The organism is Pseudoalteromonas sp. SR41-8 (assembly GCF_014163915.1).
Lineage (GTDB): Bacteria > Pseudomonadota > Gammaproteobacteria > Enterobacterales > Alteromonadaceae > Pseudoalteromonas > Pseudoalteromonas rhizosphaerae.
In genome coordinates this window covers 1-115343 of the sequence record NZ_JACJEE010000009.1, presented here as the reverse complement: position 1 = coordinate 115343, position 115343 = coordinate 1, and the positions used below count along the sequence as shown (strand labels likewise).

The window sequence follows — 115343 nt, the reverse complement described above, 5'->3', positions numbered from 1 at the left end:
GCTCGAGTTAGCGGGTGAAATTGTTAGTTTGTGTAGTTGGTTTATAAAGACATATCTATAGATGATTACATACAGCTGATACAGTTTTACCATTGAAATTAACAGGACAAATGTCCGTATGAAATAAATATATTTGCATAATTTTTCTAAAATTCTTCTATCATGTCGCCATATGTTGTAAAAAGTTTATATTTTTGTACATATTAATGCAGTAAAAGTGTCACACAGTGCTATAATCTTCAGCGTTCGTTCAGCCTCTTTACTTCGTTTTGCACTCTCGACAAAGAGGTCCGCGCAGCTTAACTTAAGGCGCGAAAAATTGGCCGAACCCGCCGAGTGAATTTGGCGCAACACATCAACCGTTGAATAAGAGTGCACTAAAAAGGTTAAACCCCGACATGAAAGCAATGAAAAGATCTACGTTAGCAACCCTAATCAATGCAACGTTGTTCTCTGCCGTAGCAGGTACTTCATTTACAACTCTTGCTGCTGATGAACAAGCTCCAACTGCGCAAAGCAAGCAATTAGAAGTTATTCAAATCACTGCGCGCAAGCGTGTAGAAAATGCACAGGAAGTACCTGTCGCAGTATCTGCATTGCAAGGCGATAATTTAGATGCTTACAGCTCTGCTGGCATGGATATTCGCTTTATGAATGCGAAAATCCCAAGCTTATCGATTGAGTCTTCATTTGGCCGTTCTTTCCCACGCTTTTATGTTCGTGGCTTAGGTAATACTGATTTTGATTTAAATGCCTCGCAACCAGTATCATTGGTAGTTGATGAAGTAGTACAAGAAAATGCTATTTTAAAGGGCTTCCCTGTATTTGATGTGGCACGTGTTGAAGTATTACGTGGCCCACAAGGCACTTTGTTTGGTCGTAATACGCCGGCAGGTTTAGTTAAATTTGATACAGTTAAACCAAGCCAAGATTTTGATGGCTATGGCTCTGTATCTTACGGCAGCCGAGGTGCAGTAGACTTTGAAGGTGCAGTTGGTGGTGCATTAACAGACCGTTTATCAACACGTGTATCAGTACTTTGGCAGGATAAAGACGATTATATTGATAATCGTGCGCCAGGCTTTGAACAAAAAGATGCTCTGGGTGGCTACACTGACCAAGCCGCACGTATCCAATTCTTGTATGAAGGCAATGATTTTACCGGTTTATTTAACTACCATGTGCGTGATATGGACGGTTCACCAATTGCTTTTCGTGCCAATGTTATTAAAAAAGGCAGTAATGATTTAGTTGATGGCTATGATCATGATGTAGTTTTTCATGATGCAGCTTCTCGTGCGACACAGCAGGTTGAATCTCAAGGTGCCAATCTAAAACTTGAGTGGGATTTGGCTAACCATACTATTACCTCTATCTCAGCATGGGAAAGCGCAGAAATTTATTCTCGCGCAGACATCGATGGTGGTTACGGTGGTTATTCAATTAATGACGTAGCTGTTGCAATGGGACCTGGGTTTATTCCATTTTCTTCAGAAAGTGCTGATGGTATTCCTGAGCACGACCAGTATACGCAAGAACTTCGTTTATCAAGTAACTTCACTGGTGACTTAAATTATCAAGTAGGTGTATTTTACTTTGATGAAGCGTTAACCATTGAGAACTACAGCTATGATACTGCTGCTAATGGAGCACTAAATGGTTATGTTATTCAACAGCAAGACACTAAAGCGTGGGCAGTCTTTGGTTCGGTTGACTACACACTAACAGATGACTTTAAAGTGACTGCTGGCCTTCGTTATTCTGATGATGATAAAGAATTCTCTGCAAATCGTACATTAAGTCCTGCTGGCGGTGGTGCACTGTTTTTAACTGAAAACCCTAGTGATGATCACATCAGCTGGGATATTTCATCAAGCTATAAAATTAACGACGATGTTAACTGGTATGCACGTATTGCGAATAGCTTCCGAGCGCCAAGCATTCAGGGCCGTATTTTATTTGGCGATGAAGTAACGATTGCTAAGTCAGAGACTGTTACATCATACGAAACAGGTATCAAATCAGATGTGTTAGATGGCCGCGGCCGTGTAAATGCGACTGTTTTTTACTATCAAATGGATGACCAGCAGTTAACGGCTGTAGGTGGTGGCGCTAATTTTAACCGTTTAGTAAATGCTGATAAAACGACCGGTTATGGTTTTGAGCTAGACACTGAGTGGGTATTAACTGATGAGTTGAATGCTACATTTAACTTAAGCTACAACAAAACTAAGCTTAAAGATAATGACCTTGCTGTTGCTGTATGTGCGCAGTGCACCGTGAAAGATCCTACATTCCAAGTTCCTGGCGCATTTGGCCCTGAAGATCGCGCTATTTTGGATGGCAATAGCCTTCCGCATGCGCCGGAATGGATCTCTAATTTAACGCTTCGTTATACTAAAGAAGTAGCTGGTGGTGACTTCTTCGCCTATACCGATATTTCATACCGCAGCGAAATTGACTTCTTCTTGTATGAGTCAGTTGAATTCGAAGGTAAATCACTATTAGAAACTGGCCTACGTGCTGGTTATAACTGGGCTGAAGGTGATTATGAGTATGAAGTATCTGCGTTTGTACGTAACTTATTTGACGAGCAACAAGTAATCGGTGCAATCGACTTCAATAATAACACTGGTATGGTAAATGAAGAACGCTATATCGGTGCAGAATTTAAAGTGAAGTTTTACTAAACTCCATTTTAGTTAAGTAGATTTAAGCCCGCATTATTTGCGGGCTTTTTTTTTTACGCTAGTGAAAAGCCTTATTAGAGCTGCTAAAGTAGCGACAATTAAATTTAACAAGAGAAGAACAATGGCTGGATTTTGGAACTACCGAGTGATTTTTTGTGAAGCAACTAAAGATGAAGCGGCGCAATATCAAATACATGAGGTTGAATATAACCTAAATGGTAAAGTAACGAATTGGTCAGAAACGGGCGCAGCGCCTTTTGGCAACACCTTAGATGCGTTACGAGATGACGCAGAGCGTTTAAAAACAGCATTTGAAAAACCTGTACTAAAAGTTGTTAGAAAAGAACGTGGCTACGAGTTGGTAGATGTTGAAACGGGTGAAGAAGCATTTGCAGAGCCGCCAGCAGGTTTAACAGCATAAGTATTAAACCAAAAAGGTGCTATGAGCGCCTTTTTTGTTGCTGAAAAATAAAGGAATGAGGATGACATTAAAAGCAGTATTATTTGATATGGATGGCACTTTAGTTGATTCAGAAAGTGTCCATTTTAACTGTTGGAATGATGTTTTAGCACCGTTTGGCGTGCGCTATGAAGAAGATGATTTTTGCCAACGTTTTTCAGGTCGACCGACCTTAGATGCGGCAATTGAAGTGGTTGAGCAATATAACTTATCGGTTTCACCGCAGTGGTTAGCGCAGGCTAAATATGATGCATTCGAGCAATTTGTTACCACTAATTTACCTCCTTTAATGCCTTTTGCCGAAGAGGTATTAGAGGCAGTGAAGCAAAGCGATCTTAAAATGGCATTAGTGACGGGTAGTTCACGCCATGAGGCCTTACCTATCTTAAAAGGCTATGGCTTTTATGAATGGTTTGACTGCGTAGTGACTAAAGACGACGTGCAAAATCCAAAACCTGCGGGAGACCCTTATTTACTTGCACTGACAATATTAGGGATTTCAGCAGAGCAAGCAATTGCTGTTGAAGATACACACACCGGCGTTACAGCAGCAACTAATGCAAACGTATCTGTGGTTGCAATACCGAATAAACACACCCTAGGCCACGATTTAAGTTTAGCTGTTTCTCGCATGGATAATTTACAGCAGCTATGGCAATGGGTACAAACTAAGCTATAGTTTAGTCTGCTTGGTGATAAACAAGGAGACCGATATGCTTAAAGGACTAACAGTATTATGGTTGCTGATCAGTACTTTTACTTGCTTAGCAACTGATACACAGATCACCGCTGATGCCCAACTTGCCAAGGTTTACCCACAAGATCAAGCGCTTGCCATTGAAAACTATCTCGTTAGTGAGAAGTTTGATGGGGTCCGTGCGATTTGGACGGGAACACAGTTGATAACCCGTAATGGCAATGCCATTAATGCGCCAGGCTGGTTTATTGCTGATTTACCTAATTTGAGGGTAGACGGTGAGTTGTGGACCAAGCGCGGTGATTTTGCAGACCTCAGTGGTATTGTGCGCACTTTACAGCCGTTGGATAGTGACTGGCAAAAAGTCACCTATCAGATATTTGACATGCCAGATCAACATAATCCCTTTGCAGTACGCTATGAAAATTATCTACGTTTAGTAAAAACATTAAATAAGCCTCACATCCAAGCAGTACAGCAGTATCAATTTACTACAGAGCAGGCATTATCTGCGTACTTTGATAAAGTAACTCAGCAAGGTGGTGAAGGTGTAATGCTGCATTTAGCCTCGGCAATGCATAAAAGTGGCCGTTCTGATGCGCTGTTAAAGTTAAAACCTTATTTTGATAGTGAAGCGGTCGTCATTGCTCATCTTCCAGGAAAAGGCAAATTTACTGGCATGCTAGGGGCGTTAAAAGTAGTTACACCACAAGGAAAAGAGTTTTCAATTGGTACTGGCTTTAGTAACGCACAGCGCCAAAATCCACCCGCAATAGGAGCGACGGTGACATACCGATACCATGGTTTTACTAAAAACGGTTTACCACGGTTTGCCAGTTTTTTACGTCAACGCGATCCTGATTAACATTTAAAAAAAGCCGTAAGTATGCTAAATTGCGCGGCCTTTTGATGTTAGTTGTGGTGAAGTAATGGTAGTTGGTTTTGATTATGGTAGTTCTAATTGCGCAATGGGTGTAATGAATGCTCAAAATACTGTTGAGCTGGTGCCCCTAGAGCAAGGTAAGTTTTACCTCCCTTCAACCTTATACACACATCACAGTGCTTTAGTTGTCGATTTTGTTGCTCAGCATCTAACAGGTACAAGTTATGAAACTGATTTTAAAACCCAGCGCCAAGCCCTGCTCAATAGTATGGTGCGGATCAAGTCTGACTTAGATCTAGCCCCCGGTGATGAAAGTCTTTTTATTGGCCGTGAAGCAATTAACGAATATGTGCAATTTCCTGAAGAAGGCTATTTTGTTAAATCCCCTAAATCGTTTTTTGGGGCAATAGGCTTAAAGCAAGGGCAAATCAACTTCTTTGAAGATATTGCCACCGCAATGATTTTAAAAATCAAACAGCGTGCTGAAACATCACTACAAAAAGAGTTAACACAAACGGTTATTGGCCGCCCGGTAAATTTCCAAGCCGTGGGTGGAGAGCAATCAAACCAACAAGCAATTGGTATTTTAGAGCGTGCAGCAAAACGAGCTGGCTTTAAAGATGTGGCTTTTTTATATGAACCACTCGCAGCAGGAATTGATTATGAAAGTGACTTAAATCACGATCAAAAAGTATTGGTTATTGATATTGGTGGTGGTACCAGTGACTGCTCATTTGTGCAAATGGGACCTAGCTTTCGTGATAGTAGTGACCGTGATCATGACTTTTTAGCGCATACAGGTAAACGTGTTGGCGGTAATGATTTAGACATTGCTTTAAGCTATCACGCATTAATGCCATTGCTTGGTTTAGGCAGTCAGTTTAAATCAGGTTTACCATTGCCTAATCAAGCATTTTGGCAAGCATGTAAAATTAACGATGTGAACTTACAAAGCCAGTTTTATAGTCAAAGCCATCACCGAGAATTACTTACGCAGTTACGTGAAGTACAAGCACCTGAGTTATTTCAACGACTGATCGATTTGCAGCAAAATAAGCAAGGTCATCAGCTGGTACAGCAAGGGGAGGCGGCAAAAATTGCGCTTTCGTCAGTGACTGGGTATGACTGTGAATTAGGGTTTTTAGCACCGCAATTACATAAAGTGCTATCACGAGCTGATTTAGCTGTGGCGGTTGATGATTCGATTATGCAAATAGTAAGTTTAGCAAAACAAGCGATTAAAGATGCAGGGACCGTTCCTGATGTGATTTACCTTACCGGTGGTAGCGCGCAATCGCCACTAATAAAAGCTGCATTAGTTGAGCACTTAGGTGATATTAAAATGGTAAACGGCGATCACTTTGGTAGTGTAACCGCCGGACTCACTAAATGGGCAAGTATGCTTTATCGTTAAAGGGTGCTTATAGAATGACTTGTCGGGTTGCGAGGTATTTCTCGTAATCTGGCAATGACCGTTCAAGCTCGTTATGCATCAAAGGCGAGCTTAAAATCATATCTGCGCTGACTTCATTACACGCCACTGGAATATTCCATACCGCAGCTAAGCGTAATAATGCTTTAACATCCGGATCATGAGGTTGAGATGCAAGGGGGTCCCAAAAGAAAATCAACACATGAATTTCATGCTCCGCAATTTTAGCGCCTAACTGCTGATCGCCCCCCATAGGGCCACTAAGTAGTTTGATAACTTCAAGTCCAGTATTTCGCTCAATTAAATGACCTGTGGTGCCTGTGCCATATAAAGTGTGCTTACTGAGGTTATCGCGATGTTTATTACACCAGGCTAGCAAGGCTGCTTTTTTACCATCGTGTGCAACTAAAGCAATATTTTTTTGCGCTGGAAGGGTTTGCTGTTTTTGTTCCATGTTGACTCTTTTTCTTTTTAGATGAGTAGATTAACCGCAAGAACTACAAATACTACACCTGTTATACGATCAATCCAAATTTGGCTTTGCGGGTGCTCTCGAAAGTAGCCTGCAATTTTATCGCCAAAGTAAATATACGTGCAGTCAATCGGAAACGCAAAAAGTGGATACAGTAAGCCAAAGAAAGCTAATTGAAATGTAGTTGATGATGACAGGGTTGGATCAACAAACTGCGGAATAAACGCAATAAAAAATAACGCTACTTTAGGGTTGAGCACTTCAGTCATCATAGCCTGAAACATAACATTAGTTTTTTTCTTGGTGCTTACATGGGGTTTATCTTCGCTACTGCACTCTGACTGGATAAATGTGCTTTTAAACATCATAAAACCTAAATAACATAAGTAGGCAGCACCAGCGTATTGTACGCTGGTATAAGCCACTTCTGAGGCTTTTAGGATAGCCGTAAGACCGACAACGGCAAATAAAGTATGCGCCACTCCGCCTAAAGCAAAACCAAATGCGCTTTGTAAGCCTGCTGCGCGGCCATTGGCAAAAGTTTGCGCCATTAAAAAAGCATTGGAAGGACCTGGTGCAACAGCGATTAAAAAACTCGCTGCTAAAAATGACAGTAAAAATTCAAAATTGATCATTGTTTTTATGTGTTTTTAGGGTGATAAGCGTGTGCTTTATTACTGAGCAGTATAACCCACAGTGGCAGCAATAATAATAAGTGAAAAGCAATAAACTCGGGCGCATTGAAAGGGAGCACTTGGGTGAGCATAACCAATGCTCCAGCGCCGCTCATTTGCATTAAACCGATTAACGCAGATGCAGTACCTGCTTGTTTAGCAAAATGTGACAATGCCATTCCAGCCGCTGAGCCTAAGCTAAGTGCAAAGCCTAGCGCAGCAATCAACACTGGCAGCATAAAAGCAAAGGCACTTTTAAACTGGCCGAGAATTAAAATCAGTACACCAGAGAAAATTAATAAACTCATACCTATGCGTAACGCTTTTTGACTATGGCGTTTGATATACAATGGTGCAATAAAGCTAGCTACAATGCTAACAATGGCATTGAGAGTAAACCAAAAAGTAAAATCGCTGACCGATCCACCTAACTCGGTCATGATCCATCCCGGTGCTAATGTTACAAAAGCTAAAATAGCCGACATTGCCACCATACAAATTAGGCTATTAAAAAGAAAAATAGGCGTGCTAATGATTGGTATAAAACGACGTAAATCGAGTATGTGGCCCTCATAGTGGCTATCCGCAGGGCGTGTTTCTTTAAAATATATGGCAGTGATCATTAGTCCAACACAAGCAAACCCCGCCAAAAATAAAAAGTTCATCCGCCAGCCAAATTGCACAGTCAGCCAAGCGCCTAAAATAGGCGCTAACGCGGGAATAAAACACACAATACCATTTAGGTAAGTGATCATTTGGCCGCTTTTAGCACTGCCGTAGGTATCACGAACAATCGCAAATGCAACCACAAAAGTGGCACAAGCCCCAAAACCTTGCAGTGCACGTGCAAGCATCAGAATGCTAAAGCTAGGTGCTAAAAAAGCCAACATCCCAGCAAATCCATACAGTGTGATGCCAAATAGTGCGACTGGACGGCGGCCAAACTTGTCGGCTAAAGGACCTGCTATAAGCTGACCTAAGCCAACCGTCAGCATAAAAATAGCGACGGTAAGTTGCACTTGCTGCTCATCAATAGCCAATGCTTGCGCAATATCAGGAAATGCGGGTAAGTAAATATCAATCGCTAATGGGCAGAATATAACCAGAAGAGCGAGAATTAAAATAACACTAAGATGATTGCGGCGATCGGTTGTTGGCATGAGTGCTCCTTTTGCCGCGTATTTTAGGTCTGCAAAGATAAAAAAGAAAGGGCATATGACCCATCTATCAATAAGATTATAAGTATAAATGCACTTTTGCTAACTGGTCTGATGTGCTAATTTTGCAATAGCGACATTCAATGGAAAATAATAATGAGTAATAAATCTGCAGTTTTAACAGCATGGCATAGTTTTAAGCGTCTACCATTTGGCAATTGGTTATTTACTAAAGTAGTGTGTTTTAAAGCCCCTTATTTTGGCTCCATGAAACCCACTGTTTTAGATTTACGTGACGGACATTGCAGCGCAATGGTTAAAAACCGACGGAGTGTGCACAATCATATTGGGACTATCCATGCTATTGCGCAGTGTAATTTAGCTGAGTTATGTGCCGGTGTGATGGTTGATGCTACCGTGCCATATAAAACTCATCGCTGGATCCCTAAAGGAATGACGGTGCAGTACTTAGCGAAGGTTGATACTGATGTCACAGCTGTGGCAGAAATTGCAATGCCAAGACAATGGCTAGATAAAGAGGATTTAGTGGTGCCAGTGAAGCTTTACAATACTCGCAGTGAATTGGTCTTCACTGCTGATATTACAATGTACGTTACTAAGAAAAAGTAAAAGAATAATAAAGCGATTACTTTTTCTCAGCGGCTTGTTTGTTGAAAAACGACAAGTCATTATCACCTTCACTGAGCGCAGATGTAAGCTCTGGCTTTGATTCTGCGTTATTGGCAATTAATTCAACCGTTTCAGCTTCATGGCGTTGTTTTAAGTTACCTTCAATAATTGCACCAGCATCAATACTTAAAGTATCTTGATAAACATCCCCGTGCACTTGCGCTGAACGTTCAATAACTACTTTGCTGGCGTTGAGTGAGCCGATTACTTTACCTTTTACAATCACGCTTTCAGCGACCACTGAGCCTTCAACACAACCGGTATTACCAATAACTAAATGGTTAACACGAACATCACCATCTATGCGACCATCAAGCTGTACTTCACCTTGACTCACTAGGCTGCCCGTTAAGCGAACATCTTCAGAAATTATCGAAGGAGTGTGGCTAGTTCTTTTTAGTTGAGAATTTGCAGAACTACTTACTGTTGATTTTTTTTTACCGAACACGAGAAAGCGCCTTTGTTATTTTGACTGGATTGACATGTTTGTCGTTAAGTAATACTTCATAGTGTAGGTGAGTGCCAGTACTTCTGCCAGTGCTGCCCATTAATCCGATAACATCATTTTTGGTTACCGTTTGGCCTTTTTTAACGTTGATTTTATTTAAGTGACCAAACCGAGTTACAAAGCCGTTTTTATGTTGCAGTTCGATAAAATTACCATAACCACCGTTGCGTCCTGCGCGTAATACAGTGCCATCAGCGGGGGCGAATATTTCGGTTTTATGCCAACCTGCTAAATCAACACCTTTATGATAAGCATGACGGTTATTCACTGGATCTTTACGCAGGCCAAAACTACTCGAAATATAGTAATTTGCTGCAGGCAGAGTTTGCGGTAACTCACTGAGTAAATTTTCAAGCTTATTCAACGCCAATAGTTTATCTGCGATGACTAAAAATTCAGCTGGGATCTTTGATTCATCAAATAAATCCAGCGGACCACCTTGCGCGGTTTCTGTCATATTACCATCTAGACGACGCGCCAAGGCGGTATCAAGTCCTGCACCTTTGAGCATCGCTAAAATATCGTGCTGGCGGCGTTCTATTTGTTGCTCTATTTGTAAAAAGCTGTGTTGGTATTGGCTATTGAGTAGTGCAAAACGTTGCTCGATATTAACAGAGTCAGAGAGTGAAAGAGTGTGTGCGCTGTTAGGGTTTTCATCAACTAATGGTTCGTGGAACTCTTCTTGTTGTTCGCCGAGTTCACCTTCTGGCGGCGCTGCTGGCAGTGTGGGATTACTCATCGACTCAGGTAAAGAATCGATCATGCTCTGCAATAAAGCATGCTTTTGCTCTAGCACCGCAAGCTGGGCTAACTGTTTATCGTATTGTGCTTGTTGTTCTTTACTTTGTTGCTGCCACTGTTGTTGTTTTGATAATTGGCTTTGTTCGATATCGGAAATCTTGTTGGTTTGAGAGTATATTCGCAGGGTCGAAACAGCCAACCAAATTAAAGCAATTAAAATAATAGCTACGGCTGATATTTGTAACCAAGGTGCTAATATCACATGTTTAACCTCACCATTTTGGCGGATCAACAGCTGTCTAGCTGGGAATAATTTGTGATAAAAAGACTTAATAAATGCTGACATGGCTTATAAACACTGGCTATTAACCGAATTAAGATAGCAATCTGAGCTGAAAAAGCCAGTAAAAAATTGTAATTAATCTTAAAAAAGGAGGCGTTGGTCGCCTCCTTATAATAAATACATTTAATAAATGTTTACAACTTAGTTACTTAGCAGGAAGAACCGTTCCTTCTACGCAGCCAAAACCGATACGAGCAAAACCGGCTTTTTCACACCAACCACGCATAATAACGTTGTCGCCATCTTCTAAAAAGCTGCGTTGTTCACCGTTATTAAGGGTGATTTTTTCTTTACCACCACGAGACAGTTCAAGTAATGAACCAGCTTCTTCATGAGTCGGACCTGATTGCGTACCTGAGCCCAGCATATCACCTGGCATAAAGTTACAACCATTTACTGTGTGATGAGTCACCATTTGTGCCACTGTCCAGTATGAATGTTTGAAACTTGATTTAGAGACTAATGAAGGTGCAGCACCTTGTTCACGCATTTTAGCGGTCTCAATTTGCACGTCCATTTTTATATCAAAGGCGCCAAGCTCACGGTTTTGGCTTGATTCTAAATAATCTAATGGTTGTGGGTCATTTTCATCACGAGTCCATGATGTTTTATAAGGTGCTAATGCTTCGGTGGTTACAATCCACGGTGATACAGTTGAAGCAAAGTTTTTCGCAAGGAATGGACCTAATGGTTGGTATTCCCATGCCTGTAAGTCACGTGCTGACCAGTCATTGAATACACAAAAACCAAATACATGGTTTTCAGCGTTTTCGATAGCAATGGCATCACCTAATTCATTACCTTTACCTAAATAAATGCCTAGCTCTAACTCATAATCTAAACGTTTACACGGACCAAGCGATGGTACTTCAGCGTCTGGCGCCTTAGTTTGACCATTTGGGCGATGAAAGGTTTGACCTGACACATCAATTGATGAAGAACGGCCATGGTAACCAATGGGTACCCATTTATAGTTAGGCAGTAACGGGTTGTCAGGACGGAATAAGCTACCGACTGCTGTTGCATGATAGATAGATGTGTAAAAGTCAGTGTAATCGCCAATACGACATGGCAATGCAAACTCAATGTCTGCTTGGGCAATTAATGCGTCGCTTAACTTAGCTTGTTCAGCGGCGCCTTCGCGTAATGCTTTAGATAATGCTAAACGTAGCGCTGACCAATATTGCTGACCAAGACCCATAAATTCATTTAATGTTGCTTGGCTTGCTGCTGCTATGGCTGTTTGTGCATCGCCTGAGAAAATAGCTAACTCGTTTACTTTGGCAAGGTCGATAACTTGGTCGCCAATGGCAACAGCACCACGAAAAGCTTCGTCAGAGTTCTTACGACGTACTTCTGCAAATGGTAGGTTTTGAATTGGGAAGTCACAATTTGCAACGTTTGCTGAGGCAACCCAGCTAGTTAAATTTATATCATGGGTTTCGTTAATTAAACTCATTACATTTCCTTTGGTTTAGTCAGTCGCGCTTTACAGTGGATATGGTGATGAATAGCGCGATTTAAACAGTGAAATTCAGATTGTCATTTATAATATTGATGAAACGACAAAAAGCAGCGAAGTACGCTGCTTTTTAAATTTACAATACGGTGCTTATAAAACGCCGCGGCGCTCTTGGTCGCGCTCGATTGATTCAAACAGTGCTTGGAAGTTACCTTCACCAAAACCGCCGTCATCAACACGTTGGATCATCTCGATAAAGATTGGGCCAAATAAGTTTTTCGAGAAAATTTGCAATAAGTAGCAATTTTCACTTTGGCTATCGACTAAGATCTGATGTTCACGGATCTTTTCTTTATCTTCTGCAACCCAAGGTACACGATCGAAAATTGTATCGTAGTATTCAGGGATAATATCAAGCGTGGCAATGGTTGATTTATCAAGCTTATCTAGTGAGCTTACTAGGTCATCTGTTAAGAATGCTAAATGCTGCACGCCTGGGCCATTGTATTCACCAAGGTATTCATCGATTTGGTTGTTATCGTTGCCTTTACCTTCATTGATTGGAATCGAGAAGGTGCCGCACGGTGATTTAAGAGCATAAGAGATCAAGGCTGTTTTTTGGCCTTTGATATCAAAGTAACGAACCTCAGTAAAACCAAAGACGTCTTTATAAAAGTTAGCCCATGTTTCCATAGTGCCTTTATAAACGTTATTAGTTAAATGGTCGATGCGAATAAAGCCTTTATCATCAACAATGTTTTGTTCGCTTAAGTCTTCAAAGTCTTGCTCATAGATTGAACCTTTGTCACCAAATTGCTCAATAAAATAAATTAAGCTGTCACCAATACCGTAAATTGCCGGGTATGGTAGGTCTTTATGAGTTGAATCAGTCGCGGGTTTTGCACCACGCGCTACTGCGGTGTCAAATGCCTGTTGAGCATTCTCTACACGCCAACCCATAGAACAAATTGCAGGACCATGACTTTTTGCAAACTCTGCAGAGAAACCATCACGTTCATTATTTAGTAAAAAGTGAATATCGTTTTGGTTGTAATAAACAATGTCTTTACCTTTAAATGTTTTGAGCTTTGAAAAACCAAAATCGGTAAATACTTTATCCATATAATCTGCATCAGGTGTAGCGTATTCAGTAAACTCGATACCTACCAAACCTAAAGGGTTAGTTACTTCACTCATTATAATTCTCCCGCAATAAACACTGCGTCTTGTTGTGTCTGATGCGCAGATAATTAACCATAATTGGCAGCAGGGGAAGAGCCGATAGCTATTTAGGCAAACGGCTCTTTGTAAATTAAATGGGACGATCATTTTAAAATGCATAAGCATTAATGCTTGGTTTTGAGATTTGTATTGAAAGGTCTTGTATTAAGTAACTTAAACTTTTGTTAACTTATTGATAAATAGAATTAATTTATTCTTATTTAAGGGGGTAAATAATCAAATAAAGGAACTATTCACCCCTTATTAAATATACGTGGTGTAATAAATTGTTTACGCTAGAGCCGTATTTGTTAAAAAACTAACTCTTCTGCGCTAAGCTAAGGTCACTAGTAATGGCTGGGGCATTTTGCTAGCAGTGCTACAGCGTTTCGTTGAACGTGCGTGGTGGCCTATCAGATGTGTTTAATGAAGCTGTTGAAAAGTAATTTATAATCTTTTGTTACGCGCTTTGAAGTCAGCCTTATTAATATCGTAACTTAAATAGACGTTTGGTTGGCAGGAATTAATCATGGCGATATAAATAGAGCAACTAAAATCCCCACAAGCGGCATAGCTTGTGGGGAGATAATAAACACAACGTTACGGTTTTTCAGCAACTACTTCAAGCTCTTCAGCTAAAATGTGCTCTTGTGTTTGTGGCTCGTGTTGACCTTCAGCACCGTGCATCCATTTAACAAGCTTGTCGCTTAGTAAGTACATGATCACAGCAGAGAGAACAGCAGTAGCGCCTAAACCAATAAAAATGCCCAATGCGTTATCAAGCGCTTCTTCGCCTTCACCTAAGAATGAACCTACGAAACCAGCAATCTTATTCGCAACAGCAGTACATAGGAACCAAATTCCCATTAGCATTGATGCTAAACGCAGTGGTGCTAGTTTACTCACCATTGATAAGCCGATCGGCGATAAACATAATTCACCCAAGGTATGGAATAAGTAAAATAATACTAACCACATCATGCTGATCTGTAGTGGCTCACCTTGACCTTGGGTCATAAGTGCTAAAATCATAGTGATAAAGCCAAGCGCTAAGAATATCAACGCAATGGCAAATTTAACTGGAGAATTAGGCTCTCGTTTATCAAGTTTCAACCATACTATGGCAACCATAGGCGCAAAAATAATGATGAAGATTGAGTTTAATGATTGGAACCAAGACGCTGGAATTTCAAAGTTGAACAACATACGATCAGTGTAATCATTAGCGAATAAATTCATCAAGCCACCGGCTTGCTCAAAACCCATCCAAAATATGATACTAAATACACTCATAGTGAAAATAACTTTTATACGGTCAGTTTCCACTTTTGTGAGCGGCTCTTTGGTATTTGAAGTTGATTGTGATTGCGCTAATTTAGCGGCAGGAACAACACCAATATCACCTAAGTACTTATTACTAAGTACTACTTGCATCGCTACCGAAATTAGCATACCAATACCAGCAACAACGAAGCCATATTGCCAACCCATAGATGCAGCTGCGAAACCCGCAACAAGTGGACCAAGCGCACCACCTAAGTTGATACCCATATAGAAGATTGTGAAGGCGCCATCACGACGTTGATCACCCTCTTTATACAAGTCGCCAACCATAGTTGAGATGTTAGGTTTAAATAAACCGTTACCCATACATAATAAAGCAAGACCGATATAAAATACGTTTTCCTGTTGGCCGGCTAACATATCGTGGGGGATACCCATAGTAAAATGGCCAGCAGCCATTAGTAGACCGCCGATGATAATAGCTTTTCGTTGACCAAGTACGTTATCAGCTAACCAACCACCAAATAATGGAGTGATATAAACCGCCATAGTGAACGTACCATAAAGGCTTAGTGCGTCTGCATTACTCCAACCAAAACCACCGTCTTGGACAATAGCAACAAGATAAAGTACTAAAATGGCACGCATGCCGTAATAACCAAATCGTTCCCACATTTCTGTGCCGAACAACAGAAATAATCCTTTAGGATGCCCTAAAAAATCACCTGCTTTAGGTAATGAACTCATATTTACTTCCTAACTCAACGTTAATTATTGCGGCCTTATATTTTTTGCTTTGGTCGTTCATGTGCTTTCAACACAAACAGAACGGGTGGCCATGAATATTATTTTTAATGCAGCTAAGGTAATGGTTTGCTCACTAAGATTGCTTAGTGGGTAAGAGTCACACCCTTATCCTAGCTACAATTGCGCCTAAGTATACATACACGGGCAGTGCAGGGGAAGTGCTTGCGATAGTTAGATTACTGATGGCTTTAAAGCGTCAGCGTAAGGCACGAAGGGGCTTTGCGGTAATAAGCGTAATGAAATGACACTTGCTCATTTTTTGTATAGCGGGTAAATAAGGTGGCATTGAGGAGCTGTTACACAATGCGTAACAAATACTAAAGGCCGAGTAATAAATTACTCGGCCTTTAAATAAAGACTTATTAACAGTGTAAATTAGTTACAGTAGTTACTATCAACAAACGTTAAATCATTAACATGTGAAGGGCCATCCATAATGAATGTTGCCGCCGCAGTATTTTGATCTAATCGGTAAATTTTAGCGTTCTCGCCTTTTACACGTCCTGACACATAAATTGTGCCATCTGCAGCAATTGCGATACCAGATGCTTGATCAACACCATGCTCACCAATTAAAGACAACTCCATTGAACCTTGGTCAATAGTATAAAGTGCTTTACCGGTAAGAACGTAAAGAACATTATTATCAGCTGAATAAGCAATATCACCATCAGCGAACGAATCACCAGGGAAAGTTAATTTACCAAGTACTGTTTTATCACCTGTTGCTAGGTCAAAATCGTACATGTATGTTTTGCTTGTGGTACGTAATGTTGTGCCATCAGCGTTCATTGCAGAGCGGTAAATCGGGTACGAAGTTGCAGATGTAACCAATGCCTGCTCATTCGTAGCAAGGTCAAGTGATAAAATTTGCGAGACTTTAGTCGAGCTATCTAATTGCTCCATGAAATATAAAACACCATTATGTGATGCAATATTTGATGCCGTGTTACTTAAACCCGTTACTTTAGAGTATGTGTTTGTGTCAGTGTTGAAAAAGTAAACAAATCCTTCTTCATTCGTACCGAAGTTATTAATACCGTATAAGCCTGATGCACATTGGCTAGTTACTTTAACATCATCAATAAACGCACCGAATGAATCAGATTTACCAGCGCCGATAAATTTAAGTTCGGTTGCTGCTGAACTTGCTTTTACAGTGTACGTAAACTTTTGCCAGCCTTTGGTGGTTGAATTTAACGTATCGAGTAACTCACCATCCCAATATACTTCTGCTTTATTAGTATTTGCATCGCCGCTTACACGTGCTGAATAATAAAAGCTTACTTCATAGTTATGATCAACATCAGTATTCAATGTTTGCGAAACGCTATAATTAGCTGTCGAATCTAACTCTAAATACTGGCTGCCATCTTGAGCTTTGATAAGGCCAAGCTTATTGGTTTGGATTTCAAACTTAGCATTGTTTGAACGTTGCCAACTTGAGACTTGATTTAATAATCCCCATGTTCCAGAAATTGTTGCAGTGTTTTCAAAAGAACCATTTGCTACTAGGTTCGTTGATGCTGCTGCAAAGCCTGAAGCGATCAATAAAGGTAATGTTGCAAGCTTAAACAATGAGTTTTTCATAGTACTTTTCCTACCAAGTAATTCATTTTGTTTTTGTTAACATTTTTATTAACAATTTATGGTACTATTTTGCTATAAATATTGGGTTCGGTCAAATGTTGAACATGAGCGTTTTCGCAATAATTCACTGCTTTATTTGTCTTTTTTAAATAATTCATTTGCAAACAGTGACTTGCTGAATGTAATTACTTTGAAAATATTTTACTTATTTTATAACTAAAATTTTAGCTGAAAATTAAGTTAATACATTTGTTTAGGTCGGTATGCCTTAATTAGTAATTAAGGCTTTGTAGGTTTTTACGGTATGATTAACTTAGCTATTATCTTTATTTGAAAATGTTAACCAGCCGGGCTTTTGATTGCGATTTAGCTTTCCTAAGACCGTAATAGCTTTTTCAAGAGTAATACGCTGGGTTGCGATATCTTTATAAACTTGGTTGGCAATTTTTTTGCGTTTAACAGCAGCCCCAGCATCTAAAAATGATTCAGCCACTTGTATGGCAAATCTTTTTAATGGGCCTTGTTGCTGGCTGTCGGTTTTATTGTCTAGCTGTTGCTGATGTTTATTCAAACGTTCATTAATATGCACAAGCTCTGCTTGGCTGTATTCATTTTGCGCATGATGCATTTTTTTTATCTCTAATAACGCACTGCTTAAATAAGCATGCTCAAGCTGACTAAATGTACTGATCAGTGATAAGCGCGTTAAGGTTTTTTTAAACTGTTCAGCTGAGCAATTGTTATCTAAAAGCATACTTATGCTATCGTAAATCTTTTGCCATTGTTGCCAGCCATAAACATAGCCTAAGCCAGCTCCTTTAATGTTTTGCATACCAATGATGACTTGGTGACAGTGAGGCCTCGCAAGTGCAGTTAGCATGATCGTTAATTGATCGGGGGTGACCTTGGAGTTAGTAATTAATATGCATTTACTTTTGACTAATTCCAATAATATTGTTTGTAAATTATGTTGATTCTTTTTTAAATCACTCAACAAAGGCCGCATCTGTTGATAGCTTAAATAGTGATTAAAAACATCTTGCAAACTTATTCGCTGCTGTTCACTTAATGTTTGTGCCTGTCCATTGAGCCAATCAGTAAATTGCTCTGCATTATTCAAGGCGGTAAATTCTTTTGCCTGGTAGCTACCTTCAAGTGCTTTATTCATTATTTCGGCAACTGTATCTGCTTCTTTAATGCAGTGTAGCTGAGAGCACAACAATTCTAATTCCTGTAAATCATTATTACTAATTATTCGTTCAAAGCGCTCAGCAAAAGCGTGCAAGTAATAGCTATAAAAGCCATCAACATTGGTACCAATGACAACCATTTTATCAAACGGTAAATCTTCGACGAGCATCTGGGCAAACACTTTTGAACGTGCTACACGGTCATTTCGGTTGTTAATCAAGGCGATGGTTTGTTTACTTGGATCCTTGCTTAGGCCAAATAAATCTAAGCGTCGCCAGTTCTCTATGGTCGCTAAGCGTTCATTGGCTGACATACTATTAACGAATGACATGCTAAAATGTGTAAAAGGTACAGGGCTAAAGTGTTGTAAAACACCAATGTCAGGTACTATACGCTGTGCTGTTTCTTTAAATACAAAGTCTTTTTCCAGGCCAATGTAGGCTGCCATCTTACATACTAAAGCAATATTATCCGGGTGCTCTTCATATGGGTAAAGTGCTCTAATGTCGGGTGTGATTTGATAACCATCGCCCCAATGTGCCTGAATTAAGGTACTGCTTTTTTGTGTAGCGTCTTTATCTAAAATAGGGAACATGGTTTGTTCGCTAGTAAAAACCTGACTTTTGGGGGCGATAAAGTTTGCCATTTCTTTAGCCACATCAATACCTGTTGGTCCTAATATATCTTCATGATCAGGATAGGCATTGGTAATAGTTGAAAAGTTATCTTGCATCCACTGCCTGAGTATTTTGACGTAGCGAGGTGTTAAGCCCATGCACTCCCATAAAAAGACATCTGCTTTGACATTTTTAGCAAAATGTAAAACATCACTTTGCTCCCAAATACTGGCTTTATCAAATGGGCGGAATAAAGGCACTTCAAATTGTTCACCATTGGAGCGAGCATAAATAAGGGTTGCTTCGCAGCCCGTTGTTTTCGTTATTACTTTTAACGCAAGACTGCTGAACAGCGCGGCTTTTAAGCGTTCAGTGCCAGATTTACCTCGGGTGCCCCAACCACCAATACTGACTGGAATTGCTTGACGGTCGGTTTTTATACGTCGGCTTATGCGAATATGACGTCCCCAAAAATAAACCATAAAACCAACTACAAAAAAGATAAGCTGACCAATACTGTTTTGATAGATTGAGTAAAGATACTCTTTAAAATTCAGCCAAATATTTACCAGTAGTGGAGAAAAACTTAGCTTGTTATAAAGCTTACTAATATTTGGCTCTACATCAAACGTACAACCGAGTTGTTCACCATAGGCTTTAAATTCAAAACTAAAACCGTGCTTATTGAGTGCTGTCAGGTAATTGTTTTGCTCTATTTCGTTACCTTTACGTTGCGTATCTAAACTATCAATATTAATACTTAGCCAAATATAACTGCTAATTCGCTGAAATAATGACTTTGGCGGGGTAACTAATAAAATACCATCTGGCGTATAGGTTTTTGCTGGCTGTTTTAAATTGTCTTGGCTCAGTACCGAGAGTAAGAAATCAGGTAACGGTAAATGTGGCCGCGCTGAGTATTCATCAGTATCAAATAACGGTTCGCCAGGAACATTGGTAGTGCTTATCTCCGCTACAGAGCAACTAGGAACATGCATAAAGGCAGATGGTTTTCGGGCTTTGCTATGATTAAAGCTTTGGCGTTTGTCTGTGCTTGGGTTGCGCCATTCATGTATAAAACGCCACAACCTAAACGCATAACGATAACCACTGCGGATCTGCCATGTTAATTTATTTTTACTAACATTGTAGCCTTCGCTTTGCTGAGCTTTACGACTGAGTAAGCGACCAAGTAACTCTTCATCTAATTCTTTATCGAGCTGAGATAGGGTTGCAGAGTTTGGTAATACTTGCTCTAACTCAGCCATTAAATTTTGATGCTCAAATGCAACTAATTGCTCTCTGGTACGGCTGATAAAACGGCGAATAGCCAGCACCGGCTCGCTCTGCAATCGTTCATTTAAACAATTGATATAAGTTATGAAAACGCTATTTGGTTGGTTTGTCTCTAATTGTTGATTGAGCATCATACGAGCTGTGAGCTCTAACGTTAAACGTTTAATGGCAAAGCTTTCATTACCACTTAATAGTTGCCACCAGAGTTTGAATGTAAAGTTGTCAGTATCTATACGCGGGCTACTTAGTTGTTTAACTAACGTAAAGCGCACGGCATCAACGGTTTCTATTTTTAATCGTTCGGTTAATAAATTTTGTAAAAAACTGATAGAAAAATTACCAGCTTGCTCTATAACACTTTGCCTTACTCGTGGATAACTGTGTTCGGCTAACTGCATTAACAGGTTTTCACATAAGTGGCTCAATGTGTTCTGGCTGGTTAAAATTTTTGGTAACGCAGCTAAAATAAATAACCGTTCTTCAGCATTAAGTTGGCACTGATCAGTTTGTTGGATCAGCTGCTGCATAAATGCACGAATGTAGGTTGGCCGTTGATGGATCAAAATTTCTAATATATCCAAACGGGCTAAATGCGGTGTATTCACCTCTTCTAATGCTAATACTAAGGTTTCAATTAAATTTGCACTTAGCTCTGGATCGCCATCATGGTTATGCATCAGTTGTACTTGATTCGCCAAGGCACGGTATAGCGCATTTCTTACATGTTCATTATCGGTCTTGGTTAATAATTGTAAAAAGAAGCTCTCTAAGTCCAGAGTTTGCCACGCTTTTGCTATATCGTTTGAAGATTTTTTTAAATAGCGATTACTTAAGTCGCCAAGCTTTCCAATTAAAAATTTAAGAGTTTGTTCAATATCAGCGACTATATCTTGGTAACGGTTGATCACAGCACCTTCGTCAAACCAACGATTAAAGGCAAGTTTATCTTGGCGTAATTGTTCAGACGTGGCGCCTAGTTGCTGAGCGTAATCTAAAATATGGAATTCACGTTCGGCGCTGATTTCTGCATGACTGAGTCTTTCAATAAAAAGCAGATAACCGGCATCCAACTTTTGTAAACTTTGCTGTTTATGTTCTACGCGATGACGTAAAAAAGCAATTGCTTGGCGCAATAGCCAAATATCTTGATCTTCGCCATCGGGCATATTTTGCAGCAATTCCCACTGCGCTAGTTCATCAACAAGTTGACGGTATTTTTGGCGATAAAGGTCCAGCCAAAAATTAGCAATATCAGCAAACAATAGATGTTCTAAGCGATCTTTTAATTCGCTAGAGGGAGTAACTTTCTTGGTGTTTGCCATATTAATTCTGCTCTAAAAAGTGATTGAGTTGCAGTGACTCAAAAATAATTTCGTCGTGAGAGAAAACACCAAAACCGGTGTCAGCTATATTGCCAGTCGAAAACTCGAGACTGATGTTATGGTCATTTCTAAACCAATCTTGGTCCCAACGTACTTTGATCCACCCTTGTGAAAAGTTACCTAATGGCAGCTGTTTTCGCCAACCTACACTGGTGATGTATTGCCATGTGCTATTAGGGCGATGTTTATCAGCAAACTTATAGTAACTGGTTAATCCGGCTTGGAAGATTTGCCCTTGATAATATTGATGCCAAGATGCGCCAAAACGCAAAATATCTAGGCTTGTCCAATCGGCATTGGACGTGCTGCCGGCGAGAAAATTAAAGTAACTATCAACCCACGGTTGATAGCGATATTGATATTCGCCTCGCCAACCATGCGGGTGATCTTCGCGATAAAAATTATAAATGTCTGAATTGAGTTTAGGATCAAATAAAAAGTCTTCAATATTAGCACTGCTGTAGCTGTAGAATGGACTTATTTGCCATTGATGACGATGACTTTCATCAATGCGCCAGATCTGACCAATCTGCACATAGGTATTAAATGCATATTGGCTGTCAGTGTCTGCTTGACTTGGTTGCCATGTGGTTTGCAAGGCGCTGTCGACGTACCAAGGACTGTCATGATCTTGCCAAGAATGATAGCCATCAATCGAAAATAGTTCGCTATCTTGTTCGCTCAAAGAGTAAGTAAGATCAAGACGATACCAATTCTCATCGTCACTTAATCGAAACCTAGCGCCAACATCCATACTATGACGAATAGGGACGTTTTCGCTAGATTCAAAAATACCTCGGCGGTCATAATTAATAAATGCTTGCCAGCTTAAGTCGTCTGGATGAAACTGTGCGACCTCAGTTTGCAGGGCACGCTGAGCAACGGGCAGTTGGTAAATTACGGTGTTTGCGAAGCTGTTTTGCTCGGCTTCAAAATTAGATATTTTATGATTGCTTTCACTCAATTGCCAAGTATATAAGCGAACGTGCTTGATGCTGTCGGTGCTGACTTCTATTTTACCTGCTGGGTGGAAAAAGCTGCGTTCAAGGCGTTGTTCAAATTCACCAACAATACTGCTTGGGAGCATTTGCTCGAGCTTAACTAAGCGATCGGCTGGTAATTGTGCGATTAAATGCCGCTCTGGCAGAACAGTGTAAAATAACAAGTTATTGCTAAGCGGTAAGTCATACCAGCGACCATTACGGTACTCTTGTGCGCTGATTGTCATCATTTGTGATAAATAAGGATTAAGCCATTGCAACGAGAGCACATTATCGGTTAGCTCAGTTTTATTAAAACCAAATGCAGTTGGTTTATCAGGTTGTATTGACCAAACTTTTTCCGATGTGGCTAATTTTATTGCAACGTTCGCGACATTCCCTTGGGATAAGTCAGCCGCTGCAGATAACTCTGCGACCGAAAAATGAAAGTTTAAACGAATTTGTTCTGAGCGGGTTTGGCTCAAATCAATATGTAAATCATGATGTGGGCGTAAGACTAATCCTTGCGTAAAACCGCCTTGGCTACTGGTACGCAGTAATTGGTCGCTATAGCTACTCTCATCTTGAGAATCCACAGCAATGAGTTGCGTGCCAGCAAAGTCAGTATAGTCTTGTAGAGGAACCCACTGGCCATAACTTTGTATACGTGAAAATAACTGCGCGAGTTGTGGAGGTAAGCTCAGGGCATTTACTTTCGCTAAAACTTGCGTGTACTCATTGGTGGTTAGCGTTTTATCCGCTAACTTAAATAAGGTATTATTCAATAACGTCTGCATGTTGATATCGGTGTCATATAGCAACGCCATAAATGGTGTTTGCCAAAAATAGCGGGTTGCCATATTTTGATAATTATACGTCGTCGTCAATGGCTGCGAGAGTATTTTATAGGAAATAAATGTTTGTTGATCACTATATAAGCGAACTGACTCACCAGTTTGTAATGTGATCAACGCGTCACTGGAGATCGACAGCGGTTGAGCATCATTGCGTAATAGGGTTTGCGAGTTAATATCAGAAAAAATTGGCAGTACAGTGTGTTGCGCTGATTTTGATGATTGTGATGTCTGTTGTGCAAACAACCAGCTCATTTTATATTGACCATTTTGAACACTGGTACTGCGCGCTCTTAGGGCAATTGTGAGTGGTTGGCTTTGCGCTTTGAATGTTACCGCTTGGCTTTTATTAACCACCAGTGCTTGTATTAACCCCGTTGGGCTGGCAAGCGTTTGCGTGCCTGGGTAATCAAGTTCGTAGCTGGGCTGTTGAATATCTGCTTCGCTGTAATCGCGCCAATTTAATTTTGCAAAGCTTGTTTGCAATGCCGCTTGATTAGGTAAGTCATGACTTAACCACAATGCGAGTAAGTTTTTTTGTTGTTTGATTGCAAGCGCAATCAAAATGTTCCTACATGGCGCTAATAAATCTAAAGCATTGGCACATAAACCTTGCAGTTTATAGTCTTGCTCTAATGCTTGATATTGTTGTATCAACTGATTGCCAGCATAGGATTTGATAGCCACTTCTTGGCTGCTTTTGTAGAGCCCTTCAAGGTAGCTTTTGGCTAAAGCGTCGCGCCCTTGCGCCATCAAAATAGTGAGACGCAATTGCCACGCTTTAATTGCAATATCTGTATTGGGCACGTTGACTAATTTTTTAATTAATTGCAGTGCCTGAAGTGGATGCTCTGCCATTAAATACTCAGCTTCACCGAGTTGATGTTGCCAATGCATAGTATCAGTGGAAGTTATTGCCGCAGTTTTTGTTTTCAGTGGTTTATAAGGGAGCAGTGCGGCAGTAAACTCATCACCGATTTGGCTAATTTGCTGGGCCAATAAGTTATGAATAAGATTACTTTTTTCTTTTAGCGTACCTGCTTGTGCATAGAGCAATTCATTATTTGGTAAATCTAGTAATTGATCACTTTGCATTACGTATTCAATTGGTTGGCGCTGTTGCTGAAGATTCTGAATGCTTAATTGAGTTGTTGTTAAAGGCACGTTTAACTCAAAAGCGGCAAAATTTTCGCTTTTTAGCAAGGTTAAATGCCATTTTAAGTTACCACTGCGAACTAACAATTGGCTATCGACACTGCTGCGCGCATGCAGTGTTATCGTCGTTCTCACGCGCTGTTTATTGTTTAGAGAAAATTGATGCTGTTGCTGGCCTAATTGATGTATTTGCGCATAGTGCTCTGATAGTACAGGGTAGCCAGTATCATCAACCATCCGCAGTCCGCTAAAGCTATCAAACTGCTTAAATTGACTATTAAAGTACGCTTTATCCTGCGACTTCGGAACAAGAAAATCGCGAGATGAAATTGTGCTAAGTAAATCTTGATAACGACGTTGCGAAAGTAATTCACCACTTTGATAAGGTGAATTGTTTAGCTGTGATAAGTCGTGTTGAGAGTAGATAGCACGCAGCGTGTTGTCTAAATTATTAACCCAATATGGTTGAAACAAACGTTCTTGTTGCTTATCCATTGCTTGATCATCAAAAATTGCTCTGTGATTTTGCTCAAGTTTAATATAAGCGTCTGTTTCACTACGTATAGTTAGGTATTCACCTTTATCTATTGCTAAGTAATCGGTATTGGCCAAACCAATGTGTTGGTCACTATACTCGCTGGCGCGACTGGCAATAACACCGAGCACACTGATCGGTTGCTCATTTACATAGGTATAGACTTTGCCGTTAATATCTTTATTTAGTAAATCTTTGCGCACAGTTAGTTTTAATTTTTTAGCGTGTTGAAAGTACAGTTTTACTTTTTCGCCCGCTTTAAAGTGATAATAATGCTCAATATTTTGACCATATTGTAAACGAGTTACCGCTCGTGGTAGCTTTACGGCGCGACGGAAGCTATCACGGTGACGGTTTGTTTCACCGACCATTGCCGTTAAGGTTACACCTTCATCAAGGTGATTGGTGATTTTTAAAATGCGGTTATATGATGCAATCGGTAACTGACACTTGGCTTGTTCACAGATAAAATCGCGACTCACATTGAGTCTCTGCTGGGCAAGGTGACTGGTCCCCGAGCTGTAAATAAACGAATTAAATGTTGTACTATCCAGCTCCAGCCATTGACCTTTTGCCAGCCAAAGATAACGACTTTGTTTAGCTTCAAAATACATCGCTTGCTGAGATTTATCTAAATGCACGTTAGGTGTCACATTTAGCCACATAGGCGAACTCAAAATATTGTCATTACTGGCTAAGCCGTGTGGGCTCAAAGTAAGCAATAGGCTGAAAATAATAGCAGTTATAGCGTAATGCATATTTTAAATTGACTCATCAAAGTAGGCTGTTGAACAAGTTGCGCGCGTAATATATCACTTAATTCAATATGGAAAAATTCGCCATTGCTTGGCAGAATTTTATTTAAAATATTTTTTGTGCCGCCAAGCTCTGTAACTTCTAACGGATATACATAACTGGCAAGTTGTAATTTGTCAGTTAAACACTGGCTTATTTGCTGTAATTTAGCTGTAGCTGGCTTGGCACCATGACTGATTATTACATCACTATTGCGTGCTTTTTTAGTGTGTCGTTTTTTTGGATCAAAGCCGTGTATCTGATAAATAACGAACTGATCGACTGTGTTGGCGTAGCTTTGAATAAACGCATTGGTAACACTGTAGTGGTATTTACCTAGATCACTTTTTTGTCCATCAGCTGCAAGTGTATTGCGATGTATGGTATTGGCTAAGAAAACCTGGCATTCAGTAAATAGAGCCATCGCAATAGGGTAGCTGTGTTTGTCAAAATAGCGGTGCGGAGCATAGGCAATACACTGACTGCCACTCGACTGGTATTTTATTTCTCCTGCTATAACGTGTTCATCTTTCGTTACTAAAGTTAACGCTGATGTTAGTTCGTTGCCTTGCGCCAAGTTTGTTTGCGTGCTCAGCCATTGCGCTAGTTGGGCTTTTGTAACCGCATAGGCACCATTTTGTGATGACGAACTAGCGTAACTTGCGCTAGTTAATAACAGTAATATTATCGCAAGTAACCGTTTAGCTTGCATCATCATTCCACCACCTTATTTTTACTTCTTCGTTAGCGTACTCTTCTAATACTGCGATCCAGACGGTTTTATTGCTTGTAATGGTTAAACTGTTGAGCGCACGAACATCAGCATTGAGCTGTTGAGTAATTGCCGGGTAAGCAAATAGTTGACTGTCTTTTGGATGGATCAAAAAGGCATCACTTAAGCGGCTCGGCTGAAGTCCATAGCGCTTGTTTGCAATACTATAATCATGGGTTAAGCCACTTTGGTATTTAGCACGTTGAGCAATATCGAGGATAATGCTCTGCTCAGCATAATGGCTGTACGCTTTTAATACCACACTGTACGGGCGTTGCGTTGGATATGCTAATTTTAGTGGCGTATTTGCCGTAAGTTTATACAACCGTTGTTTGAGCCACGGGCGTTGCCCTTGCCAGTTTTGATAAATGTGTTGGGCATTTTTTTCAATACTTGCCAGTTGTTCAAAGTCAGTGTCTACTAAATTTACTTCTCTGGCTGTTTTGTTGTTTAGTTGATAAACCACACTGCCTGGATCTGTACTTGGCGCATTAGTCGCCGCTTGCAGCAGATGCTTATTTTGCAATGGTGCAAAGTTATAAGGGCTGGGCTCAGTAACTGGAGTAAAATATTTTGTTGGGCTATTGACCAATGCGACATTAGAGATCGGTAATTGTTTAAACAGCTCTCTTGATTGATAGAAACTGTCTTTAGTTAGGATCTCTGGTGGCTCTTGGAAAACTCGGATATTGACGTAACTATCTTGTTCAGTAAAGTCGTAATGGTTATCAGCTTGTTGCTCATACCAAGCGGCAATATCATGAAAGTTTGGATCTTCAATACATTTCGTATGGCATACCGTACGTTGATAGTTAAACTGGCTATTACGTGATTTGACACGTACAAGAGTCGGTTGCTCAGTTGTAATTACCAATGCCGCTGCACGTTCGTTAAGACGTAAATAAAAGCTATTTGCTTTAGGGATTTTTTCTCGTTGTGTGGAATCTAGAATAACTCGATCAAATTCAGATAATTCATCGTCATAAGAAATAGTAAAGGTATCAATTGGCTGATTATTTTGATCATAAACAATCACAGTAGCATGACCTCGACTAGATGATCTGAGATCGATGTTAATATCGCTACTTCCTTCAAGTGTGAAGCGAGCATTTAATAAGTTACTTATTTGATAGTAACCATCTTGTGCGGTCGTTAACGGTTGTAGTGAGCTAAAAGACCAATTACTTAACAGTGGCTCGGTGCTGCATATAGTTACTAAACCAATATCTAATGGCTCGGTAATAAAGCTCAGTGGCTGCGCTGTATTTGCGCGATAAAGCACAGTATGTGGTGCAATAAACTGACTTAAATCATACCAAGTTAAATTGATTTCAGCTGATTTGTCCAGACTGAAAATAAGCGAATCTGGCTGTTTTAGTTCAATGCTCGCACACAGTGTCGCATCGGTGTAATAGTCATTTAAATTAAGTTGTTGCTGCGCAAAGTCATAAGTAACAACATTGTAGGGCAGCGTTTCATATAAAATGTCGGCTTTAAAGTCGATCCCAGGAATACCTTGTGGAGCAAGTTTTAGCCATGAATAGGTAACTGCATTGTTTATTTCTGTGGTTGATAACGCATTAACCCCAATACTGTGATATGCGCTGCTTCGCTCTCTTCGCTCTAATGGTAACTTTAGCCACGCGCTGTATTTATCATCATTATCGTTATGTGTTTTAGCATGGACTCGCACTACAACTCCCATAACTTGGCTATCTTCGCTAATTAACTTTAATGATACGCTGGTAACGTTCTTTAATTGTTCTGGGCTGATATAAAAAGATTGCCCAGATGAGACCTGTAAAGCTTGCCGATTTTCAATAATTTGCTTTATTTGTTGCTCATTGTCGGGAGGTGTTAGTTTTGACGCATGGTGATAGACATGACTACTAATTACTTGTTTTTTTTCATTTAAGAATGCGTATTCAATGGCATAGTTTATCGGTTTATCTAAATCCTGTGGTTCAGAAAATATCGCATTTGATAATACTCGGATCGAGTGTGTTCTAGTGCTAGAAAACGAAAAAATCAATGGTTTTTCAGTGCTTAGCCATTGAACGTTAGAGCGTGTCTCTTCATCCGAACGGCTAGTTATAGGTTCAGCTGACTGTATCCACAGATAAAAACTAAACAGCGCAAAACTAAGCCCAGTAAGTATTAGGAGCAATATGAGTATTTTTAAGAGTCGTTTAATAAATTGCATACGATCCCTCAATCATCATAGTGTTAAAACGGTTTTGGTCAGTGAGACGGTTTGTTATCGGATTAAAAATTGCCAACAGCTTACCTTTTTGTCTGATCGCGAGGGCATACTCTTGGCGGCCTTCAAATTCAATTGTTTGTAATTCACAGTTAGCGAATGGTTTACATAGTTGTGCCAGTGCCGTCAAGCGTTGCGTGCTGGCATAATGCTCAATCGTTTTTAAAAAATGACTTTGCTGCTGTGAACTTACAGCTTGCCAATTGGCAGGCGATAATGTGGTTATATTCATTACTTTAATTGTTGGTTGCGCTGAAATCGCGAGCAAGCGTTGTAAAAGACTTTGCTGGTTAACAGAAAATTGCTGTTTAAAATCAGATGCAAGCCACAGGGTTGCTAGTTCGCTGTGGGGAGCAAATATTTGATAGCCAGATTGCGGCGACGTACCAAGCTCTAAACCTCTTGTCGCGGTTTGGCCTTGCACAACTTGGTAATCAACAGCCAAATCTTGCAAACTGTGATTAAGTGTTTGTAAAAGATGCTGGTGGGCGTTATTTGATTGCGTATATTCAAAAGCTAGGGCGGTGGGTCTGATCCATGATGGTGCACTGTGACTACGAATTTGTAAGTTTAAAATGGCATTATTTTGTGCAAACCGTAAATAGCTTTGATGAACCACATTAAATAATGAATCAACGTTATTGGGTAATAATACATTCGCTTGTGGATGCGCATAAGGATGGGCACCGGCGATCAGTAAATGCTCTGCCCGGCTATTTACAAATAGTTCAGTGGCAAACTTTAAGGTATTACTTTCAAATAATGGTCGCGGTACTTCAATATTAAGTTGGGTACTTGATGTCAGATTGATGACATAGAAACCTTGACCATAGGCTATTGCAGCCCCATCAACGAAAGGGGCGATAAGTAAAAAGCGACCTTGCGCGTTATTGAGTAATGTTAGCTGATAGCCCATTAGTCTGGCTGTGGCATTAATTTGATTTAGTTGATTGATTATATTCTCATCTACATCTTGATCCGTCAGCTTAGTTTTTAAACGGTATAGAGGGTGTAATATTTCAAATTCCCACAAGGCGGCTTGATTTGCCGTTAATGGTTTATAAGCGCCACTGCCTTTAGCGGTAATGTTGTCAGCAAATAGCTCAATCACTTCATTCAGGCTCTGCGTTGCATAGCTAATTGCGTTGTCCTCGTTATTACTTTCATCACGAGATATGTTAGCTAATAACGTAGTGTAGTTATCACTATTTAAAAACACTTCAAACAGCTGGCCATTAAAATTTGCTGCAGGTAAAGAGCTATTGGTTGCTTGACCAAAAAAAGTCTCTTGATGTCCTAATAGCTGTTGGATCAAACGTTGGCTGAGTGAGCTTGGTAACTGATTGTAAATCCAATACTGACTTGTTGCGCCGACAGGGGTTTTGATTAACAAACGATTTGTGCGATTGTTAACTTCCCGTACTTGAAATAGTTGCTCAAGCCCCAGCGCTTCAATAAATGCTAAATAATAAGGACTTTGTTTATTATTATGAGTTAATTCCGTCGTTGGTGTAGCACTGGTACCAAATACTAAGGCACGACTGTCAAAGTGTGAAAATATAAGCCCCGCAGAGTCGCTCGCTAAACTTTCTGAAGTGGGAAATGGTACCGTGACTATGAAATCTGCGCTTGGTTTTCGAGAAATAACAAATAACCCGCGTTGCGAGGTTTTTCTAGCATCGCGAATGTAAATATAACTATCATCAAATTGCAATTGAAAATCAAGTTTAGCTAAGCGCTGTTTATTCAGCAGTAAGTTTTCTATTGAATTAGGGGCTTTATTAATTTCATAAATCGCTTGTTTAAAGTTATTTTTGTCCTGACTAGCTTGATAACTGCTGATGTCTAGTTGTCCTTTATTGCTCGTATAAAGGTAGCTTTTATATTCACTGATCTGTTGACCAAGAGCGCTGACTTTGTTTGTGCTTTGCAATTCTTTAATGTCAGTTGTAACAAATAAAGAAGGGATAAACATGATAATAAAGCCGATCACAATGGCTAACGCACCGCCTAGGATTGAAGTTTGAAAGGTGGCTCGGATCACTAAGCCTAGTGCGCTTTTTTGATATATTTTTAATGCTAAAAGCGTAGACAGCATATAACCAAAAGCAAAGGTATCGGTAACTTTTATTTCAGGGTAGTAGTGCACCACAAAATAATTTAAAAATAACTTATAGATAAAACCGATATTGAAGAAAAATAGCAATAATCTTGCACCTTCAATATTGGCATTACGTAACCGCGTAAAGTTTAATAGCGAAGCACCAATGATCAGTATAATGGCTGTTTCTGCAAAGGATGTGAGCAATTTAGTTGGCTGCATAAGCTGCAGCGCCAATAATGCGGGTAGCATAATGCCATTAAATTCCCAGCCATATTTAATATTGGCACGCGACGCAATAAACGCAGTGATCACCAAAATAATATAGGCTTTTGGTGCCGCTATAATTGATGCGGCAACCGCTTCATACATAATTGCTAAATTGGCGATGCTAAAGTTAGTCATTGGCATGAGTGCAAAACGAACTAATAAGAAAGTAATTAGTAGCTGAACAATGGTAACTTTCATGCCGTACTTAAAGCCACCATTCCACATCACGTTGGCAGTGAGGGCGATAATAACTAACCCCAGGGAATAAAGCTGTGATGAATAATCAAAGGTTATATCCCAACCGCTGAGCACGTTAGCAATCAATGGCCAAAACAAAGTATCCATGACTACACGCACTAAAATACTGATCAAGATAATGGCAAAAAAGCGGTCACGACCAAACATCTCGGCGTAGCCAAATCTTTGCATTACGTACTTAGCGCTAAAGAGCATTAAGCCATACACTACTACCGCTTCAATTAAGATAACGGCGGCTGAGGTTGGGCTAACAATAAGTAGTGGCACTAAATAACCAGGCACAACAAGCCCAGTAAGCGGAAAACCAAATCGTAAATTTAACAAACAAACAACAGTAATGCCTATCCATACAGTGGTGATCACCGATTGACCTAAGCCACCACCTGCTGGAAACAATTGTAAAATAAAATCACCCACTAGTTGATGGCTCCATCAAGTTTTGAGCGTAAAATTGCTGTTGTTTGCATAATGAATCACACAGTTGTTTGCTGTTGGGCATTTGCTCAATAAAAAACGCAATATCAATAAACTCAAATAAAATACCTGAAACCTGAAATGGCTCGCCAGATGCATTTTGTAGATGACTTGCATCCATTGCTCGAACATTGAGTATATAGGTATTTTCATCAAGCTTAGCTTGAAGATAAATATCGCCTTTTTGTAAGGTGATAAAGCGTAATTTACCTTTCGCGGTTTCAGTATCTAAATCAGTAACTAAGCAGAGCAAATCCAATGCTGTCATATCAAAAATAGAGAATTGATGCTGCGCAGCTAGTTTTTCTAACGATTTGTTTATTTGCACCACTTGACCAAATAAATTAAATAATACAGTCGCAGAGCGAACATTATTAAACACATGCTCTAAGGTCGTTAGCTTTTGTTCCATTTCCGCTATCGACGTTTTCACTTGCTGGCTGAGCGGTTCTTGTAATTTCAAAGTGAGTAGTTGAGATAGGGCGCTATCATTAGCATTATTTTGTGATTCAATAATTCGATAATGGAACAGTAATTCACCCACTTGTCCGGCAAAGGCATTTACATTGCGCTCAAATGCTTGTTTGTTAAATTGTGCATCAGGCATTACTGTCATTGCCCAAAAACCACGCACATCACCGGCATAGATCAATGGCACGATATATTGCAGCTCACCGTCACTTAGCTCATTAAAAAATGGGCGCAAAATTGGCACAACACCAAATTCTTTTAAAGCATCTGAATATGGCGCGCGCTTATAATCGCGGCGCATTTCTTTAATATCACTAAGGTGGCAATTGACGGCTCTTATTTCGGTTAGTCGGTGATCGCCTTCTTTACGCGCTAAAAATATCGATTTATTCAAAGCAAGTTGTTGAGTTACCAGGCGAATAATCGCATCCCAAGGCGAGCTTTGAGAAATAAATGACTTTGGTAAATAGCGCCCAGCCATTTTCTGTTGAATATTCCCAATTAGGCTAGTGAGCTCCCTGTCTTCGTTGAGTTTTCTAACCAATATTACCCACACTAGTGTAATAAAGGTAAAAATGGTCATCTGGCCAACGGGTAAAAATAAATGCTGAAACACTAAAATAAAATACCCTAAGCCAAACCAACATATACTTGTTAGCACTGCAATTACGATACTGTAACTAATTGATAATTTTTGAAAAGCGAACAGCAGTAGTAAAGAAATACTAAGCAGCAGTAGGGTGCTTTGCCATAGTGTCAGTAGCGATATGCTGCTTTGCTTATCAAGTGTATCGGCAATATAAGCAGTAAGTAATAAATAGTTTGATGTCTGGGTTAATTTAGGCGCATTAAGTTTTACCCCTAAACCAGCATTATGTTGACCGAGAATAATGATTTTATTTTGTAACTGGCTGGCCATAATGTCCATTGTCATCAGCCGTTCAGCTGAAAACTTTGGCAGTGCAGAAGGGGCTAAAGCGAAGTTAAGCAATACACTTTTGCTACTATCAAGGTCGTTAAACAGTGCCGGCCAAATTGCCAGACATGAGCTGTCAGCCATAGCGGCTAATTCAACATTGTAGCCAGACCAATCGTTTATATGTGGTAGGCAGTAGTCATTTTTAGGGTGTGGGTAAAAAACAGTGTTTTGTTCCATGTCCGTCAAGGTTTTATTTACTGTTAGTTGTTCATTAGCAAAAACCAATACTGCTTTTGGTTGATAGCTTAATAGTTGTTGTACTAGTTCATTATGTTCGCGACTTAAATGCTCACTTTCAATGATCACAACATTGCTTTGCTGGCTTTGTGTAAGATTTGCTAAACGGCTATAGAAAAAGGCATTTGATGAATTAAACAGTGATAATGAATTTGAGATCACCACAATGATAAACAGGCAAATAGTAAGCCAAAAAGAACGCTGGCGTTTAAGTAAAAAAAACTGTTGTTTAAAAGCCACGATTAGCTCCAAAATAGAATAGAGATTAATTAAAGGTGCTATACGTTAGTTTAAACGTAACAGAAGACGTTGCATTTAAACGTAAAAAGTCAAATCCATGGATTTTATCCGTGCGCCACATCGTATCAGTGAAGTTTACTTTTTGTTGCCATGAAATCATTGCCATATCATCCAACGCCAAGCTTGCTTCGCCACTATTTGGCGCAAAGTGACGCAAGGTAACTTTAATACCGCGCGGTGGTAACTTTTCTGGGCCAAGTGTTAAGTCGTCAGAAGGCAGTGAAAAGTCATAGTTTAAGGCTTGCCAGTCATGGTTACCAGCCGGTTCAATATCGACCAATTGAGTAGAAAATTCAAGGCCATCCTCAGCGGTGGTATAAACTATTTTTGCGTCTAGTTTTCCGGCGTTTTCAGCTTTACTGTAACCAAACAAACTAAACTCCTTGAAGACATCAATTGAGCCATCATCATTAGGTAATTCCATTGCACGAATGGTTTGTCTAAATGGGAGCAGCGATGGCGTGTTATCAAACTGGGTGCGAGCAGAGCATAAGCCTTGCGCGCCTGAACGAGCACCACTTAAACAAGGCGTTACGCTGTCGCCGGTGTGATCCCAACGAGCAACTTCTAGTTGTTCATCATCGTTATCCCAATCTTCAAAGTCACCGAAAATCATTAAATCGCGCCCTAAAGTGACATCACTTGGCGATCCGTCAATGATTTCAAGTTTAGATAAAAATGCTTTTGTTGATGGAGCAAAGTTGCGTAAATCTAGAATGCTTTGATTTGGGGTAACTGTAACTGTTTCCGTGTGCTGAGAAACAGTCGCTTGATCTGCGGTGAAAAATACATCGGCATAACCATCTCGTGGGATCAAGGTAATGTTATTATCAGAAAACTCAGCCAGACGTCGTAATAAATAATCACTCAAAAAACCATTGGTAAATTTAGGCTGATACCCTTCAACATAAACAGGGTAAGCAAAAGCGCGCTTCGTCATAGGAGATGCATCTTTGTCTACATTTACTAACACCGCAACGCCAAGCAGCGTTTCTAAGCGGTCTTGGTCAAACACAAAATTGCCTAAGCCTAAAATGGCAGGTACGCCATTAAAAACTGCAAAGCCTTGGGCAATATGCGGATGATGAGCAACTAATAAATTGGTTTGTTGTTTGGATAAAGAATTAAACCTGCCTTTAATGTAACCGCTGGGTTGATAAGTGTATTCATCACCACCATGCATTTGGGCAATTACATAATCACTATTTTGCACTGCATCATTAAGATAGTTGGAGACTAATTCTGTTTCTGTTAAATCTGCGGCACCGCCTTTTGTGGCATCGGTAACATAGGTAATTGCATGTTCTTTACCTGTAATGGAGGTCGCTGAAAAAAGTCCTAACGTGAGTGTTCCCACATCCATGAACTTTGCTTGGTAAGCACTGGCTATGTTTTTCCCTGCGCCACTGTGAGCAAGGCCAGCGCTATCTACTTCAAGCAAAGTATCATTGAGGCCATCTTCTAAAAAGTCATACACATGATTATTTCCTAGTGCGACGTAATCAATACCAATGGCTTTGATCCCATCTAGCGTCTCAGGTAATGAAAAAAAGCTAAACTCTTTTGTTGGATGTGCTGCTTCAGGACTACTTGTTATCGGTGTCTCTAAGTTTACTGATGAAAAATCAGCAGCTTGAAAAAATGGTGCGACAAAATGTGTTAATGCTTGAGCATTTTCACTGGCTGTTGCTGGACGAATAAGTGCCCCTGCGACATCAGGGATCGCAGCCGTCATAGTTGCCAAAGAGGGATCTAAAAAGCGTCGTGCAAACATAGTATCGCCAGCAAATAGCAGGCTAACCGAGTTACTACTCTTAGCTGTTAGGGTCAGCTGTTGCTGAGTGTTATCAGCAGTAATTTTGACTGTAGCGACAGCAGGGAAGTAACTTTCATCAGCGATCATTAACCGATGGTTACCTGTTGTAATACCTGAGTAATTAATTTGCCCACTGGCATTTGTTTGATACTGCTGTCCTGCAAACTCAACCATGATGCCAGCCACACTATTAGCTTGCTGATCGGTTATTGTGATTACACCATTAAACGTTTTTTTTAAATAATCATCGCGCAGTTGTGCATCGCTCTTTTGGGCTTGTGTTTCGCCTGTATCATAGGGGTCTTCAACCTTACAGCCAGCGATAATTAGGGCTAAGCAGAGAATAGAAAAGAGTTTATATTTTTTAATTTTCAAACAAGCCTCGTTATCACTGTAGTTACATTTTTTAATACGTTTTCATTATACGGATTTTTTGTGGAAATGATATTAGCCAAGTATTTGAATTTTTCTAATATCATTCATACTAAATTATAGTCAGTTGCCATAAAAAGTCTTTGCAATAATGGTTAGTATCATTTGTCCAAAAATCTTTACAATAGACTACCCAGCGATGGGTAGTTAGCGTATTATTTGCGACATAGTAGGTTTTCTCTTTTTGAGGGTGAAATGCGTTTAGATATCCATTGTGCAGACCGCATCGGTATTGCTCAAGAAATACTCAATATTTTAGTCAACTATCGCGTTGATTTAAAAGGTATTGAAGTTGATTCAATTAACTGTCGTATGTATGTGAGTTTTCCACCGATTGAATTTGAGCAGTTTCAAAAAATCATGCCCTCAATTCGATTAATTGATGGTGTACAGGATGTACGTACCACCGCTTTTTTACCTTCTGAGCGTGAGCATAATGAGCTCAACACATTGTTGCGTGCGCTACCAGATGGTGTGATCTCAATTGATGCCAAAGGTTGGGTAAGGCTTTGCAACGATGCTGCATGTAAAGACTTACAGTTAACTGAAAAAGAAGTTATTGGTTCAAATATTAATAATCTATTGAAAGGCTTTAACTTTACCCGTTGGTTAGAAGGCAAAGAAGTACTGGGACAAACAACCCGGGTTGAGGTGGCTGGTGAAGATTTTATCGCGGATATCTTGCCAATCGCAGTACCACAAGGCAATGAAGGTGATGTATTGGCCGGTGCGGTGATCAACATTAAATCACAAAGCCGTTTAGGTCAGCAGGTAAGTGCGTTTCGTCGTTATGGTCAAGAAAGCTTTGCAACTATTCACAACTTTAGCACTGCGATGCGTCGTGTGGTTCGTGAAGCGCGTAAAATGGCGCAACTTGAAGCTCCGATACTTATCACTGGTGAAACCGGTACCGGCAAAGAGTTACTGGCACGCGCTTGTCACTATGCATCTAATCGTTCTGTAAAACCTTTTATCGCTTTATCGTGCGCTTCACTGCCTGATGATGTTGCTGAGTCTGAATTATTTGGTTATGCCGGTTATGAAGAAAATGCAGCGCCAAAACGCGGCGTATTAGAGCAAGCGGATGGTGGCACGGTATTTTTAGATGAAGTGGGTGAAATGTCTACCCAACTTCAAACTAAGTTACTGCGCTTTTTACAAGATGGTACATTTCGCAAAGTTGGCGATGAGAACGAAGTAAAAGTAAATGTACGCATTATCGCCGCCACGCAAAAAGATTTACCCGCGATGGTACAAGAGGGTACGTTTAGAGAAGATTTATACTATCGGATCAATGTACTGACTTTAGAAATTGCTCCACTACGTGATCGTAAAGCTGATGTAGGGCCACTTGCAGAACATTTTATTCAAAAATATGCGCAGCAAAATGGTCATGCAATTCCGGAACTATCTGCAGAGTGTTTGTCGTTTTTACAAGATTATCCTTGGCCGGGCAATGTCCGCCAATTAGAAAATGCGATATACCGTGCGGTCTCGTTATTAGATGATAACGAGCTGCGTGTTGAGCATTTACAATTACCAGCATTTACACATGATTTAGGGTACTTGGAGTCTGATTTTGAGGGCTCGCTCGACCAAGCTGTAAAGCGTTTTGAGGCTACATTATTACGTAAGTTGTACCCTGCTTACCCAAGTTCGAGACAATTGGCTAAGCGTTTAGGGTTAAGTCATACCGCAGTTGCAAATAAGCTACGTGATTACGGCATTAATCGTAAAACTGTAAAAGTGTAAACTGACTCAAATCAACAGTATTGGGTACTATTGCTTAGTACCCATATCTTTGGTTACACCGTCAATAGCGACAGTATCGATACCCTCAGCGGTGAACTTAATTAAGATACTGATGTTATTACGGGCAAAAAAGTAATCTTTGTTATCTAAACTGATAACATAATCCCCTTTTACCGCGCCTTTATATTGACGTTTTTCAAGTTTGATTGTGTGTTCGCCAATTTCCCAGCTGAATCCTTCAATAAAGCCATTATTAAATTCTTGCACCCACACTTGTTGGTCGTCTTTTGCTAAAGTAATAGCAATGGAATAGGATTCAGGTAATTGCATATCATAGCTTTTTTTACCTATAGTAAACTTGCTATTTTGTTGCTGCCAAGCAAACCCAAATTGAAACGGCTTTTCAACCCCAGTTGGATAACGTACGTCTCCTTCGCCAGGATAGTTAAAGTCGGCCATCGCGCTGGTACTCATCAATGCAAATACCATACTCAAATAAGAAACTGATTTTTTCATCATTTTTCTACTATTATTTATAATCAGAGAATTTCAGAGTAGAGCAGAATATTCTCCAATGCAATACGCTATGCTACACTCACAAAACTGTTAACTGGTAAGACCTTTATTGTGAACTTATATTTTCGTCTTTTATTATTATTTTTTAAAATCAAACGTAACCGTGATTATCAATCATTGTTAGACACTGTGGATATAGATTACAAAGCGCTGCCAAGTGATTGTGATATTAATTTACATCTTACTAACTCTCGTTATTTAGCAATGATGGATTTAGCTCGCACTTGGATGACTGAGCGAGTTGGCTTGCTTGAAACGATTATGAAAAAACGTTGGTTTCCTATCGTTAACGCCACGGCCATCACTTATATTCGTGATATTAAGCCAATGCAACGATATACCATTAGCACGCGCTTAGTTGGTTGGGATCATAAGTATTTTTATATTGAGCAAAAATTTCATTCCGAGCGTGGCTTGCATGCGATCGCCTATGTAAGAGGTGTGTTTAAGCGCAAGCGAGGTGTCGTCAGCGTAGAAGAAATGCTAGAGGCGGTAAACTTTGATGGTATTGTGCCTATATTACCTGCGGAAATTATGCACTGGAAAGAAATGTTAGAGCAGAAAAAAATAACAAATCTTCCCAGTTGAATTTATATACACTGATAAAAGGTCGTTAGGCCTTTTTAGAGTATGTTTAAAAAGCGTATTTAACCCCTAACATGGCAACTACAGGATCAATTTTTACTGTTGAAGTAAGAGCTTGTTTACCATCGGCATAAACAGTTGCATCGGTTTCAATATCCATGATTGATACCATCGCATGTACGCCCCAGTTTTGATCTAGCATATAGTTAAAGCCTGCTTGAGCTACAAAACCAAATGAGTTATCAAGCTTTACTTCAACGTCGTTGGTGCCCAGTACTGTTTTTAGCGCTGTAGAAGGTTGCTCATCAAAAAACACTGTGTAGTTAATACCTACACCAACGAATGGGCGAAATGCTGAAGTACTTTCTAAAAAGTGGTACTGAGCGATTAGTGACGGCGGTAATTGCTTAATATCAGCTATTTTATTGCCAGCTAAACCACCGGTGCCATTAACTTCATGAGAAAAGGGTGTTGCAGCAACCAATTCTAGAACCCACTGATCGTTAAATGCATAGTCAACTGTAATACCCAGTTGTGTATCCGAGCTACCTTTTAAGCCTAAACTTGGATCTTCATTGATCGCTGAGCTGCTATTGTCAGGGTTAACATTAATAGCACCGACATTAACGCTTAAGTTTGCACTGGCGAAAGGAGATGCGATTAAAAGTGAGGTGAGTAACGCTGCGCTAAGTTGTTTTTTCATGCTGTTCTCCGAGAACTACTTTTTGAATTGGCGTTATTATCAGCCAAAAAAAAAATAAAAAACTGTTCTAGATCAAGCTTTATAACAGCGTATAAAACGGCGCAGCGTTTGTTTGATTTAGATTAAGGTTTACTTAATTGACGTTTAAAATCGATTGACAGTGCACTCTTTTTTATTGCTATTCATCAATAGGTCAGGAAAATAAGTTATAATTGCTGCTTAAAGCAAGGGTATACAATGAACGAAACCAACCATCTTTTTCTGTCTGGCTCTATTAGCAAAGCACTGTTAAAACTTGCAGTTCCTATTATTCTTATCAATATTTTACAATCTGCCTATCAATTAACCGATGCGTTCTGGGTTGGTCGTCTAGGGGCGGCACAAGTTGCAGCGGTGTCAGTAAGTATGCCAGTGACCTTTTTAGTGATTGCGATTGGCTCTGGACTTGCGATGGCGGGGGCTATTTTGTCAGCGCAATATATGGGGGCTGGCCAGCAAGATAAAGTAAACCATGTGGCCGCACAAACAGTGTTAATGGTGACTGTGACGGCCATTTGTTTAGGAATTATCGGTTATTTGCTATCTCCTTACTTTTTACATTTACTGGGTGTTGAAGATGCCGTTTATAACGATGCTTTAAAATTTATGCATGTGTCATTTGTGGGTGTGGTATTTGTATTTATTTATGCCATGTTTCAAGCCTTAATGCGGGGTATTGGCCAAACCAAGGTGCCACTGATCATTGTTTCCGTAACCGTGTTGCTAAACTTTGTACTCGATCCATTATTTATTTTTGGTTATGGCAGCTTTACAGGTCTTGGGGTGATGGGGGCAGCGCTGGCTACATTGGTGACACAAAGTTTGGCAGCCATTGCTGGCATTGTTATTTTTATGCGTGGTCGCCATGGTATTAAGCTAAAATTATCAAGTTTCATTCCTGATTACAGTTATATCAAACAAGCGTTTTATTTAGGTGCACCAGGCTCTGTGGAGTTGTCAGCGCGTGCATTTGGTTTGATTATCATGTCTTTTTTAGTGGCTAGTTTTGGCACTCAAACCATTGCTTCTTATGGTGTTGGTTCAAATATATTACAGATGGTGATGATCCCGGCTATGGGACTCTCGATGGCTGTGTCGACCTTAGTTGGACAGAATATGGGCGCAGGTAACCCGCAACGAGCATCGCAAATTACTAAGTTGGCGGTACTTTGGGGATTATGTGGTTTGTCTTTTATTGGGGCGATTGCATTTATATTTGCACCTTACTTAGTGGCATTTTTTATCCCCGATGATCAAGGTGTGATAGCCAAAGGCGCACAGTTTATTCGTGTTATGTGCTTAACTTGGGGCGGAATAGGCGTGCAATTATGTGTGGTGGCTGCATTTAGAGCATCAGGGAACATGCTTAATGCGATGTTGTTGGCGCTGTTTTCTCAATGCGTAGTACAGTTTCCGGTGGCGTATATTTTGTCAAAACACACACATCTGGGCGATCACGGCATTTGGTACTCGTTTGCTGTCACCAATGTGATCGTCGCATCGCTATCGTATTTGTGGTTTTGTCGTGGTCGTTGGCAACAAACAAAATTGACCAAAGATGATAAAGATATCGCTAAAGTCAGCCAAGAAGCATTCATCGAAGAAGGTGCACACTAATACCAATCGACTTAAATATTTAACCATTCTAGCGCGCTAACGCGCTAAATAAAGCGCTAACTGCGTTAGTAATTTTTCATGTACGACTGCATGGATGCAAGAGGTAGAGCAATGCAGGAGCAATTGCCGAGAACAACTACATGTCAAAATCTCTGCCTTGTTATCACTGTATTTTTCTGTCGCTATAAATGGTCAGTAACTTAAAACGATTAGTATAATCCGTGTTTCATAAAGCGGTCATAAATTCAGGTTGTAATGAATACACTCTCTCTTAATAAGGGTGTTAATTATGACTTTAGCTATCCAATCTCACACCACGAATGATGCAATCCACACTGATACTGTGGTCAGTTACCTTCAAAAGCTGATCCAATTTAAATCTGTTACGCCACAGCAAGCCGGGGCAATAGACTGGTTAGCAAAGCAGTTAACAGACCTTGGCTTTAACTGTGAACAGTTTACCTTTAATAATGTTACTAACTTAATAGCTAAAGTAAGCTTTGGTGATGGGCCACGCTATGCTTTTTCGGGGCATATTGATGTGGTCCCCGCATCTGGAGGAGCGTGGCGAGCAGAACCATTTTCAGGTGATATTATTGATGGCGCGATTTATGGCCGAGGCGCTGCTGATATGAAAGGGGGCGTTGCCGCCATGTTATGTGCCAGTCGTGCATTGCTGGCTAACGTAGCTGCAAAAAAAGGTACTTTTTACTGGTTGATCACCTCTGATGAAGAAGGGGAAGCGGAATATGGTTCACTACTGATTGCCGAGCGTTTAGCGCAACAGGGCATCCAACTTGACGGCTGCATTGTCGGCGAGCCAACCAGTCATTTGCATGTTGGTGATACAATCAAAAATGGCCGTCGAGGTGCACTGTCTGCGCGGTTAGTGATCAACGGCAAAGCAGGGCATGTTGCTTATCCAGAAAACACCATCAATGCAGCTCATCTTAGTGCAGAAGTAATCAAGCGCTTGACTAGCATAACTTGGCAGCGTGACGAGCCAAGTTCACATACGAGCTTGCAAATAACCGGGATTAATATTGCTAATGTTGTCGATAACATGGTGCCAGCACGATGTGAAATGACATTTAATATTCGTTATAGCCATGGTTATAAAAGCAGTGATATAAAAAATGAGATTCAATTCGCGTTAGACGATTTACAAGCTTTGCTGAGTGTGGAATGGGAGCGTCCGTGTGAGCCTTTTTATACGAGTCATCAAACGCGTCGCTGTTTATTGACTCAAGTTGAACAAGCTATTTTTAATGTGACAGGCAGTTATCCTTTATTAAGTACCAGTGGCGGAACTTCTGATGGGCGGTTTTTTGCCAATGATTACACCCAAGTGATTGAATGCGGGGTACGAAATAATACCATCCACCAAGTTAACGAGCATGTGCCTATTAATGACTTACTAAAAATTGAGAAAATATATACACAGCTTTTAGAGCAGGTATTTAGCCGTATCAGCTGACTATAACGCAAGGCCATCATTAAACTGTTCATTATAAACAGACAATTTCTGACAATGTCCGACAAGCGCTGAGAGATGTCTCGTAAAGGATATGCTAACATTTTTTCAGTAAATTTCGCTATTCGAAATAAAATACTTAGTAATTGATTAATAAAAAATTATTAAAGTAATAACAGCGTTTAGTGCGGTTTTTAGCGTTGATAAAATTAAACATTATGGAGATTGTTATGAGCACCAGTAATAAAGGATTTAGTATTGCACTGTTGTTTGGTGTGGCAGCTGCTTTAAGTGGATGTGGTGAAAGCACGGATGAATTAGATGATAAATTAACCCATCAAGCAAATATGTCTTTCATAAATTCATTGGATTATATGGCTGACTTTCATGTCAAAAAAAGGAGTATTAGCACCGGCTACAGTGGTTTATTCGATAGTGATAATATCGCTGCGGGCGATGTAGAGGCCAATGCTGTGGGTAGTCGCTATAACTACAGTTATAAAGTAATCAATAACATGATTAACTTGGGAGTTAAAGATAGTATCAATGCGAATAAAGAGGAACGCATAAATACAACCTTGAGTAATAACGACGATTTATGGGTAATTGCTTGGCAATCTTCAGGTAAGCGGGCTTTGTCTGTCATTGATAAAAAACAAAACAATACTGCAGATGTATTTAATGTGCGTTTATTTGCCAACGGCGAGTATGATGTGTCAATTGATGATAAAAAAGTATTAACTACAAAAAAGGGCAGTGTCACAGCGTTCTTAGCGGTGAGTAATTGTGCTAATGGCCTAAAAGTTGCCAATCAGGCTATCGATTTATGTGCGGGTAATTTTGGCGCTTCATATTTATTAGTTGTCGATAGTAATGGTAAACGAGTAATGGCTGAAGAATAACTTTAGATTAAAACTCCTCTGGTTAGTGTGAAATAGTTGCTGAGATAGATGTATTATCCACAGTTCAAGTCTCTCAAAGGCGCTACTCCCATGTTGGAGATATAGCGCCATATCCACCTAGAACTACCACGCACTAACTACAAATAAGTAGCCTTTGGAACGGATAGTCTTAATTTTTATTGGGTTACGCGCATTATCACCGAGCTTCTTGCGTAACTGGCTAATATGATTATCAACACCACGTTCAATTCCATCATAGTGATAACCTTTTATTTTTTCAACAATGTCACTACGTGACAGAATAACTCCTGCATTTTTAGCAAGCAGTAGCAGTAGGTCATATTCGCCGTCTGTGAGCTGGATATGTTGCGTTGCTAAAGAGACAGTTCGGTTGTGCGTATTAATGATTAATTGCCCAAACGTTATAGACTCTTTCGTTTGTGGCTTTATGGCGAGTGGATCTGTGGGATGTCCACGTCTTAAAAAAGCTTTAATTTTTGCCAGTAGTAAGCGAGGTTTCACCGGCTTTAGTAAATAATCGTCGGCACCAATTTCAAGCCCTACAACCTGATCAATTTCTTCTTCTCGTGCAGTAAACATCAAAATATAGCCGCTGTATGACTGCCTTACTTCGCGGCATACCGTTAAGCCATCCTTGTTCGGTAACATAACGTCAAGCAGCACCAGAGCTGGCTGCCACTGAAGAATACGGGAGACCGCATGCTCGCCATTTGATTCTATTTCAACCTGATAGCCTTCAATCGTTAAATACTCTTGAATTGACTCAGCAAGCGGTAAATCATCTTCTACCACTAAAATCTTTGTTTTCATTTCTTGTTCTCTATGTGGATTATCGATGTGTGCGTTTGGCTGGCCAATTTAGTATGAAACATGCACCACCTAAACTGGATGGCTCAACACTCGCGGTTCCTTCATGCCAGCCTAAAATTTGTTTAACGATTGCAAGGCCTAGTCCGGTTCCACCGACTTGCAAATTACGACTTTGATCTTCTCGATAGAATGGTTCAAATACCTTCTCAGCACAGGGTAAAGGAATACCATCACCGTTATCAGCAACACAAATCAGCCAGCCTTTTGCGGTTTGTTCATAGCTTACTTGAATATGGTTTCTTCCATACGCTATGGCATTGCGCATTAAATTACTTAATGCACGGCTCATATAAAACTTATCAATCATTGCATGGCAAACGCCTTGTTCAAGTAAAACAATCTCAGTATCAGGGTTGGCTTCTTGCCAACAGATTAACTCTTGTTTTATCCAATGATTAAGTTCAACGGTTGCAAATGTAAGAGTGGGTATTTCGCGCTCAAATCGAGCATGTGTAAGCATTTCTGACACTAATGAATTTAGTTCATTCAAAGATAATTCAATCCGCTCTAGTTGCCCTAGTTGATAGTCATTGGTTGTACTATTTCTAAGTAATTCAACATTGAATTCAATGCGTGCGATGGGAGTTCGCAATTCATGTGATACAGCATTGATCAGAGTTTTATGAGAAGAGATAAGGCGTTGTATTTTTTCGGCCATGGTATTAAACGTTTTGGACAAGTGGTTTAGATGGCTAAAACGAATTAGCTTAGCGCGAGCATCAAATTTACCTTGTCCAAGTAATATCGCCACTTTATTGAGCGATAACATAGAGCGCCAGCCAGGAATTAACCATATTATAATTGGTATAAGCAGAAAAAAGCCGAATATAAAATAAAAGATACTTAACATGTACACCACTTTGCCCTTTAGTTGAGGGCTAAAAGGGCCAAGTACAATTACTTTATCGCTATTTTTGATGCGCTGTACGGCAATGTCGGCGGGATAGCCAATAAAATCAGAATCCGCAGTTGATATGGTCACAATAGCTCCTGTTTTTAATTGGGCTATTTGTTGCTCTGTGTAAGTTAACTCACTCAATGTCATCAGTGCAACGGGATATGTAAAATCATCACTGAGCGAATCAATTATCGACGGCCAGCTCTGCTGTGGGTGTTGCATCAGCATATTATTCAGTAGGTAAAAAGAGCCCATCATCCAACGTTGCGCTTCGTTGATCAGATGCTTAGGAACCGTATTGGGTTTTACAATTACTAATAGCTGTTCGTCATCTATTTTTCGATATGCTAAATCTGTTTGCGGATCACCCCAAATTTTATCCTCTGCGAGCCAAGATTGTTGCTCACTTGAAAAATCACTTTGTTGATAGTCTTGTAAAGTAAGTTCAAAGCCAAAATTAGCTTGTATGTTTTGTAAGTAGGCCATTCTCTGGTGTTTAGGTATGGATTGTAATTGTTGTGCAAGAAGATCCGTAGAGCCTGATGTTAAAAACTCTAAAGCCCATTTTTCAGTAGGGTACCTGACGTTACTTTCAAAATGAGGTATCACCAATAATTGAATGCTAACTACCGAAAAAATAATGATAAAAGATAAAAATAGCAGGGACCTTTTCATAGCTGTTCTGTCAACAATTTGTGTACAACCACTTTATCATATCTGCACATAAAAACTACTTTTGATAGCATACAGCGAACGCAAATTCACGTTACGGATATATACCCAAACCACATCAAGATGCGAGTTTTAGTTGGAATTAAAAGCGATTTAGGCAAGGCATTGATTGCAAGTAATAGTGGTTCTATTGTTAAAATCAATAACGCAGTATAAATCGCTTTTAAACCAACCCGTTGGGCGTTTCACAGGGACTTACTCTCATCGTTGTTTCTTAAAAGGGATTGCCATTCTTGCAAAGTAACGCCTTGATATTAAGCCCCTGTGAAACGCTGAATTCTGTATCTTGAGGTGGCTTGGGTATAGTAAATAAGCTAGATGGCTGGTCGTCCTTATTTTATACACCTTTGCGTTCTTAGTTCTTTCCTAAATATCTTTTTGCTTTGCCTTCTTTTACTTTTTCAAGATCAACAAGCACTAAGCCATCAATACAATTATTGAAATCAGGATCAACACTAAAACTTAAAAACTGTACGCCGCCAGGCTCACATAGTTCGGTGTATTGTTTAAATAAAGTGGGTACTTGGGCACCCATGTTTGCGAGCACATGTTTGAGCTCAACAAAGTCTTCTTTGAGATCATCACCGCTAAATAGATTTGCGCACTGTATGAGTTGCTGCTCTGTGAGTTTGAACTCATTATTAGGTGTAGCTATAACCTGCTTAGCGCCGTAATAATGCTGATAATAATGAACTAACATGGCTTTGGCTGGTTCTGGCAACGCGTTAGAGACACTGACTGCGCCATAGAGGTAGCGATACTGAGGATAATTTTTCACAAACGCGCCAATCCCATACCATAAATAATCAAGACTTTTACGGCCCCAGTATTTAGGTTGTACAAAGCTGCGACCCAGTTCAATACCTGCAGCAAAGTAAGGAGTCATTGCATCACTGTAAGAAAATAAGCTATCAGTATATAAACCTTTGCGGCCGTGTTTATCAATAATAGCTTGAGCACAAGCAAGTCGGTATGCGCCAACCAATTCAAGTTGTGAGCCGTCCCATAAAACCAAGTGCTGATAATCCATATCGTACTTATCAATATCACGACGCTTACCACTGCCTTCACCAACAGTGCGAAACGAAATCTCTCGTAACCGGCCAAGCTCTCTGAAAATCGCTGAGCTGCCTTGATATTGATAAAGGTATATCTGCATGCCGTCTTGAGTTGTGCCTAATAGCTCACACTGTTCGATGGCTTTTTTTAGTTCCTTGCGGCATTCTGAGGAGGCGATGGGTGCTTGTGTTTTAAGCGGTAAGGTTTTCTTTGAGGTAAGTGCATAAAGCTGCTTACGGATCAGATTGACTACTTCTTTGTCTTTAAGGTTTTCAATTAAATAAGACTCTGGAGGTATCGATGCGCCAATTTCAAACTCTAATGATTTTTGTCGTTGTTTAAACATTTCTTTAACCAGTAATAAACTCGCTAAAGGCTTGTAAATCATCGATGTGCCATAAAAAAGTGGGCTATTTTTGGCTTTAATAAAAATCGGTAAAATTGGCGCATTGGCTTTTTTTGCTATCCGTAAAAAACCACTATTCCACTTGCAATCTTTAATTCCGGTAGGGCTTAAACGCGACACTTCACCTGCTGGGAAAATGAGAATGGCCCCAGCTTCTTTAAGGTGCTGGTGGATATTATTGAGTTCTTGCTTTTTACTGTCACCCGATAAATTATCGACCGGCAGTAATAATGAGTGCATTGGCGTAACTGACATTAACATGCGATTGGCAACGACCTTTAAATCCTTACGAACACTTGATAATACTTTAATTAATGCCAGTGCATCTAAAGAGCCAATAGGGTGGTTAGCAACAATAACTAACTTACCCTCACTAGGAATATTCTCAATCTGCTTTGGCTTGTAGCGAGTATCAAAATCTAGTTCATCCAACACTTGCTCAACAAACTCAATGCCTTGTAGGTGCGGGTAGGCATCACCAAATGCAACAAATTCTTGTTCGTGAAGCAAATAACCTAACCCTTTTTTAACTAAACTTTTTACTTTAGGTGAGTTTTCTAATTGTGGTAGATTTGCTGCGATTACTTTATCAACACTGATCATAATTACCTCGTTTGCATATGGTGATCAATATATCGCCAGAGTAAAAGCTTGCCATGACAATTAGGTTGCAGTTGTGTGACTTTTTAAAGAGCCGAGCAGTAATTCGATTAGATTAAATGTTTTAACAAAGGTTATACTCTTTGCAAATCAACAACTCTATAGGCATAACATGAGCGTACTCGTTGCGATTAGTGGACGTGATTGCAGTAAAATTATTACTGCGTTAGCGACTAAATTACCAGGTGTAAAAATTTCACAGTGGCCAGACTGTGATAACTTAGAGGATGTTGAATTTGTGCTTGCTTGGCTGGCACCTGCAGATATGTGGGCACAACTACCGAATTTAAAAGTAGTTTCTTCATTTGGCGCAGGGGTCGATAGCATTGATTTAAACTTACTCCCTGACAATGTCGTTGTGACACGCATCGTTGATGAAAATTTAGCTCATGATATGGCAGAGTATGTGCTTACCCATATTTTAGCGCATAAGTTAAGGCTTAAAGACTATGTGATTAAGCAACAACAACGACAATGGCTGCCAAAACGCGCTTATAGTCATAATCATGTTGTGATTTTAGGTTTTGGTGAGTTAGGACAAAGCTGCGCTAAACGTTTACTGGCTAATAATTTTACCGTAAGTGCATTTTCACAAAGCCCTAAAAATATACCCGAAGTAAATTGTATTCATCAAGTAAGTGAGTTACCAAGTTTGTTAGCACAGGCTGATTATCTCGTGTGTTTATTACCACTAACCACGCAAACGAAGGGCTTTATTAATCGCAACTTATTAATGCAGCTACCAAGTCATGCCGTGCTCATCAATGTAGCGCGAGGCCAGCACGTCGTTGCAGACGATTTACTTTGGGCATTAGATAATCAAATTATAAGAGGAGCAACATTGGATGTTTTTGCACAAGAGCCATTAGCTGCAGAGCATCCTTTTTGGCATCATTCAGCGGTTACAATGACTCCCCATTGCGCGGCATTGTCTGATCTGGAAACTGTAACGCAGCAGATTGCTAATAATGTACAACGTATGAAAACAGGCCTTAAATTAAATAATCAGGTTGATAGAACAAAAGGTTATTAAAAGTTCAGCGACAATAGCGTAGTACATCTTGTTAACATCTGTAATTTTAGTTAGTCTAGTTAACTCAAAAAACACTAACAATAATAATAAGGTGTACAATGAAACAGCATCAAACAGGCGTTAAATTTAGTATTATCGTTATTTCAGTGGTCTTAATGGGTGTGTCTGCATGGTTTAATCAAGCTAATGCAAGTGAACAAGCTCCTGTTTTACAAAGCCAAACAGAATAAATAGAACCAACGATTGATAACGAAGCCGGGTTAGCGTTTACTATGACGCTCCCGGTTCTCACTCTTCTTCTCATCACTTTTTTTAATTAACACATAGCTTGCACCACTGCCACCATGATGCCTAAGTGCACTATGAAAGGCTAATACGCAGTCAATTTCTTGTAGCCATTTATTGGTATAACTTTTTAACACCCCAGGGGTCTTTTTGTTTTTGATACCAGTGCCGTGGCGGATCACTACCACACGAATATTACGTTTTTGGCAATCAGTTATAAATTCAAATAAGGCTTGGCGTGCGTTTTTTAGTGTTTGGCCATGTAAGTCAAGTGTCGCATCAAGCTGATACTTAGCTAATCGAAGATTTTTAAATACAGCATCTTGCACTCCCGCATTTTTATAACTCAATAGTGCATTAGGCTCTAATAGCTCGACTAATTCACTACGTAGATAATTTTCATCGATGTTTAAATTTAATTCTGCGGCTTTGCGTTTTTGTTGCTGGGCTAAAGAGGGGCCAGTTAAGTGTTGTGATGGTTCGATCGTATCGTGATCTAGGCGAGCAACGTCTTCCATAGACGTTAAAAATAAATCAGAGTCAGTTAAAGGCATAGTGATACCCAAAGTAGCATAATACGCCGATGATTTTAACTTAGTTCATTTTGCTGCCCAAGTTCTATTCGCGCAAAAAAATACCCTACCGAGCAAAGCCCGGTAGGGTACATAAAATTATCTAGGGAGAGATATTAATTTTGCGGCACATTTAATTGCCCAAAGGTATAAACCTTGAACAAGTAAAACGTGTTTATCAACACTAAACTCATGTTTGAAATAACACTCGACGACATTAAATCCAAGCTAAATGACAAAAACAGTAAAGCACAGGCGCTGATCGCCGCTACACGCAGTATTGTTAATTGATTGATAAAAAACGCCCCTAATCCTAGGGCTAACAGGATAATATTTAAAAGCCAATCTAGCTCGTTTAGCATGGTTGTATCGTTGTTCAAGTGTTGAAAAAAGGAGCGCCATTATGTTGATATTTTGCGCACCTTTCAACCAAGTAATTTTATATTTTCAGATTAGTTTTTTTAATCCAAAATTAATTTTTGTAATGCAGAAAAAAAGCCGGCTTGTTCGGTTACTCGATATTTTTGACAAGTATCTGGTTGCTTATTGTTTTGACATAAATAAAGGCTATTACGCGCTAAATCGGCATTTGGCTGCAAATTTGAGTCAAATAACATGGCGCCATAACCAAACAGTCCCGGCCAATATACACTTTGCGTTACTAATCCTAATTTTTCATAGGTTAATAACTGTGGTTTGGGGATAACTAAAATAGCAAACACAATAACACCCGCTACAATAATGCCTGTGCGGCTTTTTTTTGTTTCAGTTAATTCACTACTAGCAGTTTGTGTTTGTGCTTGCGTGACGTTTGCCTGAGCAGGCGCTTTTCGCTTGTTAGTTGGTGCCGTTGGTTTTTTTCGTTGAGGCGTTTTTCCTAGCAAGGATTGTTTTTTTATATTATTTGACATAAAGCAAATCTGGCCTTTTAAGCAGAGCTCTCTATAATGAGATTATTAAATTAGAAAAGTTATTAAGCATAATAACTTAAACCTAGTTCATAACCTACGGGGATCAACAATGAATACGCAGCTTTCAATTTTAATAGTGGATGATGTTGGAACAGTGCGCAGCTTTCTCCATCAAACATTAATGCACTTAGGTATTGAAAATGTTAGAGAAGCGTCGACAGCTGCGCAATGTATAAGTGCTTGCCAAGCGGCCGATTATAATATTATTTTTTTAGATATTGAGTTGCCAGACGGTGATGGTAAAGAGATTATCGCGCAGATCAATGAAATAAACCCACAAACTAATGTCGTTATGGTATCGGCTCACTCAACGGTTGAGAATGTTAAAGATGCAATCGATAAAGGGGCTAAAGGATTTGTGGTAAAACCATTTACACCGAAGAAAATAGCGGCAATGTTGAAAAAGTTTTATCCAGAATTAGACGTTGTTTAACGCAACAACAGTGTTTAAATAATTTTAAGCGTTAAATGATAGATATAAAAAAACCGGTCAAGACCGGTTTTTTATATTCTAGCAAAAACAAATTATAGCGCTTTGATCTTAGCTGCTATGCGGCTCTTATGACGAGCTGCTTTGTTTTTGTGAATTAGACCTTTAGTTGCATAACGGTCTAAAATAGGTGTAGCAACTGCGAAAGCTTGCTGTGCAGCTTCCTTGTCGCCCGCTTCAATAGCAACAACTACTTTTTTGAAGTATGTACGCATCATTGAACGACGGCTTGCGTTATGCTGACGGTTTTTTTCGCTAGTGATAGCGCGTTTTTTTGCAGACTTGATGTTAGCCAAGGTTTGCTCCTAACAATCTTAAAATAAGCTTAATTTAAAGGCCGTGGAATATGCCTTTTTTAATCGTGAATGTCAATAAAAATTTGACATACCAAGAAAAACTGCTCCTATATAACGAACATCAATTTGCCGCTCTAGCACAGTTAATACCGCTATTGTAACAAAGGCGGTGAGTTCAGCCTAGTGCTTTAGAGCGATTTATAAAAAAGACTGTGGCATAATTGGTTTTATCGTTGGTTTTAAAGCAGGTTTAGTGTGGCAAAAGGATTATTTCGTTCCGGTATGATTGTAAGTGCAATGACAATGATATCGCGTGTTTTAGGATTAGTGCGAGATGCTGTTGTCGCAAATTTACTTGGCGCAGGTGCTGCCGCCGACGTTTTTTTATTTGCTAATCGCATTCCCAACTTTTTACGCCGCTTATTTGCTGAAGGGGCATTTGCGCAAGCATTTGTGCCCGTTTTGTCGGAAATCAAACAGCAACAAGGAGACGACAAAGTCAGGCTGTTTGTTGCTCAAGCCGCTGGCACACTTGGTACTATTTTACTGGTTGTAACTATTATCGGTGTAATTGCATCGCCAGTTATTGCAGCACTATTTGGTACTGGGTGGTTTATTGAGTGGTGGCAAGGTGGCCCAGACGGTGAAAAATTTGTATTAGCCAGTAGTTTACTTAAGCTAACGTTCCCTTATTTATTTTTTGTAAGTCTTGTTGCACTCAGTGGCGCGGTGATGAATGTTTATAATCGTTTTGCTGTTGCGGCCTTTACGCCAGTGCTGTTGAATATTTCGATTATTGCCTGTGCAATCTTATTACACGATAAATTCTCGGTTGGTGCTTATTCGCTAGCTATTGGTGTGTTTGTCGGTGGAGTGGTGCAGTTATTGTTTCAATTGCCGTTTCTGTACCGAGCGAAAATACTCAGTAAACCACGTTGGGCCTGGCAGGACGAAAATGTAAAAAAAGTCCGTAAGTTAATGTTACCGGCGTTGTTCGGGGTATCTATTAGTCAAATTAATCTACTGCTTGATACCATGATAGCGTCATTGTTAATGACAGGGTCAATTGCTTGGTTATATTATTCTGACCGCCTAATCGAATTTCCACTTGGGTTATTTGGCATTGGTATCGCGACGGTTATTTTACCTGCGCTATCTAAATTACATAGCAGCGAAAAAAGCAGCGATTTTCAGCACACCTTAGATTGGGGAGTGCGGTTTGTGATCTTTTTAGGCTTACCTGCGATGATTGGTTTGATGATCATTAGCCCGTTAATCATTTCTGTATTATTTGATCATGGCGCGTTTAGTCAAGGGGATGTCGATCATGTTCAGGCCGTGAGTTTAGGGGTGATGGCTTACTCTGTTGGGCTTGTCAGTTTTATGTTGATCAAAGTTTTAGCGCCGGGATTTTATGCACGTCAAGACACTAAAACTCCGGTGCGTATTGGCATTATTACGCTGGTGTTGAACATGGTCTTTAATATTATGTTAGCACCGTTTATAGGTTACTTAGGATTGGCGCTTGCGACTTCAATGTCGGCCAGTTGTAATGCGTACCTGCTTTATCGTCAATTAAGCAAAGAGCAGGTTTATCAGTTTTCGCGTTTTAGTTTATTGTTTACCTGCAAATGTTTGCTCGCCGCCTTATTGATGGGGGCTGTAGTTTGGTACGCTGCGACACAGTTTTTATGGCGTCAGTGGCATTTTAGTGAGCAAGTTGTTTTATTGATAGGTTTACTCGCTCTGGCAGGGGGGGTGTACTTTTTAGTGTTGTTTTTACTCGGGGTAAGACTAAATACCATAAAAAACGTTGTTAGTGCTCAATCAGACTAAAAAAATCAACTGAAACTCGCATCTTGAGGTGGTTTGGGTATAATCGGTGATTCTGTAACCCAAGTGAAATTTTACTCGGTACATAACGCTTACAAAGGCATTAGGTGGCATGGAGTTAATTAGAGGTATCCACAATATTCGCACACAGCATTATGGTTGTGTGTTGACCATTGGTAATTTTGATGGTGTGCACTTAGGTCATGGTGAAGTACTCAATGGATTACTCAATGACGCTAAAAAATATAACTTACCGAGTACGGTAATGTTATTTGAGCCTCAGCCACAAGAGTTTTTTGCCAGAGATAATGCGCCAGCTCGATTAACGCGGTTACGCGATAAGCTAGGTCTGTTAGCAAAGTTAGGCGTTGAACGGGTAATTTGTATTAGTTTTAATCAGCAATTTGCCAATATGCAAGCTGAGCAATTTGTGACAGAAATACTGATCAACAAGTTGGGTGTCAAAGCGCTAACCGTAGGTGATGATTTTCGCTTTGGTAAAAGACGCCAAGGTGACTTTAATTTACTAAAAAAAATGGGCCTCGCGGCTCATATGGATGTAAAAAGCACCGCGAGTTTTCGGCAATTAAATGCTAGAGTAAGCAGCACCTTGATCCGCCAAGCATTAGCTGAAGGTCAGTTAGCGCAAGCCAAAGCGATGCTAGGTCATGATTACGCAATATCAGGGCGAGTGATCCATGGCTGGAAACGCGGTCGTGAATTAGGTTTTAGAACTGCAAATATTGCGTTAAAGCGGCAAGTATGCCCTGTAAATGGGGTGTTTGCGGTACAAGTAACGTTAAACGATAAAACAGTGTATGGGGTTGCAAATATTGGCAACAAACCCACATTTAATGGAACACGCGCATTATTAGAAGTTCATCTGTTCGACTTTGCGCAAGATATTTATGGACAGTTTATGCACGTGGAGTTAATTAAAAAGCTTCGCGATGAGAAAAAATTCGAGACATTAACACAATTGACGGCACAAATAGCAACTGATGTTGCTGCCGCTAAACAGTGTTTTGGTTTAAATTAGGTAGCCGATACGGAAACTAGGATTAATGAGCGACTACAAGCATACTTTGAATTTACCGGAAACGACGTTTCCAATGCGCGGCAATTTGGCACAACGTGAGCCAAAAATGCTTAAGACATGGTATGAAGACGACCTGTACGGTCAAATTCGCAACGCTAAGAAAGGTAAAAAAACCTTTATTTTGCATGACGGCCCTCCGTATGCGAACGGCGATATTCATTTAGGTCATTCAGTAAATAAAATTCTAAAAGATATTATTGTTAAATCAAAAACCTTATCTGATTTTGATGCGCCTTACGTACCTGGTTGGGATTGCCATGGTCTACCGATTGAATTAATGGTAGAGAAAAAAGTGGGTAAGCCAGGCGTGAAAGTCACGGCTGCAGAATTCCGTGAGAAATGTCGTGAATACGCTAAAAAACAAGTTGAAGGCCAAAAAGTTGATTTTAAACGTTTAGGCGTATTTGCTGATTGGGATAAGCCTTACTTAACCATGAATTTTGACTTCGAAGCAAACGCAATTCGTGTGCTTGGACGTATCATCGAAAAAGGCCATTTACACAAAGGCGCAAAGCCTGTGCATTGGTGTACTGATTGTGGTTCTGCTTTGGCCGAGGCTGAGGTTGAATATCAAGATAAGCAATCACCAGCGATTGATGTGCGTTTTGAGTTTGTTGATCAAGCGGCCGTTGTTAGTGCCTTTGATTTAAAAGCCGATCATGAAGGTAAAGGTACAGTCAGTACAGTGATCTGGACAACTACACCATGGACACTGCCAGCTAACCGTGCGGTTGCCGTACATGCTGAACTAGAATATGCCTTAGTGCAAGTTGATGATGAAGGCGCGCAGCAGCGTTTGATTATAGGGTCAGAGCTAGTTAAAGATGCAATGGATCGCTACGGCTTTAAGCACTTTCACGTATTAGGTTATGTAACGGGTTCAGCACTTGAAAATTTACAAGTGGCGCATCCATTTTATGATTTTAATGTACCAGTGATTGTGGCCGATCATGTTACTACTGATTCTGGTACGGGTATCGTGCATACAGCACCTGGCCACGGTCAAGAAGATTTCGTGGCAGGTCTACAATACGGCTTAGAGGTGGCTAACCCGGTTGGTGCAAATGGTGTTTATTTACCTGACACTGAGCTTTTTGCAGGTCAACATGTATTCAAAGCCAATGCGAGTGTAGTTGATGTGCTGACTGAGCGTAATGCGCTTATGCATCACCATGCCTTAACGCACAGTTACCCGCATTGCTGGCGTCATAAAACGCCAATTATTTTCCGTGCAACGCCGCAGTGGTTCATTAGTATGGATCAAGCTAATTTGCGCCAAGATTCATTAAAAGAGATTAAAAACACTCAGTGGTTGCCAGAATGGGGCGAAAGCCGCATAGCAAACATGGTTGAAGGTCGCCCGGATTGGTGTATTTCGCGTCAACGTACCTGGGGTGTTCCAATTGCACTGTTTGTTGATAAAGACACCGGTGCTCTTCATCCTGATACTCAAGCTTTGATTGAAAAAGCAGCCCTGCTGGTTGAAAAATCCGGTATTCAAGCATGGTATGACTTAGAGCCTGCAACTTTACTTGGTGAAGCTGATGCTCAGCAATACATGAAAGTGCAAGATACATTAGATGTATGGTTTGATTCTGGTGTAACGCACGCCTGTGTGGTTGATGCTCGCGAAGATTTAGTTGGTCCAGCTGATTTATACTTAGAAGGCTCAGATCAACACCGCGGTTGGTTTATGTCATCAATGATGACGTCAGTGGCAATTAATGGTCATGCACCATATCGTCAAGTGCTAACTCACGGTTTCACTGTTGATGAAAACGGCCGTAAGATGTCAAAATCGCTAGGTAACGTTATTTCACCACAGAATGTGATGAATAAACTCGGTGCAGATATTTTACGCTTGTGGGTTGCTTCAACTGATTACACTGCAGAAATGACCGTATCAGATGAAATCTTCAACCGTTCTGCGGATCGCTACCGTCGTATTCGTAACACTAGCCGTTACTTACTCGCTAACTTAAGTGGTTTTGATCCTAAAACTGACCAAGTAGCTATTGATGACATGGTTGAACTTGATCGTTGGATTGTTGGCCGTGCGGCGCAATTACAAGATGAAATTTTGGCGGCTTACGAAAGTTACCAAATGCTCCAAGTAACGCAAAAGCTAATGAATTTCTGTACTGGTGAGCTTGGTTCATTCTATTTAGATGTGATCAAAGACCGTCAATACACAGCGAAAAGTGATAGTCATGCCCGTCGTTCATGTCAAACAGCTCTATATCATATTGCCGAAGCTATGACTCGCTGGATGGCGCCAATCATGAGCTTTACCGCACAAGAGATTTGGCAAGCACTGCCAGGTGAACGTGACCAATATGTGTTTACTTCAGTTTGGTATGATGGCTTAAAAGCGGTTGGCGAAGGCCAGTTTAGTAATGACGATTGGTTAACGATTCTTACTGTGCGTGATGAAGTAAACCGTGTGTTAGAAGGTGCACGTAAAGAAGACGTGATCGGTGCGACACTCCAAGCTAATGTGAATATTTTTGCCAATGCAGAGCTTGCAGCTAAATTAGCAGCTTTGGGTGATGAGCTTCGCTTTGTATTCTTAACATCTAACGTTACTGTTACAGCTGTTGATACACAACCAGATGCAACTCAAACAACTGAAATTGAAGGCTTATACATCAGCGTATCAGCTACTGATGCACAAAAGTGCGAACGTTGTTGGCATTACTGTGATGATGTAGGTGCAAATCCTGCGCATCCAGAAATTTGTGGTCGTTGTGTTAGCAATGTAGATGGCGAAGGCGAAACACGCCAATTCGCATAGGAGTAGGAAGTGAGCAAACTAGCCCAAAAAAGTGGTTTAGTGTGGCTTTGGTTAAGTTTGCTACTTTTAGTAGCAGACTTTGCCAGTAAAACACTGGTTGTTAAAACCATGAATTTACGCGAATCAATTGATATATTGCCATTTTTCAATTTAACCTATGTGCATAACTATGGCGCAGCTTTTAGTTTTTTAAGTGAAGCGGGTGGTTGGCAACGTTGGTTTTTAAGCGTTATCGCTATTTCAATCAGCGTATTATTGATCTGGTGGCTAAAACGTTTACCTGCCACTAATAAAATTTTATGCAGTGCTTATTCGTTAGTATTAGCGGGCGCAATTGGCAACTTATATGACCGTATCAGCCATGGTTATGTGATTGACTTTCTACACTTTTATTATGAAAGCTGGAATTTCCCTGCGTTCAATATTGCCGACAGTGCGATTTGTATTGGTGCCGCATTATTATTATTTGATGCCTTTACTGGCGAAAGTCCTAAGGAGCAAAAAGCATGAGCCAAGCAGTTATAGGTGAAAAATCAGAGGTTATTTTTCATTTCTCAATTAAGCTATCGGATGGCTCTGCGGCAGATTCAACCAAAGTGCATAATAAGCCTGCAAAATTAACGATGGGTGATGGTAGTCTAACGGCTAACTTTGAAAAATGCTTATTTGGTTTAGCGTCTGGTGACAGCAAGTCATTTGAACTTGAGCCTGAAGATGCTTTTGGTCAACCAAACCCAGATAATATTTACTATGTAGACCGTAGTAAGTTTGGCCCAGAAACGCCGGCAAAAATTGGTTCTATTATTGCGTTTACTCAACCTGATGGTACCGAATTACCAGGAGTTGTTCGTGAAGTGCAGGGTGAGTCTGTGACCATCGATTTTAATCATCCGCTTGCAGGTCAACGTTTAACTTTTGAAGTTGATATTTTAGAGGTGAACGGGTAATGGAAATTTTATTGGCAAATCCGCGCGGTTTTTGTGCGGGAGTCGACCGCGCGATTAGTATCGTTGAACGTGCGTTAGATATCTTTGAAAAACCGATCTATGTGCGCCATGAAGTTGTCCATAACCGCTACGTGGTAGATGGTTTAAAAAAACGTGGTGCGGTGTTTGTTGAAGAATTGGACCAAGTGCCAGACGACAGCATTGTTATTTTTAGTGCCCATGGCGTGTCACAAGCTGTACGCAGTGAAGCTAAGCGTCGAGATTTAAAAGTATTTGATGCAACATGTCCATTGGTCACTAAAGTGCATATGGAAGTGACCCGCGCTAGTCGTAAAGGTATCGAGTGTATTTTAATTGGTCATCATGGTCACCCTGAAGTTGAAGGCACCATGGGACAATACGATAACGCTAAAGGTGGTATTTATTTAGTTGAAACGCCTGAAGATGTTGCCAAACTAAACGTGAAAAATCCAAATAACTTATTTTATTGTAGCCAAACTACATTATCGGTAGATGATACCGCAGATGTTATAGATGGCTTAAGAAGTAAGTTTCCAGCGATTGATGGCCCACGTAAAGACGATATTTGTTACGCCACACAAAATCGCCAAGATGCGGTACGTGACTTAGCTGATAAAGTAGATGTGTTATTAGTTGTTGGTGCTAAAAATAGCTCAAATTCAAATCGGTTACGTGAACTTGCTGATAAAATGGGTACTGTTGCTTACTTAATTGATGACGCCAGTAATGTTGAAGATCAATGGTTTGCTAATGTCAATGCGGTTGGTGTTACCGCGGGTGCATCAGCGCCTGAAGTGCTTGTACAACAAGTGATTAACCGCCTTAAAGAACTAGGCGGTAAACAGGTTATTGAAAACCCAGGCGAAGTAGAGAATATCGTATTTGCTGTACCCGTTGAGCTACGCTAACCTTAGCGTACTGACAGGACATTTTTAAGGAGCGCGCAATGAGCAAGTCGGTGCAAACCAATACTTTGCTTTTTGCGGCGCTGTTTAAAGAACGCGGCGTACTTGCTACTTTAGTCGTTGCGCAAGTTATCGCCACTATACTAGCGTTCGCTCCTGCAACTGCGGATGATATTTGGATCCGCCTCGGCGGGATCAGCCTGTTTTTACATCTCACATTTTTGTCTAGTCTAACTTGGCTTTACTTACTGCGTAAACCACTTGCACACTTGAGTCAGCCTTGGCAATTAAGTGCTTTAATGGCTTCATTACTACTTACAACGGCGGTTTTCAGCGGATTGTTAGTGACCTATGGAGGCGACTTTATTGCACAACAACATACTTATCAGTTTATTTTAAGAAACTTATTAGTCGCTTTTTTAGTCACCGCATTATTTATTCAATTTTTAACTATTCATTTTGAAAAAGACCAGCAAACTAATGCGTTGGCTCGCGCAGAGCTAGATGCCTTACAGGCACGTATTCGTCCGCATTTTTTATACAATAGCCTCAATACCGCAGCGGAGCTTACACATTATGATCCTCAAGCTGCAGAGCAAGCGATTTTAGCGCTCGCGGCATTATCTCAAGCGGCAATGCGAGTGGGGAAAGAGACTGCACTAAGTGATGAAATCGCACTGACTCAGCAATATATTGCGCTTGAAAGTTGGCGGTTTGCTGATCGTTTACAAGTTAACTGGCAATTACCGGAGCAATTGCCAGAGATAACTATTCCGTGCTTAACATTACAACCACTGCTAGAGAATGCTGTTTGTCACGGTGTTGAGCCTTCATTGACTGGCGCTATAATTTATGTCGAGTTACATATTAGTAAACGCTCGTTAGTCATTTTAGTTGAAAACCCAATCTCGTCGCAGCAGCAAAAACGCTCAGGAAATGGCATGGCACTGAATAATATTCGCCAGCGGTTAGATCTTTATTATCAAGGTCATGCAAAGCTGACAATGACAACACGAGGTGATATTTTTCGGGTAAAGTTAGTACTGCCCCTGGCTATTAATAATGCCAAGGAGCAAGCATGAAGGTACTCATAGTTGATGATGAGCCACTAGCACGTGCTCGCTTACAGCGATTACTTGCTCATTACCCAGACTATAACCATGCAGCACAAGCAAGTAATGGCAACGAGGCTTTGCAACAAGTGAAGCTGCAGGCTCCTGATATTGTATTTCTGGATGTTGATATGCCTGCTATGAGCGGTTTAGAAGTTGCAACACAATTGAACAAGTTGTCTGTCCCTCCGGCTATTATTTTCGTCACCGCTCATCCTGAGCATGCCTTAGAAGCTTTGCAACTCAGTGCCGCGGGTTATTTAGTAAAACCTGTGACGGAGCAAAATCTAGCAAAAACAATAGATCAACTAGGTCGTTTAACACGCGCCCATCTACAAAAGCAACGTCCAGCGGCAATCAGTTATCAGCTTGCGGGGGTGACACGCAGTGTGGCATTAGAGGATGTTTGTTATATTATAGCTGAAGAGAAATACACGCGTTTAGTTTTTACTAACGGTGAGGCATTGCTTGATCAAAGCTTAAAACAACTCGAGCAGGATTATCCTACACAGTTATTACGAATTCACCGCAAGATAGTGATTAATCTGTCCCGGCTAATCGCTCTAAAAAAAGCTGAAGATGGCAGTCATGTGGTTTTATTAGAAGGTTGCAGTTGTTTATTACCAGTAAGTAGACGCGCTTATAAAACAGTAAAAGAGCATCTTTAAGCACATTAAATTTTGCAGCAAAAATGCATAGTTAACCATTCATCAACAAATATAACCGTTCATCCTAACCCATCTTGTATCTACATATTATTAGCATATCCTTATAATCAGGTAGTTTTATATTGGGTGTAATATGAGGTCCATCAAGCATACATCGCAACATGGTTTTACGTTAATAGAGGTTTTAATTGCGTTTGTGATTTTAAGCTTTGGCCTACTCGGTGCGGTCGCATTACAAGCAAAAGCAAAACAAGCCAGCTTCGACTCTATGCAACGAGCAGCAGCAGTTGCTTTAGGTAATGACATTATTCAACGGATACGAGCAAATGACCGAGTTGCGTCAATCACTCAGTATAATGGCACATTCACCAGTAACACAGCACTAGAACAGTCTCGAACATGTTACACCGATACATGTAGCTCAGCTCAAATAGCTGCTCTAGATCGTCAACAATGGATCCGTGCCATACAAGCCCGTGAAAATACTGGCGCGCTCGATGACGCCACTGTGTGTATAGAAAATACTGTAGCGGCAGGTAATGGTGGCAGAGGGTTTAATATTCAAGTCGTGGTAAGTTGGCGGGGACGTCAAGAGATCACTGCTAATGCTGAGACAAAAAAAATAACATGTGGCGAAGAAAGTAATACCCGCCGCGTTATGGTACTAAAAAGCTATGTTTATTCAAGGAGCTAGCATGAAGCAGCGAGGTTTCACTTTAGTCGAAATGATGATCGCACTTTTTATTGGTGGTTTAGTGCTCGGCGGAGTTATGTTTACTTACATAAGTATGAAAGTAACGACCAGAGATACTATGGTAATTGGTGAATTACAAGAAACGGGTCGTTTAGCATTAAATATTATGCAGCGCGATATAGAGCAAATCGGTTTTTGGGGGACATTCTACGAAGATTCATTTTCGAAAGAAAATACCACAACTCTAACCAACCCTACTGGTGATTGTTTTTCTGGACTTAATAACGGTAGTTTCCCCGTTAATAATGCAAATAGTAATTTTCGTTCGGTATTTGCACTTGAATCAACTGGAGGCGCGCAGTTGAACTGTATTACAGATTCAAACGATACAACAGATATCTTACAGGTGAAATTTCTAGAGGGTCTGCAAATTGATCCTGCTGATACCAGTTCAAGTAATTATTACTTTATAGCTGAGCAAGAGCGAGCTGAATTTCGCAAAGGCCCAATAGCTGCTGGGACTATAAACGGCAATGCAACGATTTGGCGTTATCGTCACCACGTTTATTACATTGATGAACAAACTTATCAAGTCAATGGACAAAATATCAATGTGCCGGTACTAATGCGACGCCGACTTAGCGCCAGAAAAGACCAAATGATTACTGAGACTATTATGGAAGGTGTTGAAAACATGCGTTTTTTATTTGGGCTAGATACAAATAATGACGGCCGTGTGGATGCTTATCGAAGCGTAGGAATGATGACAGCAACAGATTGGGAAAACCGCCGAGGAATATTAACCGTACAAGTTTTTATACTGGTGCGGTCATTACAAGAATATGCAGACTTAAATCAGCTCAATCAAACGTATACTTTAGGTGAGGATGCAGGTCAACGAGTGCTTAGGTTTAATGACAGGTTTCGTCGAGCTTTATTTACAACAACTATTCGCTTAAATAATGTGGGGGCTAACTTATGGCGTATTTAAAACCAGCTGCCAAACAGCAAGGAATTGTGTTGGTCGTTGCTTTGATTATGGTGGTCGCTGTCACTGGCATTGCGGTGACACTTATGAGCAGTAGTAGTGTAGATATAAAAATTACTAATGCTGCATTTGAGCGAGAAGAAGCTGAAAATTTATTAATGGGTAACGTACAACAATTGATTGCAGGTGAGGCTAACAAGGGCGGCACAAGTCATTTTCTATATACTCGAGCTCAAATACCAAATGGCACGCTTGAACTGCCTCAGATAGATGATACAACAAGTACGATGAGTAATTTAAATAATGGTGCACTAGACTTACCATGTCCTCGAAAGTTTAATTTTACAGCGGGCATTTCGTGCAATATGGTGCAGGTAAACAGTACCATTACGTTTGGCTCAAAAAGCAGACATACTATAACAGTAACATCAGGCATTGCTCAGGAAATGGCAAGCTTAAATACTGGCGGTTAAGTGAGTAAATATGATCAAGTTTAAAAAGTTAGTTATGAATATTTCACTTAGTATCGCGGTACTTTTAAGTATGCAATGCTATGCGGAAGATATTGAATTATATGTAAACCATAATGTAGAAATAGACGAAAGAGCGCGAGTTTTATTGATTTTTGATACCTCTGGCAGTATGGCGTTTTCATCCAAAACAGGTAAAGATTGTGGTCAATATAATAATGGTGGCTGGAAGGTATGTAATGACAGTCGACTTGGAGTGGCTAAAGATGCTATGACTGAGTTGATCACCGGTAACCCTGACATCGATTTTGGGCTTATGCGCTATAACAGTACTGATGGCGGTTATATATTGAATGGTATTGGTAGCTCACATAATGCTATAAAAGCATCAATAGATAACCTACCCGCCGATGGTGGTACTCCATTAGCTGAAACTCTTTGGGAAGCATATTTGTATATAACAGGGAAAGGTTTGCACTATGGCGAGCAAGTTAGTGAGTCAAATCGGGATACTAGTGTTGAAAATAAGGTTAATGATAGAAAACAAGTAGAAGAGTGTGACTGGGAGCGTAAAGGTCGGCATTGGGTTTGGGTTTGTAAAAATGTATGGGTAGATAATTTTAGTTACACGTATATTTCACCTTTTGCAGATAGTGTAGAGGAAGCTAAGCGCTGTGATAACTCAGTAAATATAATTTATATGACGGACGGTGATCCATCTGCTGGAAGTGATAATAATAGTGACGGTGCGATAAGTGAAGCATATAAGTCATATTTCGGTCGTTATTTAAATAATAATGATTACATCTACAGTAACTACTTACATCAGTTAGCTAAAGTAATTCATGGTGTAGACGCGAATAAAAAGGCTAACATCGAAGAGGTCGTTGTTGATTTGTATCCTCAAACTCCCGATATTCACGAAACCGGCCGTGTATATACCGTGGGCTTTGGATCGGGGATGAGTAGCTCTGGTAAAAAACTACTAGAGGAAACCGCTACACTCGGTGGTGGTCAATACGAATATGCAGATACTGCAGAGCAATTAGCTGATGCATTTAAAAAATTCATCACCAATATCCGTGAAGTAAACGATACTTTTACTTCACCTTCCATAGCTAGTAATAATGTTGATCAAACTCGTAGTCGAGAATCTATATATTACGCTATGTTTTACCCTGAAACCGGCGCTCGCTGGCGTGGTAATTTGAAAAAATTAAAAGTGTCAGGAACTGAAATAGTTGATGCCAATTCGACCCCTGCACTGAACGACGATGGGTTGATTAAGTCAACCGCATCGACATTTTGGTTACCCGAGAACACTCCACCTGATGGTAATTCGGTAGAAAGTGGTGGTGTCAATTTACACCTTACCAATTTAGCAGAGCGAACTGTTTATACAGATTCCCCTAAAGGAGGATTGATTGAGTTTCAAAGCTCAACGTTGCAAACCGCATTCGGTAGTCTTGCTAAGGTTGCTACTAGCTTTGGCACAGATATCAATAGTGTTGGTTCAACTATTGAATGGGCTAGAGGGGTAGATGTTGATGATGAAGATAAAGATAGCTCTCGGCGTGATCAACGAAAAGATATATTTGGTGATCCATTACACTCAAAGCCAGTTACGATTGATTATGGTAGTGGTGACATTCGCATATTGATTGGTACTAATGCTGGTTTTCTGCATATGTTCCAAGATAAAGGTAAGGATGTTAGCGAAACATGGTCATTTATTCCAAGTAGTTTATATAAAATTTTAACTCCATTACGTAATAATCAAGCAGACACCAAAGTGTACGGTGTTGACGGCCCAATTACTGTATTTTTTGATGATGCTGATCGTGATGGTGTTGTTGAAGCTGGTGATCGCGTGTGGGCATTCTTCGGTATGCGACGTGGTGGTAACCAATATTATGCATTAGATATTACTAATCCAGATGTACCAAAATTAATGTGGACAATTCAAGGTGGCAGTGGAGTTTATAAAGAGTTAGCACAAACTTGGTCTGCTCCAACTGTGTCATATATTAAGGGAAAGAAAGAGCCAGTGTTAATTTTTGGTGCTGGTTTTGATACTAATAAAGACAATGTATCACTCAGTAATGATACGAAAGGGCGCGGTATATATATCGTCAATGCATCAGACGGTAGCTTGGTTTGGGAATTAACGCCTAAAACAGGCTTTAAAGGAAAACATAGTATTGCAGCAACAGTTTCGATACTTGATTCAGATTATGACGGTTTTATAGATCGCTTATATGCAACAGATACTGCGGGTAGTATTTGGCGTGTAGATATGCCAAGTGCAAACCCGACCGACAGTAAAAACCCTTGGACCCATTTCGAACTTGCTAAATTGGGGGGAGCAATTTCTAGTCAAGATAGGCGCTTTTTTTATAAGGCGACCGTAGCACGTACAATGTTTAGCAAGGTAACCAGTACCACAAGCAATAATCAAACAAGTATAATCCGCGAGGATACCCCATTTGACGCAATATTAATTGGTAGTGGTAATAGACCAAAGCCAACACTAACAACGGTACAAGATCAATTGTATATGATCCGTGATATTAATACTGTGACCATGTCATTTATAGGAGATGACATTCCTGAGACTATTACGCCTAGTGATTTAATGAATGTAAATAGTGATCCTTTTGCAAATGCGCTAGATGATATTGAGCAGTTTACAGAAGAGGAAGTGAAGCTTAGTAAAAAAAGCGGTTGGTATTATGATCTTCCTCGCAGTGGTGAAAAGTCGCTCGCAGCTGCAACTGTAGTTGGAGGAGTTGCTTATTTTACAAGTTTCACACCAGCTTCAGCAGATGCCACGATTAACCAATGTTCTTTAAGTGGAGGAAGTGGCGGTTTATATGCATTTCATTTGCACTACGGAAGCAAGGTATATAACCAATTGCGTTATGTCACGAGCAATGATGTACCAGATACACCGCAACTTTATTTTGGCACCTCAGAAGTTTGCGACAGTGATGGTAAAGCATGTAATGAACAAAGCCAGTTTTTATTACTAGGACCAGGAGTAAAGCAAACTAAAGCGACTGAAGATGAATTTAGTGCGAAAAACCCATTTATACCAAAAGAGATCCTAGGGCCAGGCATTACGTTTGATGAAGATGGCAAAATTAAGCTTGTGAGTGATGCGGTGCCCATTGGCTTTGGTTTTAAAACTCAACAAACCTTTATCTATAAGCGAGAGAATAATGACAACCAAAAATAACATGCAGCGAGGGTTTACATTAATTGAGCTCATGATCACTGTAGCAATATTAGGCATTATTGCCTCAATTGCTCTACCAAGCTATTTTGAACATGTTAAACGGACTGCTCGCACAGAAGCAATCACGTCATTACTTGATGCGGCTAATCGGCAAGAGCAGTTCTTTGTTGATAATCGAGAATATACAAATGATTTAGCAAATATTGGTGTAACGACACCAACTGAGCATGGTTTTTATACTATTGAGGTTGAAGTCGATAACGATGCAGGGACATTTAGCTTTACAGCAACTCCAGTTGCTGGTCCTCCATTAAAAGATGATGACTGTAAGACCTTTGTTATTGATGATGCAGGACTAAAAACCGCAACACCGAAAGCGAATTCTGCAATGTGCTGGGGTAAATAGTTTGTAATGGCTTTATTTTTGGTTACTCTTGGCATTTTGAGGTATTTTTAATCTTCGTTCTGCCAGTATAGCTTATAGATATAGCAAGCCCTTTGTGGCTTGCTTGTTTATACTTAGGACAATATATAAATGTACCGTTATGAAAGCCCATGGGTGTGCCGTTATATCGAAAAGTAATAAATGGCCTAGGGTAGGTGAGCATATCTTCAGAGTGTGTTGGTTCAATGTAAAATAGAACCTTATCTTTACCATCAAATTTACCCACCTTGTTAGTATCAGTAAACACAGTAAGTTCTTTGTGCCAATTATCGCTATGGCATTGATTATTTTTAAGGGCGCAAAATGTTACGTTTGCGCCATAAGATACTGCGCTTAAACGGGATAAGCCAATAGCTCGATTTACTTTTGCGATATGGTTGTCAAGGCGGATATTTATGAGTAATGGCTGATAATTAAATAAAACTAAGTGGCACATTATTGACATAATGCTTAACACTACCATAGTTTCAATCAACGTGGTTCCTAGTCGCTTTGCTCCGTTGTTTATATCCTTCATCCTTGAAGTTCTCAATTATGACAAGTAGATTAAGCTTAGTTGACCCTAAATCAGATGCAAATATAGAGCGAAATTTAATCACAGGTGCCGCTCGTATCTCCGTTATAAAATGCCGTACCAGATTGGCTGATTGTCAGTGCTTTATTGTTTTTGTTATCTTTATTTGGACAGTAGATGAATGTGCCTGGGTTAGAGGTAATACGACCACTTGCATCAAATATCAATGAATTATCACCTGAAAATGTTAATTGATTATTGTCAGGGACTTCTTCCATAACTCTGAGAATTCGGTCTCCTCTGCGTGGGTTATGATCGCCATTACTATTACTATCATAAAAGACGATTATAGAGCCGTCATTCCAACTATCTAAGCAGGTCACTTTTTTGTCATTTTCTATTCTGGTTGTATTACCACTGCACACAACGATCAATGAATCGGTACTCGTGGCTTTTGCGCGAGCAAAGTTGATGTTACGTTTTAACTCCAGCAAATAATTTTCAGCTCGGTTATTTTCAAGCATGTCGCTACTATTCCAAAAAGCGATTGAGGCTAAAATTCCGACTATCGCAAGGGTGACCATCACCTCAAGTAATGTAAAGCCATGTTGTTGTTTGTTCATGTTCACCTCTGGTACTGGAGTGCGCTGAGTAAATCAGCGCACTTTGAAGAACTTATTTTAAACATAATTGTTCCAATTGATATAATCATACCATTGCTGACGATTAAATCACCGTAATTCAATTGCTTTGTTTGCTATGAAGTGCAGGATTGTCTAAAATCGATTCAATTGGCAATATAAGAGTAGCGACTAATAATGAAGAAAATTGAAGCAATAATTAAACCATTTAAACTTGATGATGTTCGTGAAGCGTTGTCTGATGTCGGTATTACTGGCATGACCGTCAGTGAAGTGAAAGGTTTTGGCCGTCAAAAAGGACATACTGAGCTTTATCGTGGCGCTGAATACATGGTTGATTTTTTACCAAAAGTAAAGCTTGATATTGTCCTTGGTGATGACGATGTTGACCGTGCTATTGAAGTGATCGTTAAAACAGCACAAACAGGTAAAATTGGCGATGGTAAGATTTTCGTCACTGACGTTGAGCGTGTAGTTCGTATTCGTACTGCTGAAGAAGATGAAGACGCGATCTAATTTATTATCTGAGATTAAAAGTCAGACATAAAAAAGGCGCTACTTATAAACAATCAGTAGCGCCTTTTTTGTATATGTTAATTTATTTCTTTTTATTTAACTCTCGGGTCATTTTGGCGTGTTTACTTAATTCTGGTAAACCAAGCTTGTTGTAGCTTTTTTCCATCATTTCCAGTGCTTCATTTAAATAACTACTTTGAGAATAATGCTCTACGACGTATTTACCGCGATTTGCTGCTGCTAAGTAAGCTTCACGTTCATAGTAGTAATCAGCAACTTTCAACTCGTAACGTGCCATTTTGTTGAGTAACCAAACTAAACGTCTTTTTGCTTCAGGGGCATAGCTACTATCAGGGAAGCGATTGACTAAGGTTGATAAATCAGTAAAGGCAACACGGGTTCGATTAGCATCACGGTCGGCTCTATCAACACCAAAATACTCTTGGAATGCGTTTTTATCGGCTTTAATATTTACTAAACCACGCATGTAGTACATATAGTCTAAATCTTTGTGGTTTGGATTTAGGCGAATAAAACGGTCAATTGTTGCAAGCGCTTGTTCAGTATTACCCGCTTGATAATGGGCGTAGACTAAATCCATTTGCACTTGTTTTGACATGGGCCCAAATGGATAGCGTGAATCAATCGCACTCAAAAGCTCAATTGCACGCGCGTACAAGCCTGAATCAAGTGTTTGTTTGGCATCATCATACAACGCTTGCGCTGATTTATTAGGAACGCGTTGGATATCTTCTGCATCAGGTGCTGACGAACAGGCACCTAAACCAAGTAATGAAACTGTAAAAACAATGGCGAATGCACGTTTCCCTATTCTATTTATCATTTTATTTGTTACCTTCGATGTCTTCGGCTAGGCCAAGTGGGTAAAACCGAGTAAACTATGCTTATTATATAATGCTTTTATTAAAAGCGATTCTAACCCAGTCGAGCACAGCTTGCACTGGTAAATTGGGTAAAGTTACTAATGTCAGAGCAAATTTCTCTTCAAGCCGAGGTGCCAACTGAGTTAGGCGGTAAACGTCTAGACCAAGTATTGGCACAATTGTTCCCTGATTATTCACGTTCACGTATAAAAACGTGGATTTTGGATGATAAAATCACCGTGGATGGTGAAATTTTAAACACCCCGAGAGAGAAACTCTTTGGTGGTGAAACAGTCAATGTTGAAACTAGCATTGAAGCCCCACGTGAATACTTAGCGCAAGATATCAAATTAAACATCGTTTATGAAGATGATGATATTTTGGTTATCAACAAACCTATGGGTTTAGTTGTGCACCCTGGTGCCGGTAATCCTGATGGCACAGTGCTCAATGCATTGTTGCATCATTATCCAGATATCATTAATGTTCCGCGCGCAGGTATTGTGCATCGTCTAGATAAAGATACTACCGGTTTGATGGTGGTAGCTAAAACAATTCAGGCGCAAACACATTTAGTTAAAGCATTACAGAAGCGTGAAAACTTCACGCGTGAGTATGAAGCAATTTGTAATGGCACCATGACCGCAGGTGGTATGGTTGAAAAACCAATTGGTCGCCATCCTACGCAGCGTACACACATGGCTGTGCATGAGCAGGGTAAACCAGCAATTACGCATTTTCGTGTTGCTGAAAAATTCCGTGCGCATACGCGATTACGTCTTCGTTTAGAAACTGGCCGAACTCACCAAATTCGTGTGCATATGGCATTTATTAATCATCCATTGATTGGTGATAAAGCCTATGGCGGTCGTCCACGTCCACCAAAAGGCGCAACACCTGAATTGTTCCAAATGTTACGTGAATTTAATCGTCAAGCATTGCACGCGGTAAAGCTAAGTATCGCACACCCAATTACGGGTGAAATGATGACTTGGCAGGCGCCAATTCCTGATGACATGGTTGCCATGACGCACGTACTTCGTGAAGACACCAAAGCTAATCCAAATATCGATTTTTAAGCTGCTTTAATGCTTTATCCTAATTGGACAGCGCCAACCAATGTAGGTGCTCTCAGTACAACTCGTCAGGGCGGTGTATCGCATGCGCCTTTTATGAGTTTAAACTTAGGCCTACATGTGGGCGATGATCAGCAAGCGGTATTAACGAATCGCGCACTTTTAGCTGCTCAGCTTCCTAAAGCACCGGTGTGGCTTAATCAGATCCATAGCAGTGAAGTCGTTGTTGTGGATGAGTATTTTGACCCACAGGCTAATTATGATGCGGATGCGCTGTATACCCGATTAAAAAATCAACCACTGGCAATTATGACAGCAGATTGCTTGCCGGTTTTACTTACCAGTGAAAGTGGTGATGAGGTGGCTGCTATTCATGGTGGCTGGCGCGGTTTGCATGCGGGTATTATCGCTAATACTTTGCGTCACTTTAGCAGCCCTGCAGAACAAATTATAGCGTGGTTAGGTCCTGCCATAGGTGCTGCAAAGTTTGAGGTTGGCAGTGAAGTAAAAGCGCTTTTCTGTGAACAATCAGCATCTCATCACACTGCATTTGTGGCGCAGGCGGATGGTAAATATTTAGCGGATATTTATCTGCTCGCAACCACACAGCTTATTAATCTAGGCATAAGAAATATTAGTGGTGGTGAGTACTGTACAGTTAGCAATAGCGAACAATTCTTCTCATACCGTCGAGATGGTCAAACAGGCCGTATGGCTTCTTTGATCTGGCGCAAGTAATAGTCTATTCAGTGAGTATATTTTCTCCTAAGCCTTGATCAAAGTGCCGAGCATACCCATTAATTAAGTAATTAGTTTTTTTAATAGGTAACCCCTTATGCGTTTAGATCGATTTACCAGTAAATTTCAATCTGCGCTCTCTGACGCTCAGTCATTAGCGCTTGGTCGTGATCATCAATTTATTGAACCAGTACATTTAATGTATTCACTCTTGCAGCAAAGTGGCTCAAGTGTGCGTGCGTTATTAGCCCAAGCCAGTGTGAGTGCCGATGAACTTAATACCAAGTTATCGCAAGAGATAGAAAAGCTATTTAAAGTGGAAGGTGTTGGCGGCGACGTGCAGTTGTCAAATAACATGGTTTCACTGATCAACTTATGCGATAAGTACGCGCAAAAGCGTAAAGATAAATACATCTCCAGTGAGTTATTTGTATTAGCAGCGTGTGATGATAAAGGGCCATTGGGTGATATCTTTCGCGCTTTAAATATGACCAGCACTAAAATAGAAGCAGCAATACAAGCTATTCGCGGTGGTCAAAAAGTTGATGATCCGAATGCCGAAGATACCCGTCAAGCGCTGAAAAAGTTTACTATCGATTTAACTGAGCGTGCAGAGCAGGGTAAACTTGATCCTGTTATTGGCCGCGATGATGAAATTCGCCGCACCATTCAAGTATTACAACGGCGTACTAAAAATAACCCCGTGTTGATTGGCGAACCCGGTGTCGGTAAAACCGCTATAGCTGAAGGGCTCGCGCAGCGTATTATTAATGGCGAAGTGCCTGAAGGCTTGAAAAACAAACGTGTGTTATCGCTTGATTTAGGAGCCTTGGTGGCCGGTGCAAAATACCGTGGTGAGTTTGAAGAACGTTTAAAGTCAGTGCTTAATGAATTGGCTAAAGAAGAAGGCCAAGTGATTCTGTTTATTGACGAAATTCATACTATGGTGGGCGCCGGTAAATCTGATGGTGCAATGGATGCGGGTAATATGCTCAAACCTGCATTGGCTCGAGGTGAACTGCATTGTGTCGGTGCTACAACCCTTGATGAGTATCGTAAATATATTGAAAAAGATGCCGCTTTAGAACGTCGTTTTCAAAAGGTGCTTGTTGAAGAACCATCAGTAGAAGATACCATAGCGATTCTTCGAGGCTTGAAAGAGCGTTACGAGTTACATCACTGTGTTGAAATTACCGATCCAGCCATTGTTGCCGCAGCGCATTTATCGCACCGCTACATTAGCGATCGCCAGCTACCGGATAAAGCCATTGATTTAATTGATGAAGCGGGTTCGTCTATTCGCCTACAAATCGATTCAAAACCAGAATCATTAGATAAATTAGAGCGCCGTATCATCCAGCTAAAACTCGAAGATAATGCACTTGCTAAAGAGAAAGATGACGCCAGTCAAAAGCGTCGTTCTGAGATGCAGGAGCTGATCACCGATCTTGAAGCCCAGTACCGTGAGCTTGATGAAGTATGGACAGCTGAGAAAGCCTCTTTGCAAGGTACTCAAGTAATTAAGGCTGAACTTGAACAAGCGCGATTAGACTTAGATGTTGCCCGCCGTGCCACTGATCTACAACGTATGTCAGAGCTGCAATACGGCCGCATTCCAGAATTGGAACGTAAACTCGACTTAGCTTCACAAGCTGAAATGCAAGAAATGAGCTTACTTAAAAACCAAGTGGGTGAAGATGAAATTGCTGAGATACTTTCACGTTGGACTGGTATTCCTGTATCGCGCATGCTTCAAGGTGAGCGTGAAAAACTGCTGCAAATGGAAGAACATTTACACCATAAAGTGATCGGTCAAGACGAAGCGGTAGTGGCAGTGGCGAATGCGATTCGTCGTTCACGGGCAGGGCTTGCAGATCCAAATAGGCCAATCGGTTCGTTTTTATTTTTAGGCCCAACCGGGGTCGGTAAAACTGAGCTGACTAAAGCGTTAGCTGGATATATGTTTGATACTGAAAGCGCGATGGTGCGAATTGATATGTCTGAGTTTATGGAAAAGCACTCAGTTGCTCGCTTAGTTGGCGCGCCTCCGGGCTATGTTGGTTATGAAGAAGGTGGCTACTTAACAGAAGCTGTTCGTCGTCGTCCATATTCTGTAATTTTGCTTGATGAAATCGAAAAGGCACATCCTGATGTATTTAATATTCTGCTGCAAGTGTTAGATGATGGTCGTTTAACGGATGGCCAAGGTCGTACTGTTGATTTTAAAAATACGGTGATCATCATGACCTCAAATTTAGGCTCAGATATTATTCAAGAGCAAACCGGTAACAACGATTATGCAGCGTTAAAAGAAAAAGTGATGGGGGTTTTGGTTAATGAGTTTAGACCTGAATTTATTAACCGTATTGATGAAACCGTAGTATTCCACCCACTTGCTAATGAACATATCAAAGAGATTGCAGATATTCAGTTAAGCAAGTTACGTGAGCGCCTAACAGGAATGGGTTACTTGTTACAAATAAGTGATGCAGCTCTTGATCGAATTGCAGCCAGTGGTTTTGACCCGGTTTATGGTGCACGACCACTCAAACGGGCTATTCAACATACCATTGAAAACCCATTATCGCAGAAGTTACTCGCAGGTGAATATCAAAGTGGTGACATGATAGTAATTGATGCTGACGAAAATGGTTTAGTGTTCTCATCACGCTAACTGATTAACTGAGTTTTAAGGCCAGTGAATATGCTGGCCTTAAACTCGCTGCGAATAAAAAGTTATAAAGTAAATATTAAAGATAAACCCCTATCATTTAGCCGCGCTTAATTAAACCTTAAAAGTCAGTAAAATATCGTTAACTTTACGTGAGCCTTCGACAAGCTGTGCAGCACCCTTAGCGACATTAAAGCTCAACGTTAAGTTCTCGTCACTGTAACCTTTTATTTGTGTAATGTTGTCGCTAATATCGAGGCTGACAGTTTGTTGTTGCTCGGCGGCAGCAGATATTTGTGTCGCTAGTTGCGATATTTCACTTATTTGCGCGAAGATGCTATCCAGTTCAACTTGGGTATGTCCGGTGGTATTTACACATTCATCGGCTTGCGCCTTGGTGTTTTTCATGACCGTGGACCAGCTAAACAGGGTATCTTGAATTTCTTTAATAGAGCTATGAATTTGTGCAGTAGCACGTTGAGTACGAGAAGATAATGCACGCACTTCATCGGCAACTACCGCAAAGCCTCGGCCATGTTCACCAGCACGCGCGGCTTCAATTGCAGCATTTAATGCCAGCAAATTGGTTTGCTCTGCAATGCCTTCGATTTCAGTCATTACTTGACCTATTTTATCCGCCTCGGTTGCAAGGGAATTTGCGGTACTTGCCGCTTGTTCAACTTGTAAAGCAAGATCAGACACCATGGCACTATTGTCTGCAATGTGTAGTTTTATATCAGTGCAGCTTTGGTAAGTAATATTTACTTTTTCAGCGGTATGATGAGTGTTGCCCGATATTTCACCTATGGTTGCGCTCATTTGTGACATTGCGGTGGCCATTTGGCCAAGGCGTTGTCCTTGTGCGGCAATGCCTTTTTCAGTTAATGCTGATTGTTGGTCTAGATTAGCCGCAATACCGGTAAACGTGACAGTCGTATCTTTTACTCGTCCTAATACGGTACGTAATTTAGCATTAAGCATTTGCTGGTTATATTCACTAATACTAAATGGATAATGGCCGACATAGACATAGCGGGATACAGAATCATTATCTACCTTGAGCTGTTTCAGTGCTGCTGGTGTGAAAACTAATTCATCATAATTTAATAGCATAATTAGTAAACTAAATAGCGCGGTTATCAGTGCAACAGAAATAGATACAAAAGCTGCTAATAGTACTAAACCAATTAAGCCAATAAGTAGGGCTGCACTTTGGCGAACACCGACCCATTCACGCCAAGAAGACAACGATTTACCGGCATTTATTTTAGTGTATAGGCTTTGTGCTTGTCGTTTTAGTTGTTCGCTCGGTTTTGTTCGTACTGATTGATAGCCAACGAGTTGACCATGTTCAAAAATAGGAGTAACAAATGCATCAACCCAATAATAGCGGCCATCCTTGCAGCGATTCTTTACCATCCCGCGCCATGAATGGCCTTGTTTAAGTTTTTCCCACATTTCTTTAAATGCCGCTTTGGGCATATCTGGGTGGCGAACAATATTATGATTTTTGCCAATGAGTTCTTCAAGGTTGAAGCCAGCGATATTGCAAAATTCTTTATTCGCATAGGTTATCACTCCACGTACATCTGTAGTAGAGACGAGCTGCTGGTGATCTGAAAAGGTGACTTCTTCGTTTATTAACTGCTGACCCCGACGCATAGGTAGTCCTTAAACATGCTTTATTATTAGTGATGATTATAAAGTTCATACAAACGTAATGATAGCAGGTTCAGTGTTCACAGGTGCAAAATTGATCTTAAATAACTTTTTAGTGATCTAGAACAAAGAAACTTGTAAAAGCTGTATTCGTAATCGTGTAATTGCTGAATATATACATAGATATTATGGTTCTAGTTTGATAAGTCGGTAAGTCTCAGAGATGGATTGCAGATAGTAAACAATTAATTAGTCAGCATCTCGCATAACAGTGGTGTCATTAAAGCAATTGTATATTAGCTCTTACAATGGCAAGATTAGTAAAAATTTGGGTGTTAGCTTAACGGCCCGCAGCAAGTTTGCTTTACAAACATACGGTGACCTTCTTGGTAAATAGTGGAAATTAGAGTTATGCCATTATTAAACCTTGAGTATTATCAATTTGCCCCCATTGACTTAGGATTAGGCCACGTGGCTCGAGGAAGCATTTTTGACTACACATGATTTAACTAAAGCGTTAGCAGCGCTAGCCCCAGAACAGCATAAATACGCAATTAAAGGCATTCAACGCGGTATTGAAAGAGAAGCGTTGCGGATCAAGCCAAATGGTGTAATTTCACAGCAAGGTCATCCAAAAGGGGTTGGTTGTGCGTTAACTAACGGGCATATCACCACTGATTTTTCTGAGTCTTTACTGGAGTTTATAACACCCGTTAGTGAATCTGCTGAAGAAACGTTAAATCAGCTACAAGACTTACAAAAGTTTACCCTATCGCAGATGGGCGATGAATTATTATGGCCTATCAGTATGCCGTGTTTTATAGAACACCAAGATGACATTGTATTAGCTCAATTTGGTGATTCTAATATTGGACGCATGAAAACCTTGTACCGCGAAGGTCTTAAAAATCGTTATGGCAGCATGATGCAAGCGATTGCCGGTGTGCACTTTAATATATCGTTTCCAGAGTCATTTTGGCTAAGCTTACAAACGATTAAAGGCGATACTGGCTCATTACAAGAGTTTATTTCGGCCGGTTATTTAGGACTGATCCGTAACTTCAAGCGAGAACTATGGCTGATCAGTTATTTATTTGGAGCATCGCCAGCGCTGTGTAATTCATTTTTACAAGGGCGCAGTACGGATCTTCCTTTTAAAAAATTAGGTAAAGGTACGCTTTATCTTGAAGTGGGTACAGCTTTGCGCTTAGGTAATTTGGGTTATACCAACAGTGCTCAGTCATCACTAAAAGTACTGTATAACTCACTAGATGAATATGTAGCAGGATTAAAAAGTGCGATTCATTCACCGTCAGATATTTATGGTCAGCTTGCTGATTATAAAGATGCCCAGCCTAAACAATTGAATAAAAATGTATTGCAGATTGAAAACGAATTTTATTCGCCAATTCGTCCTAAGCGCAATGCTAAAAGTGGCGAAACACCGACCGACGCACTGTTACGTGGCGGTATTGAGTATATTGAAATCCGAGCTCTAGATGTAAATCCATTTGCAGCAACGGGAATTGATATTGAGCAAATTCATTTCCTAGATGTTTTTCTGACTTATTGCTTATTGAAAGATTCTCCAACAATGGATTGGGATTCGCAACAGCGTAGCACCGAAAATTTAGATACGGTTGTAAGCCAAGGTCGCGCTTTAGAAGTGATGTTAAACCGCTCTGGTAATTCATGCAGTCTAGCAACGTGGGGAGCAGAGATCTTCGCACAGTTACAACAAGTTGCAGCCTACATGGATAATGCTTACGGCGTTAGCTATTACAGCGAAACGATTACTCGATTAAGCCAATGGATAGCAGATCCTGAATTAACATACTCAGGGCGCTACGTTAGTCAACTGAAAGGGTCTGGTATTGATAATGGTTATTTTGCCTTATCGTTGGCAAAAAGTTACCAGCAACAACATCAAGATACGCCATATAAAGTGTATTCAGACAGCTATTTAAAACAACAAGCAGATCAGTCAGTTATTGCTGAACGCGAGTTGAAAGCCGCTGATAATCAAACATTTAATGCATTTTTAGATGATTATTTTTCCACTAAGTAAGTTTGTAGCTAAGTAAGCAGGCAAAAAAACGCAGCCCAAGTTGGCTGCGTAAAGATTCTTCAGGGATAAACAATGCTAAACTGCGCATTCATAAAATATGACTTATATTTTTATAAAAAGTTCAGCGAGCAACAAAAAAAATGAAAAATAGTTTAATTATTTTATCGCTGGGGGCTCTGTTAACTGGTTGCGCAACAGCCCCTCCAAAGCAACCTAATGATATATGTAAAATTTTTGAAGAAAAAAGCGATTGGTACTATGACGCAAAAGATGCCCAAGAAAAATGGGGCTCACCTAAACATGTACTAATGAGCATGATGTATCAAGAAAGCTCCTTTAAACACGATGCTGCACCGCCAATGGAATACTTTTTGTGGGTCATTCCCACAGGGCGAGCAAGTTCAGCTTACGGCTACTCACAAGCAAAAACTCCCACCTGGTCTGATTATATTCGTGAAACGGGTAATAGCGGCGCCGATCGCGATGATTTTGATGACGCTATCGACTTTATGGGCTGGTTTGTTTATAAAACTCATAAAGTTAATGGCATTTCGAAATGGGATGCCTACGCGCAATACCTAAATTACCACGAAGGCTGGGGCGGTTATAAACGCGGCACCTATAAAAATAAAAAGTGGTTAATGGCAGTGGCTAATAAAGTAAAAAATCGTGCAAGTCGCTATGCGGCTCAGCTTAAACGTTGTGAAGACGATTTAGATAAAGGGTGGTTAGAAAGGTTATTTAGCTGATCTGACAAGATTCAAGATTTTAAAAAGCCCGCACAGCGGGCTTTTTAGTATTAGTTTATTTCCCTGGGAATTGATGAATATGTACATCGCGCTGTGGGAATGGAATGGTAATATTTTCTTTATCGAAGGCAATTTTAACGCGTTCGTATAAACCAAAATACACTGGCCAGTAATTTTCAGAATCAACCCATGCCCAGACCAACATGCCGATATGGCTATCGCCATGCTGACTTACATGCACAACCGGTTGTTTTGCTTCATCTTTGAGTACTAACTCGTAGCTATTTAACACGCCCATTAGTACTTCTCGCGCTTTAAGCACATCATCACTGTAGCTAATACCAAACTCAATATCGACGCGGCGAGTTGGTTCTGCAAACTTGTTTTTTACACAGCCATTAGAAAGTGCACCATTCGGGATAATAATTTTTTCATTATCATAAGTGAGTAGTACGGTAACAAATATTTGAATTTCAACCACTTTACCCATATAGCCTTGGGCTTCAATGACATCACCAATTTTAAATGGTTTAAAAAATAAGATCAGCACACCACCGGCGAAATTCGCTAGGCTGCCTTGTAATGCCATACCGACCGCTAAGCCTGCAGCACCGAGCATAGCAATGAACGAGGTTGTTTCTATACCAATCATTGATGCGACTGAGATCAGTAATAGCAACTTTAAAATAACCGATAAGAAGGAGACCAAAAAATGACTTAATCCGGCTTCAAATTTTACCTTTGCCATTGATTTTTCAGCCATACTGGCAATACGGCCAACAAACCACCAACCAACAATTAAAACAAAGATTGCCAATAAAAATCGAGGGCCATAGGTCATTAGCATTTCAATCGCTTTGGTGTACAGGGTCTCGATAGAGATATCTTCCATTGCATTTTCCACATCTATAAAGTTACAAATATAATAGCCTAATAATTAACACTTTATAGAGAATAATGAACAAAAAATTTGTTGCGGGGATGAGCTGAGGGAGTAGAGTAACCATAGGTTACTCTACAGATATTGCTTATATTTTGCGCTTGTTCGCTTGAATGCGCACCAGTTTGATCATGTTCTCTTTTACTTCAACAACTTCAATCGGATAGCCTGCAATACGCAAACTCAAGTTGGCATCAGGAATGTCTTCTAAGTATTCGACAATTAAGCCACTTAATGTTTTCGGGCCATCAAGAGGGAACTCCCAATCCATTTCTTTGTTTAGATCGCGTACGTTAGCACCGCCATCAACTAAAAATGAGCCATCATCTTGTGACACAACTTCTTCACTTGGAGTACGTGTTTGCGTAGTGGTAAAGTCACCGACCACTTCTTCAAGAATATCTTCGAGGGTAACTAATCCTTGAATATCACCATATTCATCAACTACTAAACCGATACGCTCTTTTGATTGCTGAAATTTAAATAGCTGAGTATTGAGCGACGTACCTTCAGGAATAAAATAAATCTCACGAACTGCGCGAAGCAATGATGGTTTATCAAATTGCTCTTTCGTTAATAACCGCAGTGCATCCCGTGAGTGAATAAAGCCTACCGCATCATCAATTTGGTCACGATATAAAAGTACTCGCGTGTGTTGTGCATGGGTAAGCTGTTTACTAATTAGTTTCCAGTCATCATTGATATCAATGGCAACAATTTCGTTGCGCGGGATCATAATATCTTCGACAGTGACTTGCTCTAAATCTAAAATGGAGGTCAACATACTTTGGTGACGCGCGGGGATCAGCGCACCCGATTCATTCAGCACCGTTTTTAATTCTTCTTTACTCATGCTGTGCTCATCTATTTGTGCAGCACTAATACCAAATAGGCGTAATATGCCATTGGTCATCCAGTTAACGACGACGACAAATGGAAAGAGAATTTTTAGTAACCCTTTGAGTATCACCGAACTAGGAAAGGCAACTTTTTCAGGGTAAAGCGCAGCTAGCGTTTTAGGCGTTACTTCTGCAAATATAAGCACTACTAAAGTTAGTGCGCCAGTGGCAATAGCGATACCTAAATCACCATATAAACGAATACCGATAATGGTTGCAACCTGCGCGGCAGCAATATTCACCAAGTTATTACCGATGAGGATAAGGCCAATAAGTCTATCAGGACGGCTCAAAAGTTTGTTGACACGCTTTGCTGCGCGGTGATTTTCTTTAGCAAGGTGGCGTAAGCGGATTCTGTTAATTGACATAATGCCTGTTTCAGAACCAGAAAAATATGCAGAACAAAGTATGAGTATTCCAAGTATTATAAACAAAACACTTGTAGAGATGTCGTCCAAAGAAGGATCCTTTTTTATTTAACCAATGCGTATTAAGCGGGAGTGAGCTGCCTGAGTCAAGTTAAAACTTATTCAGGATCACCTCTTGCACAAAACGACTGCCAAAATAAGCCAGCGTTAAAACAAAAGCAGCAGCCATGATAGCTAGTACGACCGGTTTCCCACGCCAGCCTTGCTTTAAGTGACCAATTGTCACCGTTGCAAACATAGCCCAAGCAATTAATGATAAAACAGTTTTATGAATAAATTCACTAGCAAACATGCCATCAAGAAAAATAAAACCAGATAATAACGCTAAGGTTAACAAAACCGTGCCTAGCGTTAATAAGTGATAGAGTTGGCGTTCAACCACCATTAATGGCGGTAAATGGCTATGCACAATCGCTAAGTCTTTTCGTTTTAAACGTTTATCAATAAAGTAAAACTGTACGCCATATAAAGTGGCAATAATTAACACACAGTATGCAAGCAGGGAAAGCGAAATATGAGTGACTAAACCTATTTCAACATCAATACTTTGCAATAAAATATGATGCGGGATAAATAAGCTGGCAATTGTTAGCAAAGCAGCAAAGCCATAGACAACAGGCAATAATAATGTGGCAGGGAATTTTAATGACACCGTAGTGACAGAGACCACAATCACCCAGCAGGTTAATAGTGATACATTAACAATACTTAAATCTTGGCCATCGGCGCGAAACACTGAATTCACCAGTAATAACATGTGCGCTAAAATTGCCACCGTGCTGAGGATAACCGTCAGCTTTTGGCTCGGACCTTGTTGGTGAAATAACCGAGACAGCACGTGAGACGTCGCGAAGATATAAAATAAACTGGCAATAATAGTTAAACTAATAATCAGCATAGTGCTTGGGCCACTCAATTTGAGTCAAATATTCCTTGTTAGAGTAAGGGCATTGTATTTTATAGTGAGGCAAATGCATAGAGTTTGTAAAAAGAAACTCAAACAGCTCACTTGAACACTGTATTGTGCGCCACCATTTACGGTATACTGTTTTTAATTAAAATTTTATTAATACTGATTATATGAAATCAGCGCTATTAGTAGTAAGTGCTAAACTTGCGGCAATAACGTTGTTTGGGAAATTGGTATATCACGTTTGATCGGAACCTTTACATGTTTGAGAACCTCCAAGAACGATTAGGTAAAACCTTAAAGAATATCAGCGGCCGTGGACGCCTTACTGAAGACAATATAAAAGATACACTACGCGAAGTGCGTATGGCTTTTTTAGAAGCCGACGTCGCTTTACCCGTTGTTCGTGAGTTTGTTAAACAAGTTAAAGAGCGCGCGGTAGGTATTGAAGTAACTAAGAGCCTAAGTCCTGGGCAAGTGTTCATTAAAATCGTTCGCGAAGAGCTTGAAAAAGCGATGGGTGAAGCAAACGAAGAGTTGAGCCTAAACGCACAACCGCCAGCCGTTGTAATGATGGCGGGTCTGCAAGGTGCGGGTAAAACGACCAGTGTTGCTAAGCTTGCCAAATTTTTAAAAGAACGTAAAAAGAAATCAGTATTAGTAGTCAGTGCCGACGTTTATCGTCCTGCGGCTATTAAACAGTTGGAAACACTGGCCGATGAAGTAGGTGTTGAGTTTTTCCCAAGTGATATTTCACAACAGCCGGTTGATATTGCAAAGGCTGCTATTTCTCATGCGAAAAAGAAATTTATCGATGTTGTATTAGTTGATACCGCAGGTCGTTTGCATGTTGATAATGACATGATGGACGAGATTAAAAATCTTCATCATGCTATTAACCCAATCGAAACCTTGTTTGTGGTTGATGCCATGACAGGTCAAGATGCTGCCAATACTGCCAAAGCGTTTGATGAAGCATTACCTCTGACCGGTGTGATACTAACCAAGACTGATGGTGATGCGCGCGGTGGTGCTGCACTATCAATCCGTCATATTACCGGCAAACCTATTAAGTTTATGGGTGTTGGTGAGCGCACTGATGCGCTTGAGCCTTTCCATCCAGATCGTATCGCATCGCGTATACTTGGTATGGGGGATGTACTTTCATTGATCGAAGAAGTCGAAATGAAAGTCGATAAAGAGCAAGCTGCAAAAGTTGCTGAAAAAGTATTTAAAGGTGATGGCTTTACTCTTGATGATTTTGCTGATCAATTAAAGCAAATGAAAAGCATGGGCGGCATGATGTCAATGCTTGATAAATTACCTGGTATGCAAAACCTGCCTGATGCAGTGAAAGGTCAGATGGGTGATAAAACCTTTATTCAGATGGAAGCGATCATCAGCTCAATGACGAAAAAAGAGCGTGCACGTCCAGAGATCATTAAAGGCTCTCGTAAAAAGCGTATTGCAGCGGGCTCTGGTACGCAAGTACAAGAGATCAATAAGCTGTTAAAACAGTTTACGCAGATGCAAAAAATGATGAAAAAAATGAAAGGTAAAGGCGGCATGATGAAAATGATGCGCGGCATGAAAGGCATGTTACCACCAGGAATGATGGGTGGCGGTGGCCCTAAATTTTAATGTTTTAACTGACGCCATGCAGATGTAGCTAATCAGTTAACTAAAAAGAGAGGCAAATAGCCTCTTTTTTTGTAGATAAATTATGCGTTGAAAGTTCTATATAGCCTGATTTAACGCGTAGATCATAGTTTAATCAACTTAACAGTCATTTCGAGTCACTTCTTACTTGCATTGTTGCTAAAAACTCGTACAATTCCCCAGCTCCCCATACTGGGGAGTAAATCTTATTAATGAAAACAGTCAATCTATTTAGAGGACGGTATGGTAACTATTCGTTTGCAACGTGGTGGCGCTAAAAAACGCCCTTTCTATCAAATTGTGGTTGCGGATAGCCGTTTCTCGCGTGACGGTCGCTTCATCGAGAAAGTAGGCTTTTTTAACCCAATTGCTAGTGGTCAAGAAGAAAAAGTACGTTTAGATTTATCTCGTGTAGAACACTGGGTAGGTCAGGGCGCATCTCTTTCAGATCGCGTAAATAAGTTAGTTAAAGACGCTCGTAAAGCGGCTTAATAGGCGTAAGTGTAACCATGAGTCAAGAGAACACCTCATCAATAATTGTCGTAGGAAAGCTCGGTGCCCCATATGGTATAAAGGGCTGGCTTAAGGTACATTCATTTACTGATGATCCCATAGGGATCTTCGATTTCAGCCCGTGGTTGATAGGGCAGCAAGGTAAATGGCAGACCTTAGAAGTGGTCGACTGGCGTCGCCACAACAAAGGCTTTATCGCTAAATTTGCGCAAGTAAACGATCGAGACGAAGCAATGGCTTATACCCATGCAGAAATCTCAATGGATGCAGCGCAATTACCAGAACTCCCGCAAGGTGAGTTCTATTGGCGAGATCTCATTGGCATGTCTGTTGTAACCGATAAAGGTTATGACTTAGGCATAGTTGATGACCTGATGGAGACAGGCTCAAATGACGTATTGGTTGTGAAAGCAAACAATAAAGATGCATTTGGCCAAGCAGAGCGTTTAATTCCGTTTTTAACTGATTCAGTTATCAAAGAGATTAAGCACGATGTAAAAGAAATTACAGTAGACTGGGATCCTGGCTTTTAATGAGTCAAACGAGTTCGTTGTGGGTAGGGGTTATCAGCCTTTTCCCGGACATGTTTGATGCCATTACAACGCAAGGTGTAACTGGTCGAGCAGTAAAAAATGGTCTGATCGACTTTAACTGCTGGAACCCACGAGATTATGCTATTGATAAGCATAGGACCGTGGATGATCGTCCTTACGGGGGCGGTCCAGGTATGTTAATGATGGTTGAACCACTAAAGCAAGCCATTCTTGACGCCAAACAGGCGGCAGGCGATGGTGCAAAAGTAATTTATATGTCCCCGCAAGGGCGCAAATTAGATCAGCAAGGGGCAAGCGAACTCGCAAGCTCTAAAAAACTGATTTTAATTGCCGGTCGCTATGAAGGTATAGACGAGAGAATAATAGAATCATACGTTGACGAAGAATGGTCAATTGGTGATTTTATTTTGAGTGGTGGTGAACTACCAGCCATGACATTAATTGACGCAGTAGCGCGATTAGTGCCGGGCGTATTAGGACACAACCAGTCAGCAGAGCAAGACTCATTTTCGGATGGCTTGCTGGATTGTCCTCACTATACACGGCCAGAAACATTGGACGACAAACAGGTGCCTGCTGTATTACTCAGCGGAAACCACCAAGAGATAGCAAAATGGCGGCTGATGCAGTCATTAGGCAGAACTTGGTTACGCCGTCCTGACTTGTTGCATAACCTAGCTCTGACTGAGGAGCAAGCGGTATTACTCGCGAAATTTCAGCAAGAGTACCAAAAAGCTTGTGGCTAGAAGACAGTTACACCTAGGAAAGTGAGAAACATAATGGCAAAAGTAAACCAAAATATTATTAAAGCGCTTGAAGATGAGCAGCTTAAAACAGACGTACCTGCATTTGGCCCTGGTGATACAGTGGTTGTACAGGTAAAAGTAAAAGAAGGTGCTAAAGAGCGTCTACAGGCCTTTGAAGGTGTTGTAATCGCTAAGCGTAACCGTGGTCTTCACTCAGCATTCACAGTTCGTAAAATTTCGAACGGTGAAGGTGTTGAGCGTGTATTCCAAACGCACAGCCCTCTTATCGATAGCGTAGCAGTTAAGCGTCGCGGTGCAGTTCGCCGTGCGAAACTTTACTATCTACGTGAGCGTTCTGGTAAATCTGCACGTATTAGAGAAAAACTTAACTAATACGCGCTGTTTATCAACGCAAAAAAACGGGTTGCAACCTTCGGGCTGCAACCCGTTTTGGTTTTTAGAGATAGTAAGTTAGTTAGGGTAAAGTTATCGAATTAGAAGGCTAGTGAGGTTAAAGGGTAAAGTTAAAAGATTAAGATTGCTCAACGTTAAAGTGATCACCATAACTTGATTAGAGCACAGAGAAGTCCAGTAAAAAAATACCCATCCAAGAATTACTCATAAATCAAATACAATTAGGCCAACTTATAACTTATGGCTTAGTGCTTAAAACTCAAATCCCATTCTTTTGCTTATTTAGCCTTTTAACAACTAAGCGATCCTGTTAGTATTTATCGTATTGATTAGTTTACTTTTATGTAAATTTAAATGTACGAAATTGCAGTTTCTAAGGTGGTAGTCGCGTGGCGGATATAAAAGAGTTAGATAAGTTAAGAGAGGGGATCGATGAATGTGATGCCCAGTTGGTTGCACTGCTGGCTAGACGTAATAGTATTACCGAGCAGATCGGCGCAATCAAACAACAAACGGGTGCGCCACTGCATGCGCCTGATCGTGAAGCTACTTTATTAGCTGCTCGTCGCCAAGAAGCGATTAACCAAGGTGTTAATCCTGAATTGGTGGAAGATATCCTACGCCGTATGATGCGCGAAGCTTACCAAAATCAACAGGCTAAATTAGCATGTAGCGCGCCACAGTTATCACCTATTGTGATTGTTGGTGGTCAAGGCGCTATGGGGCAATTGTTTGCTCAGCAATTTATCCGCTCAGGGTATGAAGTTAGAATACTCGACAAAGAACAGCAAAGTAACGCGCAAGAAATATTAGCGGGTGCAAAACTGGTGATGATCAGTGTGCCAATTAATGCCTTAGAAACAGTGGTCACTGCCTTACCTAAGCTCGATGATGATTGTTTATTAGTTGATATTACTTCAGTTAAGCAAGCACCGTTAAAAGTATTAAAAGCAGTGCATAGCGGTCCTGTAGTCGGTTTACATCCAATGTTTGGTCCTGATATTTCTCATTGGGTAAAGCAAACAGTGGTGGTTTGCGAAGGCCGTAACCATGAGATTGCCCAAGGTTTATTATCGCAACTGCAAGTGTGGGGCTGTCAACTTGTTGAACTCGATGCGCAAAAGCACGATGAAGCTATGCAAATTATTCAGGTTATGCGCCATTTAACCACTTTTGTATACGGCCAGTTTTTAGCAAAACAAGGTCATACCCTCGAAGAGCTCCGCAGTTGTTCGTCACCGATTTACCAATTAGAGTTGATGATGGTAGGGCGCTTATTCGCACAATCACCAGAGCTTTATTCTGACATCATGCTAGCGCAATTTGATAACGTAGAGCCATTACTTGCACAATACCAAGACACGTTTGCAAGTACCTTGGCCAAATTAAAAGCGGGTGATAAGGCCGCTTTAATTGATTCATTTGCGGATGCAAAAGCATATTTTTCAGATGCTACTGCGCATTTCTTAACGCAAAGTCGCAGCCTGTTAAACAAAGCTAACGATGCGAAAGTACTTGATTGATAACCGCTGTGTGAAAAGTAGATAATGAAAAAGGGCTAATTTTAGCCCTTTTTTATATTTTACTTAGCGCTTAACTTTCTATATTCACAGCTTGCAGCGATTCACTTTGGTAACAGCCCAGTACGCGTACATATTGGGTGTGCTCTTTTAGCTCTTCTAAGGCTTGTTTAACATGGTTATCAACCAGGTTTGCTTCTAAATCCACATAAAATACTTCTTCCCACGGGTTGCCTGGGACTGGGCGTGATTCTAGTTTTACTAAGTTGATATTGTGTTCTTTGAAAATCATCAATGCATCAGCCAAAGAACCTGCTTGTTGCTTGGTTGCCATAATTAAACTGGTTTTAGTCGGGATCTGTTTTGATACATAAAGAGGCTTACGGGCAACCACAATAAAACGGCTATGATTTTCACGTTGATTCGCAAGGCCTGATTTAATTACTTCTAAACCCACATTTTTACCCGCTTGAGCTGAACCAATTGCTGCGCTATTAGGGGTATCTAATGCTAATTGCAGAGCGCTTGAGGTTGAATCGCAGGTTTCATGTTGAATATCACCTAAGCCTTGTAAAAAGCGACTACATTGAGCGAATGGTTGCGGGTGAGCAAAAATCTTACTGATCTGACTAAGCTCAGTACCCGGTGTGACCAGTAAACAATGTTCAACACTGTGGGTTACTTCACCAACGATGGAGACTTGTGCGTGTTGCAGTAAATCAAACACTTCGTTAATACTGCCTGAGCTGGTGTTTTCAATGGGTAATAAGCCAAAATCTGCTTGACCATTTTCAACTTTACCAGTGATCTGCTCAAAGCTAGAGCAGCCCATTTCAACAAGTTTACCTGGGCGACGGCTAAAATATTTATGACAAGCAAGTTGGCTGTATGAACCCTGACCACCTAAATAAGCAACACGGTGTGTTTCACTCATAGCATCTGGGTTTAAGTTCTTCTGTAACATGGCTTGTTGATTAAGTACTGAATCTTCTAAAATTGTTTGGAAAACGTTATTCACATAATAAGCGTCCAAACCAAGAGACTTACCATAACCGATGAGTTTCTCTAACAAGGCAAGTTCACGGGCCTCATCACGTATCGGTTTATTATTAGCAATCTTATATTCTACAACGCCGTGGCTAATACGGCGACGTTTTGCTAATAGCACTAATAGGTCAGAATCAATTTCATTGATATCGTGTCTAAGTGAATTAAGTACATCATTAGTCATTTTTGGGTTCCTCATTCCAAAAAATTACCTTTTGGGTAATAAAAACAAAAAAGCCTCCCAATTGGGAGGCTTTGCTATTCGGTTGATTTAATCTCGCAAACAGGTAAGCCTCTTCTATCTAAAGAAGCTAAAAAACGAAAAATGTAATTGCGAAAATATTATATTCATACTCTTAATGTATGGAGAGTGGGCTATAAAGTCAACACTCTAGCGGGTTTTATCGCCGCCAAAGGATAGTTTATTTTTGATATGGGATTTTTTCAGTAATTTCAACGAAAAATTTATAAATCTAAATAGGGATCTGGTATATTTATTTAGGTGAATTTAAATAAAAATAATTATTAAAAATAAGGTTGTCCTGTGGTGTATAGACGCCCACCATCACGCTTTGGTGTAAATTCGTTGAGTATGAAGCTTTCGCTGTTAATTTCGGCAATTTGTTTAATTGCTGGGATCTGTGCGGCGGTGTTGATGCTAAAATCAGAAGAAAAACAATTGGTATTTGAAGAACATGAAGTTCTCAAGCATTCCAGCGAACGTCTGATCCGTCAATTTAATACTCTGGTGAAAACCAAAATTAATATTGCGGAGCAAGCGAATAACGTCGTCTCTAGCCAATTATTCTATAATTCCTCGCAATTGCTCAGTAGCCAAAGTGCGCAGCTCAGCTTTGACCCCGATGGCAGTATTCGCAGCGCCTCTGATGATGGTTTATCTGCGGCTTTTATGCCACAAGATAAGTACTCACCTTTTTATAAAAAACTCATTAATGATTCTGAATCGTTATGGAAAATCGTAGCGCCTACCTTGATCCAAGATTTCTTTAACTTTTATTTAATCACCAAAGATAATTTTATCCGTATTGCGCCACCTAATTGGGCTCTGAATGTTCCAGGCTCTCATCAGTTTATTGATAATCAAAGTTTTAATTACGCTAAAGAAGCGCTTAATCCAACCCGTTCGGCTGTGTGGTCTAAAGTTTACTACGATAAAATTTGGCATAAATGGGTGGTGAGTTTACTGGTGCCAGTTTATCTTGAAAATGAATTTTTAGGTGTTACTGGCAGCGATTTAGCACTCGATACGCTTATTTCGCAATTACCGATCGGTGACAAGGAGCAGCACTTATTTGTTTTTGATAGCCAAGGGCAATTACTTGCTCATCCTGATCTGAATAAAAACCTTTACGAAACCTACGGTAAAGCAGGCAAACCATTACGTACTCATGATTTTGTTAATGGCGATCTACAAGAGCTGATCAATCAGACTATCAAAATGCATTTACCAGAATACGCAGACTCTTTTGTACAAGATGGTGAAACGCACATCATTAATATTCGTAAAGTTGATAATTTAGACTGGTATATTGGTATTTACAAAAAACGTTCATCAGCACTTTCAGCGCTTGAAGAGCTAAAGGTGAAGTTTTTTGGATTGTTTATTTTATATGCCATTTTAGTCGCACTGTTATTACATCAAGCACTTTACCAACTCGTTTTACGCCGTATTCATTCTTTAGTTTATGCGGTAACCAGTTTTGGCAAAGGGCACTTACAAATTGAATTTCCAAAAGAAAACAAAGATGAAATTGGTACTTTAAATGGTTCTTTTCGCGATATGGCGATTGAAATTCGTAAGCTTATTGATGGTCTGAATCAGCGTATTACAGAAAAAGAAATTGCCGAAAAAGCCGCTAACCGATTATCTAAAGCAGTTGCTTTCTCAGGCACAGGGGTAGTGATCACCGATCAAAACTTCGTGATTGAATACGTCAATCCAAAAATGTTAGAAATGACTGGGTTTGAAGAAAAGCATTTTATGCAGTCACCGCTATTAAGCATTATCGCCAAAGAAATGGCTATTTTGGTTGATGACATTGATATCGATTTACGCAGCCGAAATTATTGGCGTGGCGATACTTTGATCCAAGGTTTAGATAAAAAGCCAATCTGGGTATCGCTCAGTATCTCACCAATTCGCGAAGACGGTGGCAGCATCACCAGTTATGTTGCCTCAGCACAGGATATTTCGTTTGTTAAAGAAAGCCAGCGAAAAATGGAGCAATTGGCTTATTTCGACACCTTAACAGGGCTGGCTAACCGTACTTTCTTTAGAATGCAATTACGTAAGTCAATGGCGCTTGCTGAGCGTGGCCATTATGCGTTTGCTTTATTCTATTTTGATTTAGATGAGTTTAAGCGTATTAACGACACACTTGGTCATGATGCCGGTGATCAGCTATTAGTTGAAGTTGCTAACCGTTTGAAAAAACGACTGCGTGCGGAAGATACAATTGCCCGTTTAGGTGGCGATGAGTTTGCAGTTTTACTTAGTGGTATTGAGCGTCAAGAGCATGCAATGGATGTCGCTAACACTATTCAAAAAACATTGAATGTGCCAATTATGCTTGGCAATAACGAGGTCATTATTAGTGCTAGTATTGGCATCACAATGGCACCATATGATAGCCAAGAAGAAGACCAGTTATTAAAACACGCTGATTTAGCTATGTATGAGGCCAAAGCTAAAGGGCGCAATACTTATCACTTTTATAGTCAAGAACTTGATGCCGCTGCGAATGAGCGGCTGTTTATTGAAAATGAACTGCGCTTAGCAATCAAAGCTCGGCAATTTGTGATTTTTTATCAACCACAAGTTGATAGTCGCACGCAGCATGTGGTCGGTTATGAAGCCTTGATCCGCTGGTTCCACCCAACTGAAGGGATGATCCCGCCTACCAAGTTTATCCCAATAGCTGAGGCAACAGGTTTAATAGTTGAGTTAGGTGCTTGGGTGCTACAAGAAGCGTGTGAATTTGCAGCAAGATTAGCAGCGCAAGGGCGAGAAAATAATATTTCGATTAACCTCTCTGCTCGTCAGTTTAAAGATGCTAAGTTAGTGCCGTTGTTGGCATCGATTATTAAGAAAACCAAGGTGCCGGCTAAGCAGTTACACCTGGAATTAACCGAAAGCATGCTAATGGGGAATGTGGAAGCGGCAATTTCGCAATTACATCAGTTAAAAGCGCTTGGGGTGTCAATATCGATAGATGACTTTGGCACGGGTTATTCGTCATTGAGCTACTTAAAACGTTTTCCGGTTGATATTTTAAAAGTTGATCGCTCGTTTGTTAAAGATATACCGGATGATCCAAATGACATGGAGATCACTGCGGCAATTATAGCGATGGCACAAAAGCTAAAATTGAATGTGGTAGCCGAAGGCGTTGAGACTATAGAGCAAGTGGAGTTTTTACAAAACAATAACTGCTTTATAGTGCAAGGTTATTACTACAGCCCGCCTATAGCAGAGCAAGATTTGCCAAAGCTATTTGCAAAGCTTGATGATTGAGTTAAACACATGTTTAATCTAACTCAAGTTAGTTAAAATACCAAAAGGCACCATTTAGGTGCCTTTTTGCATTAACCTATCGCGGGGATTAAACCTGCCATCTGCAGCCCTTGGGCGCTGATAATAAGCACGCCGCAAAGCGCCGCTACTGCCAGACCAAAATTACCACCACGCACTGTATAGCCGCCTTTATCGCTGCTACGCTGCTTATAAACCATTGCTACGGGTAAAAACACTGCTAGTACGACTAAAGCGATAGCTGCATAGCCAAGCGCCATAATAAAACCTTGTGGGTAAAACAATGCAAATCCTAATGGCGGGATAAAAGTAATGAGGGCTGTTTTTATCCGATCTTTATTACCATCTCCTTTTTTAAAGGCATCAGCAAAGAAATCAAATAATCCTAGGCTCACCCCTAAAAATGATGTTGCCAGTGCTAAGTCTGCAAATAGGTTAACTGCAGTGGCAACAGCTGCGTTATTAGCGATACTGGCAATACTTGCCACAAAGCCTGGTAAGCCAGAGCTTTTTAGTAATTCAGCTTGACTCATCATACCTTGGCTGATCAACTGCCAAAAAATGTAAATAACCAGCGGTAAAGCTGCTCCGGCAATCATGACACGGCGTAAGGTTTTAATATCTAAACCAACATATTTAACGATCGATGGGATCGAACCATGAAAACCAAAAGAGGTAAATACCACAGGAATAGCTGATAAAATAAGGCCTTGTTCAATGGGCATTTCGAGTAAATGTTGGCCATGAACATACGGGGTTAACATATAAAATAAGCTCGCCAGTACCACAATTTTGATGCTAAATAACACTCGGTTTAGCTTATCGACCTTACTGGTGCCTAAGGTAACAACTGTGCCTATTACAATCGCTAGAATGATTGAACCTACTTGCGGAGCAATATCGAGGCTAAAGCCGTTATTTATTTTTTCTTGTAGTTGCGCACCACCACCTGCAATGTAAGCTGAGCAAAGCGCATAGAATAAAAACATCACCGAAAAATTAGCCAGATATTGGCCGCGTTTACCTAACCATGATTTTGCTAACGTATTTAGCGTGGCATCGCGATCAGCATGTTGATGTAATTCGAGCATTAATAATGCGGTATAAGTCATTAACGCCCATATTGAAATAATTAATGCTAATGCGGTTGTAAAGCCAAGTCCCGCAGAAGCGATTGGTAGCGCCAACATCCCTGCGCCGATAGTGGTACCTGCAACAATTAACATGCTGCCTATTGTTTTATTTTTAAGCACTTTTTGCCCCTAAAACATCGTGAGAGGCAGGCAAGATATAACTAGTTGGCACAAACTTAAATAGTTTTGTTACAAATCAAAGAAATTAAATGTAACTTATGATTTACAAGCCATCATTGTGAAGTCAGTTTTTGGTATAAAAACCACTCTAGCAGTTGACTTATTAACCAGTTCTGCTATTTCTATAAATTCAATTTATTATTAAGAATACTATTTACATGCAACAAGTTAACCGAGCCCTAACCATGCGCCCATGGCTGAATCTATCAGTTGTGCGCCCATTGCTGCGCTGCGGTTAAGTTGTTTTTTACTAACCGCGATTTCAAAGCGGTTAGTGCTGTATCTCCTTCCTCTTTGTTATCGCCACTTTGCTAAAAGGATCCGCTTGTGAGCGTTAAAGCATCATATTTTTTAATGGTCTTAATTTGGTCAACAACGCCTTTGGGAATTGTTTGGAGCAGTGAGTCTGTTACACCAACGCTCGCGGTATTGTTACGGATGTCGATAGGATTAGTGCTGGCTGCATTAGTTGTGGCGATTGCTAATATTCGTGTCCCTTGGCACCGTCGTGCGTGTTTTTTGTATGGTTATTCGAGTATCGGCATATATGGTGGCATGCTGTTGAGTTATATGGCAGCTAAAACAGTTCCATCAGGGCTGATATCATTAATGTTTGGTCTGGCACCAATTTTATCTGGTTTATTAGCACAGCGATTACTCAACGAGCCAAAATTCAGCGTTGTTAAACTAATTGCGTTAGCATTTGCGCTATTGGGGTTATTTTTGGTAAGTGAAAAACACATGCAAGGCTCATTGATGCAAATGCAGGGTTTAGCTTACGTATTTATGGCTGTGTGCTTTTTTAGTTTAAGTGGGGTGATGATCAAGCGAATAAAAATTGCTATTCATCCAATGGCGACCACATTTGGTGCATTAGTATTTGTTACGCCCTTATTTTTTATTACTTGGTGGTTGTTCGATGGTGAGCTCAATACGAGTACGTGGACAGTAAAATCACTGTGGTCAATTGTGTATTTGGGCGTGTTTGGCTCATTGGTTGGTTCGCTTGCTTATTTTCATGTGTTACAAAAATTACCAGCTAGTACCGTGGCGCTAACCACCTTGATCACACCAAGCTTTGCGATTGGCTTAGGGGGCTGGTTAAATAATGAAGCAATTGATCAACAATTACTTATTGGCGCTGCCATCATATTACTGAGCTTAGCGGTGTTTCAGTTTGGTGATGGTTGGTTGAAAAAAAGAGCCACGTTTAAAAAGCTTAACCCTTAACAACAGTCGTCATGTAGCTAAAAGGCATTACTTCTTTTAGCTACATTTTCTCAATTTGTATCACTAAGCGGCGGTTTTTATCGCGGCCCAAAATATTATCGTTAGTCGCTACGTGACGTTTTTCACCAAAGCCTTGCGTTTCAACTTTAGTTTCATCAATTCCTAGGCTCACCATATATTCTTTGATCGCTTGAGCTCGTTTTTTAGACAGCTCTAAGTTGTTCCAACGACCACCGTAGCTATCTGTGTATGAGTCAATCGAAATAGCCGCAATCGTCGTATCGTACTTTAAATACTCAGCAATTTTATCTAAACGTTGTTTTGATGATTTAGTAAGTTTACTGGTATTTGGTTGATAATTCATAATCGTGAAGGAAATATCTTCAAAGCTGTATGGCAGTAATTCATCGCGGCATTGTAAAAATGCCCAATAGGCTTGTTTAAAATTAATGTTCGATAAGCCAACGGCAATTTTATCGGCACTATTTTGCCAGTCTTGGTAATAAAAAGTAGGTTGGTAGCCTTTTTCAAGCTCGGTCAACATTTCCCATGCCGTTTTGTTACCCAGTTCGCCGTCAAATTTTCGTAGTAATTTCATGTCAGCAATATCACGTGCTGGTAAACCTGCTCGCCAGATTGGCGGGACTGCTTTTAAACCAGCAATACTGTAATTGTCAGGACGGACAACCATATCCAAGTTAAATAGCAGGTCTTTATTTTTGCTCGCGGTAGCGCTGAAAATAGCTTCGCCATAATATGGAACTTCATGATTTAATTGGCATTGTAAGCGAGTTGTTTTTACAACTTCCCATTGTGAGTTATCTGCCGTGGCTGTGTACTGGCGCATTGCAGCGCTGGACGTATCTGAAAGGCATGCAGTTGCAATGCTTAGACTGATAAACAGCATTGAAAGCTTCATTACGGGATCTCCAACAATTTATTACGCCAATATCTTGGCAAAAGCTGCATTTACAGAGGCTAACAGTCATCAAGGTGTCGTTAGCTAGCTCTAGTTCTAGTTAAGTAAAGCAAGTTATATGCCTAAATGTAAGTGTTAATTTAATCTGTAAAGCGCTAGCCTAGCCACTATGATTTTTGACATAATAGCCAGCTTACTCTGGCAAACCAAGAATACTATGGCAAATACTGAACAAACTCTTTTCGCAAAACGCTTTCGTGGCTTTTTCCCGGTGGTTATTGATGTTGAAACTGCAGGCTTTAATAAAGTAACCGATGCACTGTTAGAAATTGCGGTGTCAGTATTAAAAATGGATGATGAAGGCCTACTCAGTATTGATCATACTGTGCATTTTCATGTTGAGCCATTTGAAGGCGCAAACATTGAACAAGCCGCTATTGATTTTAATGGTATTGATCCTTTCTCGCCATTACGTGGCGCAGTATCTGAAGAGGAAGCGATCAAAGAAATTTGTAAAGTGGTACGTAAAGCTCAAAAAGCTGCGGGTTGTCAACGTTCAGTCATAGTGGCTCATAATGCGGCGTTCGACCATGGTTTTTTAAATGCAGCAATAGAACGTAATAATATTAAGCGTACGCCATTTCATCCGTTTGTTAGTTTTGACACAACCTCATTAGCGGGTTTGGCACTTGGTCAAACGGTACTTGCTAAAGCATGTCGTGCAGCTGGCATTGAATTTGACAACAAACAGGCTCATTCAGCATTATATGACACCGAACGTACGGCAGAGCTATATTGTTTGATAGTTAATCGTTGGCAACAGCTGGGTGGCTGGCCTTTAGCTGCAGAAGTGCCGGAAGATGCAGAGCAAGCTGGTGACAACGAAGACTCAGCCGTTAAAACGACTGAGTAATTTTACCTTCGCTCATTTTAACTAAGTGGGGCGGATAAATACGCGAAAAGTGTTTTGAATCTTTTGCGATTTTTAGCTCCACACCGGGATGCATTAACTCATTAATTTTTAAACGGCTAGTAGCTAAAAGCTGTGCTATTTTTTGTTTTACTAGATGTTTTTTACGTTTGGTGTTGGCAATACGAATATTAATTTGTTGCTCGCTGGCACTAATTTTGTCTAAAAATAATTGTCGTTTTGCTGGTGCTGGAATTTTAACTGCTTTTTTACGTGCTTGCTTTAATGCTGCGGATTTAGTGGCTAACAGTTTTTCAAAATCGGCAATTTGCAATTGTTTTTGTCTCAAGTCATGCCAATACTGCGCGATGAAAACTCGGGTTTTTGTGCCCGATGGGGCACCTAGCTCTCCGGTTTCAATTCGCATGGCATCTAAAATATTGCCGCCAATAATTTTACCGCGCGGATTATTTGCTTTACCAACGCGGATCAACCGCCGAGCACTCAAGTCACAATGTAATGCTTGTCGTTCAATAAAGAGATCTTGTTCGCTATGAATATGGCAATACTGGGCATAGCCAATTGAAATAGTCCGAGCGGCTTTAATTTTGCAAGTAAACGCTTCGTCATTTTCACGCTTACGACCAATTGCACCTAGCATAATTGTGACCGCACTGGCACTTTCGATCTGGCCTGATTCAACAAATCCCAATACCGTGATATCACCACTGGCACGCACGTGCATACCATCTTTTATATCGCCACTGATAATTACGCTGCCGTCAAAATCAACATGACCGGTGCCAATATCAACATTATCAAAACACAACACGTCATCAACGCGCATGCCACGAGGGAGGGCGACAGGCACACCTTTACAATCTGCAATCAGTACATTGGGATTAGTTGGATCGAGTTTAGTGCCTTCAAATGGTTGTAATGGTAGATCTTTACCTGGTATGGCGGGCAGCACATCACCAAATACCGTATAACCATCTTCCCCAGGAGTTGCAGCAACACGCTGCATTAGAGGAGTGCCCGGTTTTACAGTGATGATCGCGCCTAAATTGCGCATATCGACCTTACCACCTTCTTTTGCTTGTGGACTCAATACACGATCTTGTGCTGTAGCGCACAAACGTACAAATTTAGCGTCGCTGCCTTCTTTTGGTCTACGACCATGAGCAACAATCGCTCTATAGGAAACACCCGCAGGCTTGTCAAATTGCTGACCTAAAAAATTGTCCAGAGCACGAGTGCTAATGCCATGTAATACGCCAGCATCAACCAGTGCTTCGCGAGCCTTGTCAATCGACATTAAGGCCCCACCTTTAGCAGTGGTTAATGTGGCTTCAGCGACCATATTTTTTTCATCAACCTGAATGAATATCGACGCATCGAGTGCACGAGCAACAATTAAAGAATCATCCTGATAGTTTTTGCTCGGTGAGAATAACTTACCAATATTTGCACTGACTATATCGAAATCAGCGAACGGGGACTGTTCGATTAACTCAATAAGTTGCGCGCTAGTCACTGGGAAACCACTATTTTTAGGGTGCTCAAGCAGTGACACAAAACCCGTTACAGGGTTATGTATAAACAACGACATTTATCGATTTCCTATGTAATATGCCTGTTTTTATTATTTTTATTTAGATGCTTTAATTTACATGCTGCTCGACTAAACCGTTTTTGGGTATTTTCAAACTAACACGCTGCTGAGCATAACCCCTAAGCAATGTTAAGTAAATGTTATTTTATTGTTCGGTGCAATGAAGAGGATTAACATATATTTGCATATTTAATCAGCAACGCCATAGCAATATAAAATAAAGCATAAAAGGGCCTTGAGTATCAGCGCGTTACTCGGTTATACTGGCTGCACGCTCTGAATGAGTTTACTAATTCAGGGGCTGATTAGGATTCGACGGAATTCAAGAAGCCCAAGGTGCATGTCGAGGTGCGGTTTGCCTCGTTAAAAAGCCGCAATTTAAAGTAATCGCAAACGACGATAACTACTCTCTAGCAGCTTAGGCTGGCTAGCGCTCCTTCCATGTATTCTTGTGGACTGGATTTTGGAGTGTCACCCTAACACCTGATCGCGACGGAAACCCTGGCCGGGGTTGAAGCGCTAAAACTAAGCGGCCTCGCCTTTACTTACCGTGTTTGTCCGGGACTTAAAGGTTAATTAAATGACAATACTAAACATGTAGTACCGACGGTCGAGGCTTTTCGGACGGGGGTTCAAATCCCCCCAGCTCCACCAATATCGGTTTTTAAATTCGTTGATTTAAAAACCCTAAAAAACCCACCAATTTGAGCAATCAGGTTGGTGGGTTTTTTTATGGATTTCATTTATATAAAACAGCGGGTTTTCTGTACAAATAAAGTTTTAAAGTGCTATTTTAATAACCGCAGGTCAATTTAACTACCTAAGTAATGAATATAAATAATGCCTAAATACACACCGCCTTTTACCCTCAGCAACAAAATACTGACCCTAGTTGCGCAGATTAGTGAGCAAATAGGAAGGTTAACCATACAACAAGAGCAAGAGAAACTGCTGCGGTTGCGTAAAGTTAATCGTATGCGCACTGTACAGGGGTCACTGGCAATTGAAGGCAGCACCTTAACACAACAGCAAATTACCGCGATACTCGATGGCAAACGAATAATTGCACCACCTAAAGAAGTACAAGAAGCACATAATGCAATCAGTACCTACGATGCACTTGCTCAATGGCAACCAGCAAATAGTAAACACCTACTAGTAGCACATCTGTTGATGATGAAAGGTTTAGTCAAAGACGCAGGTATGTATCGTCAAGAAGGCGTAGGGGTGATGTCCGGTGAGCAAGTTGTACACATGGCACCCCAAGCTGATCGCGTAGCAAAGTTAATGGCAGAGTTACTTGATTGGTTAGCCAATTGCGATGTTCATCCTCTTATTGCCAGTTGTGTATTTCATTATGAATTTGAGTTTATTCATCCCTTTTCTGATGGTAACGGGCGAATGGGGCGTTTATGGCAAACACTAATTTTGTCTAAGTGGCATGAGGTGTTTGTGAATATTCCTGTAGAAAGCATGGTGTATCAACATCAAGATAATTACTATTTAGCGATTCGCCAAAGTACTCACCAAACCGATAGCGCTCCTTTTATAGAGTTTATGCTGCAGATGATTTATGACGCAATCTTAGAAGCGAATAACACTCCATTAAATGACGGTTTAAATGACGGTTTAAATGACGGTTTAAAACTCACAGCTCTAGACAAGAAAATTATTAAGCTAATAACTAACAATACGCATATTACACATATGCAATTGTCAGATGAGCTTAGTAAATCAGTAAGAACAATTGAAAGGCGCATTAAAATTCTAAAAGAAGCAGGGTTGATTAGACGAATTGGCGCTAAAAAAACGGGGTATTGGCAAGTTCATGATTCTCTAAAGTAGATTTTAAGCGTGGCGATAGCTACCGAATCACCTTCATTAATAGCAAGGGTAAAAAGAACCGCACAGTACCAATTAGTGAAAAGCTGTTTAATGAGATCCCTAAAAAATCAGGGCCACTATTTGCAGATTGCAGAAAGGCGTTTGAAAGGGCGGTAAATTAACTTACCAAAAGGGCAGTGTAGCCATGTTCTACCGCATACTTTCGCAAGTCATTTTATGATGAACGGAGGTAATATTTTGGTACTACAGCAGACACTTTGCACCAAGTCATTTAGAAGATGCTATTAAGTTAGGGCCGAAAATATTTTAAAACTGTCATCAGTAGGTTAGTTATAATAATTATTATTTTTTAGGCATTAATTTATGAGCAAAGCTAATAACTCAAATGGGATATTAAAATAAACGATGACATCGATGATGAAGCACTTTTGTCATCAGCATTTGAAGAAAACTACGAATTAATAAAGTTAAACTGTGAGCCAGAACTGAAAAGTCAAATTGATAGAGACGGCTCGTAAGGAATTAACAGGGTAAGTTTGGGCATCTACTTGGGGGGTTAGGCAACTTCATTTATATTTAAACCAAATTTCCTTATTAAAGAGATATGTTTTTTTAGCCCTTTAAACGTAGCATTTTCGTCAGTATTTGACCAATAACCACCTCGAACATTCTTCCACCCAAACTTTTGCATTAGGGTGAGTGTAATTCGGTTTTCTTCGACTTCTGCTTGTTTCCAGTCTGTAAACGTGCTGTCCCATTGTTTGATAATTTCTGTGGGAGGAAATATCTTAGTCCATGCGGACCCCTTACCTTTAAAATGCGCTTTAATACGCTTTTCGGGGTCTATAGATTGCCCAACGTAGAGTTTAGAGTTTTGCAACTTTAAAACGTATAAATATATATTTGTGCCACGATTAGTGTCCATAATTCGCTCCCTGTCTAACACACAATGGTCGGAATGGCTTTTTGCGTTATTTGCCAAACCATGACAATGAAACATTGTCGTAGTTAAATAATTATAGTTTGATTATTTAATTGTATATATTGTTTGACTTAACTATGCCCACATAATACCCAAACTCATAAAATAACATAACAGTCAGTGAAATTACACGAAATGCTAACTTTTTGAATATAATATAACTTGTTGTTTTTGTTGGTAGCCTGTAACAATCGAGGCTTTTCGAGCGAGGTGTTCCCACAGCTTCACCAATATCGTTTTTTTATGCCTGCTATAAAGCTGTTATGTATTCAAATGGTGATAGGTGTTAGCTCTTTAGGTACTCGTAACTTGTTTTGTCTCATGGTAACTTTGCTAGCATGTTGTTGTATTGCAAAGTTGTGTTACATGGAATTTTTAGCTGGCGATTTATTAACGCCGCTCAGCGTGATTGGGCTTATTATATTATCGGCTGTAACGTCGATGATTTCGGCGGCTTTTGGTGCTGGTGGCGGGTTGATGTTGTTGGTGGTGATGGCGTCGTTATTGCCTATGAGTATTGTTATTCCGGTGCATGGGTTAGTGCAGCTGGGCTCAAATGCCAATAGGTTTATGCTGACTTTTAAACACCTTGATAAAAGTATGTTTGCGTACTTTTCACTCGGTGGGCTTATTGGTGCGTTTGCTGCGTCGTCTATTGTGACCCGTATTCCACTTGAATTGATGAAAATTGTCGTGGCAGGGTTTGTACTTTATTTATTATGGGGAGTGACGCCAAAGTTGCGTGAAACCTCAGCTTTATGGCGCAGTACAGCTGGTGCTGTGACAACATTTTTATCGATGTTTGTTGGCGCAAGTGGCCCGTTAGTGGGCAGTTGTTTGTATGTTAATAATTATGAAAAGCTAAGATATACCGCTACTTTTTCCGCTTGTATGAGTGTGCAACATACTTTTAAAGCTATTTTGTATGGCTTTGTAGGTTTTTCGTTTTGGCAGTGGTTGCCTTTAGTTGCGGCAATGATCATCAGTGGTGCGCTTGGCACGTGGCTTGGTTTACAGTTATTACAGCGGATTTCTGCGGCTAAGTTTAAACGTATTTTTCGGGTTGTTTTAACCTTACTTGCGCTGCAATTGGCATGGCAGGGGTTACAAGCGTTTTAGCTAACAATTTGTTAAAGCGCTATAAGTCTAGGTGTCATAGCGCTTTATAAATTCTAAGGAGTACAGGGACAAGGGCAGGCTTTTCTATTACACATCATTACAATGAGTGTTGCACTGATATTCTAAATCACACTGACTTTGGTAACGATGAATAGGCAATCACAGCGGCATCCCTGTGTGCTAGATCGGGGTGCTGTAACTTTTTACTGTATTCATCACAAAAGATGATTGCATCTCCTTTTGTTATCAATAAAGGGTCGTGAGTGAAGTTTAATAACAGCGATTGCCAGCGCTGTATTATTTCTTTTGGTGGGCTTGGCAGAACTTTTAATATTGCTTTTGATTGGGTAAATTGGCTGTTTATTGCGATGTTTAGCATGTCGTCGTTTGCAGCTCCTAGCCAGCTAGTACCGTTATCGCCAACGCATAAAAGTGGCATATAAGGCGCAAGTGCTGGGCATACATCATTTCTATACACCTCAACTTTCCAATAGTTACGGGCTATTTTTACAAACTGAGTAAAATCTTTAATTGGGGTAAAGTTTGATGTCGCTAAAGGCAAAATCTCTACTCTGGGTTTATTGGCATTCACGGTGTCGTTAGAAACATCAATATACCAAGGACCAATAATAAATGCGTTTTGAAAATACTCATCCCGCAGTGAACCCCATGCTTTTTGTAAAGGATTGCCCTGTGCAATAAGACCTTTTAATAAGCTAAGCCCAGGTTTGTTTGTGTGCGGCAGTTGTGCTTGTAGTAATGTAAATACCTCGTCTCTTATTTCTCTACAGCGGCCAATTGGATAAGGTTTTTCAGCAAAGTAAGGCATAGTAGGCGCAAGTGTTAAATCGGCTATTAATCTTAGTTGAGCTAAGTCAGCACATAGTAAAGTAAGCTGCTCTGAGGAAAAGTTATTATCAAGCACGTATGTTCCTTATCGTATTTATTGTAATTTTTTTAGTTGAGCTTGTGTGTAGGCGTCATCTCTAAGCCACCTTAACATGTTTGGATAACCGTTGGGGTGATCAGGTTGTTCGCACATAAACCATGAATACAACAGCGGATAGCCAAAGCCAGTATTATTGCTAAAAACGGTTATTAAGCTAGCTGAACTGCCTTTATAACCGTGTTGATGAAATAAAACATCGGGTGCAATATTTAAGTAACAGGCTGCGGCCCATGACCATGCAATCGCGGTCATTTCTTCAGCGGCTTGGTGATCATGGTTTTTCATATCGCCGGTTAAACAGGTTCTGTTTGTCTCTGAGGTTACTGCAATATGCCCAGCCTCATGAAGGATATCACCAGGATAGAACCCATTGACAAAATCAAGCAATAAAACGCCTTTTTCTAGCTTAAGGCCGGGTAAAAAGGTTTTTTCGTCTAAGGTTTGATACCTGTGCTTTATACCAATATTAGTAACAAAGGCGAGAATTTTTTCAATCTCAATGTTCATACCACTCCCTGTATTTAGCAATTACAATTGTTGCTTACAGTAATATAGCACTCTATTTTAACTAAGTTTAGTTAGCGTTAATAAATCAATTTAAGGTGTTTTGCTTGCCTAAAATCAGGCGCGAAAAGGGAGTTATTATGCAAAATGAATTGAGAGTAAAAGTACCTCATCTGAAAAAAACAGCGCAGAGCATACTACCTTGTTATAAAGAAACTGGGCGTTTAGGTTTATTTCAATTAAAACGAATGTGGCACAAAGCGCAATTACAAAAACAAGGCTGTGCGGATAAAAAAATAATAGAAGGCGAATGGTCGCTTGATGTCATGATCATGGATACTTTAGGCTTAGGGCTCACACCGACGATAGAATTCATTTTTTCATCGGATAGTTTTTTAACGTTCGAAAACTGGGTAGAACAGCGTTATGGCATAGCTATTTCAAATACAGTTAAAAGTAAGTTAAATGAAAAGGTAGCAGCATTTTTTCAGCAAAAAGACCCAAAACAACAAAAAATATTACTAAATCAGCCTCGTCATTATGTTTTAACGTCACAGCAGTGGCAAAGCTGGGATGATAATGGTTACGTTATTATTCCTGAGTTGGTGGAAAAAACGCTATGTGAAAACGTTTGTAATATGATTTATGAACGTTTGAATATGGATAAACACAATCCTGCTTCATGGTACCGAAATCATGATCTTAAACAAGGAGTTATGGTACAAATTTTTAATGATATAACAATGCAAGCTATTCGGAAGCAGCCTCAGGTGCGGGATGTTTTTGAGCAACTGTGGGGTAAAAGTAATTTAACTGTAAGTACTGATAGGGTTGGTTTTAACCCGCCAGAGACATTGAGTTGGCAGTTTCCCGGGCCAAATCTGCACTGGGATATTGATTTTAATAAACCGCTCACCTTTGCAACGCAAGGGTTACTGTACCTTACTGACGTTACCGCTGATCAAGGTGCGTTTAGTTGTGTTCCTGGTTTTCATAAAAAAATAGACGGCTGGCTTGCTAGCTTACCTAAAAACACCAATCCACATCATTTTAATTGCCAACAATGGCACAGTACGCCTTTGCCTGCAAAAGCGGGCAGTTTAATTGTTTGGCAACATACACTGCCGCATGGTAGTTGTCCAAATAGGACGAATAGTCCTCGAATTGTGCAATATATAAATATTAGCTCATTATAAAGCTAAGCAAATCAAGCCTGCAGTTATTTATAAGAATAAAAATGATGCCATGTAATAACGTGTAATGTTTTTTATAACACTCCTGTGCCATGCTCAAGATAATTTAAATTAAGCTGCATTTACTAAGCCTTTTATTTTTTTTATGGTTTTTTATGATGTTTGATATAAGTCAAATAAATTAAAGCTATATAAAATAAATGAAAATTAAAGTTGTACCCTATAGCTTTTAAACTAAGCTCTTAACTGAATGTAGCATTAATTCCCTAATAGAATTTAGCGCGATAATTGGATATCAAAGGAATACTTCAGTATGGAAGCACAAAGTTCACAGCTTACAAAGCGTTTACGGCGCGCAAAACCAATAATTTGTTATTTAAAGTCTTTACTTAAAATGCAATTAGAGTCATGTGCTAAAGCCGTTATAGTGAGTGAAAGTAGCTCAACATACCGCAACAATATACATACAGAAATCGATTTCACCCCCATCCTGTATACACTTTGTTTTAAGATTAAATACTTGCTCATTCATTCTCTTCGTTTGAGAACAAATAATGAATGATGACATACTTATTCCTGAAGTTGTTAATGCTGGTGAGAATATAGTCTCTCCAGTCATTTCGTTTGCCAAGCTTGAAATTTTTTATAATGTAAAAAAGATGTCTGCCGATTTGCTTGTAGCAAAAAAATTAGAATGGGTTAGACATGTTAATACCCAGTGTTATCAGGGCGATTGGGATGTATTGCCTTTAAGAGTGCCTGTTGAACATGCTGATAAGCATGTGATTCTGCAATCTTTCGCAATTGAGTCTAGCTCAAGTTTTATTGATGGCGATCACCTTCAATATTTACCTTCTATTAGTGAGTTATTGTCAGAATTTAAATGTAATATTTTATCTGCACGGCTTATGCGCCTTTCCCCCAACTCTTTGATTAAACCCCACCGAGACCTTGGATTGAGTATTGAGCTATCAGCCCAGGCACGTATTCATATTTCTTTAGAGACATCTGAACATGTTGAATTTTTAGTGGATGATTTAAAAGTTCCAATAAGTCAGAGCAGCTGTTGGTATATAAATGCCGATGCGGAACATTCTGTAATAAATACTGGTGATACACCAAGAATCAACCTTGTCATAGACTGTAATGTTAATGAGTGGTTGTTGGATTTAATTATGAACTCTAAAGAAAAAACATATTGTAGTAAAAAAAGTAAGCTAAGGAGCTAAAGAGGTAATGAAACTTAATATTCCTAAGGGCTTAAATATAAGACCGTCAAATGCAAACGATAAGCCTTTTTTAGAAAAGCTGCATAGTTTAATGCGACAAGACTTACAGTTAATTGATGGCGAAAAAGATTTTGTAGAGTCAATTGTGGAAATGCAGTTTAAAGCTCAAACCCAAGGGTATGGAGATAAGTTCCCCAATGCAATGTACTTTATTATTGAAAAACATCATGAAGCAATCGGTAAGGCAACCATTGATTTTGGCCCAAATGAAATTCGTATCGTCGATATTGGCTTTTTACCAAGTGCGAGAGGGCATGGTTTTGGCTCAGCGATAATTCAATCGTTTCAAAGTGCCGCATTACAATCTGGTGCACCTTTAACACTGACCGTTGAGCAACATAATTTTGCTGCAAAGCGTTTATATCAAAAGTTAGGCTTTAAAATTGAATCAATTAAGGCTCCTTATGAGTTACTAATTTGGTATCCGCCAGCTTTTAGGAATATAGCTTTAGGTTAATTTAAAAAGAGGGGTAATAAACGAAAGGTAATAAAGCGCCTCGCTTGATCATTGGTAGGAATAACTGTTTTTTTAGCTAACAAGAGCGAGTCTAACTTAATGAGCAAAGGAGCAAGTGTTGTGAAACTAACTAGTAGTTTATTTGAAGACTTAATCGGTCAGGATGTTGAAGTTTTTACGGCCGATGGCAAGCATAAGCTAAACGAGTTGCAAGTTGATGCTATTGATGAGTGCAAGCTAAACAGTAATGAATTCGAAGGATTTTCTGTAACGTTAACCGCCAAATCAAATTTTCCGCTTACTGATGATACGTATACATTAAAGCATCAAAAGTTGGGTGAAATGCCACTGTTTTTATCTGCATACGAAAAAGATAAGTATCAAATAATTATCAGCATAAAAAAAGAAGCATAAAGGAGTTTAATAATGTCAGAACCCTATATTGGACAGGTTACCCTCTATGGCTACAATTGGGCACCTAAAAATTGGTCTTTATGTAACGGTCAGCTAATTCAAATTAGCCAAAATCCAGCGCTTTATTCTCTCACCGGCACCGCGTATGGTGGTGATGGTAGAACAACCTTTGGTTTACCAGACTTTCGTGGCAGAGTGCCAGTGGGGCTTGGTGACTTAGGAAGCGCTAGTTACGATAGAGGCAATGCTGGTGGCGCTGAAAACGTAACGTTAACCTTAGCAAATATCACTCATACCCACGACGTGCAAGCAAGTACGAAAACGGCTAACTCTCCACTTGCTAATATTCCGGGACCAAACCAAATGGCGACGCAGACGGCAGAGCCTATATATGCCGCAGCTACAAGTTTGGTAAATACCTCAGACTCCACGGTATCAAGCATTGGCGGCGGTCAGAGCCACAATAATATGCAACCTAGCTTATCTCTTAACTTTGCCATTGCACTCACTGGCATTTATCCGAGCCGAAACTAAGGAGGTCGTAAATGGAAGGGTTTATTGGACAGATAACGATGTTTGCCGGCAATTACTCGCCGTTTAAATGGGCGTTTTGCTACGGACAGATCACCGCAATTCCAGGGAATGAAGCGTTATTCTCTTTGCTTGGGAATACTTATGGTGGAGATGGTAGAAGTAGTTTTGGGTTTCCTGATATGCGAGGTCGGTTACCTATGGGGTTCGGCAGTGGTCCCGGATTAACGCCAACACAGATAGGAACAATGAAAGGGGTAGAAACGGTCACCTTAGATATCAGTCAAATACCATCGCATAGCCATAATTTTCAGGTAAGTAACAACGCCGCTACGGGTACAAACCCTGCTGGGCAAGTGTTGGGTAAAGCTGATATTTACTGTGAACCAGCAACGGCCCAGCACAATGATGGCCCTTCAGCTATGTATAACGGCATTATTGCCTCTGCGGGAAGCAATCATGCTCATGAAAACAAAATGCCTAGCCTTGGGGTTAATTTTATCATATGTCTAAATGGCATATATCCACCTAGAAATTAAGGAGAAGAATAATGGCTGATTGTTTTTTAGGTGAAGTTCGAATGTTTGTATGCAATTTTACACCAGAGTGGTGGACCAGTTGTGAAGGACAGCTACTACCTATATCGCAAAATTCAGCACTTTTTGCGGTAATAGGCTGTAACTTTGGCGGTGATTGTCGCACCACCATGGGGGTACCAAATTTACAATGTAGAGTTCCGATGGGGACGGGGACAAGTCCAGGCCTGACACCAAATATGTTAACTGAAAAGCAAGGCGCAAATGAAGTTGTGTTACATGAGTCGAACTTACCTGCTCATACCCATACTTTTAATGGTACGACTTCATTAGGCGGAACGGTTGGTACGGGGCAGGGGAATCTACTCGCTCAGTCTGCAACTGGTACTATTTATGATAACGCTCCTAATGCGCAAGAGCAGATAGCGATGGATTATGCTGCGCTTGGTACCAATGGCATGGCAAATGCTGGACATGAAAACCGCCAGCCATTTTTGGCGATTCAGTTTGCATTGGCACTAGATGGTACATTTCCACCAAGGAACTAGCTTCGTAAGACGCAAAGAATTGGTAAGAGATTGGCTTGTTGTTGGTGCTGATCCTTACTAATACTTATATTTTATGGTGGTAATTGAGTGTCATTATAGCTTTTAAATTAGTAACTTATTGTGGTGTTTGTAAGAGTGGTAACCAATGTGTAAAAAAGAAGTTTGTCAGCTTTTTTATCTAATAAAGTTAAAGCTGGTGCTGTGCTTTATATTTGTTGTTTTATCTATTGGTACGACGAATGCACAGGGAATTGAGTTTGTTAATTTTGGCAACAAGATAAAGCTTGAACAGAGCAGCGCTGAACCTAAGAGTGTGTATAAGTTTGCTAATTCAGAACAATTGGTAGAGCTGAGTAACAGAATAATCATAAAAATAAAGGCTGGGATGGGCGGTGGCGTTACAAACGCCTTAAAACAAAAAATAGAGGTGGGTCAGCTAGCCACCTTTGGGCCCTTTGCAGAGCACGAGTTTATGGTGGTATCGCTAAAAGACGCGTCTGTAAAGCGCTTGACTGATGCACTAGCGATTGCCAGTGTTTTGGAGGGGGTAATATATGCTCAACCAGATATTTTACAAATAAAAAGTAAGCTCGAAGTTGAAAATCATAACGCTGCGCAATGGTTAACAAAAACCTTGTCGCAATCAGATTCTATGAAAAGCTTACCTTTTCGTTTATTTCAGTTAGAGAAATGGCAAAAACAACTACAACAATCGACTCAAGGCGAGGGAGTAACAATCGTTGTTATCGATGATGGCTTTGATTTAAAACATGAGGCCTTAGGTAAAACTAAGGTATTACTCACCTACGATATTGAAAGACGAGTCAAGGACGTACAGCCGCAAAGCCGCTTTGATAAACATGGTACTAAGGTAGTCGGAGTGATCTTTGCAAGCGCAACCAACTTGCTGCCAGCTGAAATGGCTGGCCTTGCAATCGACGCCGGGCTTATTGCAATAAGGCAAACAAGAAGCTGGACAAGCCATACATTGGAGTCGTTACATATCGCGCAACTGGCGCAAGCCGACATTGTTAACATGAGTTGGCAAACGCAGTTGCTATTAGAACCAATAAAAGATGCCATTGATGGCCTAGCACAAACCGGCCGAGGCGGTAAAGGAACCTTAGTGGTATTAGCCGCTGGAAACAGCGGGAAGATGATTAAAGCAAATAGTACAGAGGCGAGTATTTCGTCTGCGGTGGTGGTGGGCGCAATAAATAGCAGCGGTATGCCGGCAAGTTTTAGCGACTTTGGTAAATCGGTTAGTGCTTGGATGCCAGGTTACAGTGCTAGGGGTATCGCAAGAAATAATGCATACAGTGGTTTTGGTGGTACTTCTTACGCAGCGGCATATTGCACGGGCATGATTGCACTGCTGTTGGCCGCTGAACCCGAACTAACGGCAAGTAAAGTCAAACAAAAGCTGGCTCAAGTGTCTGGTTTAGCGTTGGACAACCAGAGTAAGTAAAGTAATTAAACGGCTGTGTTAGCTACTTATAACACAACAATTTGGATAAAGGTCGTTCCTACCTTGGAAGTGAGCTTCTGGGTATAAAATGTGGATAAAACTATGGATGCAGAACATAACAGCGCAATGGTATTTACGTACAGTAAACTACAAACCCATATTAAGGCCGCATTGCTATGCAGTGCTGCTATTCAGTTGCCTATGGCGGTGGCTTCATCAACGCTAGCAAATGCAGAGACATTACAGGGCGGGGCGGCTCATACAGCTGTTAATCAGCAAGCGCTAGAGTACGTGCAGTCAAGGTTGACTAGCAAAGCCATTACGGTCACGCGCGATCCAAATTGGGGGCGGCTGGAATTTCTGCAATGTGTACCTGCTGATGGAAACCCCGCAAATACGTATTGTAGTCAATTTGGTACCGAGACGGCATGTGATCTGTACATAGGTTTTTGTGTTTGGGATCCTGGAACACCTAGTAATAATGATCCATCCTTTAACAGCAACCCATCTACTAACTTTGCAGAAAATGGCACGGGCACAGTGCTGGATGTTAATGCTGACAATGGTGATGGCGGTAGCAATGACGTAGGGATCACTTACACTTTATCTGGTACAGACGCTTCGCAGTTCACTATTAACTCAAGCTCTGGTGTCATCACGTTTAAGACTGCACCGGACTATGAATCGCCGGGAGACAACGGCGGCGACAATATTTACAATATTACGGTTACTGCCGATGATACTGTTAACACCGCTGATCAAAGTGTTTATATCACGGTAACAAACGTAAATGAGGCACCACTTGTTGATTTAGATTCAACCAGTGGCAGCGATAATAGTAGTGCTTCATTTTCTGAAGGCAGTGGGGCTGTAAATATTGCGCCCGATGCTAGTGCCGCTGATAGTGATGGCGATACAATAACAACAATAACCGTTGCATTAACCAACGATCAAAATGGCGCGTCAGAAGGGCTGAGTGTATCGGCGGCTGCGCAAAATGCACTTGGTGGTATATCCGGTGCCTCAGACATTACTCTGCAAGATACCATCTCAATCACCGGTGCAACAGCATCAGCCGCTGAAGTGGCCACCTTTTTGCAGAATATCACTTACGATAATACTTCAAATATGCCCGATGAAACTGCTAGAACGGTGACGGTGGTTATTAATGATGGCACTGTAAATAGTGTAAGTCGTACAGCGACTATTTCGGTTGCTAATATTACTTCAGCGAGTTCTACCGCAGCTGGATTTAGTACCTTAAACGGCACAAATTTATCTCCAGGCATTACTTTTACTAGCGAGAATGAAACACTCACAATTGCTAATACTAGCCACGTAATTGGGTCAACAGCCGATGGCGGTGGCGGCACTGATACACTGTCTGTAGTGTCGGATGTAGACTTAACTGGGTTCACAAGCTTAACGGGTTTTGAAACCTTAACGCCCTATAACAATGGTTCATTGACATTAAGTGAAACGCAGCATGACAGTTTCACTACCATAAATGGTAATGGTACAAATCAATTTACTATCGCTAGTGCCAATGGCGATCAAACGCTAACGGGTGATGCGGATATTGAAGCTTATGTGCTTGGCGCAGCAATGACCTTTACGCTTGGTAGCGCAGCGCAAAATGTAACTGGCAGCAGCGCAGATGACACCGTTAATATTAATACCTTCACGGTAACTGGTACATTGAACGGCGCTGCGGGTACCGATATATTACAGGCTGGTACTGGTGCTGATCTTAGTGGTGCAACAATATCTGCCTTTGAATCATTAACACTTGCCAGTGGTGCTAGTGTGACCATGACTGAAGCACAGCACGATAGTTTTACAACGTTTACAGCTCCAGGCGCAGAGACGATAACTATTAGCTCAGCAACGGATGGACTAACAGGCAACAGTGCGATTGAAACGTATGTTTTATCTGCACCAAATGCATTCACCCTTAGCGCTGCGGGGCAAAATTTTACTGGTAGCACCGGCGACGATACTCTCAATATTGGCTCAGTTAGCGCAACCGGTATTTTAGCGGGCAACACCGGCACTGATACGTTATCTATTGGTAGTGGTGGCAGTATTTCTGGTGCCACGATTAGCGGCTTTGAAAACTTGACGGTAGCAAGTGGCGGTTCAGCAAGTATTGCTGCATCGCAGCTCGCATTGTTCTCAGGCACTGTCTCAGGCAGTGGTAATGAGACGCTAGATATTTTAGGTGATGGTAATTTCGCTACAGTATCAGCAATTGAAAGCTACACATTAAATGACGATAGCACGAACGCGCGTACAGTATCTATTAGTGCCGCGGGGCACTCAGTAACAGCTAGCTCCGTAACTGATGCCATTACGTTTGATATTGGCACACTAGCTTATACGGGAACAATTACCGGCGAAAATAGTGTTGCTGATACATTGTCTATGAGTAGCGGCGCAAACATTAGTAATGCCACGATTAGTAATGTGACTAATTTAACACTTGCTTCGGGTGCGTCAGTATCGATGACGGCCAGCCAGCATAGTAGTTTTACGGGCACCATAACAGCGCCAGGTTCAGAAACGATTACTATCACCGGTGATGGTGATTTCACAACCTTAACTGGTATTGAAAGCTACGATGTAGCTGATGACAGTACAAATACCAGAACAATCACCGTATCAACAGGGACCACTAATGTTACGGCTGGTTCATCAACCGACGCCATAATTTTTGCAATTGGTAACAGTGCATACACGGGCACGTTAATTGGCGAGAATAGTGTTGCCGACCAAGTACAAGTAACTGATGGTGCAGACATTAGCGGCGGTGGATTTTTAAATATAGGCACTCTTTCGTTAGCTAGTGGCGCAACAGTGGCTATTGATGCCGCTAATATTGGTAATTTTAGCACTGCTATAACGGGTAGTGCGGGGACTGAAACACTGAAACTGATGGATGGTGGGGTGTTTGATTTTACCAGTACCTCAGTGTCTGCTGTTGAAGGCGTGGCAATAGGAACTGACAATAATGCCACGATAACCTTGACTGACAACTTTAATACCAATGGTCAAGCAGTATCAGTGTCAAATGCGAGTGGCGGTGAAATTACAGCAGCCCTATCAATAAATGCTTCAGCCTTTGCCAGTGACATATTGACAATTACAGCCAGCAATTTTAATGGCGATGATACTATCGTTGGCGGTAGCGGCGCAGATACCATCCGCCCTGGCGGTGGTACTGATTCGATGACCGGCAATGCAGGTAACGATAATTTTGTCGGCAGTGCATCACAATTATCAGGGGATACCATCACCGATCTAGCCGTAGGTGATACCTTAACGATTACTGGCGTGACAGGGCTTTCAAGTGCAAATGTGCGATTTAATGGCACTAGCACATTAGAAGTTGATACAGATGCCACCGATTTTAATATTTCTGAGCTTACGCTCTCATTAAGTAATTCACCAGGCTCAAGTTTAGCTTTTAGCGTTGCTGAAAGTGGTAGCGATACCATAATAACTTTTGTTGAGCCAAATAGCGCCCCCGTATTTAGTGGTTTGAATGGCGGTGCAACCTTTACTGAAAATGGCTCTGCAATTGTTATCGACTCTGATGTGACTATCGCTGATACTGAGCTCGATGCCCTTAATGGCGCAATTGGTAATTATAATAATGCCAGTTTAACTATTAGTCGAAACGGTGGGGCAAGTACTGAAGATGTTTTTGCGAACAATAACTTATTGGGCGCGCTAATTGAGGGCAATACGTTTACTTATAATTCGACCACAGTCGGAACGGTAACGACTAACTCCTCAGGTACCTTGGTACTGACCTTTAATGCTAATGCTACATCTGCAATTGTTGACTCAGTTTTACAAAGCATTACCTATCAAAATAGTTCCGAATCTCCATCATCATCAGTGACTTTGGATTATGTCTTTAATGATGGGATAGCAAACAGCGCGGGTACAAATCAAGCGATAGTGAATATTACTGGGCAAAATGATGCCCCAACGGATATTTCACTTTCATCGGCAAGTATAAATCAATCATCAACTGGACCTGGTGCTAATATAGGGGCGCTCACTACCTCAGATGTAGATACCACCGACAGTCATAGTTATACGTTTGTAAGCTCAGGCGCAAGTGTAAACGGTACATGTAGCGCTGACACAAACAATAGCAGTTTTCAGATCAGTGGCACCTTAATTCAGACGCAAGCTGCACTTAGTGCAGGAAGTTACATTGTGTGCGTACAAAGTAACGATGCAACAACAACTTTTCAAAAAGCGTTTACTATAACGGTAAATGATAATGTTGCGCCAAGTGCGCCATCTACCCCTGATTTAAATGCGGCTGCTGATTCAGGGTTATCTACTACGGATAATATTACCAACGATACCACGCCAACATTTAGTGGCACTGCTGAGAGCGGTTCAACAGTTAGTCTTTACAGCGACCAAGTTGGTGCTGGAGCAACTGTAATCGGGTCTGGCATAGCGACCGATGGCAATTGGCAAATTACCACTAGCACTTTAACTGCCGGTTTAGACCATGCTATTTCAGCAAAAGCAACAGACTCAGCAAGTAATGTAAGTAGTAGCTCAAGCGCACTTACAGTGACAATTGACACAACCGCGCCGAGCGCACCAAGTGCAGCCGATCTAACTGCAGCCAGTGATAGTGGCTCTTCGAGTACAGATAATATAACCAATAATACAACACCCACTTTTACCGGTACAGGCACCACAGGCGACACTATAACTCTTATTTCAAGTGTTGATGGCTCAATAGGCAGTACTGTTGTTAGTGGTGGGGTGTGGAGTATCACCGTAGGCTCAGCAATGACGAGTGGCTCGCATACGATTGTGGCACGCGCGACGGACTCTGCTGGAAATATTACCAATGGAACGAGTACTACAATAACCATTGATACTAACGTGAGTGCACCGAGTATTACCACCCCGATAGAAGTAGATGGTCGGATCAATGCTGTGGAAGATGCGCATGTGCTTATACAAGGTAGCGGCGCTGACTCTGGCGCTACGGTTAATGTGACCATCAGCGATGGTTCGAATAACTTATCACGGACTGTGACGGCCGATGGCTCTGGGGCATGGACTATCAGTGGTAGTGAGTTTGATGTCAGCAGCTTTAACGATGGCACGCTCACCGTCAGCGCCACACAAAGTGATGCGGCGGGTAACACCTCCAGTGCAGCCAGCACCTCAGTGATTTTAGATAACGCAGCACCGAATGCCTTGACCATAACGACCCCGATTGAGGTTGATGGCCGGATCAATGCCGTAGAAGATGACAGTGTATTGATCACCGGCTCTGGGGCGGAAGCCAATGCCAGTGTCAGTGTGACTATCAGCGATGGTTCGAATAACCAATC

The 115343-nt window shown here is 40.6% G+C and carries 93 protein-coding genes, 1 other RNA gene and 1 pseudogene (1 of these 95 running past the window's edge); 56 read left to right on the top strand and 39 right to left on the bottom strand.

Features of this window, described 5'->3' with window-relative positions; all coding sequences use genetic code 11:
• The 6 genes from H5162_RS08305 to yegD form a co-directional block, all read left to right on the top strand.
• Nucleotides 1-18 carry the end of a mechanosensitive ion channel family protein gene (locus H5162_RS08305; protein ID WP_182731078.1) on the top strand. The gene continues 1668 nt to the left of window position 1, outside the view, so the window shows 18 of its 1686 coding nt (coding positions 1669-1686); its start codon lies off the left edge, out of view; its stop codon occupies nucleotides 16-18.
• A 380-nt stretch (nucleotides 19-398) separates the two neighbouring features.
• Nucleotides 399-2690 carry a TonB-dependent receptor gene (locus tag H5162_RS08300; protein ID WP_182734434.1) on the top strand — a complete coding sequence of 764 codons (2292 nt, stop codon included), beginning with the start codon at nucleotides 399-401 and terminating at the stop codon, nucleotides 2688-2690.
• Nucleotides 2691-2811: 121 nt separating this feature from the next.
• On the top strand, nucleotides 2812-3111 hold the full coding sequence (locus H5162_RS08295; RefSeq protein ID WP_145237374.1) for a hypothetical protein: 300 nt from the start codon (nucleotides 2812-2814) through the stop codon (nucleotides 3109-3111).
• 61 nt (nucleotides 3112-3172) lie between these two features.
• Nucleotides 3173-3829, top strand: coding sequence for an HAD family phosphatase (locus tag H5162_RS08290; protein WP_182778237.1), 657 nt, complete (start codon nucleotides 3173-3175; stop codon nucleotides 3827-3829).
• Between the two features lie 34 nt (nucleotides 3830-3863).
• A complete protein-coding gene (locus tag H5162_RS08285) occupies nucleotides 3864-4712 on the top strand; it encodes a DNA ligase (RefSeq protein ID WP_182778235.1) in 849 nt (282 codons plus the stop codon).
• A 64-nt stretch (nucleotides 4713-4776) separates the two neighbouring features.
• Nucleotides 4777-6144, top strand: a complete 1368-nt coding sequence (yegD, locus tag H5162_RS08280; RefSeq protein WP_182778233.1) for a molecular chaperone — start codon at nucleotides 4777-4779, stop codon at nucleotides 6142-6144.
• A gap of 7 nt (nucleotides 6145-6151) precedes the next feature.
• Here yegD and H5162_RS08275 read toward each other — a convergent pair whose 3' ends face one another.
• Genes H5162_RS08275 through H5162_RS08265 form a run of 3 tightly spaced genes read right to left on the bottom strand, consistent with a single transcriptional unit; the run spans nucleotide 6152 to nucleotide 8468 of the window.
• A complete protein-coding gene (locus H5162_RS08275; RefSeq protein WP_145237363.1) occupies nucleotides 6152-6616 on the bottom strand; it encodes a methylglyoxal synthase in 465 nt (154 codons plus the stop codon).
• Nucleotides 6617-6633: 17 nt separating this feature from the next.
• Complete coding sequence (locus H5162_RS08270) at nucleotides 6634-7269, bottom strand: LysE family translocator (RefSeq protein WP_182778231.1); 636 nt, start codon at nucleotides 7267-7269, stop codon at nucleotides 6634-6636.
• Nucleotides 7270-7274: 5 nt separating this feature from the next.
• Nucleotides 7275-8468 (bottom strand): multidrug effflux MFS transporter, encoded by a 1194-nt coding sequence (locus H5162_RS08265; protein ID WP_145237358.1) that lies wholly within the window; start codon nucleotides 8466-8468, stop codon nucleotides 7275-7277.
• A gap of 153 nt (nucleotides 8469-8621) precedes the next feature.
• On the opposite strand from H5162_RS08265, the gene H5162_RS08260 reads away from it, so the two are divergent.
• On the top strand, nucleotides 8622-9095 hold the full coding sequence (locus tag H5162_RS08260) for a hotdog fold domain-containing protein (RefSeq protein WP_145237355.1): 474 nt from the start codon (nucleotides 8622-8624) through the stop codon (nucleotides 9093-9095).
• 16 nt (nucleotides 9096-9111) lie between these two features.
• Here H5162_RS08260 and H5162_RS08255 read toward each other — a convergent pair whose 3' ends face one another.
• The 13 genes from H5162_RS08255 to H5162_RS08195 form a co-directional block, all read right to left on the bottom strand.
• Nucleotides 9112-9603 carry a polymer-forming cytoskeletal protein gene (locus H5162_RS08255; RefSeq protein WP_182759857.1) on the bottom strand — a complete coding sequence of 164 codons (492 nt, stop codon included), beginning with the start codon at nucleotides 9601-9603 and terminating at the stop codon, nucleotides 9112-9114.
• On the bottom strand, nucleotides 9593-10750 hold the full coding sequence (locus tag H5162_RS08250) for a M23 family metallopeptidase (protein ID WP_182778229.1): 1158 nt from the start codon (nucleotides 10748-10750) through the stop codon (nucleotides 9593-9595). Before H5162_RS08250 ends, H5162_RS08255 begins: the two co-directional genes overlap by 11 nt.
• Before the next feature lie 142 nt (nucleotides 10751-10892).
• Nucleotides 10893-12206, bottom strand: a complete 1314-nt coding sequence (fahA, locus tag H5162_RS08245) for a fumarylacetoacetase (protein WP_145237348.1) — start codon at nucleotides 12204-12206, stop codon at nucleotides 10893-10895.
• Nucleotides 12207-12359: 153 nt separating this feature from the next.
• A complete protein-coding gene (gene hppD / locus H5162_RS08240; protein ID WP_145237345.1) occupies nucleotides 12360-13406 on the bottom strand; it encodes a 4-hydroxyphenylpyruvate dioxygenase in 1047 nt (348 codons plus the stop codon).
• A 624-nt stretch (nucleotides 13407-14030) separates the two neighbouring features.
• Nucleotides 14031-15461: a peptide MFS transporter gene (locus H5162_RS08235; RefSeq protein ID WP_145237342.1), complete on the bottom strand. Its 1431-nt coding sequence runs from the start codon at nucleotides 15459-15461 to the stop codon at nucleotides 14031-14033.
• A gap of 435 nt (nucleotides 15462-15896) precedes the next feature.
• A complete protein-coding gene (locus tag H5162_RS08230; RefSeq protein WP_182778227.1) occupies nucleotides 15897-17111 on the bottom strand; it encodes a DUF642 domain-containing protein in 1215 nt (404 codons plus the stop codon).
• 313 nt (nucleotides 17112-17424) lie between these two features.
• Complete coding sequence (locus H5162_RS08225; protein WP_182778225.1) at nucleotides 17425-21537, bottom strand: poly-gamma-glutamate synthase PgsB; 4113 nt, start codon at nucleotides 21535-21537, stop codon at nucleotides 17425-17427.
• Nucleotide 21538: 1 nt separating this feature from the next.
• Entirely contained in the window at nucleotides 21539-25879 is a 4341-nt protein-coding gene (locus H5162_RS08220; protein WP_182778223.1) for a hypothetical protein, read from the bottom strand.
• The gene (locus tag H5162_RS08215) at nucleotides 25864-26634 is read right to left on the bottom strand and encodes a hypothetical protein (protein ID WP_145237330.1); all 771 of its coding nucleotides are present in this window, start codon (nucleotides 26632-26634) and stop codon (nucleotides 25864-25866) included. Before H5162_RS08215 ends, H5162_RS08220 begins: the two co-directional genes overlap by 16 nt.
• The gene (locus H5162_RS08210) at nucleotides 26618-28891 is read right to left on the bottom strand and encodes a hypothetical protein (protein ID WP_182778221.1); all 2274 of its coding nucleotides are present in this window, start codon (nucleotides 28889-28891) and stop codon (nucleotides 26618-26620) included. Before H5162_RS08210 ends, H5162_RS08215 begins: the two co-directional genes overlap by 17 nt.
• Complete coding sequence (locus H5162_RS08205) at nucleotides 28878-31994, bottom strand: poly-gamma-glutamate biosynthesis protein PgsC/CapC (RefSeq protein ID WP_182731089.1); 3117 nt, start codon at nucleotides 31992-31994, stop codon at nucleotides 28878-28880. Before H5162_RS08205 ends, H5162_RS08210 begins: the two co-directional genes overlap by 14 nt.
• Nucleotides 31987-33978, bottom strand: a complete 1992-nt coding sequence (locus tag H5162_RS08200) for a hypothetical protein (RefSeq protein ID WP_182778219.1) — start codon at nucleotides 33976-33978, stop codon at nucleotides 31987-31989. Before H5162_RS08200 ends, H5162_RS08205 begins: the two co-directional genes overlap by 8 nt.
• A 25-nt stretch (nucleotides 33979-34003) precedes the next feature.
• A complete protein-coding gene (locus H5162_RS08195; RefSeq protein WP_220491207.1) occupies nucleotides 34004-36229 on the bottom strand; it encodes a CapA family protein in 2226 nt (741 codons plus the stop codon).
• Between the two features lie 252 nt (nucleotides 36230-36481).
• Here H5162_RS08195 and tyrR point away from each other — a divergent pair, with 252 nt between their 5' ends.
• Nucleotides 36482-38038: a transcriptional regulator TyrR gene (gene tyrR, locus H5162_RS08190; RefSeq protein ID WP_145237318.1), complete on the top strand. Its 1557-nt coding sequence runs from the start codon at nucleotides 36482-36484 to the stop codon at nucleotides 38036-38038.
• Between the two features lie 27 nt (nucleotides 38039-38065).
• Here tyrR and H5162_RS08185 read toward each other — a convergent pair whose 3' ends face one another.
• On the bottom strand, nucleotides 38066-38554 hold the full coding sequence (locus H5162_RS08185; protein WP_145237744.1) for a hypothetical protein: 489 nt from the start codon (nucleotides 38552-38554) through the stop codon (nucleotides 38066-38068).
• Nucleotides 38555-38665: 111 nt separating this feature from the next.
• Here H5162_RS08185 and H5162_RS08180 point away from each other — a divergent pair, with 111 nt between their 5' ends.
• Nucleotides 38666-39202, top strand: a complete 537-nt coding sequence (locus H5162_RS08180; RefSeq protein WP_182759864.1) for a thioesterase family protein — start codon at nucleotides 38666-38668, stop codon at nucleotides 39200-39202.
• Nucleotides 39203-39248: 46 nt separating this feature from the next.
• Here H5162_RS08180 and H5162_RS08175 read toward each other — a convergent pair whose 3' ends face one another.
• Nucleotides 39249-39902, bottom strand: a complete 654-nt coding sequence (locus H5162_RS08175; protein ID WP_145237312.1) for an OmpW family protein — start codon at nucleotides 39900-39902, stop codon at nucleotides 39249-39251.
• 237 nt (nucleotides 39903-40139) lie between these two features.
• Here H5162_RS08175 and H5162_RS08170 point away from each other — a divergent pair, with 237 nt between their 5' ends.
• The 3 genes from H5162_RS08170 to H5162_RS08160 all read left to right on the top strand — a co-directional run bounded on the left by H5162_RS08170 (nucleotide 40140) and on the right by H5162_RS08160 (nucleotide 43934).
• On the top strand, nucleotides 40140-41558 hold the full coding sequence (locus H5162_RS08170; RefSeq protein ID WP_182731091.1) for an MATE family efflux transporter: 1419 nt from the start codon (nucleotides 40140-40142) through the stop codon (nucleotides 41556-41558).
• 289 nt (nucleotides 41559-41847) lie between these two features.
• Nucleotides 41848-43035: a succinyl-diaminopimelate desuccinylase gene (gene dapE / locus H5162_RS08165; RefSeq protein ID WP_182731092.1), complete on the top strand. Its 1188-nt coding sequence runs from the start codon at nucleotides 41848-41850 to the stop codon at nucleotides 43033-43035.
• Nucleotides 43036-43262: 227 nt separating this feature from the next.
• Nucleotides 43263-43934: a hypothetical protein gene (locus H5162_RS08160; protein WP_182717073.1), complete on the top strand. Its 672-nt coding sequence runs from the start codon at nucleotides 43263-43265 to the stop codon at nucleotides 43932-43934.
• A gap of 123 nt (nucleotides 43935-44057) precedes the next feature.
• On the opposite strand, the gene H5162_RS08155 is transcribed toward H5162_RS08160, so the two are convergent.
• The 3 genes from H5162_RS08155 to H5162_RS08145 form a co-directional block, all read right to left on the bottom strand.
• Complete coding sequence (locus H5162_RS08155; protein WP_182717074.1) at nucleotides 44058-44765, bottom strand: response regulator transcription factor; 708 nt, start codon at nucleotides 44763-44765, stop codon at nucleotides 44058-44060.
• Between the two features lie 19 nt (nucleotides 44766-44784).
• On the bottom strand, nucleotides 44785-46209 hold the full coding sequence (locus H5162_RS08150) for an ATP-binding protein (protein ID WP_259398188.1): 1425 nt from the start codon (nucleotides 46207-46209) through the stop codon (nucleotides 44785-44787).
• A gap of 601 nt (nucleotides 46210-46810) precedes the next feature.
• A complete protein-coding gene (locus H5162_RS08145; protein ID WP_182778217.1) occupies nucleotides 46811-48523 on the bottom strand; it encodes a lysophospholipid acyltransferase family protein in 1713 nt (570 codons plus the stop codon).
• A gap of 169 nt (nucleotides 48524-48692) precedes the next feature.
• Between H5162_RS08145 and H5162_RS08140 the strand changes: the two genes are divergently transcribed.
• On the top strand, nucleotides 48693-49613 hold the full coding sequence (locus H5162_RS08140; protein ID WP_182734413.1) for a glyoxylate/hydroxypyruvate reductase A: 921 nt from the start codon (nucleotides 48693-48695) through the stop codon (nucleotides 49611-49613).
• Nucleotides 49614-49711: 98 nt separating this feature from the next.
• Complete coding sequence (locus H5162_RS21355) at nucleotides 49712-49843, top strand: hypothetical protein (protein ID WP_257325490.1); 132 nt, start codon at nucleotides 49712-49714, stop codon at nucleotides 49841-49843.
• Between the two features lie 30 nt (nucleotides 49844-49873).
• On the opposite strand, the gene smrA is transcribed toward H5162_RS21355, so the two are convergent.
• From smrA to H5162_RS08125, 3 genes are all read right to left on the bottom strand, one after another.
• Nucleotides 49874-50452: a DNA endonuclease SmrA gene (smrA, locus tag H5162_RS08135; RefSeq protein WP_145237288.1), complete on the bottom strand. Its 579-nt coding sequence runs from the start codon at nucleotides 50450-50452 to the stop codon at nucleotides 49874-49876.
• Nucleotides 50453-50586: 134 nt separating this feature from the next.
• On the bottom strand, nucleotides 50587-50832 hold the full coding sequence (locus tag H5162_RS08130; RefSeq protein ID WP_145237284.1) for a hypothetical protein: 246 nt from the start codon (nucleotides 50830-50832) through the stop codon (nucleotides 50587-50589).
• Nucleotides 50833-50931: 99 nt separating this feature from the next.
• The gene (locus H5162_RS08125; RefSeq protein WP_145237281.1) at nucleotides 50932-51381 is read right to left on the bottom strand and encodes a hypothetical protein; all 450 of its coding nucleotides are present in this window, start codon (nucleotides 51379-51381) and stop codon (nucleotides 50932-50934) included.
• A gap of 109 nt (nucleotides 51382-51490) precedes the next feature.
• Between H5162_RS08125 and H5162_RS08120 the strand changes: the two genes are divergently transcribed.
• On the top strand, nucleotides 51491-51874 hold the full coding sequence (locus tag H5162_RS08120; protein ID WP_145237278.1) for a response regulator: 384 nt from the start codon (nucleotides 51491-51493) through the stop codon (nucleotides 51872-51874).
• A 92-nt stretch (nucleotides 51875-51966) separates the two neighbouring features.
• On the opposite strand, the gene rpsT is transcribed toward H5162_RS08120, so the two are convergent.
• Entirely contained in the window at nucleotides 51967-52227 is a 261-nt protein-coding gene (gene rpsT, locus H5162_RS08115; RefSeq protein ID WP_145237275.1) for a 30S ribosomal protein S20, read from the bottom strand.
• A 297-nt stretch (nucleotides 52228-52524) separates the two neighbouring features.
• Here rpsT and murJ point away from each other — a divergent pair, with 297 nt between their 5' ends.
• The 13 genes from murJ (at nucleotide 52525) to H5162_RS08050 (ending at nucleotide 67402) form a co-directional block, all read left to right on the top strand.
• Nucleotides 52525-54063: a murein biosynthesis integral membrane protein MurJ gene (murJ, locus tag H5162_RS08110; protein ID WP_409076810.1), complete on the top strand. Its 1539-nt coding sequence runs from the start codon at nucleotides 52525-52527 to the stop codon at nucleotides 54061-54063.
• Between the two features lie 109 nt (nucleotides 54064-54172).
• Nucleotides 54173-55099: a bifunctional riboflavin kinase/FAD synthetase gene (gene ribF / locus H5162_RS08105; protein ID WP_145237272.1), complete on the top strand. Its 927-nt coding sequence runs from the start codon at nucleotides 54173-54175 to the stop codon at nucleotides 55097-55099.
• A gap of 25 nt (nucleotides 55100-55124) precedes the next feature.
• Nucleotides 55125-57953 (top strand): isoleucine--tRNA ligase, encoded by a 2829-nt coding sequence (ileS, locus tag H5162_RS08100; protein WP_145237269.1) that lies wholly within the window; start codon nucleotides 55125-55127, stop codon nucleotides 57951-57953.
• A gap of 9 nt (nucleotides 57954-57962) precedes the next feature.
• A complete protein-coding gene (lspA, locus tag H5162_RS08095; protein ID WP_145237265.1) occupies nucleotides 57963-58463 on the top strand; it encodes a signal peptidase II in 501 nt (166 codons plus the stop codon).
• Nucleotides 58460-58900, top strand: a complete 441-nt coding sequence (fkpB, locus tag H5162_RS08090) for an FKBP-type peptidyl-prolyl cis-trans isomerase (RefSeq protein ID WP_145237262.1) — start codon at nucleotides 58460-58462, stop codon at nucleotides 58898-58900. Before lspA ends, fkpB begins: the two co-directional genes overlap by 4 nt.
• Nucleotides 58900-59829: a 4-hydroxy-3-methylbut-2-enyl diphosphate reductase gene (gene ispH, locus H5162_RS08085; protein WP_182734408.1), complete on the top strand. Its 930-nt coding sequence runs from the start codon at nucleotides 58900-58902 to the stop codon at nucleotides 59827-59829. The genes fkpB and ispH overlap by 1 nt, the downstream gene beginning before the upstream one ends.
• Nucleotides 59830-59867: 38 nt before the next feature.
• Nucleotides 59868-60908, top strand: coding sequence for a sensor histidine kinase (locus H5162_RS08080; RefSeq protein ID WP_182734406.1), 1041 nt, complete (start codon nucleotides 59868-59870; stop codon nucleotides 60906-60908).
• Nucleotides 60905-61606: a LytTR family DNA-binding domain-containing protein gene (locus tag H5162_RS08075; protein ID WP_145237253.1), complete on the top strand. Its 702-nt coding sequence runs from the start codon at nucleotides 60905-60907 to the stop codon at nucleotides 61604-61606. Before H5162_RS08080 ends, H5162_RS08075 begins: the two co-directional genes overlap by 4 nt.
• Nucleotides 61607-61739: 133 nt before the next feature.
• Complete coding sequence (pilV, locus tag H5162_RS08070; protein WP_145237250.1) at nucleotides 61740-62300, top strand: type IV pilus modification protein PilV; 561 nt, start codon at nucleotides 61740-61742, stop codon at nucleotides 62298-62300.
• Nucleotide 62301: 1 nt separating this feature from the next.
• Nucleotides 62302-63291: a PilW family protein gene (locus H5162_RS08065; RefSeq protein WP_145237247.1), complete on the top strand. Its 990-nt coding sequence runs from the start codon at nucleotides 62302-62304 to the stop codon at nucleotides 63289-63291.
• The gene (locus H5162_RS08060; RefSeq protein ID WP_145237244.1) at nucleotides 63279-63761 is read left to right on the top strand and encodes a pilus assembly protein PilX; all 483 of its coding nucleotides are present in this window, start codon (nucleotides 63279-63281) and stop codon (nucleotides 63759-63761) included. Before H5162_RS08065 ends, H5162_RS08060 begins: the two co-directional genes overlap by 13 nt.
• Before the next feature lie 10 nt (nucleotides 63762-63771).
• A complete protein-coding gene (locus tag H5162_RS08055; RefSeq protein WP_182778215.1) occupies nucleotides 63772-66996 on the top strand; it encodes a PilC/PilY family type IV pilus protein in 3225 nt (1074 codons plus the stop codon).
• Nucleotides 66980-67402 (top strand): type IV pilin protein, encoded by a 423-nt coding sequence (locus H5162_RS08050; protein WP_145237238.1) that lies wholly within the window; start codon nucleotides 66980-66982, stop codon nucleotides 67400-67402. Before H5162_RS08055 ends, H5162_RS08050 begins: the two co-directional genes overlap by 17 nt.
• Before the next feature lie 22 nt (nucleotides 67403-67424).
• Here H5162_RS08050 and H5162_RS08045 read toward each other — a convergent pair whose 3' ends face one another.
• Both H5162_RS08045 and H5162_RS08040 read right to left on the bottom strand, forming a co-directional pair.
• A complete protein-coding gene (locus H5162_RS08045) occupies nucleotides 67425-67877 on the bottom strand; it encodes a GspH/FimT family protein (RefSeq protein WP_182759869.1) in 453 nt (150 codons plus the stop codon).
• A gap of 155 nt (nucleotides 67878-68032) precedes the next feature.
• A complete protein-coding gene (locus H5162_RS08040) occupies nucleotides 68033-68578 on the bottom strand; it encodes a GspH/FimT family pseudopilin (RefSeq protein WP_149980933.1) in 546 nt (181 codons plus the stop codon).
• A 195-nt stretch (nucleotides 68579-68773) separates the two neighbouring features.
• Here H5162_RS08040 and glnB point away from each other — a divergent pair, with 195 nt between their 5' ends.
• Nucleotides 68774-69112 carry a nitrogen regulatory protein P-II gene (gene glnB, locus H5162_RS08035; RefSeq protein ID WP_145237227.1) on the top strand — a complete coding sequence of 113 codons (339 nt, stop codon included), beginning with the start codon at nucleotides 68774-68776 and terminating at the stop codon, nucleotides 69110-69112.
• An 82-nt stretch (nucleotides 69113-69194) separates the two neighbouring features.
• Here the strand turns inward: glnB and H5162_RS08030 are convergent, their stop codons facing one another.
• Entirely contained in the window at nucleotides 69195-69956 is a 762-nt protein-coding gene (locus tag H5162_RS08030; RefSeq protein ID WP_145237224.1) for an outer membrane protein assembly factor BamD, read from the bottom strand.
• 141 nt (nucleotides 69957-70097) lie between these two features.
• On the opposite strand from H5162_RS08030, the gene rluD reads away from it, so the two are divergent.
• From rluD to clpB, 3 genes are all read left to right on the top strand, one after another.
• Nucleotides 70098-71075: a 23S rRNA pseudouridine(1911/1915/1917) synthase RluD gene (rluD, locus tag H5162_RS08025; RefSeq protein WP_145237221.1), complete on the top strand. Its 978-nt coding sequence runs from the start codon at nucleotides 70098-70100 to the stop codon at nucleotides 71073-71075.
• Nucleotides 71076-71084: 9 nt separating this feature from the next.
• Nucleotides 71085-71810 carry a peptidoglycan editing factor PgeF gene (gene pgeF, locus H5162_RS08020; RefSeq protein ID WP_145237218.1) on the top strand — a complete coding sequence of 242 codons (726 nt, stop codon included), beginning with the start codon at nucleotides 71085-71087 and terminating at the stop codon, nucleotides 71808-71810.
• Nucleotides 71811-71907: 97 nt separating this feature from the next.
• Entirely contained in the window at nucleotides 71908-74484 is a 2577-nt protein-coding gene (gene clpB, locus H5162_RS08015) for an ATP-dependent chaperone ClpB (protein WP_149980795.1), read from the top strand.
• Between the two features lie 111 nt (nucleotides 74485-74595).
• Here clpB and H5162_RS08010 read toward each other — a convergent pair whose 3' ends face one another.
• Nucleotides 74596-76143, bottom strand: a complete 1548-nt coding sequence (locus H5162_RS08010) for a PAS domain-containing methyl-accepting chemotaxis protein (RefSeq protein ID WP_182778213.1) — start codon at nucleotides 76141-76143, stop codon at nucleotides 74596-74598.
• Between the two features lie 487 nt (nucleotides 76144-76630).
• On the opposite strand from H5162_RS08010, the gene gshA reads away from it, so the two are divergent.
• The gene (gene gshA / locus H5162_RS08005) at nucleotides 76631-78208 is read left to right on the top strand and encodes a glutamate--cysteine ligase (RefSeq protein ID WP_182778211.1); all 1578 of its coding nucleotides are present in this window, start codon (nucleotides 76631-76633) and stop codon (nucleotides 78206-78208) included.
• A 140-nt stretch (nucleotides 78209-78348) separates the two neighbouring features.
• Nucleotides 78349-78957, top strand: a complete 609-nt coding sequence (locus H5162_RS08000) for a hypothetical protein (RefSeq protein ID WP_145237206.1) — start codon at nucleotides 78349-78351, stop codon at nucleotides 78955-78957.
• Nucleotides 78958-79012: 55 nt separating this feature from the next.
• Here the strand turns inward: H5162_RS08000 and H5162_RS07995 are convergent, their stop codons facing one another.
• From H5162_RS07995 to H5162_RS07985, 3 genes are all read right to left on the bottom strand, one after another.
• A complete protein-coding gene (locus H5162_RS07995) occupies nucleotides 79013-79849 on the bottom strand; it encodes a mechanosensitive ion channel family protein (protein ID WP_145237203.1) in 837 nt (278 codons plus the stop codon).
• 136 nt (nucleotides 79850-79985) lie between these two features.
• Entirely contained in the window at nucleotides 79986-81254 is a 1269-nt protein-coding gene (locus tag H5162_RS07990; RefSeq protein WP_145237200.1) for an HlyC/CorC family transporter, read from the bottom strand.
• A 61-nt stretch (nucleotides 81255-81315) separates the two neighbouring features.
• The gene (locus H5162_RS07985) at nucleotides 81316-82122 is read right to left on the bottom strand and encodes an inner membrane protein YpjD (protein WP_145237197.1); all 807 of its coding nucleotides are present in this window, start codon (nucleotides 82120-82122) and stop codon (nucleotides 81316-81318) included.
• Nucleotides 82123-82395: 273 nt separating this feature from the next.
• Here H5162_RS07985 and ffh point away from each other — a divergent pair, with 273 nt between their 5' ends.
• From ffh to tyrA, 6 genes are all read left to right on the top strand, one after another.
• Nucleotides 82396-83775, top strand: coding sequence for a signal recognition particle protein (ffh, locus tag H5162_RS07980; protein ID WP_145237194.1), 1380 nt, complete (start codon nucleotides 82396-82398; stop codon nucleotides 83773-83775).
• Nucleotides 83776-84036: 261 nt separating this feature from the next.
• Nucleotides 84037-84285, top strand: coding sequence for a 30S ribosomal protein S16 (gene rpsP / locus H5162_RS07975; protein WP_145237191.1), 249 nt, complete (start codon nucleotides 84037-84039; stop codon nucleotides 84283-84285).
• Nucleotides 84286-84302: 17 nt separating this feature from the next.
• Entirely contained in the window at nucleotides 84303-84839 is a 537-nt protein-coding gene (gene rimM, locus H5162_RS07970; protein ID WP_145237188.1) for a ribosome maturation factor RimM, read from the top strand.
• Complete coding sequence (gene trmD / locus H5162_RS07965; RefSeq protein WP_145237185.1) at nucleotides 84839-85606, top strand: tRNA (guanosine(37)-N1)-methyltransferase TrmD; 768 nt, start codon at nucleotides 84839-84841, stop codon at nucleotides 85604-85606. Before rimM ends, trmD begins: the two co-directional genes overlap by 1 nt.
• A gap of 33 nt (nucleotides 85607-85639) precedes the next feature.
• Nucleotides 85640-85999 carry a 50S ribosomal protein L19 gene (rplS, locus tag H5162_RS07960; RefSeq protein WP_002962189.1) on the top strand — a complete coding sequence of 120 codons (360 nt, stop codon included), beginning with the start codon at nucleotides 85640-85642 and terminating at the stop codon, nucleotides 85997-85999.
• 410 nt (nucleotides 86000-86409) lie between these two features.
• A complete protein-coding gene (gene tyrA / locus H5162_RS07955) occupies nucleotides 86410-87543 on the top strand; it encodes a bifunctional chorismate mutase/prephenate dehydrogenase (RefSeq protein WP_145237181.1) in 1134 nt (377 codons plus the stop codon).
• A gap of 70 nt (nucleotides 87544-87613) precedes the next feature.
• On the opposite strand, the gene H5162_RS07950 is transcribed toward tyrA, so the two are convergent.
• The gene (locus H5162_RS07950; protein WP_145237178.1) at nucleotides 87614-88771 is read right to left on the bottom strand and encodes a chorismate mutase; all 1158 of its coding nucleotides are present in this window, start codon (nucleotides 88769-88771) and stop codon (nucleotides 87614-87616) included.
• A 360-nt stretch (nucleotides 88772-89131) separates the two neighbouring features.
• Between H5162_RS07950 and H5162_RS07945 the strand changes: the two genes are divergently transcribed.
• Entirely contained in the window at nucleotides 89132-92122 is a 2991-nt protein-coding gene (locus H5162_RS07945; RefSeq protein ID WP_182778209.1) for an EAL domain-containing protein, read from the top strand.
• 71 nt (nucleotides 92123-92193) lie between these two features.
• Here the strand turns inward: H5162_RS07945 and H5162_RS07940 are convergent, their stop codons facing one another.
• Entirely contained in the window at nucleotides 92194-93393 is a 1200-nt protein-coding gene (locus H5162_RS07940) for an aromatic amino acid transport family protein (protein ID WP_145237171.1), read from the bottom strand.
• A 387-nt stretch (nucleotides 93394-93780) separates the two neighbouring features.
• Between H5162_RS07940 and H5162_RS07935 the strand changes: the two genes are divergently transcribed.
• Nucleotides 93781-94683 carry a DMT family transporter gene (locus H5162_RS07935; protein ID WP_145237168.1) on the top strand — a complete coding sequence of 301 codons (903 nt, stop codon included), beginning with the start codon at nucleotides 93781-93783 and terminating at the stop codon, nucleotides 94681-94683.
• A gap of 40 nt (nucleotides 94684-94723) precedes the next feature.
• Here H5162_RS07935 and H5162_RS07930 read toward each other — a convergent pair whose 3' ends face one another.
• Nucleotides 94724-95602 carry an OmpA family protein gene (locus H5162_RS07930; protein ID WP_182778207.1) on the bottom strand — a complete coding sequence of 293 codons (879 nt, stop codon included), beginning with the start codon at nucleotides 95600-95602 and terminating at the stop codon, nucleotides 94724-94726.
• A gap of 217 nt (nucleotides 95603-95819) precedes the next feature.
• On the opposite strand from H5162_RS07930, the gene rnt reads away from it, so the two are divergent.
• Entirely contained in the window at nucleotides 95820-96515 is a 696-nt protein-coding gene (gene rnt / locus H5162_RS07925; RefSeq protein WP_145237162.1) for a ribonuclease T, read from the top strand.
• On the opposite strand, the gene H5162_RS07920 is transcribed toward rnt, so the two are convergent.
• Nucleotides 96499-98124, bottom strand: coding sequence for a DUF342 domain-containing protein (locus H5162_RS07920; protein WP_145237159.1), 1626 nt, complete (start codon nucleotides 98122-98124; stop codon nucleotides 96499-96501). The genes rnt and H5162_RS07920 overlap by 17 nt on opposite strands.
• A gap of 300 nt (nucleotides 98125-98424) precedes the next feature.
• Here H5162_RS07920 and ssrA point away from each other — a divergent pair.
• From ssrA to H5162_RS21350, 3 genes and pseudogenes are all read left to right on the top strand, one after another.
• Nucleotides 98425-98781: a transfer-messenger RNA gene (gene ssrA / locus H5162_RS07915) on the top strand.
• A gap of 186 nt (nucleotides 98782-98967) precedes the next feature.
• Nucleotides 98968-99972 carry a Fic family protein gene (locus H5162_RS07910; protein WP_182778205.1) on the top strand — a complete coding sequence of 335 codons (1005 nt, stop codon included), beginning with the start codon at nucleotides 98968-98970 and terminating at the stop codon, nucleotides 99970-99972.
• 20 nt (nucleotides 99973-99992) lie between these two features.
• Nucleotides 99993-100282, top strand: a pseudogene (locus H5162_RS21350) (site-specific integrase); the annotation flags it as partial.
• Nucleotides 100283-100528: 246 nt separating this feature from the next.
• Here H5162_RS21350 and H5162_RS07905 read toward each other — a convergent pair.
• Complete coding sequence (locus tag H5162_RS07905; RefSeq protein WP_182778203.1) at nucleotides 100529-100897, bottom strand: GIY-YIG nuclease family protein; 369 nt, start codon at nucleotides 100895-100897, stop codon at nucleotides 100529-100531.
• Nucleotides 100898-101320: 423 nt separating this feature from the next.
• Between H5162_RS07905 and H5162_RS07900 the strand changes: the two genes are divergently transcribed.
• Nucleotides 101321-102073, top strand: coding sequence for a sulfite exporter TauE/SafE family protein (locus H5162_RS07900; RefSeq protein ID WP_182734375.1), 753 nt, complete (start codon nucleotides 101321-101323; stop codon nucleotides 102071-102073).
• A 127-nt stretch (nucleotides 102074-102200) separates the two neighbouring features.
• Here the strand turns inward: H5162_RS07900 and H5162_RS07895 are convergent, their stop codons facing one another.
• Together H5162_RS07895 and H5162_RS07890 are read right to left on the bottom strand one after the other, a co-directional pair.
• Complete coding sequence (locus H5162_RS07895; RefSeq protein ID WP_145242932.1) at nucleotides 102201-102998, bottom strand: hypothetical protein; 798 nt, start codon at nucleotides 102996-102998, stop codon at nucleotides 102201-102203.
• An 18-nt stretch (nucleotides 102999-103016) separates the two neighbouring features.
• Nucleotides 103017-103529: a hypothetical protein gene (locus H5162_RS07890; protein WP_182778201.1), complete on the bottom strand. Its 513-nt coding sequence runs from the start codon at nucleotides 103527-103529 to the stop codon at nucleotides 103017-103019.
• 137 nt (nucleotides 103530-103666) lie between these two features.
• Between H5162_RS07890 and H5162_RS07885 the strand changes: the two genes are divergently transcribed.
• The 9 genes from H5162_RS07885 to H5162_RS07845 all read left to right on the top strand — a co-directional run.
• Complete coding sequence (locus H5162_RS07885; protein WP_182778199.1) at nucleotides 103667-104722, top strand: phytanoyl-CoA dioxygenase family protein; 1056 nt, start codon at nucleotides 103667-103669, stop codon at nucleotides 104720-104722.
• A 551-nt stretch (nucleotides 104723-105273) separates the two neighbouring features.
• Complete coding sequence (locus H5162_RS07880) at nucleotides 105274-105948, top strand: aspartyl/asparaginyl beta-hydroxylase domain-containing protein (protein WP_182731104.1); 675 nt, start codon at nucleotides 105274-105276, stop codon at nucleotides 105946-105948.
• A 7-nt stretch (nucleotides 105949-105955) separates the two neighbouring features.
• Complete coding sequence (locus H5162_RS07875) at nucleotides 105956-106465, top strand: GNAT family N-acetyltransferase (RefSeq protein ID WP_182731105.1); 510 nt, start codon at nucleotides 105956-105958, stop codon at nucleotides 106463-106465.
• 120 nt (nucleotides 106466-106585) lie between these two features.
• Nucleotides 106586-106879: a DUF6916 family protein gene (locus tag H5162_RS07870; RefSeq protein WP_223192109.1), complete on the top strand. Its 294-nt coding sequence runs from the start codon at nucleotides 106586-106588 to the stop codon at nucleotides 106877-106879.
• Nucleotides 106880-106891: 12 nt separating this feature from the next.
• Entirely contained in the window at nucleotides 106892-107413 is a 522-nt protein-coding gene (locus tag H5162_RS07865; RefSeq protein ID WP_182778197.1) for a phage tail protein, read from the top strand.
• An 11-nt stretch (nucleotides 107414-107424) separates the two neighbouring features.
• Nucleotides 107425-107949, top strand: coding sequence for a phage tail protein (locus H5162_RS07860; protein ID WP_182731107.1), 525 nt, complete (start codon nucleotides 107425-107427; stop codon nucleotides 107947-107949).
• Nucleotides 107950-107960: 11 nt separating this feature from the next.
• A complete protein-coding gene (locus H5162_RS07855) occupies nucleotides 107961-108494 on the top strand; it encodes a phage tail protein (protein WP_182778195.1) in 534 nt (177 codons plus the stop codon).
• A 145-nt stretch (nucleotides 108495-108639) separates the two neighbouring features.
• Nucleotides 108640-109962, top strand: coding sequence for a S8 family serine peptidase (locus tag H5162_RS07850; protein WP_182778193.1), 1323 nt, complete (start codon nucleotides 108640-108642; stop codon nucleotides 109960-109962).
• 102 nt (nucleotides 109963-110064) lie between these two features.
• A partial coding sequence (locus H5162_RS07845) for an S-layer family protein (RefSeq protein ID WP_182778191.1) occupies nucleotides 110065-115343 on the top strand: 5279 nt, incomplete at its 3' end.

Coding starts and splice junctions, on each gene's coding strand:
- H5162_RS08235 (WP_145237342.1), bottom strand. CDS start 15,461: ATGAGTTCATTACCTAAAGCAGGTGATTTTTTAGGGCATCCTAAAGGA.
- smrA (WP_145237288.1), bottom strand. CDS start 50,452: ATGCCTTTAACTGACTCTGATTTATTTTTAACGTCTATGGAAGACGTT.
- hppD (WP_145237345.1), bottom strand. CDS start 13,406: ATGAGTGAAGTAACTAACCCTTTAGGTTTGGTAGGTATCGAGTTTACT.
- H5162_RS08210 (WP_182778221.1), bottom strand. CDS start 28,891: ATGCAATTTATTAAACGACTCTTAAAAATACTCATATTGCTCCTAATA.
- H5162_RS08080 (WP_182734406.1), top strand. CDS start 59,868: ATGAGCAAGTCGGTGCAAACCAATACTTTGCTTTTTGCGGCGCTGTTT.
- H5162_RS07985 (WP_145237197.1), bottom strand. CDS start 82,122: ATGCTGATTATTAGTTTAACTATTATTGCCAGTTTATTTTATATCTTC.
- fkpB (WP_145237262.1), top strand. CDS start 58,460: ATGAGCCAAGCAGTTATAGGTGAAAAATCAGAGGTTATTTTTCATTTC.
- H5162_RS08130 (WP_145237284.1), bottom strand. CDS start 50,832: ATGCTAAACGAGCTAGATTGGCTTTTAAATATTATCCTGTTAGCCCTA.
- H5162_RS08145 (WP_182778217.1), bottom strand. CDS start 48,523: ATGATCAGTGTTGATAAAGTAATCGCAGCAAATCTACCACAATTAGAA.
- H5162_RS08250 (WP_182778229.1), bottom strand. CDS start 10,750: ATGTCAGCATTTATTAAGTCTTTTTATCACAAATTATTCCCAGCTAGA.
- H5162_RS08175 (WP_145237312.1), bottom strand. CDS start 39,902: ATGAAAAAACAACTTAGCGCAGCGTTACTCACCTCACTTTTAATCGCA.
- H5162_RS07850 (WP_182778193.1), top strand. CDS start 108,640: ATGTGTAAAAAAGAAGTTTGTCAGCTTTTTTATCTAATAAAGTTAAAG.
- H5162_RS08220 (WP_182778223.1), bottom strand. CDS start 25,879: ATGCATTACGCTATAACTGCTATTATTTTCAGCCTATTGCTTACTTTG.
- H5162_RS07905 (WP_182778203.1), bottom strand. CDS start 100,897: ATGGACACTAATCGTGGCACAAATATATATTTATACGTTTTAAAGTTG.
- H5162_RS08155 (WP_182717074.1), bottom strand. CDS start 44,765: ATGAAAACAAAGATTTTAGTGGTAGAAGATGATTTACCGCTTGCTGAG.
- H5162_RS08055 (WP_182778215.1), top strand. CDS start 63,772: ATGATCAAGTTTAAAAAGTTAGTTATGAATATTTCACTTAGTATCGCG.
- H5162_RS07995 (WP_145237203.1), bottom strand. CDS start 79,849: ATGGAAGATATCTCTATCGAGACCCTGTACACCAAAGCGATTGAAATG.
- H5162_RS08290 (WP_182778237.1), top strand. CDS start 3,173: ATGACATTAAAAGCAGTATTATTTGATATGGATGGCACTTTAGTTGAT.
- H5162_RS08160 (WP_182717073.1), top strand. CDS start 43,263: ATGAGCACCAGTAATAAAGGATTTAGTATTGCACTGTTGTTTGGTGTG.
- rplS (WP_002962189.1), top strand. CDS start 85,640: ATGGCAAAAGTAAACCAAAATATTATTAAAGCGCTTGAAGATGAGCAG.
- H5162_RS08230 (WP_182778227.1), bottom strand. CDS start 17,111: ATGAAAAACTCATTGTTTAAGCTTGCAACATTACCTTTATTGATCGCT.
- rimM (WP_145237188.1), top strand. CDS start 84,303: ATGAGTCAAGAGAACACCTCATCAATAATTGTCGTAGGAAAGCTCGGT.
- H5162_RS08010 (WP_182778213.1), bottom strand. CDS start 76,143: ATGCGTCGGGGTCAGCAGTTAATAAACGAAGAAGTCACCTTTTCAGAT.
- H5162_RS08150 (WP_259398188.1), bottom strand. CDS start 46,209: ATGGCCTACTTACAAAACATACAAGCTAATTTTGGCTTTGAACTTACT.
- H5162_RS08270 (WP_182778231.1), bottom strand. CDS start 7,269: ATGATCAATTTTGAATTTTTACTGTCATTTTTAGCAGCGAGTTTTTTA.
- murJ (WP_409076810.1), top strand. CDS start 52,525: ATGACAATGATATCGCGTGTTTTAGGATTAGTGCGAGATGCTGTTGTC.
- H5162_RS08050 (WP_145237238.1), top strand. CDS start 66,980: ATGACAACCAAAAATAACATGCAGCGAGGGTTTACATTAATTGAGCTC.
- H5162_RS08225 (WP_182778225.1), bottom strand. CDS start 21,537: ATGGCAAACACCAAGAAAGTTACTCCCTCTAGCGAATTAAAAGATCGC.
- H5162_RS08075 (WP_145237253.1), top strand. CDS start 60,905: ATGAAGGTACTCATAGTTGATGATGAGCCACTAGCACGTGCTCGCTTA.
- tyrR (WP_145237318.1), top strand. CDS start 36,482: ATGCGTTTAGATATCCATTGTGCAGACCGCATCGGTATTGCTCAAGAA.
- H5162_RS08275 (WP_145237363.1), bottom strand. CDS start 6,616: ATGGAACAAAAACAGCAAACCCTTCCAGCGCAAAAAAATATTGCTTTA.
- glnB (WP_145237227.1), top strand. CDS start 68,774: ATGAAGAAAATTGAAGCAATAATTAAACCATTTAAACTTGATGATGTT.
- H5162_RS08060 (WP_145237244.1), top strand. CDS start 63,279: ATGGCGTATTTAAAACCAGCTGCCAAACAGCAAGGAATTGTGTTGGTC.
- H5162_RS08295 (WP_145237374.1), top strand. CDS start 2,812: ATGGCTGGATTTTGGAACTACCGAGTGATTTTTTGTGAAGCAACTAAA.
- H5162_RS08265 (WP_145237358.1), bottom strand. CDS start 8,468: ATGCCAACAACCGATCGCCGCAATCATCTTAGTGTTATTTTAATTCTC.
- H5162_RS07950 (WP_145237178.1), bottom strand. CDS start 88,771: ATGACTAATGATGTACTTAATTCACTTAGACACGATATCAATGAAATT.
- rpsP (WP_145237191.1), top strand. CDS start 84,037: ATGGTAACTATTCGTTTGCAACGTGGTGGCGCTAAAAAACGCCCTTTC.
- H5162_RS07900 (WP_182734375.1), top strand. CDS start 101,321: ATGGAATTTTTAGCTGGCGATTTATTAACGCCGCTCAGCGTGATTGGG.
- clpB (WP_149980795.1), top strand. CDS start 71,908: ATGCGTTTAGATCGATTTACCAGTAAATTTCAATCTGCGCTCTCTGAC.
- H5162_RS07930 (WP_182778207.1), bottom strand. CDS start 95,602: ATGAAGCTTTCAATGCTGTTTATCAGTCTAAGCATTGCAACTGCATGC.
- H5162_RS08140 (WP_182734413.1), top strand. CDS start 48,693: ATGAGCGTACTCGTTGCGATTAGTGGACGTGATTGCAGTAAAATTATT.
- H5162_RS07860 (WP_182731107.1), top strand. CDS start 107,425: ATGGAAGGGTTTATTGGACAGATAACGATGTTTGCCGGCAATTACTCG.
- H5162_RS07855 (WP_182778195.1), top strand. CDS start 107,961: ATGGCTGATTGTTTTTTAGGTGAAGTTCGAATGTTTGTATGCAATTTT.
- dapE (WP_182731092.1), top strand. CDS start 41,848: ATGACTTTAGCTATCCAATCTCACACCACGAATGATGCAATCCACACT.
- H5162_RS08045 (WP_182759869.1), bottom strand. CDS start 67,877: ATGTGCCACTTAGTTTTATTTAATTATCAGCCATTACTCATAAATATC.
- H5162_RS21355 (WP_257325490.1), top strand. CDS start 49,712: ATGAAACAGCATCAAACAGGCGTTAAATTTAGTATTATCGTTATTTCA.
- H5162_RS08260 (WP_145237355.1), top strand. CDS start 8,622: ATGAGTAATAAATCTGCAGTTTTAACAGCATGGCATAGTTTTAAGCGT.
- yegD (WP_182778233.1), top strand. CDS start 4,777: ATGGTAGTTGGTTTTGATTATGGTAGTTCTAATTGCGCAATGGGTGTA.
- H5162_RS08185 (WP_145237744.1), bottom strand. CDS start 38,554: ATGAAAAAATCAGTTTCTTATTTGAGTATGGTATTTGCATTGATGAGT.
- rnt (WP_145237162.1), top strand. CDS start 95,820: ATGGCAAATACTGAACAAACTCTTTTCGCAAAACGCTTTCGTGGCTTT.
- H5162_RS08285 (WP_182778235.1), top strand. CDS start 3,864: ATGCTTAAAGGACTAACAGTATTATGGTTGCTGATCAGTACTTTTACT.
- H5162_RS07910 (WP_182778205.1), top strand. CDS start 98,968: ATGCCTAAATACACACCGCCTTTTACCCTCAGCAACAAAATACTGACC.
- rluD (WP_145237221.1), top strand. CDS start 70,098: ATGTCAGAGCAAATTTCTCTTCAAGCCGAGGTGCCAACTGAGTTAGGC.
- pilV (WP_145237250.1), top strand. CDS start 61,740: ATGAGGTCCATCAAGCATACATCGCAACATGGTTTTACGTTAATAGAG.
- H5162_RS07865 (WP_182778197.1), top strand. CDS start 106,892: ATGTCAGAACCCTATATTGGACAGGTTACCCTCTATGGCTACAATTGG.
- H5162_RS08300 (WP_182734434.1), top strand. CDS start 399: ATGAAAGCAATGAAAAGATCTACGTTAGCAACCCTAATCAATGCAACG.
- H5162_RS07880 (WP_182731104.1), top strand. CDS start 105,274: ATGAATGATGACATACTTATTCCTGAAGTTGTTAATGCTGGTGAGAAT.
- H5162_RS08065 (WP_145237247.1), top strand. CDS start 62,302: ATGAAGCAGCGAGGTTTCACTTTAGTCGAAATGATGATCGCACTTTTT.
- H5162_RS08000 (WP_145237206.1), top strand. CDS start 78,349: ATGAAAAATAGTTTAATTATTTTATCGCTGGGGGCTCTGTTAACTGGT.
- H5162_RS08215 (WP_145237330.1), bottom strand. CDS start 26,634: ATGATGATGCAAGCTAAACGGTTACTTGCGATAATATTACTGTTATTA.
- ffh (WP_145237194.1), top strand. CDS start 82,396: ATGTTTGAGAACCTCCAAGAACGATTAGGTAAAACCTTAAAGAATATC.
- fahA (WP_145237348.1), bottom strand. CDS start 12,206: ATGAGTTTAATTAACGAAACCCATGATATAAATTTAACTAGCTGGGTT.
- ribF (WP_145237272.1), top strand. CDS start 54,173: ATGGAGTTAATTAGAGGTATCCACAATATTCGCACACAGCATTATGGT.
- H5162_RS08170 (WP_182731091.1), top strand. CDS start 40,140: ATGAACGAAACCAACCATCTTTTTCTGTCTGGCTCTATTAGCAAAGCA.
- trmD (WP_145237185.1), top strand. CDS start 84,839: ATGAGTCAAACGAGTTCGTTGTGGGTAGGGGTTATCAGCCTTTTCCCG.
- H5162_RS08120 (WP_145237278.1), top strand. CDS start 51,491: ATGAATACGCAGCTTTCAATTTTAATAGTGGATGATGTTGGAACAGTG.
- H5162_RS07875 (WP_182731105.1), top strand. CDS start 105,956: ATGAAACTTAATATTCCTAAGGGCTTAAATATAAGACCGTCAAATGCA.
- H5162_RS08125 (WP_145237281.1), bottom strand. CDS start 51,381: ATGTCAAATAATATAAAAAAACAATCCTTGCTAGGAAAAACGCCTCAA.
- ileS (WP_145237269.1), top strand. CDS start 55,125: ATGAGCGACTACAAGCATACTTTGAATTTACCGGAAACGACGTTTCCA.
- pgeF (WP_145237218.1), top strand. CDS start 71,085: ATGCTTTATCCTAATTGGACAGCGCCAACCAATGTAGGTGCTCTCAGT.
- H5162_RS08040 (WP_149980933.1), bottom strand. CDS start 68,578: ATGAACAAACAACAACATGGCTTTACATTACTTGAGGTGATGGTCACC.
- ispH (WP_182734408.1), top strand. CDS start 58,900: ATGGAAATTTTATTGGCAAATCCGCGCGGTTTTTGTGCGGGAGTCGAC.
- H5162_RS08030 (WP_145237224.1), bottom strand. CDS start 69,956: ATGATAAATAGAATAGGGAAACGTGCATTCGCCATTGTTTTTACAGTT.
- H5162_RS07890 (WP_182778201.1), bottom strand. CDS start 103,529: ATGAACATTGAGATTGAAAAAATTCTCGCCTTTGTTACTAATATTGGT.
- H5162_RS07885 (WP_182778199.1), top strand. CDS start 103,667: ATGCAAAATGAATTGAGAGTAAAAGTACCTCATCTGAAAAAAACAGCG.
- H5162_RS07920 (WP_145237159.1), bottom strand. CDS start 98,124: ATGTCGTTGTTTATACATAACCCTGTAACGGGTTTTGTGTCACTGCTT.